The sequence below is a fragment of the Duganella sp. CF517 genome, from assembly GCF_900110275.1.
Classification (GTDB): Bacteria; Pseudomonadota; Gammaproteobacteria; order Burkholderiales; family Burkholderiaceae_D; genus Rugamonas.
Map to the genome: position 1 here is coordinate 170,637 of NZ_FODC01000004.1, position 112,227 is coordinate 282,863.

104 protein-coding genes and 2 tRNA genes (2 of these 106 running past the window's edge) are annotated in these 112,227 nt (G+C 65.8%); 71 read left to right on the top strand and 35 right to left on the bottom strand.

Translation table 11 applies throughout. From position 1 onward, the window contains the following. From BMX85_RS16845 to BMX85_RS16875, 7 genes are all read left to right on the top strand, one after another. A protein-coding gene (locus BMX85_RS16845; protein WP_090320585.1) for an aminotransferase-like domain-containing protein crosses the window boundary here: on the top strand, positions 1 to 905 show its 3' portion. 541 nt of this gene lie to the left of the window's left edge; only the last 905 of its 1,446 coding nucleotides appear in the window; its start codon lies off the left edge, out of view; it ends in the stop codon at positions 903 to 905. Between the two features lie 175 nt (positions 906 to 1,080). Next, complete coding sequence (locus BMX85_RS16850; RefSeq protein WP_090320588.1) at positions 1,081 to 1,287, top strand: hypothetical protein; 207 nt, start codon at positions 1,081 to 1,083, stop codon at positions 1,285 to 1,287. 103 nt (positions 1,288 to 1,390) lie between these two features. Continuing rightward, positions 1,391 to 2,680: a serine--tRNA ligase gene (gene serS / locus BMX85_RS16855; protein ID WP_090320591.1), complete on the top strand. Its 1,290-nt coding sequence runs from the start codon at positions 1,391 to 1,393 to the stop codon at positions 2,678 to 2,680. Positions 2,681 to 2,749: 69 nt separating this feature from the next. Beyond that, a tRNA-Ser gene (locus BMX85_RS16860) sits at positions 2,750 to 2,839 on the top strand. A gap of 288 nt (positions 2,840 to 3,127) precedes the next feature. Then, positions 3,128 to 3,217, top strand: a tRNA-Ser gene (locus BMX85_RS16865). Positions 3,218 to 3,346: 129 nt separating this feature from the next. Further along, on the top strand, positions 3,347 to 4,969 hold the full coding sequence (gene treA / locus BMX85_RS16870; protein WP_255372389.1) for an alpha,alpha-trehalase TreA: 1,623 nt from the start codon (positions 3,347 to 3,349) through the stop codon (positions 4,967 to 4,969). Positions 4,970 to 5,130: 161 nt separating this feature from the next. Beyond that, positions 5,131 to 6,219 carry an AI-2E family transporter gene (locus BMX85_RS16875; protein ID WP_090320593.1) on the top strand — a complete coding sequence of 363 codons (1,089 nt, stop codon included), beginning with the start codon at positions 5,131 to 5,133 and terminating at the stop codon, positions 6,217 to 6,219. Positions 6,220 to 6,234: 15 nt separating this feature from the next. On the opposite strand, the gene BMX85_RS16880 is transcribed toward BMX85_RS16875, so the two are convergent. Continuing rightward, on the bottom strand, positions 6,235 to 6,795 hold the full coding sequence (locus tag BMX85_RS16880; protein ID WP_090320596.1) for a UPF0149 family protein: 561 nt from the start codon (positions 6,793 to 6,795) through the stop codon (positions 6,235 to 6,237). A gap of 131 nt (positions 6,796 to 6,926) precedes the next feature. On the opposite strand from BMX85_RS16880, the gene BMX85_RS16885 reads away from it, so the two are divergent. The 3 genes from BMX85_RS16885 (at position 6,927) to BMX85_RS30530 (ending at position 8,565) form a co-directional block, all read left to right on the top strand. Then, on the top strand, positions 6,927 to 7,454 hold the full coding sequence (locus tag BMX85_RS16885) for a hypothetical protein (RefSeq protein WP_090320599.1): 528 nt from the start codon (positions 6,927 to 6,929) through the stop codon (positions 7,452 to 7,454). Positions 7,455 to 7,531: 77 nt separating this feature from the next. Next, entirely contained in the window at positions 7,532 to 8,272 is a 741-nt protein-coding gene (locus tag BMX85_RS16890) for an SIMPL domain-containing protein (protein WP_090320602.1), read from the top strand. Between the two features lie 125 nt (positions 8,273 to 8,397). After that, positions 8,398 to 8,565 carry a hypothetical protein gene (locus BMX85_RS30530; protein ID WP_177196791.1) on the top strand — a complete coding sequence of 56 codons (168 nt, stop codon included), beginning with the start codon at positions 8,398 to 8,400 and terminating at the stop codon, positions 8,563 to 8,565. A 27-nt stretch (positions 8,566 to 8,592) separates the two neighbouring features. On the opposite strand, the gene BMX85_RS30165 is transcribed toward BMX85_RS30530, so the two are convergent. Then, on the bottom strand, positions 8,593 to 8,781 hold the full coding sequence (locus BMX85_RS30165) for a hypothetical protein (RefSeq protein WP_143068015.1): 189 nt from the start codon (positions 8,779 to 8,781) through the stop codon (positions 8,593 to 8,595). 197 nt (positions 8,782 to 8,978) lie between these two features. On the opposite strand from BMX85_RS30165, the gene BMX85_RS30535 reads away from it, so the two are divergent. The 4 genes from BMX85_RS30535 (at position 8,979) to BMX85_RS16905 (ending at position 13,723) form a co-directional block, all read left to right on the top strand. Continuing rightward, positions 8,979 to 9,119: a hypothetical protein gene (locus tag BMX85_RS30535; protein WP_177196792.1), complete on the top strand. Its 141-nt coding sequence runs from the start codon at positions 8,979 to 8,981 to the stop codon at positions 9,117 to 9,119. 133 nt (positions 9,120 to 9,252) lie between these two features. Continuing rightward, positions 9,253 to 9,618: a hypothetical protein gene (locus BMX85_RS16895; protein ID WP_090320605.1), complete on the top strand. Its 366-nt coding sequence runs from the start codon at positions 9,253 to 9,255 to the stop codon at positions 9,616 to 9,618. Between the two features lie 88 nt (positions 9,619 to 9,706). Then, positions 9,707 to 13,198: a response regulator gene (locus tag BMX85_RS16900; RefSeq protein WP_090320608.1), complete on the top strand. Its 3,492-nt coding sequence runs from the start codon at positions 9,707 to 9,709 to the stop codon at positions 13,196 to 13,198. A 45-nt stretch (positions 13,199 to 13,243) separates the two neighbouring features. Continuing rightward, complete coding sequence (locus BMX85_RS16905; protein ID WP_090320611.1) at positions 13,244 to 13,723, top strand: acyl-CoA thioesterase; 480 nt, start codon at positions 13,244 to 13,246, stop codon at positions 13,721 to 13,723. Between the two features lie 54 nt (positions 13,724 to 13,777). On the opposite strand, the gene BMX85_RS16910 is transcribed toward BMX85_RS16905, so the two are convergent. Both BMX85_RS16910 and gudD read right to left on the bottom strand, forming a co-directional pair. After that, complete coding sequence (locus BMX85_RS16910) at positions 13,778 to 14,236, bottom strand: hypothetical protein (RefSeq protein ID WP_090320614.1); 459 nt, start codon at positions 14,234 to 14,236, stop codon at positions 13,778 to 13,780. Positions 14,237 to 14,398: 162 nt separating this feature from the next. Then, positions 14,399 to 15,763, bottom strand: coding sequence for a glucarate dehydratase (gudD, locus tag BMX85_RS16915; protein WP_090320617.1), 1,365 nt, complete (start codon positions 15,761 to 15,763; stop codon positions 14,399 to 14,401). A 182-nt stretch (positions 15,764 to 15,945) separates the two neighbouring features. Between gudD and BMX85_RS16920 the strand changes: the two genes are divergently transcribed. Next, positions 15,946 to 17,091, top strand: a complete 1,146-nt coding sequence (locus BMX85_RS16920) for a LacI family DNA-binding transcriptional regulator (RefSeq protein WP_229210526.1) — start codon at positions 15,946 to 15,948, stop codon at positions 17,089 to 17,091. Positions 17,092 to 17,164: 73 nt separating this feature from the next. Here BMX85_RS16920 and BMX85_RS16925 read toward each other — a convergent pair whose 3' ends face one another. Beyond that, complete coding sequence (locus BMX85_RS16925) at positions 17,165 to 17,914, bottom strand: spermine/spermidine synthase domain-containing protein (protein ID WP_229210527.1); 750 nt, start codon at positions 17,912 to 17,914, stop codon at positions 17,165 to 17,167. 187 nt (positions 17,915 to 18,101) lie between these two features. On the opposite strand from BMX85_RS16925, the gene BMX85_RS16930 reads away from it, so the two are divergent. The 9 genes from BMX85_RS16930 to fdhD all read left to right on the top strand — a co-directional run bounded on the left by BMX85_RS16930 (position 18,102) and on the right by fdhD (position 27,601). Further along, a complete protein-coding gene (locus tag BMX85_RS16930; protein WP_090320623.1) occupies positions 18,102 to 18,377 on the top strand; it encodes a hypothetical protein in 276 nt (91 codons plus the stop codon). A gap of 13 nt (positions 18,378 to 18,390) precedes the next feature. Then, entirely contained in the window at positions 18,391 to 19,572 is a 1,182-nt protein-coding gene (locus BMX85_RS16935; protein ID WP_090320626.1) for a GGDEF domain-containing protein, read from the top strand. Positions 19,573 to 19,741: 169 nt separating this feature from the next. Beyond that, positions 19,742 to 21,196, top strand: a complete 1,455-nt coding sequence (locus tag BMX85_RS16940; RefSeq protein ID WP_090320629.1) for a Ppx/GppA phosphatase family protein — start codon at positions 19,742 to 19,744, stop codon at positions 21,194 to 21,196. A 24-nt stretch (positions 21,197 to 21,220) separates the two neighbouring features. Then, the gene (locus BMX85_RS16945) at positions 21,221 to 22,021 is read left to right on the top strand and encodes a transporter substrate-binding domain-containing protein (protein WP_090320632.1); all 801 of its coding nucleotides are present in this window, start codon (positions 21,221 to 21,223) and stop codon (positions 22,019 to 22,021) included. After that, positions 22,008 to 24,701 (top strand): ATP-binding protein, encoded by a 2,694-nt coding sequence (locus BMX85_RS16950; RefSeq protein ID WP_229210528.1) that lies wholly within the window; start codon positions 22,008 to 22,010, stop codon positions 24,699 to 24,701. The genes BMX85_RS16945 and BMX85_RS16950 overlap by 14 nt, the downstream gene beginning before the upstream one ends. Positions 24,702 to 24,710: 9 nt before the next feature. Then, positions 24,711 to 25,091: a response regulator gene (locus BMX85_RS16955; RefSeq protein WP_090320635.1), complete on the top strand. Its 381-nt coding sequence runs from the start codon at positions 24,711 to 24,713 to the stop codon at positions 25,089 to 25,091. A gap of 62 nt (positions 25,092 to 25,153) precedes the next feature. Beyond that, positions 25,154 to 25,828: a hypothetical protein gene (locus BMX85_RS16960; protein WP_177196793.1), complete on the top strand. Its 675-nt coding sequence runs from the start codon at positions 25,154 to 25,156 to the stop codon at positions 25,826 to 25,828. Positions 25,829 to 25,935: 107 nt separating this feature from the next. Further along, complete coding sequence (locus BMX85_RS16965) at positions 25,936 to 26,709, top strand: GNAT family N-acetyltransferase (protein WP_090320637.1); 774 nt, start codon at positions 25,936 to 25,938, stop codon at positions 26,707 to 26,709. A gap of 73 nt (positions 26,710 to 26,782) precedes the next feature. Further along, entirely contained in the window at positions 26,783 to 27,601 is an 819-nt protein-coding gene (gene fdhD / locus BMX85_RS16970; protein ID WP_090320640.1) for a formate dehydrogenase accessory sulfurtransferase FdhD, read from the top strand. Between the two features lie 5 nt (positions 27,602 to 27,606). Here fdhD and BMX85_RS16975 read toward each other — a convergent pair whose 3' ends face one another. Continuing rightward, positions 27,607 to 29,928, bottom strand: a complete 2,322-nt coding sequence (locus tag BMX85_RS16975; RefSeq protein ID WP_090320643.1) for an FdhF/YdeP family oxidoreductase — start codon at positions 29,926 to 29,928, stop codon at positions 27,607 to 27,609. An 83-nt stretch (positions 29,929 to 30,011) separates the two neighbouring features. Between BMX85_RS16975 and BMX85_RS16980 the strand changes: the two genes are divergently transcribed. The 4 genes from BMX85_RS16980 to BMX85_RS16995 all read left to right on the top strand — a co-directional run bounded on the left by BMX85_RS16980 (position 30,012) and on the right by BMX85_RS16995 (position 33,209). After that, the gene (locus BMX85_RS16980; RefSeq protein ID WP_090320646.1) at positions 30,012 to 30,269 is read left to right on the top strand and encodes a hypothetical protein; all 258 of its coding nucleotides are present in this window, start codon (positions 30,012 to 30,014) and stop codon (positions 30,267 to 30,269) included. Positions 30,270 to 30,344: 75 nt separating this feature from the next. Continuing rightward, positions 30,345 to 30,812 carry a nuclear transport factor 2 family protein gene (locus tag BMX85_RS16985; protein ID WP_090320649.1) on the top strand — a complete coding sequence of 156 codons (468 nt, stop codon included), beginning with the start codon at positions 30,345 to 30,347 and terminating at the stop codon, positions 30,810 to 30,812. Positions 30,813 to 30,826: 14 nt separating this feature from the next. Continuing rightward, complete coding sequence (locus tag BMX85_RS16990) at positions 30,827 to 31,369, top strand: TetR/AcrR family transcriptional regulator (protein WP_177196820.1); 543 nt, start codon at positions 30,827 to 30,829, stop codon at positions 31,367 to 31,369. A 103-nt stretch (positions 31,370 to 31,472) separates the two neighbouring features. Beyond that, positions 31,473 to 33,209 (top strand): putative bifunctional diguanylate cyclase/phosphodiesterase, encoded by a 1,737-nt coding sequence (locus BMX85_RS16995; protein ID WP_090320655.1) that lies wholly within the window; start codon positions 31,473 to 31,475, stop codon positions 33,207 to 33,209. Here the strand turns inward: BMX85_RS16995 and BMX85_RS17000 are convergent. Both BMX85_RS17000 and BMX85_RS17005 read right to left on the bottom strand, forming a co-directional pair. Continuing rightward, complete coding sequence (locus tag BMX85_RS17000; protein ID WP_090320658.1) at positions 33,195 to 34,394, bottom strand: DUF1501 domain-containing protein; 1,200 nt, start codon at positions 34,392 to 34,394, stop codon at positions 33,195 to 33,197. The two genes, BMX85_RS16995 and BMX85_RS17000, sit on opposite strands and share 15 nt — an antisense overlap. Before the next feature lie 13 nt (positions 34,395 to 34,407). After that, positions 34,408 to 35,937 (bottom strand): DUF1800 domain-containing protein, encoded by a 1,530-nt coding sequence (locus BMX85_RS17005; protein WP_229210529.1) that lies wholly within the window; start codon positions 35,935 to 35,937, stop codon positions 34,408 to 34,410. 140 nt (positions 35,938 to 36,077) lie between these two features. Here BMX85_RS17005 and BMX85_RS17010 point away from each other — a divergent pair, with 140 nt between their 5' ends. Then, the gene (locus tag BMX85_RS17010) at positions 36,078 to 37,433 is read left to right on the top strand and encodes a hypothetical protein (protein WP_090320661.1); all 1,356 of its coding nucleotides are present in this window, start codon (positions 36,078 to 36,080) and stop codon (positions 37,431 to 37,433) included. Positions 37,434 to 37,577: 144 nt separating this feature from the next. Here the strand turns inward: BMX85_RS17010 and BMX85_RS17015 are convergent, their stop codons facing one another. The 6 genes from BMX85_RS17015 to BMX85_RS17040 all read right to left on the bottom strand — a co-directional run bounded on the left by BMX85_RS17015 (position 37,578) and on the right by BMX85_RS17040 (position 42,136). Continuing rightward, positions 37,578 to 37,865, bottom strand: coding sequence for a hypothetical protein (locus tag BMX85_RS17015; protein WP_090320664.1), 288 nt, complete (start codon positions 37,863 to 37,865; stop codon positions 37,578 to 37,580). 177 nt (positions 37,866 to 38,042) lie between these two features. Next, complete coding sequence (locus BMX85_RS17020; protein WP_090320666.1) at positions 38,043 to 38,738, bottom strand: ABC transporter ATP-binding protein; 696 nt, start codon at positions 38,736 to 38,738, stop codon at positions 38,043 to 38,045. Between the two features lie 27 nt (positions 38,739 to 38,765). After that, the gene (gene phnE, locus BMX85_RS17025) at positions 38,766 to 39,545 is read right to left on the bottom strand and encodes a phosphonate ABC transporter, permease protein PhnE (RefSeq protein ID WP_229210530.1); all 780 of its coding nucleotides are present in this window, start codon (positions 39,543 to 39,545) and stop codon (positions 38,766 to 38,768) included. Positions 39,546 to 39,568: 23 nt separating this feature from the next. Next, the gene (locus tag BMX85_RS17030; RefSeq protein ID WP_090320671.1) at positions 39,569 to 40,414 is read right to left on the bottom strand and encodes a PhnE/PtxC family ABC transporter permease; all 846 of its coding nucleotides are present in this window, start codon (positions 40,412 to 40,414) and stop codon (positions 39,569 to 39,571) included. After that, on the bottom strand, positions 40,414 to 41,244 hold the full coding sequence (locus tag BMX85_RS17035; RefSeq protein ID WP_090320675.1) for a phosphonate ABC transporter ATP-binding protein: 831 nt from the start codon (positions 41,242 to 41,244) through the stop codon (positions 40,414 to 40,416). The genes BMX85_RS17030 and BMX85_RS17035 overlap by 1 nt, the downstream gene beginning before the upstream one ends. 16 nt (positions 41,245 to 41,260) lie before the next feature. Beyond that, positions 41,261 to 42,136, bottom strand: coding sequence for a putative selenate ABC transporter substrate-binding protein (locus tag BMX85_RS17040; RefSeq protein WP_090320677.1), 876 nt, complete (start codon positions 42,134 to 42,136; stop codon positions 41,261 to 41,263). A 197-nt stretch (positions 42,137 to 42,333) separates the two neighbouring features. Between BMX85_RS17040 and egtD the strand changes: the two genes are divergently transcribed. The 8 genes from egtD (at position 42,334) to BMX85_RS17080 (ending at position 51,365) form a co-directional block, all read left to right on the top strand. Next, on the top strand, positions 42,334 to 43,275 hold the full coding sequence (egtD, locus tag BMX85_RS17045) for an L-histidine N(alpha)-methyltransferase (protein ID WP_373923782.1): 942 nt from the start codon (positions 42,334 to 42,336) through the stop codon (positions 43,273 to 43,275). Positions 43,276 to 43,291: 16 nt separating this feature from the next. Then, a complete protein-coding gene (gene egtB / locus BMX85_RS17050) occupies positions 43,292 to 44,575 on the top strand; it encodes an ergothioneine biosynthesis protein EgtB (protein ID WP_090320683.1) in 1,284 nt (427 codons plus the stop codon). A gap of 225 nt (positions 44,576 to 44,800) precedes the next feature. Beyond that, the gene (locus BMX85_RS17055) at positions 44,801 to 45,307 is read left to right on the top strand and encodes a GNAT family N-acetyltransferase (protein WP_090320686.1); all 507 of its coding nucleotides are present in this window, start codon (positions 44,801 to 44,803) and stop codon (positions 45,305 to 45,307) included. 101 nt (positions 45,308 to 45,408) lie between these two features. Continuing rightward, a complete protein-coding gene (locus tag BMX85_RS17060) occupies positions 45,409 to 45,903 on the top strand; it encodes a sigma-70 family RNA polymerase sigma factor (protein ID WP_090320689.1) in 495 nt (164 codons plus the stop codon). A 1-nt stretch (position 45,904) separates the two neighbouring features. Then, on the top strand, positions 45,905 to 46,873 hold the full coding sequence (locus BMX85_RS17065; RefSeq protein WP_090320690.1) for a FecR domain-containing protein: 969 nt from the start codon (positions 45,905 to 45,907) through the stop codon (positions 46,871 to 46,873). Positions 46,874 to 46,958: 85 nt separating this feature from the next. Continuing rightward, complete coding sequence (locus BMX85_RS17070; RefSeq protein ID WP_090320693.1) at positions 46,959 to 49,445, top strand: TonB-dependent siderophore receptor; 2,487 nt, start codon at positions 46,959 to 46,961, stop codon at positions 49,443 to 49,445. Positions 49,446 to 49,488: 43 nt separating this feature from the next. Further along, positions 49,489 to 51,033: a PepSY-associated TM helix domain-containing protein gene (locus BMX85_RS17075; RefSeq protein WP_229210531.1), complete on the top strand. Its 1,545-nt coding sequence runs from the start codon at positions 49,489 to 49,491 to the stop codon at positions 51,031 to 51,033. Beyond that, the gene (locus BMX85_RS17080) at positions 51,030 to 51,365 is read left to right on the top strand and encodes a hypothetical protein (RefSeq protein WP_090320699.1); all 336 of its coding nucleotides are present in this window, start codon (positions 51,030 to 51,032) and stop codon (positions 51,363 to 51,365) included. The genes BMX85_RS17075 and BMX85_RS17080 overlap by 4 nt, the downstream gene beginning before the upstream one ends. A gap of 7 nt (positions 51,366 to 51,372) precedes the next feature. On the opposite strand, the gene leuA is transcribed toward BMX85_RS17080, so the two are convergent. Continuing rightward, on the bottom strand, positions 51,373 to 53,067 hold the full coding sequence (leuA, locus tag BMX85_RS17085) for a 2-isopropylmalate synthase (protein ID WP_090320703.1): 1,695 nt from the start codon (positions 53,065 to 53,067) through the stop codon (positions 51,373 to 51,375). 639 nt (positions 53,068 to 53,706) lie between these two features. Here leuA and BMX85_RS17090 point away from each other — a divergent pair. Next, positions 53,707 to 54,186, top strand: a complete 480-nt coding sequence (locus BMX85_RS17090; protein ID WP_229210532.1) for an HD domain-containing protein — start codon at positions 53,707 to 53,709, stop codon at positions 54,184 to 54,186. A gap of 39 nt (positions 54,187 to 54,225) precedes the next feature. On the opposite strand, the gene BMX85_RS17095 is transcribed toward BMX85_RS17090, so the two are convergent. The 3 genes from BMX85_RS17095 to senB form a co-directional block, all read right to left on the bottom strand. Further along, the gene (locus BMX85_RS17095) at positions 54,226 to 54,879 is read right to left on the bottom strand and encodes a hydrolase (RefSeq protein ID WP_090320709.1); all 654 of its coding nucleotides are present in this window, start codon (positions 54,877 to 54,879) and stop codon (positions 54,226 to 54,228) included. Positions 54,880 to 55,098: 219 nt separating this feature from the next. Next, positions 55,099 to 56,145 carry a selenide, water dikinase SelD gene (selD, locus tag BMX85_RS17100; RefSeq protein WP_090320711.1) on the bottom strand — a complete coding sequence of 349 codons (1,047 nt, stop codon included), beginning with the start codon at positions 56,143 to 56,145 and terminating at the stop codon, positions 55,099 to 55,101. After that, complete coding sequence (gene senB, locus BMX85_RS17105) at positions 56,142 to 57,164, bottom strand: selenoneine biosynthesis selenosugar synthase SenB (RefSeq protein WP_090320714.1); 1,023 nt, start codon at positions 57,162 to 57,164, stop codon at positions 56,142 to 56,144. The genes selD and senB overlap by 4 nt, the downstream gene beginning before the upstream one ends. A gap of 34 nt (positions 57,165 to 57,198) precedes the next feature. Between senB and senA the strand changes: the two genes are divergently transcribed. Together senA and BMX85_RS17115 are read left to right on the top strand one after the other, a co-directional pair. Next, entirely contained in the window at positions 57,199 to 58,398 is a 1,200-nt protein-coding gene (gene senA / locus BMX85_RS17110; RefSeq protein WP_177196794.1) for a selenoneine synthase SenA, read from the top strand. Positions 58,399 to 58,456: 58 nt separating this feature from the next. Beyond that, on the top strand, positions 58,457 to 59,758 hold the full coding sequence (locus BMX85_RS17115; RefSeq protein WP_090320720.1) for a Xaa-Pro dipeptidase: 1,302 nt from the start codon (positions 58,457 to 58,459) through the stop codon (positions 59,756 to 59,758). Between the two features lie 79 nt (positions 59,759 to 59,837). On the opposite strand, the gene BMX85_RS17120 is transcribed toward BMX85_RS17115, so the two are convergent. From BMX85_RS17120 to BMX85_RS17140, 5 genes are all read right to left on the bottom strand, one after another. Then, positions 59,838 to 61,070 (bottom strand): malic enzyme-like NAD(P)-binding protein, encoded by a 1,233-nt coding sequence (locus BMX85_RS17120; protein WP_090320723.1) that lies wholly within the window; start codon positions 61,068 to 61,070, stop codon positions 59,838 to 59,840. A gap of 90 nt (positions 61,071 to 61,160) precedes the next feature. Further along, complete coding sequence (locus BMX85_RS17125; protein WP_090320726.1) at positions 61,161 to 62,456, bottom strand: Glu/Leu/Phe/Val family dehydrogenase; 1,296 nt, start codon at positions 62,454 to 62,456, stop codon at positions 61,161 to 61,163. Positions 62,457 to 62,622: 166 nt separating this feature from the next. Next, on the bottom strand, positions 62,623 to 63,585 hold the full coding sequence (locus BMX85_RS17130) for a LysR substrate-binding domain-containing protein (RefSeq protein ID WP_090320729.1): 963 nt from the start codon (positions 63,583 to 63,585) through the stop codon (positions 62,623 to 62,625). 15 nt (positions 63,586 to 63,600) lie between these two features. Then, positions 63,601 to 64,956 (bottom strand): MFS transporter, encoded by a 1,356-nt coding sequence (locus BMX85_RS17135; RefSeq protein WP_090320732.1) that lies wholly within the window; start codon positions 64,954 to 64,956, stop codon positions 63,601 to 63,603. Positions 64,957 to 64,983: 27 nt separating this feature from the next. After that, a complete protein-coding gene (locus BMX85_RS17140; RefSeq protein WP_090320735.1) occupies positions 64,984 to 65,460 on the bottom strand; it encodes a MarR family winged helix-turn-helix transcriptional regulator in 477 nt (158 codons plus the stop codon). Between the two features lie 50 nt (positions 65,461 to 65,510). Between BMX85_RS17140 and BMX85_RS30540 the strand changes: the two genes are divergently transcribed. The 3 genes from BMX85_RS30540 to BMX85_RS17150 all read left to right on the top strand — a co-directional run bounded on the left by BMX85_RS30540 (position 65,511) and on the right by BMX85_RS17150 (position 67,210). Beyond that, on the top strand, positions 65,511 to 65,681 hold the full coding sequence (locus BMX85_RS30540) for a hypothetical protein (RefSeq protein WP_177196795.1): 171 nt from the start codon (positions 65,511 to 65,513) through the stop codon (positions 65,679 to 65,681). Positions 65,682 to 65,742: 61 nt separating this feature from the next. Next, positions 65,743 to 66,948: a cation:proton antiporter gene (locus tag BMX85_RS17145; RefSeq protein WP_090320738.1), complete on the top strand. Its 1,206-nt coding sequence runs from the start codon at positions 65,743 to 65,745 to the stop codon at positions 66,946 to 66,948. A 13-nt stretch (positions 66,949 to 66,961) separates the two neighbouring features. Continuing rightward, entirely contained in the window at positions 66,962 to 67,210 is a 249-nt protein-coding gene (locus BMX85_RS17150) for a DUF3297 family protein (protein WP_090320741.1), read from the top strand. Between the two features lie 52 nt (positions 67,211 to 67,262). On the opposite strand, the gene BMX85_RS30170 is transcribed toward BMX85_RS17150, so the two are convergent. The 8 genes from BMX85_RS30170 to BMX85_RS17185 form a co-directional block, all read right to left on the bottom strand. Next, positions 67,263 to 67,454 (bottom strand): hypothetical protein, encoded by a 192-nt coding sequence (locus BMX85_RS30170; RefSeq protein WP_143068017.1) that lies wholly within the window; start codon positions 67,452 to 67,454, stop codon positions 67,263 to 67,265. Between the two features lie 132 nt (positions 67,455 to 67,586). Beyond that, on the bottom strand, positions 67,587 to 68,831 hold the full coding sequence (locus BMX85_RS17155; protein ID WP_090320745.1) for an MFS transporter: 1,245 nt from the start codon (positions 68,829 to 68,831) through the stop codon (positions 67,587 to 67,589). Positions 68,832 to 68,833: 2 nt separating this feature from the next. Then, entirely contained in the window at positions 68,834 to 69,163 is a 330-nt protein-coding gene (locus BMX85_RS17160; RefSeq protein ID WP_090320748.1) for a hypothetical protein, read from the bottom strand. 12 nt (positions 69,164 to 69,175) lie between these two features. Further along, positions 69,176 to 69,733, bottom strand: coding sequence for an RNA polymerase sigma factor (locus tag BMX85_RS17165; RefSeq protein WP_090320751.1), 558 nt, complete (start codon positions 69,731 to 69,733; stop codon positions 69,176 to 69,178). A 65-nt stretch (positions 69,734 to 69,798) separates the two neighbouring features. Beyond that, on the bottom strand, positions 69,799 to 71,412 hold the full coding sequence (locus BMX85_RS17170; RefSeq protein ID WP_229210533.1) for a retropepsin-like aspartic protease: 1,614 nt from the start codon (positions 71,410 to 71,412) through the stop codon (positions 69,799 to 69,801). Positions 71,413 to 71,580: 168 nt separating this feature from the next. Further along, entirely contained in the window at positions 71,581 to 72,981 is a 1,401-nt protein-coding gene (locus BMX85_RS17175; RefSeq protein ID WP_090320753.1) for a DEAD/DEAH box helicase, read from the bottom strand. Between the two features lie 501 nt (positions 72,982 to 73,482). Continuing rightward, positions 73,483 to 74,274 (bottom strand): enoyl-ACP reductase FabI, encoded by a 792-nt coding sequence (gene fabI / locus BMX85_RS17180; protein ID WP_090320756.1) that lies wholly within the window; start codon positions 74,272 to 74,274, stop codon positions 73,483 to 73,485. Between the two features lie 218 nt (positions 74,275 to 74,492). Further along, the gene (locus BMX85_RS17185) at positions 74,493 to 75,911 is read right to left on the bottom strand and encodes a transglycosylase SLT domain-containing protein (protein WP_090320759.1); all 1,419 of its coding nucleotides are present in this window, start codon (positions 75,909 to 75,911) and stop codon (positions 74,493 to 74,495) included. 227 nt (positions 75,912 to 76,138) lie between these two features. On the opposite strand from BMX85_RS17185, the gene BMX85_RS17190 reads away from it, so the two are divergent. Continuing rightward, complete coding sequence (locus BMX85_RS17190) at positions 76,139 to 76,699, top strand: DUF1415 domain-containing protein (RefSeq protein ID WP_090320763.1); 561 nt, start codon at positions 76,139 to 76,141, stop codon at positions 76,697 to 76,699. Next, positions 76,696 to 76,896 carry a DUF1289 domain-containing protein gene (locus BMX85_RS17195; protein WP_090320765.1) on the top strand — a complete coding sequence of 67 codons (201 nt, stop codon included), beginning with the start codon at positions 76,696 to 76,698 and terminating at the stop codon, positions 76,894 to 76,896. Before BMX85_RS17190 ends, BMX85_RS17195 begins: the two co-directional genes overlap by 4 nt. Before the next feature lie 34 nt (positions 76,897 to 76,930). Here the strand turns inward: BMX85_RS17195 and BMX85_RS17200 are convergent, their stop codons facing one another. Beyond that, positions 76,931 to 77,440, bottom strand: coding sequence for a DUF1993 domain-containing protein (locus BMX85_RS17200; protein WP_090320768.1), 510 nt, complete (start codon positions 77,438 to 77,440; stop codon positions 76,931 to 76,933). A gap of 195 nt (positions 77,441 to 77,635) precedes the next feature. Between BMX85_RS17200 and BMX85_RS17205 the strand changes: the two genes are divergently transcribed. The 16 genes from BMX85_RS17205 (at position 77,636) to BMX85_RS17280 (ending at position 98,925) form a co-directional block, all read left to right on the top strand. Next, positions 77,636 to 80,755 (top strand): EAL domain-containing protein, encoded by a 3,120-nt coding sequence (locus BMX85_RS17205; protein ID WP_090320771.1) that lies wholly within the window; start codon positions 77,636 to 77,638, stop codon positions 80,753 to 80,755. A 15-nt stretch (positions 80,756 to 80,770) separates the two neighbouring features. Continuing rightward, positions 80,771 to 83,050, top strand: a complete 2,280-nt coding sequence (locus tag BMX85_RS17210; RefSeq protein ID WP_090320774.1) for a xanthine dehydrogenase family protein molybdopterin-binding subunit — start codon at positions 80,771 to 80,773, stop codon at positions 83,048 to 83,050. Between the two features lie 9 nt (positions 83,051 to 83,059). Beyond that, entirely contained in the window at positions 83,060 to 84,061 is a 1,002-nt protein-coding gene (locus BMX85_RS17215) for an alpha/beta hydrolase family protein (protein ID WP_143068018.1), read from the top strand. Between the two features lie 288 nt (positions 84,062 to 84,349). Then, positions 84,350 to 86,794 (top strand): TonB-dependent receptor, encoded by a 2,445-nt coding sequence (locus BMX85_RS17220; RefSeq protein ID WP_090320780.1) that lies wholly within the window; start codon positions 84,350 to 84,352, stop codon positions 86,792 to 86,794. Between the two features lie 24 nt (positions 86,795 to 86,818). Beyond that, positions 86,819 to 87,856, top strand: coding sequence for a LacI family DNA-binding transcriptional regulator (locus tag BMX85_RS17225; RefSeq protein WP_090320783.1), 1,038 nt, complete (start codon positions 86,819 to 86,821; stop codon positions 87,854 to 87,856). Between the two features lie 38 nt (positions 87,857 to 87,894). Beyond that, positions 87,895 to 88,650 (top strand): SDR family NAD(P)-dependent oxidoreductase, encoded by a 756-nt coding sequence (locus BMX85_RS17230; protein WP_090320786.1) that lies wholly within the window; start codon positions 87,895 to 87,897, stop codon positions 88,648 to 88,650. A gap of 19 nt (positions 88,651 to 88,669) precedes the next feature. Further along, positions 88,670 to 90,664, top strand: a complete 1,995-nt coding sequence (locus BMX85_RS17235) for a DUF4962 domain-containing protein (RefSeq protein ID WP_090320789.1) — start codon at positions 88,670 to 88,672, stop codon at positions 90,662 to 90,664. 11 nt (positions 90,665 to 90,675) lie between these two features. After that, on the top strand, positions 90,676 to 91,620 hold the full coding sequence (locus tag BMX85_RS17240; RefSeq protein ID WP_090320792.1) for a sugar kinase: 945 nt from the start codon (positions 90,676 to 90,678) through the stop codon (positions 91,618 to 91,620). Positions 91,621 to 91,670: 50 nt separating this feature from the next. Further along, entirely contained in the window at positions 91,671 to 92,942 is a 1,272-nt protein-coding gene (locus tag BMX85_RS17245) for an MFS transporter (RefSeq protein ID WP_090320794.1), read from the top strand. A 13-nt stretch (positions 92,943 to 92,955) separates the two neighbouring features. Next, the gene (locus BMX85_RS17250; RefSeq protein WP_090320797.1) at positions 92,956 to 93,714 is read left to right on the top strand and encodes a GDSL-type esterase/lipase family protein; all 759 of its coding nucleotides are present in this window, start codon (positions 92,956 to 92,958) and stop codon (positions 93,712 to 93,714) included. Between the two features lie 29 nt (positions 93,715 to 93,743). Then, the gene (locus BMX85_RS17255; RefSeq protein ID WP_177196797.1) at positions 93,744 to 94,481 is read left to right on the top strand and encodes a polysaccharide lyase family 7 protein; all 738 of its coding nucleotides are present in this window, start codon (positions 93,744 to 93,746) and stop codon (positions 94,479 to 94,481) included. Continuing rightward, complete coding sequence (locus tag BMX85_RS17260) at positions 94,478 to 95,203, top strand: ribonuclease activity regulator RraA (protein WP_090320803.1); 726 nt, start codon at positions 94,478 to 94,480, stop codon at positions 95,201 to 95,203. The genes BMX85_RS17255 and BMX85_RS17260 overlap by 4 nt, the downstream gene beginning before the upstream one ends. 107 nt (positions 95,204 to 95,310) lie before the next feature. Beyond that, the gene (locus tag BMX85_RS17265; protein WP_090320807.1) at positions 95,311 to 96,405 is read left to right on the top strand and encodes a serine hydrolase domain-containing protein; all 1,095 of its coding nucleotides are present in this window, start codon (positions 95,311 to 95,313) and stop codon (positions 96,403 to 96,405) included. Between the two features lie 127 nt (positions 96,406 to 96,532). After that, positions 96,533 to 96,895 (top strand): DUF6404 family protein, encoded by a 363-nt coding sequence (locus BMX85_RS17270; RefSeq protein ID WP_090320810.1) that lies wholly within the window; start codon positions 96,533 to 96,535, stop codon positions 96,893 to 96,895. A 105-nt stretch (positions 96,896 to 97,000) separates the two neighbouring features. Further along, on the top strand, positions 97,001 to 97,978 hold the full coding sequence (locus tag BMX85_RS17275) for an alpha/beta fold hydrolase (protein WP_090320813.1): 978 nt from the start codon (positions 97,001 to 97,003) through the stop codon (positions 97,976 to 97,978). A 95-nt stretch (positions 97,979 to 98,073) separates the two neighbouring features. Continuing rightward, positions 98,074 to 98,925 carry a hypothetical protein gene (locus tag BMX85_RS17280; RefSeq protein ID WP_143068019.1) on the top strand — a complete coding sequence of 284 codons (852 nt, stop codon included), beginning with the start codon at positions 98,074 to 98,076 and terminating at the stop codon, positions 98,923 to 98,925. Between the two features lie 84 nt (positions 98,926 to 99,009). On the opposite strand, the gene BMX85_RS17285 is transcribed toward BMX85_RS17280, so the two are convergent. Then, the gene (locus tag BMX85_RS17285; protein WP_090320818.1) at positions 99,010 to 99,438 is read right to left on the bottom strand and encodes a thioredoxin family protein; all 429 of its coding nucleotides are present in this window, start codon (positions 99,436 to 99,438) and stop codon (positions 99,010 to 99,012) included. Between the two features lie 96 nt (positions 99,439 to 99,534). On the opposite strand from BMX85_RS17285, the gene tsaB reads away from it, so the two are divergent. The 5 genes from tsaB to BMX85_RS17310 all read left to right on the top strand — a co-directional run bounded on the left by tsaB (position 99,535) and on the right by BMX85_RS17310 (position 103,972). After that, on the top strand, positions 99,535 to 100,248 hold the full coding sequence (tsaB, locus tag BMX85_RS17290) for a tRNA (adenosine(37)-N6)-threonylcarbamoyltransferase complex dimerization subunit type 1 TsaB (RefSeq protein WP_090320821.1): 714 nt from the start codon (positions 99,535 to 99,537) through the stop codon (positions 100,246 to 100,248). After that, a complete protein-coding gene (gene rimI, locus BMX85_RS17295) occupies positions 100,245 to 100,715 on the top strand; it encodes a ribosomal protein S18-alanine N-acetyltransferase (protein ID WP_090320824.1) in 471 nt (156 codons plus the stop codon). The genes tsaB and rimI overlap by 4 nt, the downstream gene beginning before the upstream one ends. After that, the gene (locus BMX85_RS17300; RefSeq protein WP_090320828.1) at positions 100,712 to 101,725 is read left to right on the top strand and encodes a uracil-DNA glycosylase; all 1,014 of its coding nucleotides are present in this window, start codon (positions 100,712 to 100,714) and stop codon (positions 101,723 to 101,725) included. Before rimI ends, BMX85_RS17300 begins: the two co-directional genes overlap by 4 nt. Further along, on the top strand, positions 101,718 to 102,698 hold the full coding sequence (locus tag BMX85_RS17305; protein ID WP_090320831.1) for a DUF1853 family protein: 981 nt from the start codon (positions 101,718 to 101,720) through the stop codon (positions 102,696 to 102,698). Before BMX85_RS17300 ends, BMX85_RS17305 begins: the two co-directional genes overlap by 8 nt. Positions 102,699 to 103,147: 449 nt before the next feature. After that, positions 103,148 to 103,972 (top strand): FAD-dependent oxidoreductase, encoded by an 825-nt coding sequence (locus tag BMX85_RS17310; protein WP_218147365.1) that lies wholly within the window; start codon positions 103,148 to 103,150, stop codon positions 103,970 to 103,972. A 26-nt stretch (positions 103,973 to 103,998) separates the two neighbouring features. Here BMX85_RS17310 and lplT read toward each other — a convergent pair whose 3' ends face one another. Beyond that, the gene (lplT, locus tag BMX85_RS17315) at positions 103,999 to 105,261 is read right to left on the bottom strand and encodes a lysophospholipid transporter LplT (protein WP_090320834.1); all 1,263 of its coding nucleotides are present in this window, start codon (positions 105,259 to 105,261) and stop codon (positions 103,999 to 104,001) included. A 143-nt stretch (positions 105,262 to 105,404) separates the two neighbouring features. On the opposite strand from lplT, the gene alr reads away from it, so the two are divergent. The 3 genes from alr (at position 105,405) to BMX85_RS17330 (ending at position 108,284) form a co-directional block, all read left to right on the top strand. Beyond that, positions 105,405 to 106,508, top strand: coding sequence for an alanine racemase (gene alr, locus BMX85_RS17320; protein WP_090320837.1), 1,104 nt, complete (start codon positions 105,405 to 105,407; stop codon positions 106,506 to 106,508). Positions 106,509 to 106,512: 4 nt separating this feature from the next. After that, complete coding sequence (gene radA, locus BMX85_RS17325; RefSeq protein ID WP_090320840.1) at positions 106,513 to 107,889, top strand: DNA repair protein RadA; 1,377 nt, start codon at positions 106,513 to 106,515, stop codon at positions 107,887 to 107,889. A 134-nt stretch (positions 107,890 to 108,023) separates the two neighbouring features. Beyond that, entirely contained in the window at positions 108,024 to 108,284 is a 261-nt protein-coding gene (locus BMX85_RS17330) for a PilZ domain-containing protein (protein WP_090320843.1), read from the top strand. A gap of 22 nt (positions 108,285 to 108,306) precedes the next feature. On the opposite strand, the gene BMX85_RS17335 is transcribed toward BMX85_RS17330, so the two are convergent. After that, positions 108,307 to 109,494, bottom strand: coding sequence for a citrate synthase (locus BMX85_RS17335; protein ID WP_090320846.1), 1,188 nt, complete (start codon positions 109,492 to 109,494; stop codon positions 108,307 to 108,309). A 90-nt stretch (positions 109,495 to 109,584) separates the two neighbouring features. On the opposite strand from BMX85_RS17335, the gene BMX85_RS17340 reads away from it, so the two are divergent. Together BMX85_RS17340 and fliD are read left to right on the top strand one after the other, a co-directional pair. Continuing rightward, the gene (locus tag BMX85_RS17340; protein WP_373923796.1) at positions 109,585 to 111,003 is read left to right on the top strand and encodes a CoA transferase; all 1,419 of its coding nucleotides are present in this window, start codon (positions 109,585 to 109,587) and stop codon (positions 111,001 to 111,003) included. Between the two features lie 86 nt (positions 111,004 to 111,089). After that, positions 111,090 to 112,227, top strand: partial view of a flagellar filament capping protein FliD gene (fliD, locus tag BMX85_RS17345; RefSeq protein ID WP_090320852.1) — the 5' portion only. 248 nt of this gene lie beyond the right edge of the window; 1,138 of the gene's 1,386 nt are visible here — the first part of the coding sequence; it begins with the start codon at positions 111,090 to 111,092; the stop codon falls past the right edge of the window.

Sequence of the window (112,227 nt, forward strand, 5' to 3'; positions counted from 1 at the left end):
AAGCGATCAGCCTGTGCCTGCGCGCCGTCGCCAAGCCGGGCGACACCGTGGCGATCGAGTCGGCCAGCTATTTCGTGCTGCTGCAGCTGATCGAATCGCTGGGCATGAAGGCGCTCGAGATTCCCGTCCATCCGAAAACCGGGCCGTCGATCGACGCGCTGGAGCTGGCGATGAACGCCGGCCTGGTGCAGGCCGTGCTGTTGGTCCCGAACGCCAACAATCCGCTCGGCTGCATCATGCCGGAGGCGAACAAGCAGCGCCTGGCCGGTCTGCTGTCGCGGCACAACGTGCCGTTGATCGAGGACGATGTCTATGGCGACTTGTGCTTCACGCCCGAGCGGCCGTGGCCGGTCAAGGCCTACGACACCACCGGCCACGTCATGCTGTGCTCGTCGTTTTCGAAGGCGGTCAGCCCCGGCGCGCGCGTCGGCTACGTGCTGGCCGGGCGCTACGCGCAGGATGTGGCGGTGCTCAAGATGGTGTCGAGCGGTGCCACCAGCCACTTTTTCCAGGCGGTGCTGGCCGAGTTCCTGACCGGCAGCGCCTATGAGAACCAGCTGCGCAAGATGCGCAGGGCGCTGTCGCAGCGCATCGCCCGCATGTCGGACGCGATTTGCGCCTCGTTCCCGCAGCAGTGCACGGTGTCCGAGCCGCAGGGCGGCTTCGTGGTGTGGGTCGGCATGCCGGAGCAGGTCGACGCGCTGCTGCTGCACCAGCGCGCGCACGAGGCCGGAGTGGCTTGCATGCCGGGGCAGTTGTTCTCCGCCTCTGGCAAATACGGCAACTTTGTCCGGCTCAATTGCGGCAACGCGTGGAGTCCGCGGGTGCAGGCGGCCGTGTCCACGCTGGGCGCGCTGGTGCACAGGCTCGCCGACGAGGGCGCGCCGCTGCGCAGCGCCGCCTGACACGCGCCATCGGCGCGCTCCCCGGCGCCCGCTCCTTCCGCCATAGTGCATTTCAGCCGCCGTTTTCGGCGCTTCGTCGCATCCCGGTGGTTTCGCATACGCCCTTTAGGTACAGTACAACCATACCAAAGCGGCAGACATAAGTCGGTCGAAACCACCACCCCAGGGAGCTATCATGAACATCGCTAAAAACATGGAAATCATCTTCGTCACCGTCGCCGTCATCGCCGGCGCCACCTCGTTCGCCACCGCCGCCGACGCACCGGCGATCATGGTCCGCGCCGACTCCGCCGTCGCCCGCGTCGCCACCGTCAACGCCGACATGCCGGTCGTCACCGTGACCGCCAAGCGCCTGACCGCCGCCGAAAAAGCCGCCCTCTAATCCGGCGGGCGGTTGCACCAGCCGGCGGGCTGCTCAAAACTCGCAAGGAAGTGGCATCCTCTTGGTACAATTGACGTTTTCGATACAAACGGCACTTGTCCCCATGATTGATATCCAACTTCTCCGCAAAGATATAGCCAACGTCGCCGCGCGCCTGGCGACCCGCAAGTACCAGCTCGATGTGGACGCGTTCAACGCCCTCGAAGCTGAACGGAAAGCGATCCAGACGCGCACCGAAGAGCTGCAGGGCAAGCGCAACTCGCAGTCCAAGCTGATCGGCATGATGAAGGGCAAGGGCGAAGACACGACGGCGATCATGGCCGAAGTGGCCGGCCTGGGCGACGAGCTCAAGGCCAACGAAACCGCGCTGTCGGCGGTACAGGTGAAGCTGGCCGATTTCATGCAGGCGATTCCCAACCTGCCGCACGAATCGACCCCGCAAGGCACGGATGAATCGGGCAACGTGGAAGTGCGCAAGGTCGGCACGCCGCGCAGCTTCGATTTCGACGTGAAAGACCACGTCGACGTCGGCGCCCCGCTGGGCCTGGACTTCGAGGTCGCGACCAAGTTGACCGGCACGCGCTTCTCGGTCATGAAGGGCGGCATCGCCCGTCTGCACCGCGCGCTGGCGCAGTTCATGCTCAACACCCACACCGACGAGCACGGCTACACCGAATGCTATACGCCCTACATGGTCAACGCCGACTCGCTGCGCGGCACCGGCCAGTTGCCGAAGTTCGAGGCCGACCTGTTCTCGGTCAAAAAAGGCGGCGTGGAAGGCGAGGGCGAAACCTTCTACCTGATCCCGACGTCGGAAGTATCGCTGACCAACATCGTGCGCGACGAGATCGTCGCCGCCGACAGCCTGCCGCTGAAGATGACCGCGCACACGCCATGCTTCCGCTCGGAAGCGGGCAGCTACGGCCGCGACACGCGCGGCATGATCCGCCAGCACCAGTTCGACAAGGTCGAAATGGTGCAGGTGGTGCATCCGGACACCTCGTACGCCGTGCTGGACGAGATGGTCGGCCATGCGGAAACGATCTTGCAGCGCCTGGGGCTGCCGTATCGCGTGATGTCGCTGTGCACCGGCGACATGGGCTTCGGCGCCACCAAGACCTTCGATCTGGAAGTGTGGCTGCCGGCGCAGAACACCTACCGCGAGATTTCGTCGCTGTCGAACTGCGAAGCGTTCCAGGCGCGCCGCATGCAGGCGCGCTTCCGCAACGCCCAGGGCAAGCCGGAGCTGCTGCATACGCTCAACGGTTCTGGCCTGGCGGTGGGGCGCACGCTGGTCGCCGTGCTGGAGAACTACCAGCAGGCCGACGGCAGCGTCGAGATCCCGGAAGTGCTGCGTCCGTACATGGGCGGCCTGACGCATCTGAAGGCGTAAAAAATAGTCCTTCCATTTTTTCTGCGGGCTGCTATAATCTTGCCTTCTCGCAGCAGTGACGTGGGAAAAGGAGAGGTGGCAGAGTGGTCGAATGTACTTGACTCGAAATCAAGCGTACGTTAAATCGTACCGTGGGTTCGAATCCCACCCTCTCCGCCAGTATTTAGAAAAACCCGCTTCGGCGGGTTTTTTGTTTTGCGGAGAGGAGCGAGCGCAGCTCGCGCGCGGGATTCGAAGACTCGCGCGTACTCGCGCGAGGGCGGCCTGCGGGATGTAGGCGAATCCCACCCTCTCCGCCAGTATTTAGAAAAACCCGCTTCGGCGGGTTTTTTGTTTTGCGGAGAGCAGCGAGCGCGATCGTCTACACAAATGTGTTTTGGCACTTCCGTCTTTTATTGTCGCCTGTTATAATCTTGCCTTCGCCGAACAGGCGGTGCAGGACCATTAGGAGAGGTGGCAGAGTGGTCGAATGTACTTGACTCGAAATCAAGCGTACGTTAAATCGTACCGTGGGTTCGAATCCCACCCTCTCCGCCAGTAATACTAAAAACCCGCTTCGGCGGGTTTTTTCATTTCTGCTGCCGTTCTTATGCGGCACTGTTGGCTTGCGCAAAAACATGGTTTTTCCAGGATCGCGTAGCATGAGCGCGGAGAAATGGAGGAAACATGGAACGTGCAACTATCCCGTCGTGGACTTTGAAAAACTCAAGAATTTTTGCGTGTGCCTTGCTGATGGGGGCCGCATTGCCCGCGATGGCGCAGCGCGCGCTTGGGCAAGCACCATCGCCAGCAACCAAGCCAAACGCCGGCGTCGCCACGCCCCACGAGTTGTTCGGCCCCTTGTTCGAGGCGGTGCAGGCGGCGCGCATCTATCCCGACGCCAAAACTTTTGCCGACGCCGTCGCCAACGAAGATCCGCAAACCATCCTCGCGCAGTACCAGCGCGAACAGCCGAAGGACGGCGCCGCGCTGAAGGCCTTCGTCGAACGCTATTTTTCGCTGCCGGCGCCCACCCCGGTCACGCTGCGCCAGCACATCGCCTCGCTGTGGCCGGTGCTGACCCGCCCGCCGCTCGATCCGCCCAAAGGGTCGTCGGCCCTGGCGCTGCCGGCGAATTACGTCGTTCCCGGCGGCCGCTTCCGCGAAATCTACTACTGGGATTCGTACTTCACGATGCTGGGCCTGAAGGCCGACCACCGCACCGATCTGGTCGATTCGATGATCGTCGATTTTAAAAGCCTGATCGAACGCTACGGCTTTATCCCGAACGGCACCCGCAGCTATTACCTGAGCCGCTCCCAGCCGCCGTTCTTCGCCGCGATGACCCAGCTCAAGCCGCTCGGCGACCGCGCCGACGACGCCAAGGTGCTGGCGGCGCTAAAGACCGAACACGCGTTCTGGATGCGCGGAAGCGGGTGCTTGCCGAAGGCCGGCGCCGGCGCCTGCGAGCGCGTGGCCCGCCTGGCCGACGGCACCGTCCTGAACCGTTACTGGGACGCCAAGGACTCGCCGCGCGACGAGGCGTTGGGCGAGGATGTCGCCACCGCGCGCGAAGCCCAGCGTCCCGCGTCCGAGGTCTACCGCGACCTGCGCGCGGCGGCCGAAAGCGGCTGGGACTTCTCGTCGCGCTGGCTGGACGATCCCGCGCGGCTGGCCACGATCCGCACCACGACCATCGCGCCGGTCGATCTCAACAGCCTGATGTACCAGCTGGAGGGCGAGATCGAACGGCGCTGCGAGGCGGCCGGCGACAGCGCCTGCACCGCGCAATTCCGACGCGCGAAGGAGGTGCGGGCCACGGCGGTGCGGAAACATCTGTGGGTCGCCGCCGAACGGCGCTATGCCGACTTCGACCTCGTCAAAAACGCGCCGACAACGGTGCGCAGCGCCGCCACGCTGTACCCGCTGTGGGTGGGCATGGCGGCGCAATCCCAAGCCGACGCGGTCGCCGCCGCCACCAAGGCCGAACTGCTCGCCGAAGGCGGCTTGCGCACCACCCTGGTCCGCAACGGCCAGCAATGGGACTCGCCCAATGGCTGGGCGCCGCTGCAATGGGTCGCGGTCGACGGCCTAGCCCGCTACGGCCACAAGGAGCTCGCCCATGAGATCGCGCGGCGCTGGGTCGGCACTGTCGCCCGCACCTGGGGCGAGACCGGCAAGCTGCTGGAGAAATACGATGTGGAGGAACGCAAGAGCGGCGGCGGTGGCGAATATCCCACCCAGGACGGTTTCGGCTGGACCAATGGCGTCACCAGCGCGCTGCTGGAGCGCTACCCGGACTTGAATTAATAACGACTTCTTCCGGAAAGGGTGCTGCAAACGTGGCATGGCGGGGGCGCCTGCCCGCAATCCCGGCAGACACAAGATTTGCTCGATGTTGGCGCAACGTGGGCCAAGACACAGCGCGGGCGCCGCGCGCGTGCGAGAATCTCGCTTTCAAGGGGATATTCATGTTCGGTTTCGATGTGCGCGCGGCCAAGGTGACTTGGACGGTTTTTCTGGTGGCGCTACTGCTGTTCGTGGCCTATCTTGTTTCGTCGACGCTGCTGGTGGTGGTGTTCGCGGTGTTTTTCAGTTATCTGCTGTACCCGCTGGTCGAGCTGGCCGACCGCTTCCGGCCGCGGCGCGTTTCGCGCACCTTGTCGATCGGGGCGGTGTTCCTGCTGGTGATCGCGCTGGTCGTGGTGGCCGGCACCTTGTTCGGCACCCGCATCGAACAACAGGCGAGCAGCCTGAGCCAGCAGTTGCCGGCCTTGCTCAAATCCGGCTCGCTGATCGACCGCATTCCCTTGCCCGACTTCATGGAGCCGCTGCGCGCCCGCATCCTGGCCTTCCTGCAAGGCCAGATGGCCGCCGGCACCGACCAGGCCATGCCTTTCGCCAAGCAGTTCGGCGCCGGCGTGTTGCACGCCGCCGGCAATCTGATTTATCTGGTGCTGGTGCCGGTGCTGAGCTTCCTGCTGATCAAGGAGGCGCCCGCCATGCGGGTCGGCCTGCTGGCCATGCTCAAGCCGGGCCAGCGCGGCCTGTGGTCGGGTATCATCGCCGACCTCGATTTGCTGTTGTCGCGCTACGTGCGCGCGGTGCTGATTTTGTCGATCGCGACCTTCATCGCCTATAGCATCGCCTTCTCGCTGCTCGGCGTCGAATATTCGCTGTTGCTGGCCGGTGTCGCGGCGGTGCTGGAATTCATTCCGTTCGCCGGGCCGCTGGCCGCCGCCGCGCTGGCCCTGCTGGTGGCCGGCTTCACCGGCTACGACCACATGCTGTGGCTGCTGATGTTCATCGCCGCCTACCGGCTGGTGCAGGATTACGTGATCAATCCTTATCTGATGAGCGAGGGCGTCGAAGTCAGCCCGCTGATGGTGATCATCGGGCTGCTGGCCGGTGAACAGCTGGGCGGCGTGGCCGGCATCTTCCTGTCGGTGCCGGTGATGGCGGCGGCCAGGTTGGTGTTCCTGCGGTTGCGCGAGGTGCGCGCCGCCGAGGCTGTGCCCGTTCCCGCGCCGGTGCGCAATGTTGGCGAAGGCGTCGGATAAGGCAATGCGTCGTCCTTATTTACCTTCGCCGCAGCACTTCTTGTATTTCTTGCCGCTGCCGCAAGGGCAGGGATCGTTGCGGCCGACCTTGACGGTTTTGACCGGCTCGGGATGCCAGTGGGCGTTGATACGGATGACCGACTCGATGACGCCGCGTTCCCAGTCGTCTCCTTCGCGCTGGAACGGCGCCAGCCATTCGGGATGGGCGGCGCGCAACGGCGCCCAGCCTTCCGGGTCGAGCGCCATGCCGGCCTCGAAACCGGCGGTCCACGCCTCGCCGCTCCAGGCGCCGCCGCACTCGTAGATCGGCTCGAAGCTGCCCGGGTCCTGCGTCATCCATTTGCGCATATATTCGAGGTGGCGCAGCACCAGGCCGGTCGCGGCGCCGGTGCCGGCCGCCGGTGCGCCACCCCAGACCTTGTCCAGCCAGGCCGCTTGCGGGACCGGGCGCGGGCCGATCACCAGCGCGGTCAGCAAGCCTTCCAGCGCGGCGACGTCCATCGCCTGTTCGCCGATGTCGCGCAGCAGGTCGTCAAGCTGGTCGTATTCTTCGTCCGTGAGGGGTGTGGTGAGCATGGTGTTAGCCGGTAGTCTGGGGAGTCGACATTCTACCTGCAAGTGACGCTCTCAATCAGGCAAGCAATTTTATTGAATTCGCAATATGATGCGTGCGAACATTAATTCATTCCAAATTCCAAGGAGTCGACATGAAACCAAGTATTTTCCTGGCTGCGGCCACCCTCTCGATCGCCGGCTGGGCCGGTGCCGCCGCGCCTGCCGCTCCCGTCGCCGCCGCCGCGCCCGACGCCGCGCGGGTCCAGGCCGCCCATGATCTGCTGGCGTCGATGCAGGCCGAGAAGATGCTGCGCATGACGGCCGGTATGAGCAAGTTCCCCAGCCCGGCGCAACGCGAGCTGACCATGGCCAAGGTGGAAAAGGTGACGCCGCAGACGGTTTATACGCGCCTGTCGCAGCCGGTGGCGCGCCTGGTGAGCACCGAGACGGCGCTCGAGATGACCCGCTACTACCAGTCGAGCTACGGCCAGCGCCTGCTCAAGGAAACCTATAACGGCGGCCCGCGCATGTACGCGGCCGACCCGACCCCGACGCCGGCCGAGAAAGCCGAACAGAAAAAGCCGGCTTTCGTGAAAGCGAGCAAGGAATTCAAGGCGGCCGAGCCGGCCATCCGGCACGAGGTGTTCGTGCTGCTGACCGAAATCAATAAAGGCAAGTGACGTAAAAGTTTTCGTTGCAAATTGAAAATTATTAAAAAATAAAGCATACTAAGTCCTTAACTTTTAAGGACTTACCGATGTTGAAGAAATTCGCCCTGGCGCTGGCGCTGCTGCCGGCGCTGCCGCTGGGGGCCGCCCACGCGGCCGATCTGCCGGCCTATCCGTTCATCCACGTCAGCGGCGAGGGCTTTGTCATGCTGCCGCCGGACATCGGCGAGATCGACTTCGACGTCAGCGCCTTCGATGCGGATCCCGCCGTCGCGGTCGGCGTGGTCCAGGCCCGCGTGGAACAAATCCGCGCGCTGCTGGTCGAGCAGTCCGGGCCGCCCGAGGGCGACAGCGCGGCCGGCCTGGAAGTGCAGGACATGCGCAAGGAGATGCGCAAGTCCGCCAATCCCGACGCGGCCGCGACATCGGATTACGATATCCTCAGCTCGGTGCACATCGTGGTGCGCGACTTGACCAAATGGCGTCCGATCATGCAGGCGCTGCTGGAGATGAAAAACATCGACCATATGTCGACCACGTTCGGCAAGAGTGACCGCCTCAAGGTCGAGCAGGAGTTGACCGCCGCCGCCATCAAGGACGCGCTGCGCCGCGCCGAGGGCATGGCGGCCGGATTCGGCAAGAAAGTGGGGCCGGTCACGGCGATCTCCTCGAGTCCGCTGCGCAACCTGACCAAGGCCGTCGGCCTGATGCCGAGCGATTACTACAATTCCGAGCGCCGCGCCCAGGCCAAGACCAGCGAGAAGGATTTTCTGTCCGTCACGGTGCTGCGCTGGACGCAGAATGTGGACATGATTTTCCGTATCAAGTGAGGTGGATGGAGACCTGGTCTTGCGACGGGCTGCGTTCGCTGCCGCACGCAATGGCGCAGTCGGGCGCTTGTGAATCGTGACTTGTACCCGATCTGCATGTAGAACCCACTTAGGAGGAACCTGTCATGACCGCCATCGACCAATACGCCGCCGCGCACCGCGCCCATTCGACGCCCGATCCCGAGGTGCCGCCGCCGCAGCCGGAAAAAGATCCGCCGCCGGACGATATGCCGGTGCCCGACCAGGCGCCGATCGAGGAACCAACGCCAAAGGCGCCGCCGCTCAAGGTTTGAGCGGCTGGTTGCGGTAGCGATTGCGTATTAAGGGCGCGGGGCCTGTTTGGGCTTGCCCTGCTCGCCGTCGTCCGGCAGCGGGGGAATGCTTTTGATCGCCTCGTCGGTTTCGCGCTGCCCCGGCGAGCGTTCGCCGCTGCCGATGTCGGCCTCGTCAAGCATGTGGCCGCCTCCAGCGCCATGTTCGTCGCCGTGCGGTTTCGTGGGTTGATTCATGATGGACTCCTTGGTTGACTGAAGCCCATGCTAGCAGTTTGCCGCCGGCACCGGCGCGCGCTGGACGCTGTGACAAAGTGTGATTATCGTTGCTCGACAGATACAAATTTATATGTTTGTGTTGAACGTCACACTGCCGTCATGAAACTGTTCCTATAATTTAGTCATGGCATCGTTTTTCCTTCACGGAGAGCATCATGGGCAATTCCTTACACAACAAAATCTACCTCGGTCGTCGTCGTAGTGTCGTGTTAAGCACGAAGCGTGTCCAAGCCCTGATTTGTATCGCCGCCTTTGCCAGCATCGGCCTGGTCTGGCTGGCGATCCGGGCGCTGTAAAGCAGTCGATTGCGCCATTGTTCGGGCGGGACGTTCGTTTCCTTGTAAACGTGTTGGCGGCGCATTTTCTTGCCGTCATCCCGCCGGACGCGTACCATGAGGGCCGCAGCGGTCTCTTATGGAAAAAATGGCAATGAAGAACGAGAAATTAACGCAAGACGAGTACAACGCGCTCGACGAAGTCAAACGCGGTATCAAAGGTGAGCGCGTCAGCGCTTGCGTCGGTCGCAACACCAAACGCCTGACCGGCATCAAACTGTTCACCATCGCCAAGAACGGCCGCATTTCGCTCACCGACAAGGGTGAGGAAGTCTTGTTCCTGCGCCGTTGCATCCTGGGCTTGCGCGCCATCGAGGCCGATTCTTCCAGCCCGCTCGACGCCGACGTGGCCATGTTCCTCGGCAAAAAATCCCATATCGTGCCCCGCGCCGAAGGCGGCTTCGAGCTCAGCGACAAGGGCCGCGAATCGCTGGCCGATATCGCCAATCAAGGTTTGTGATTGAAAAAAACGCTCCGCTGGAGCGTTTTTTTTGATGTAATGTAGTAATAAATCAGCAACTGGCGTAAATGAGAGCACGCATCCCGTGATGAGAGTCGATACCCTGCGGAAGTTTAGGAGCCTGTTTGGCGTCATGGTGGCGGCCGTCGCCGTGGTGTTGCTGATCGTTCTGCTGGGGATCGGGCACGTCGTCAACCAGAGCCGCCTGCGCTATTACGCCGCCGCCGACGAGACCTCGCGCAATCTCGCCGTCACGCTGGAGAAGTTTCTCAACTCACACTTCCTCGAGGTGGACCTGGCGATGCGCCGCGCCGGCGCCGAGTTCCAGTCCATGCACGCGGCAGGGCGCTTCGACAACGACAAGTTCAGCGCCTACCTGCGCTCGCTCAAGGAGCGCATCCCGCAGGCCGACGCCGTGCGCGGCGCCGACGCCGCCGGCCGCGTCATCTACGGCGAACGCATCGACCAGTCCAAGCCGCAGGACCTGGGCATCCGCGAATTTTTCCAGCGCGCCAAAAGCGAACAGGAGCTCATCATCGGCACGCCGGCCAGGTCGCGCATCAGCGACGAGTGGGTGTTGCCGCTGGCGTTCCCGCTGACGATGCCGGACGGCGGCTTCGGCGGCGCCGCCTACGTGCTGATCAACAGCGCGCGGCTGACGGCGGCGTTTGCCGAGCTCAATATCGGCCGCCACGGCGCCATCGTGCTGCTCGATAACCGCAAGCGCGTGCTGCACCGCTATCCCGAGGCCGAGGACATGCTGTTCGGCACCACCATCAAGGTCAACGCCATCACCCAGCGCATCATGGACGGCAAGGCCGACCGTGGCACGTACACGGTCATCAGCCCGCGCGACAACCTCGAGCGCACCCTGAGCGTGTCGCGGGTGGGCGTCTACCCGGTGTACGTGGTGGTCGGGCTGGCCAGCGACGATTTCCTGGCGCCGTGGCGCAAGGAGGTGCGCAACGCCGCCGTCTTCGCCTCGCTGCTGGTGCTGCTGGCGGCCGCTTTGCTGATGAGCATGCGCTTCGGCTTGCGCAAGCAATTCCAGTCGGTCGAGCAGCTGATCGAAAACAAGCAGGCGTTGCAGGACTTGCTGACGCAGCTGACGGCGTCCGAATCGCGCTGGCGCTCGCTGACGGAAGGCTTGCCGCAGATGGTGTGGACCGCCACGCCGAGCCTGCGCGTCGACTTCCTCAGCCATCACTGGGAGGAGTTCAGCGGCATTCCGCCCGAACAGATGCTGGGCGACGACAACTGGGCCAGCGTGATCCACCCGGACGATATCGCCGCGATGGCGGCGGCCTGGCGCCAGGCCAGCACCGAAGGCACCGAATTCCGCTGCGACTGCCGCATGCGCCGCCGCGACGGCGTCTGGCGCGTGTTCGACAACCACGCGCTGCCGCAGCGCGACGCCGGCGGCGCCGTCGTCAGCTGGGTCGGCAGCAGCACCGACCGCACCGAGTCGCGCGCCTCGCGCCTGGCGCTACAGCAGGCCAAGGAGGAGGCGGTGCAGGCCGGCCGCGCCAAATCGGACTTCGTCGCCAACATGAGCCACGAGATCCGCTCGCCGATGAACGCCGTGCTGGGCATGCTGCAACTGCTGCAGCAGACCGAAATGAGCGAGCGCCAGCAGGACTACACGTCCAAGGCCCACTCGGCCGCCAGCGCCTTGCTGGGGCTGCTCAACGACATCCTCGACTTTTCCAAGGTGGAGGCCGGCAAGCTGGCGCTGGACCCGCATCCGTTCCGGCTCGACAAATTGTGGCGCGACCTGGCGGTGATCCTGTCGGCCAATGTCGGCAGCAAGAATATCGAGGTGCTGTTCCGTATCGATCCGGCGCTGCCCGACCTGATCGTCGGCGACGGCCTGCGGCTGCAGCAAGTGCTGCTGAACCTGGCCGGCAACGCGATCAAGTTCACCGAGCACGGCGAGGTCGTGCTGTCGGCCAGGCTGCTCGCGCGCGACGGCCGGCGCCTGTCGATCGGCTTCGCGATCCGCGATACCGGCATCGGCATTTCGGCGGAGCAGTGCCGCCACATCTTCGACGGCTTCTCGCAGGCGGAGGCGTCGACCGCGCGGCGCTACGGCGGCACCGGCCTCGGTCTGGCGATCAGCCAGCGGCTGGTGGCGTTGATGGGCGGCACGCTCGGCGTCGACAGCACGCCGGGCAAGGGCAGCGTGTTCGATTTCACCGTCGAGTGCGAGGCGGCGGAACAGCAGCCGGCGCGCGAGGCGCAGCCCGGCGCGCAACCGCCCGACGAGCTGATGCGCGGCCTCAAGTGCCTGGTGGTCGACGACAACCCGGTCGCGCGCGTGGTGCTGAGCGAAATGGCCGGCTCGTTCGGCTGGCAGGTCGACCTGGCGGCCAGCGGCCACGAGGCGCTGGCCGCCGTCGCAGACCAGCTGGCGCGGCAGCGCGCGTACGACGTCGTGTTCATCGACTGGCGCATGCCGACGCTCGACGGCTGGGAAACCAGCTGCCAAATCCGCAAGCTCGCGCCGTCGGGCAAGATGCCGCTGATCGTCATGGTCACCGCCCACGACCGCGAGCTGCTGGCGCAGCAGCACGAGGATTTGTCGCCGGTGTTGGATGGTTTCGTGGTCAAGCCGGTCACCGCCTCGATGCTGTTCGACGCCGTGGCCGACGCCCGCATGGAGCGGCGCGCGCCGCTGTCGCTGGTGTCGGTGCCGTCGAAGCAGCGGCTGGCCGGCCTGCGGCTGCTGCTGGTGGACGACAACCCGGCCAACCAGCAGGTCGCCAGCGAATTGCTGGGCAACGATGGCGCGCGGGTCGAGGTGGTCGGCTCCGGCGCGTTCGCGATCGAGGCGGTCACGCGCGGCGGGCCGATGCCGGATTTGATCCTGATGGATATCCAGATGCCGGAGATGGACGGCTACGAGGCGACGCGGGCGATCCGCAAGCTGCTGGGGGAGGGCGCGCCGCCGATCGTGGCGATGACCGCCAACGCCATGGCCGCCGACCGCATCGCCGCGCTGGAGGCGGGCATGGTCGACCACGTCGGCAAGCCGTTCGATCTGGCGCAGCTGATCGATGTGATCCTCAAACATGTGGGGCGCGGGCCGGCTGGCCCGGTGGCGGCCGCCGTCCAGGATGCTGTCGCTCCGGTTGCCGCTCCCGTTCCGGTTGCAGCCCCCGTTCCCGCCGTCCCCGTGAGCGCCTCGTCCACCGACAGCGGCGCCATGCCGCTGCCCGAGGCCGGCCTGAACAGCACCGCCGCGCTCAAGCGCATGGGCGGCTTGCAGCCGGTCTATCTGATGGCGCTGCGCAGCTTCGCGGGCGAGTCGGTCAAGCTGGCAGAGCAACTGCAGGAGGCGCGCGCCGCAGGCGATGCGCAGGCCGCGTTGCCGGTGCTGCACACGCTCAAGGGCTTGTCCGGCACCGTGGGAGCGGACCGCATGGCTGTGCTGGCGCAGCTGGCGGAAGCGGCCTTGAAAGGGGGCGCCTCGGCACGCGCGTGGGATCAACTGGGGCTGGTGCTCGATGGCGTCCCGGGATTGGTCAGCGATATCGAACAAGCGGTGCGCCAGCTAGCGCCGGCGACACCGAAAACTTGAATTAGTCTAAAACAACGATTTTTTACATAAACTGGGAAGCAAACAATGGAAAAACCGATGACGTGGTCGGCCCACGAACTGAGCATGACCGTGTTGATGACACCCGACATGGCCAACTTCTCCGGCAACGTGCACGGCGGCACCATCCTCAAGTATCTGGACAGCGTCGCCTACGCCTGCGCCAGCCGCTATTCGGGCAGCTATGTCGTGACGCTGTCGGTGGACCAGGTGATGTTCCTGCAGCCGATCCACGTGGGCGAGCTGGTCACGTTCCTGGCCTCGATCAACTACACCGGCCGCACCTCGATGGAAGTGGGCATCCGGGTGGTGACGGAAAACATCCAGCAGCGCCTGGTGCGCCACGCCAACAGCTGCTACTTCACGATGGTGGCGGTCGACGCCGGCCGCAAGCCGGTCGAAGTGCCGGCCCTGGTTCCTGAAACGGAAGAGCAGAAGCAGCGCTGGGAGCAGGCCCTGCTGCGCAAACAGTCGCGCCAGATGGTGCACGGCGCGCGCAAGGGCTAATCACGAAAGCGCGTGATGTCCCGAAGGCCGGATGGGCCGGCGATCACGCTTGATTCAGTCGGACTGCCGCTCCAGCCGCTCGGCGACCAGCACCGTGACGACCGCCTGCAGCACGTGCACGGCCCAGCGCTCGCTCGCCTTGCGCAGGCCGGCTTTCGCTTCGCCCTCCGTGATACCGAGCACCGGCGCGATGCCGGCGATATTAACCGCGTACAGCGCGGTGCCATACAGCGTGCCCAGCGCCACGGGCGACAGGTTTGGCGCCAAGTCGCGCAGCGCCGGCAGGGCGGCCCCGAAGGCCGCTGACGCGCCCAGATGATTGGCGAATTCAACGACGCTTGTGCCGGCGTCGCCGATGACGCCGCGCGATCCGGTTGTGCGGTCTATCCAGTCGACAGCATCGCGGTCGAGCGTCTTGGTGAGTAATCCGGTCTTGCGGCCCGCGACCATGAAGGCGGTGGTGACGACGCCGGCGACCAAGCCTCCCAATATGGCTGCTTTGTGCTTTTGCATGAAGTTCCTATCGATAAGGTGAGTGGCGGACGAAGCGGCGGCGCGTCGCGCCGATTATGTCTTCACTATATGCTCGAGTCTGGTCGGGCTCGGTGCGGTGCTGCACCCCGGTGCTGCACCCAGCTGCCGCACCCATTCTGCAGTCCCGCCAAGGTCTCCATGTCACCGCACCATGCACGGCATCTTGTTATCGAACTTCCAGTTCGGGATCAGGTACTGCATCGCCACGCCGTCGTCGCGCGCGCCCAGGCCCATTCCCAGGTAGAGCTGGTGCGCCGCCTCGACCGCCTCCATGTCCAGCTCGACGCCGAGGCCGGGCTTGGCCGGCACCTTGACCATGCCGCCTTCGATCTTCAACGGATCGCGCGTCAGGTGCTGGCCGTCCTGCCAGATCCAGTGGGTGTCGATGGCGGTGATCTTGCCCGGCGCGGCGGCGGCCACGTGGGTAAACATCGCCAGCGAGACGTCGAAATGGTTGTTCGAGTGCGAACCCCAAGTCAGGCCCCATTCGTGGCACATCTGCGCCACCCGCACCGAACCCTGCATGGTCCAGAAATGCGGGTCGGCCAGCGGAATGTCGACCGATTGCAGCTGGATCGCGTGCCCCAGCTCGCGCCAGTCGGTGGCGATCATGTTGGTGGCGGTCAGCAGGCCGGTGGCGCGGCGGAACTCGGCCATCACTTCGCGGCCGGAGTAGCCGTTCTCGGCGCCGCACGGATCTTCCGCGTAGGCCAGCACGTGGTGCTGGTCGCGGCACAGGCGGATCGCGTCCTTGAGCAGCCAGCCGCCGTTGGGGTCCAGGGTGATACGGGCGTCGGGGAAGCGTTCGGCCAGCGCGGTGACCGCCTCGATTTCCTCCTCGCCCCGGAACACGCCGCCCTTGAGCTTGAAGTCGTTGAAGCCGTAGCGCTGGTATGCCGCCTCGGCCAGGCGGACCACCGCTTCGGGCGTCAGCGCCGCTTCGTTGCGCAGGCGCAGCCACGAGTCGGCACCTTCGGCGGCGTCGGCCGGCGTGTCGGCGTAGGGCAGGTCGGTGGCCTTGCGGTCGCCGATGTAGAACAGGTAGCCGAGCATTTCGACGGCGTCGCGCTGCTGGCCGTCGCCGAGCAGGGCGGCGACCGGGACGCCGAGGAACTGGCCCAGCAAATCGAGCAGCGCCGCCTCCAGCGCGGTGATGGCGTGGATCGCCACGCGCAGGTCGAACGTCTGCAGGCCGCGACCGCCGGCGTCGCGGTCGGCGAAGGCCCGGCGCGCGTGGTTCAGTACGGCGTTGTAGTCGCCCAGCGCGCGGCCGACGACCAGCTCGCGCGCGTCCTCCAGCGTTTGGCGGATCGCCTCGCCGCCCGGCACCTCGCCGACGCCGGTGCGGCCGGCGCTGTCGGTCAGGATGACCAGGTTGCGGGTGAAGTAGGGGCCGTGGGCGCCGCTCAGGTTGAGCAGCATGCTGTCGCGGCCGGCGACCGGAATGACGCGCATGGCGACCACGCGCGGCGTGTCGTGGGCGGAGGGTGACGGTTGTTGGGGCATTGTGATTCCTGGTTTGTGCGGACTAATGATTGCGCTATCATTCGATCATACCGGCCGCCCTTGGAAAATTCAACACAAATTTACACGCCGGATCGGCATTTAACGGCGCTATCAATGATTGAAAATGATGCGCTGCTGTATAATCCGTTGTTATGGATAACAAAAAACCCGTCAAGCCTGTTGTGAAGAAGGCAAAGCCCGCCACTAAAGGCGCCGCTAAAGCCGCCGGCAAAAACGCCGCCAAAGGCGCGGCGGCCAAGCTCGCCGAAAAAAACGCCGACAAAAACGATCTGCGGGTGTTGCACACGCCCACCGCCGACCTGAGCGTCAGCGGCGCGACCTTGATCGACGTCGCCAAGGTGGCGGGCGTGTCGCCGATCACTGTGTCGCGCGCGCTGAACCAGCCGCATCTGGTGCGCCCGAACACGGTGGCCAAGGTGCAGGAGGCGGTGCAGCAGACCGGTTATGTCAAGAATATGATGGCCGGCGCGTTGGCGTCGAACCGCAGCAAGCTCATTTCGCTGGTGCTGCCGACCATCGCCACGCCGATTTTCGCCGACATGGTGGAAGCGGCCAGCGACCGGCTGACGCAGGCCGGCTACCAGGTGCTGCTGGGGTTGTCGCGCTATGAGGCGTGGCGGGAAGAGGTGCTGGTCGAGACCATCCTGAGCCGGCGTCCGGACGGTGTCATGCTGACCGGGACTTTGCACACCGATATCACCCGCCGCCGTTTGCAACTGGCGCGCATACCGGTGGTGGAGGCGTGGGACATGTCGCCGTCGCCGATCGACATGGTGGTCGGTTTCTCGCACGAGGGTGTCGGCCACGCGCTGGCGCGGCATCTGGTCGAGCGCGGCTACCGGCGCATCGCCGTGCTGTCGGCCGACGACCCGCGCGCCGAGCGGCGCAACCAGGGTTTGCAGGCCGAGCTGGCCAGGATGGGGATCGCCGTGGCGGCGGTGCAGACCATGCCGCCGCCGACCACGATGCAGGCCGGGCGCGAGGGTTTGACGCGGTTGCTGGCGCTGGCGCCGGACATCGACGCCGTCTACTGCAGTTCGGACACCCTGGCGCACGGCTTGATGATCGAGGCGGTGAGCCGTGGTCTGAAGGTGCCGGAGCAGTTGGCGGTGATCGGTTTCGGCGATCTGAATTTCGCCGCGCACACCCATCCGCCGTTGTCGACGGTGCGGGTGGACGGGCGCAATATCGGCCTGGTGGCGGCGCAGGCGATACTGGACCGCATCGATGGCGTCACCCGGGACCAGGACACGGCGTCGCGCGTGTTCGATACGGGATTCGAGCTCATACAGCGCGGCAGTACGTAAAGCCGCCCGCGACGGACACGGACCCCGGATCCGCGGCGGTTGATTGATATCCGTAGGGGCCGGTGGGCGTGGGTTATTCCCCCCGGCGGGCGTTCCATCTCAGGCTGAACACCGTCCAATGCGCCAGCAAGCGATTCAACACCGGCAGCGCCAGCCCATGGTTGCGCGCCACCTTTTGCTGCATCGCCAGCGCCGGCGACGGCGCGGCGCCCTTGACCGCGAACAAAATCCGGTTATTCCCGGCGATCCCGCGAAACCAGCAAATCCGCCCCTGGAACGCATGCCGCAGCCGCCGCAGCATCGGGCCGTACTGCGGATCGTAACTGAAGATATTCGCCACCATCACGCCGCCGGGCCGCAGCGCGCGCCGGCAATCGGCGTAAAACGCCGCGCTGCCCAGCGCGGGCGGCAGGCCGGTGGCGTCGAAACCGTCGACCAGCAGCACGTCGACCGCGCCGCGCAATTGACGCATATACAACGCCGCGTCCGCCTCCACCACGCGAAACCGCGCATTGTCGCGCGGGATGGCGAATTGCTCGCGCAGGGCGATGACGTCGGCGCGCAACTCGAGCACGGTGATGCGGCTGTGCGGCAGATAGCGGTAGCAGAACTTGGCCAGCGAGCCGCCGCCCAGCCCGACCATGACGATGTGCTCGGGCCGTGGATGAAACCGCACAAAACACATCATCGCGCGCGCGTAGCTAAGGATCAGCTCGTCCGGGCGCGACAGCCGCATCTCGCTTTGGATCATGCCCGGCTCGAATTCAAGCGAGCGCTTGTCGCCGCGCGTGTGGACCAGGGGACGAAGGGTGGGTGGCGTCAAGATTTGTTGTCTTGTGGATTTACATGGGCGATTTATAGTAGCATGCCGGTCCGGCCCATGGGCCGAAAGCGCGGCGATTGTGTCACGGGTGGTCGCGGCCGCCATGCTTGCATTTACAGACGGAAAAATAATAGGTACATTGACGTTAGCCCCGGCGGCCCTTGGCTGCCATCTTGGAGAAGATACGATGTTTTTAGATCACCCTACGCTTACCGCCACCAACAGCTTGACCGAACCGGACCGCATCGAGCGGCTGACCCGCGTCTACGGTTATGTCGCCGCCCTGGCCGACGTCGCCGGCAAGCTGACTTTCATCGAGAAGGTCAGCCAGCTGCACGACCACAAGGGCACCTTGATCGTGTTCTGGCACGACGCCCCGACCGAGGACGAAAAAGTGTACTTCACCCAGGCCTGGGCCAGCAAAATGGGCGACGGCAGCACCAACGTCGAGCACGAGGTCTGACCAGCCCCCGGTCATGGATATAAAAACCCTGGTACTGGCGCTGGCGCTGGGCAATCTGAGCCTGTGCGCGGCGCTGTTCTTTTTTGAGCAGCAGCAGGGCGCCGCCGGCGGCGCGGGCCCGGTGCGCACCGCCACCTGGTCCCGGGCCAAGCTGTTCCAGGCCGTCGCCTGGACCCTGCTGTACCTGCGCGGCACCCTGCCCGATTTCCTGACGATCCCGTTCGCCAACGCCTTGCTGTTCACCGGCTTCGCGCTGGACGCCTCCGCATTGTGGGAGCAGGCCGGCCGGCGCGTGTGGCGCCGCTATCTGGTGCCGGTGCTGGGGGCGGCGATCGCGGTCTTCGTCAGCGCCTGGCTGGTCGACAAGCCGGCGCCCGAGCGCATCGCCATCACCTCGGTCGTCGTCGGCTTCTTCTTCGTCGCCGGCGCGGCCGCGCTGGGACGCGGCTGGTCGGCCGGCACCATGCTGCGCCGCTATCTGGTGGTGGCCATGCTGGTGCTGGCGCTGGCGGTGGTGGCGCGCGGCTTGCTGTCGCTGGCGCTGCCCGGCGGCTGGAGCTGGGTCAGCCCCGCGCTGATCCAGGGCGTCGGCATCGCCGCGCTGTACTTGATGATGCTGAGCAACGCTTTCGGCTACCTGCTGCTGGGGCACGAGTGCCTCGACGGCGAGCTGGCGCGGCTCGAGGTGCTCGACGCGCTGACCGACGTGCCGAACCGGCGCGGCTTCTACCAGGCGCTGACGCCGTGGATGGCGCTCGCGCGCCGTCCGGGCCTGCCGACGGCGCTGATCATCCTCAATCTGGACCATTTCAAGCGCATCAACGACGATTACGGCCACGCCGTGGGCGACATGGTGCTGGTGGCGATGGTCGACGTCTGCAAAAAACAGCTGCGCGACAGCGATTTGATGGGCCGCCTGGGCGGCGGCGAGTTCGCGATCCAGCTGCCGCGCACCACCCAGGACGACGCCATGATGGTGGCCGAGCGTATCCGCAACGCCATCGCGCTGCTGCCGGTCAAGGCCGAAAAGGCCGTCATCAACATGACGGCCAGCCTGGGGGTGACCACCATCCGCGCCGACGACAGCGCCGTCAGCCTGTTCAAGCGCGCCGACGAGGCGCTGCGCGAGGCCAAGGCCTCCGGCCGCAACCGGGTGGCCGAGGCGCAGTCGCCCGCCAGCGCGCTGGAGGCGTAGGCCCGGCGAGACATCTTTCGCGTGTTTGACGGCGTGCGCGGGCACGGGCGTCATCACGCTGTCATAATGGGCGCATATCGTGGTGATTTTCGTAACCGTGTAAATCGTTTAGTTTGATTCCGGTCCAGCGCAAGCCTTCGTAGCCGTTTGCACAGAGAGGCTTTCATTTATGTACGCAGCAGTAGATTTGGGTTCCAACAGTTTCCGCCTGCACGTCGGCAAGCACGATGGCGATGCGATCCGCGTGCTGAAAAGCGTGCGCGAACCGATACGCCTGGCCGCGGGGCTGGACGACAAGGGCAACCTGACGCCGGTGGCGATGCAGACGGCGCTGGCCTGCCTGAAGAATTTCCGCGCCGTGCTGGATGGCTACAAGCTCGATGGCGTGCGCGTGGTCGCCACGTCGGCGATGCGGGTGGCGCGCAACGCCGCCGCCTTCCTGCCGCAGGCCGAACTGGCCATCGGCCATCCGATCGAGATCATCTCCGGCGAGGAGGAGGGGCGCCTGATCTACATGGGCGTGGCCAATGCGCTGGCCACCCCCGGCGAGCGGCGGCTGGTGATCGACATCGGCGGCGGCTCCACCGAATTGATACTGGGGCGCGGCCAGGAGATCGAGAAGGTCGAGTCGTTCAGCGTCGGCACGGTCAAGCAAAGCCTGTCGTTCTTCGTCGGCGGCCGGGTCGACGCGCCGTCGTTCGAGGCGGCCATCCTGTCGGCGCGCAGCCATTTCGAGGACGCCGCGCCGCCGTACCGGCCGCAGTTCTGGAAGCAGTGCTACGGCTCGTCGGGCACCGCCCGCACCATCGCCGACATCATCGTCAAGAACGGCATCGGACGCGAAGTCAACGCCACCACGCTGGGTGCGTTGAAACAGCGTTTCATCGACTTCGGCCACGTCAGCAAGATCGAGATGGCCGGCCTGCGCCCGGACCGCGCCGGCACCATCATCGGCGGCCTGGCGATCCTCATCGGCCTGGTGCGCGAGCTCGATATCCCGGTGGTGCAGCCGATCGAGGCCGGCCTGCGCATGGGGGTGATGTGGGATCTGCACCTGCGCTCGACCAAGCGCGATCGGCGCGAGCAGTCGGTGCAGGCCTGCGTGCAGAAGTTCCACGTCGACGAGCGCCGCGCCAACCGCGTGGCCGACGACGCGCTGGCGCTGTACCTGCAAACCAAGCCGGCCACCGAGGAGTACACGCGCCATCTGTACTGGAGCGCGCTGCTGCACGAGGTGGGCCTGGTGGTGTCGCAGACCGGCTACCACAAGCACGCCGCCTACATGGTCGAAAACGCCGACCTGCCGGGCTTCACCACCCGCGAGCAAAAGGTCATGAGCCGCCTGATCCTCGCCCACAAGGGCAATCTGCGCAAGGTGGCCGAGGTGCTGGCCGAGCCGGATTTCGCCAAGGCGGTGGTGGCGCTGCGGCTGGCGGTGCTGTTCATGCACTCGCGTATCGACATCGATTTCAGCCTGCTCAAGCTGCGCGTGAAAAACCGCATCGAGCTGGAGATCCGCCGCGAGTGGGTGGCCGAGCATCCAACGCTGTCATACTGGCTGGAGAAGGAACAGGAGAACTGGGACGAAGTGGGCGTGGATTTCACCATCCGGACCAGCGGCTAATGTAGACCGGGAAGGGAAACGACGATGACACAGCACCGCCATCGTGGAAGCTTCGGGCGTATCTTCGCCGCCGCCATGTTGGCACTGGCGTTGCCGTTGGCGTCGCACGCGGCAGACAAGCCGAAGGAAGTCGTCTCCCTGTGCTTCGAGGACCAGGACGTGCTGCCGTGGCGCACCGAGAAGGGCGACGGTCTCAATTTCGCGCTGCTCAAGATGGTCGAGCAGCGGCTCGACATCCAGTTCAACTACGCGAGCATCCCGTGGAAGCGCTGCCTCGCGCAGTTGAAGGCCAACGCCGTCGACGGCGCCTTCGCCGTCAGCTACAAGCCGGACCGGCGCGAGCTGGGCGAGTATCCCGGCGGCGAGAAAATCGACGCCGGCAAGCGTATGCACGTGGACCGCTATGTGGTGCTGCGCAAAAAGGGCAGCAGGGTCGAATGGGACGGCAAGAGCTTCAGTCACCTGGATGGGCCGGTCGGCTTCCAGCTGGGGTATTCGGTCGGCGACGTGCTGCGCGCGCAGAATCTGGAAGTGGACGAGGGCAGCCAGCGCGCGGTCGAACTCGCCCGCAAGCTGATCGCGGGCCGCGTGGCGGCGGCCGCCGTCGGCGGCAGCGACGCCGCCGGCCTGATGCGCGGGCCGCTCGCGCCGGAGCTGGAACAGCTGCCGATTCCGATCATCGAAAAACCGTACTTCCTGATCCTGTCGCACGCGATGCTGGCTTCGCGGCCGGAGTTGGCCGAGCGGATCTGGCGCGCCGTCGAACAGGCGCGCAACAGCGCGGCGTACAAAAAGCTGGAACGGGCCGAAAGTGCCAGTCACTAACGCCAGCCGGCCAGCCGCCGCCAGCGACGCCGCCGCCGACGCGGTGCTGATGCGCGGTCGCGGCCCGCTTGCGCGGCTGCGCGCCGCGTGGCGCCGCAATATCTTCCTGCGGCTCGGGTGCGGCATTTTCTTCGCGCTGGCCGTCTCCACCGCCATCTACACCACCTATGTGATGCAAACGCTGCGCGCCGAGGCCGAGCAAAACCTGCGCGAGAGGGCGGAGCGCTGGACGGCGGTGCTGTCGCGGGCGCTGGCGCGGCCGCTGTTCGATATCAACAGCGCGGCCGTTTCCAGCGTCGTCGACGCCTCCGGCGCCACCCCGGAAGTGCTGGTGCTGCGCGTGCTGGCGCCCAACGGCGCGGAAATCGCCAGCTATGTCTCGCCGCTGCGCGAGCCGGTGGCGGCGATCCACCTGCGGCGCGACATCGGTTTCAGCGACGCCCGCCGCAGCTATGCGCTGGGGCATATCGAGCTGGCCTTCTCGCGCCAGCAAATGGACCAGGACCTGCGCCGCCGAATCGTCGACACGGTGGCCGCCAACCTGCTGCTGGCGATGGGCATCGGCCTGTCGATCTTCCTGGTCGCGCGGCGGGCGGCGCGGCCGTTCTCCGACATCCAGGCAAGCCTGGAGAAGCTGACGCACGGGGAAACCGACATCAAGCTGTCCGGCATCGGCCGGGAGGACCAGGTGGGGCGCATGTCCGCAGCGGTGCTGCGCTTCCGCGACACGCTCACGCGCCTGCGCGACGCCGAGCACGAGCTGCGCGACCTGAACGCCGATCTCGAGATGCGCATCAGCGACCGTACCCGCGAGCTGACCGAGTCGATGCTGATCGCCGAAGAGAGCGAGGCCAAACTGCAAACCATTGTCGACACGGCGCTCGACGCCGTGGTGCGCACCAATCCCGAGGGCCACATCGTCGGCTGGAACACCCAGGCCGAGCGAATCTTCGGCTGGAGCCGCGAGCAGGCGCTGGGGCGTGAGCTGGACCAGACGATCATCCCGCCGCGCTTCCGCTACGACCACCATCGCGGCATGCGGCGGCATGTGTCGGGCGGCGGTGGCGGTGCGCTCGATACCCGCATCGAGGTGTTCGCGCTGCGCCGCAGCGGCGAGGAATTCCCGATCGAACTGTCGATCACCAAGGTTAGTACGGATACACAGGGCGGCTACGAGTTCTGCGCCTTCATCCGCGACATCAGCATCCGCCGCGCGCGCGAGCAAAAACTGGTCGCCGCCAACGTCATGGCGGAAGCGGCCAACGTCGCCAAGTCCGAATTCCTGGCCAATATGAGCCACGAGATCCGCACGCCGATGAGCGCCGTGCTCGGGATGGCGTATCTGGCGCTGCGCACCGAGATGACGCCCAAGCAGCACGACTACATCAGCAAGATCCACATGGCGGCGCTGTCGCTGCTGGGCATCATCAACGACATCCTCGATTTTTCCAAGATCGAGGCCGGGCGCCTGGAGCTGGAGTCGATTCCCTTTTTGCTGGACGACGTGCTGGCCCACGTCTCCAGCGTGACGGCGCAGCGCGCCGCCGACAAGCAGCTGGACTACGTGATCGACGTCGCCCCCGACGTGCCGCGCTATCTGGTGGGCGATCCGCTGCGGCTCGGCCAAGTGCTGATTAACCTGGTCAACAACGCGGTCAAGTTCACGCCGTCCGGGGCGCTGGCACTGCGCTGCGCGCTGGCCGGCGCCGGTGCTTCGGACGGCAAGGCCAGGTTGGCTTTCTCGGTGCGCGACACCGGCATCGGCATGACGCCGCAGCAGCAGGGAAAACTGTTCCGCGCCTTTATCCAGGCCGACGGATCGACCACGCGCCAGTACGGCGGCACCGGTTTGGGCTTGTCGATTTCGCAGCAACTGGTGCGGCTCATGGGCGGCAATATCGACGTCGAGAGCCAGGTCGATCACGGCTCCACCTTCCGTTTCGAAGTGGAACTCGCGGTGTCCGACGCGGCGGCGTTCGCGGTGCGGTCGGCCGTCTACGAGGGCCCGGTGGCGGAGCTGAAGCTCGAGGCGTCGCCGCGCCGCACCGCGCGCGTGCTGCTGGCCGAGGACAGCGCCGACAACCAGGACGTCACCCGTGAGCTGCTGGCGTTGCAGGGACTGGACGTCGAAGTCGTCGGCGACGGCCAGCTGGCGGTGGAGCGGCTGCTGGCGGCCGGGCCGCATGCCTACGACCTGGTGCTGATGGATCTGGGCATGCCGCTGCTGGACGGCTACCAGGCCACCCAGCGGCTGCGCCAGGACGGCCGCTTCGACGAGCTGCCGGTGATCGCCGTGACGTCGCACGCGCTGGCCGACGTGCGTGCGCGTTGCCTGGCCAACGGCATGCAGGATTACATCACCAAGCCTATCGATCCGCAGCGGCTGTACCGGGTGCTCTCGCGCTGGCTGGGCATGTCGATGAAGGTGGTGCCGCCGCTGCCGCCGCGCGCGGAAGTTCGGGCCGTCAGCGAAAAGGATGCGCGCCGGGCGATCGCCGAATTGCGCGTGCTGCTGGCGGAATTCAGCGGCGAGAGCCTGGATTATTTCGAGGGTGTGCGCGCCAGCCTGGCGGCGATGTTGTCGCCGCAGACCATGGCGCGCCTCAAGCATCACATGGAGCAGTACGAGTTTGAAGCGGCCGGCAAGTTGCTGGCGGCCGTGGCCGATGAAGAAGAATGAGGAGGTGCCATGAACACGAAAGTCGATGACCGCGCAACGGTGTTGATCGTTGACGATACGCCGGACAATCTGACCTTGATTGCCGGCCTGTTAAAAGACCGCTACAACACCAAGGTCGCGACCAGCGGCGCGACCGCGCTGCAAATCGTCGCGTCCGCGAAGGTGGATTTGATTCTGCTCGATATCATGATGCCGGACATGGACGGCTTCGAGACCTGCCGCCGCCTGAAGGCCGATCCCGCCAGCAGCGCCATTCCGGTGTTGTTCCTGACGGCGAAAGGGCAGGCCGAGGACGAGGTGATGGGCCACAAAGCGGGCGGCGTGGATTTCCTGCGCAAGCCGGTCAGTCCGCAATTGCTGTTCGCCAGGGTCGCTGCACATTTGCGATAACGCAAGCAAAGTTTATGTAAATGATATATATTGTTTATATTGTTGATTAAATTGGAGTAAGTATGAACAAGCCCGTTAACGGTCTGGCCAACGGAAAAGCGCCAACGACCAAAGCCGCCGCCAAGCCAGCCGCCGCCAAAATCGCCGTCGCGCCGGCCGCCAAGCCAGCCGCGAAAGCTGCTGCAAAGCCTGCCGCCAAACCTGCCGCCGCCAAGCCGGCCGCCGTGAAACCGGCCCCGAAAGCGGCGGCCAAGCCAGCGCCGAAGGCCGCCGCGAAACCAGCGGCCGCCAAGCCGGCGCCTAAAGCCGCCGCCAAGCCGGCACTGAAAACCGCCGCCCCCAAGGCCGCACCGAAAGCCGCCGCACCTAAAGCCGCCGCACCTAAAGCCGCACCTAAAGCCGCTCCAAAAACTGCTCCAAGAACTGCTCCGAAAGCGGCCGCGAAATCGCCTGTGGAAACTTCCAAAACGGCAGCCGCCAAGCCGGCCGCCACGGATGCCGCCAAGCACAAGCTGCCAAAGGAAAAGCTGGTGCGCGACAGCTTCACGATGCCTGAACAGGAATACGCGGTGCTAAGCCAGGTCAAGAAAGCCTGCCTGAAAGCCGGTTTCGAGATCAAAAAGAGCGAACTGTTGCGTATCGGCGTTGCACTGATCAGCCAGATCGACATGGCGACATTGCAAAAAGTGCTGGGCAGCTTGCCGCAGCTCAAAACCGGTCGCCCGAAGAAAAACTGATTTAAAAACAACACTTGTGCGCATGTCACGGAACTGACATTAAGTTGTCATTTCCTTGAAGTATTCGGTCGGTACGCTTGCTTCGTCTTCCACAGAAAGGATGAAGCATGCAAACCTCGATCATACAAGCGGACGTCCGAGCGACCTCCGGCAAGCTGGTGCTCAGTATGGCAAGCACGCCCGAAGAACTGCGTGAAGTGCAGCGCCTGCGCTACAAGGTGTTCATCGAAACGATGGGGCTGAATTCGCTGGTGCGCGAGGATGGCCTCGACAGCGACGAATTCGACGAGCATTGCGATCATCTGATCGTGCGCGACACGAACACGCTCAAGGTGGTGGGCACCTACCGCCTGCTGAGCGCAGCGCGCGCCCGCAAAATCGGCCGTGTCTATTCCGAAGGCGAGTTCGATCTGGGCCGCCTCAACAACCTGCGCAACCGCATGGTCGAAGCGGGCCGCGCCTGCATCCATCCCGACTATCGTGGCGGCAGCGTCATCATGCTGCTGTGGTCCGGCCTGGCCGAATATATGCGCCGCGAGAATTGCGACTATCTGGCCGGCTGCGCCAGTATCAGTCTGGCCGATGGCGGCCACAACGCCGTCGCCGTGTTCCAGTCGCTGATTGGCCAGCACATGGCGCCTTCCGAATACCGCGTCACCCCGCACCTGCCGTTCCCGTTCACCAAGCTGGAAGCGGCGCAAAAACCGCAGATACCACCGCTGCTCAAGGGCTACCTGCGTTCGGGCGCCTGGATTTGCGGCGAACCGGCATGGGATCCAGACTTCGAAAGCGCCGACTTGTTCCTGCTGCTGCCATTGGCGAATCTGGATGGCCGCTACGCGCGTCATTACGGCATGGCGAACGAGCCGTTGGCGGCGTAACGTGGCATAACGCCCGCCCGCCTGCGGTATCGTCCCGCCCCGTGTAAAATGGTTCATTTGCGGGGCGGCGGCGATGATATTGGACGATGAAGTAGAACGGGCGGGCTTTCAGCTGCGCCCAGCGGTGCGCCATCGGGGCACCGCGCCGCGGGACGCCTCCAGCGCCACCGACCGCGTCGCCGAGGAACTGCCGGTGGCACTGGTCGTCAACGGCATATCGCACGCCGTCATGATGGTCACGCCGCGCGAGTTGCAGTCTTTCGCCGTCGGTTTCGCGCTCACCGAGGGCCTGGTGGCCCAAGCCTCCCATGTCTACGACATCGAACTGCGCGAACATGCGCGCAGCTTCGAAGTGGAAATCACCATCGCCCAGGAAGATTTCGTGCAGCTTAAACAGCAGCGCCGCTCGATGGCCGGCCGCAGTGGCTGCGGCGTGTGCGGCATCGAGAGCCTGGAGCTGCTGGACCTGAAGCCCGGCCGCATCACGGCGCCGGCGCTGCACGACGAAGTGTCGCTGCCGCCGGCGATCGCGCGCGCGGCGGCGGAATTGGGCGCGCATCAGCAGTTGATGAAGGTCACCGGCGGCGTGCATGCCGCCGCCTGGTGCGATGCGGATGGCGCGGTGGTGAAAGTGTGCGAGGACGTGGGCCGCCACAACGCGCTGGATAAACTGATCGGCCACCTGGCGCTGGACGGCGTGGACATGCGGGTCGGGTTTGTTTTCATGTCGAGCCGCGCCAGCTATGAGCTGGTGCGCAAGGCGGCGCGCATGAATATCCCGATGCTGGCGACCATTTCGGCCCCGAGCACGCTGGCGATCGATATCGCCAGCGAGGCCGGGATCAAGCTGGTGAGTTTTTGCCGTCAGGACGGGTGCGTGGAGTACACCTGACGGCCTTACTCCGCAGGCGTTTGGTCCGCTGACAACGACAACAATACCGGTATCGACTTCGACGTCGGCGTGCCGGCGCCGTCGGCGGTGCTGTGCAGCGGGATCAAGCCATTGGTCTCCGGGAAGTAGGCGCCCAGGCAGCCGCGCGGGATATCATATTCCACCAGCACGAAACGTTCGGCGCGGCGTTCGACGGCGTCGTCCCATACGCTGAGCATGTCCACATACTGGCCGTTCCTCATGCCCAGCATCGCCAGATCGTCTTTGTTGACGAACACCACGCGGCGCAGGCCGAACACGCCGCGATAGCGGTCGTCCATGCCGTAGATCGTGGTGTTGTACTGGTCGTGCGAGCGCGCCGTCATCAACACCATCAAGCGCTCGCCGTGCAGGGCGCGGGCGCGGTGGATCGGCGTGTCGGTATCGACCGCGTGCACCACGAACTGCGCCTTGCCGCTGGCGGTGCGCCATTCGCGCTCGCGCGAGGCCACCTTCAGATGGAAGCCGCCCGGCTTGGCCACGCGCGCGTTGAAGTCGTAAAAATCGTCGAACACCCTGGCGACGGCGTCGCGGATGCTGGCGTAGTCGCCGGCATAGGCGTGCCAGTCGACCTTGTCGCTGCCCAAGGTGGCGTGCGCCATGCGCGCCACGATCGCCGTCTCCGACAGCAGGTTGTCCGACGCCGGCTGGTTCATGCCGTACGACAGGTGGACCATGCTCATCGAATCCTCCACCGTCACGCCTTGCGGCACGCCGTTTTGCATGTCGATCTCGGTGCGGCCCAGCGTCGGCAGGATCAGCGCCTCCTTGCCGAGGATCAGATGGCTGCGATTGAGCTTGGTGGCCACGTGCACCGTCAGGTCGCAGGCGCGCAGCGCGTCGAAGGTGAGGGGCGTGTCCGGTGTCGCCATGGCGAAATTGCCGCCCATGCCGAAGAACACTTTCACCTTACCGTCCAACATCGCCTGGATGCTTTCGACCACGTCGTAGCCATGCGCGCGCGGCGGCTCGAAATCGAACACCTTTTGCAGGCGGTCGAGGAAGGCCTTGGTCGGCTTTTCCTCGATGCCCATGGTGCGGTCGCCCTGCACGTTGGAGTGGCCGCGCACCGGGCACAGGCCCGCGCCCTTGCGGCCGATATTCCCGCGCATCATCATCAAATTGGACAGCATCTGGATCGTCGCCACCGCGCCCTTGTGCTGGGTCAGGCCCATGCCCCAGGTGCAGATGACGTTCTTACCGTTGATATAAACGTCGCTCAGCTCCTCGATGCGCGCGCGCGGCACGCCCGATTCGGCCACCAGTTCGGCCCAGTCCTGGGCGCGCAGGTCTTGCGCGAACGCGTCGAAGCCGGTCGTGTGTTCGGCGATGAAGGCGCGGTCCAGCAGGCCGTCCTGGCCGGCGGCCATGGCCTCGTCGTCGCGTTCGACCAGGCGCTTGGCCAGCGCCTTGATCAGCGCGAAGTCGCCGCCCAACGTCGGCTGGATGAACATGGTGCTGATGGCGGTGCTCGAATTGGTCAGCATCTCCAGCGCGTGGGCCGGGCTGGTGAAGCGTTCCAGGCCGCGCTCGCGCAGCGGATTGATGGAGACGATGCGCGCGCCGCGCTTGGCGCAGTCGCGCAGTTCACCGAGCATGCGCGGGTGGTTGGTGGCCGGATTCTGGCCGAAGATCAGCAAGGTGTCGGCGTGCTCGAAATCCTCCAGCGTGACCGTGCCCTTGCCGATGCCGACGGTGCCCGGCAGGCCACGGCTGGTCGGCTCGTGGCACATGTTGGAGCAGTCCGGGAAGTTGTTGGTGCCGTACATGCGCACGAACAGCTGGAACAGGAAGGCCGCCTCGTTGCCGGTGCGGCCGGACGTGTAGAACGCGGCCTGGTTCGGATCGGGCAGGGCCTTCAGGTGGCGGGCGATCAGCGCGAAGGCGTCGTCCCAGGCGATCGGCAGGTATTTGTCGCTGGCGCTGTCGTAGACCATCGGGTCGGTCAGGCGGCCGTGCTGTTCGAGTTCGTAGTCGGACTGGCGCAGCAGGTCGGCGACGGTGTGCGCGGCGAAAAACGCCGGCTTGACGCGCTTGCTGGTCGCTTCGGCGGCGACGGCCTTGACGCCGTTCTCGCAAAACTCGAAGGTCGACGCGTGTTCGCGGTCGGGCCAGGCGCAGCCCGGGCAGTCGAACCCGTCAGGCTGGTTTTGCTTGAGCAGCGTCCTGAAATTGCCGCCGCTGACCTTCTCGCGCACCAGGTTGATGGCGACCTGTTTCAGCGCGCCCCAGCCGCCCGCGGCGTGGTGGTACGGTTCGATGTGGCCTTCGGGTTTATCTTTTTGCATGTTGCCTTCCGGTAATATAACTTATTTCCGAGAGTATAGTGCAGAATGACTTTTGCGACAGAAAACGGATCAAGGATGCGGTGATGGATGATGAAGTGATGGCGGTGCTGATCGGCTTGCTCGAAGCGCTGTGGCGCATCGAGGCCGCGCAGCCCGGCAAGCCGTGCTCGCTGGCAAAGCTGAGCAAGCAGTCGCAGCGCCCGATGAGCGTGCTGCGGCGCCAATTATTGATGCTGGTGGAAGCCGGCTGGGTCGAGCTGAGCCTGGACGAGGGCGGCATCACCGGCAGCGTGCGCCTGAGTGCGGCCGGACTCCGACTTACAGGGGAGCTGTTTACCTGATGAAAGGCCCTTGCATCGAACCCGGCAACGGCTTAAACTTGCTGTACCGTTTGGTACAACTCTAGAAAGCACAACATGACACGTCCTCCGCTGCCTCCCTTTACCCGCGACACCGCGATCCAGAAAGTCCGCATGGCCGAAGACGGCTGGAACACCCGCAATCCGGAAAAAGTTTCGCTGGCCTACACAGAAGATTGCAAATGGCGCAACCGCGCCGAATTCGTCACCGGCCGCGCCGACATCGTCGCCCTGCTGACACGCAAATGGACGCGCGAGCTGGACTACCGCCTGATCAAGGAATTGTGGGCGTTCGAAGGCAACCGCATCGCGGTGCGCTTCGCCTATGAATACCACGACGATTCCGGGCAGTGGTACCGCGCCTACGGCAACGAAAACTGGGAATTCGCCGCCGACGGCCTGATGCAATGGCGCCTGGCCAGCATCAACGAGGCGCCGATCGCGGCGGCCGACCGCAAGTTCCACTGGGATGCCAGCGGTCCGCGTCCGGCCGATCACGCCAGCCTGAGCGAGCTTGGCTTCTAGCCGTGGCAAGGGTGATGGGCGAGCGCGGCGACGTGGTGCCGCTGCTGGCCGAGGTGTTCCGCAGCTATGGCTACGAGGGCGCCAGCCTGGCGCGCATCAGCGACGGCACCGGCCTGGGCAAGGGCAGCATTTATAACTTCTTCCCTGGCGGCAAAGAGGAAATGGCCGCGGCCGTGCTGGCCCATATCGACGGCTGGTTCCGCGACCAGGTGTTCCAGCCGCTGCGCGAGGGCGCCGACGCGGCGCGGGGCGTGGACGACATGTTCACGGCGGTCGGCCGCTATTTCCTGTCGGGCCGCAAGGTGTGCCTGGTCGGCGTGTTCGCGCTCGGCCATGAGCGCGACCGCTTCGCCGTCAAGGTGCAGGCGTACTTCGCCGAATGGATCGCCGCGCTGGCGTCGGCGCTCGAGCGCGGCGGGCGCGCGCCGCAGGCGGCCCGCGAACTGGCCGAGGACGCCGTCGGCGCCATCCAGGGCGCGCTGGTGCTGGCGCGCGCGGCCGACGAGCCGGAGTTGTTCATGCGGTCGCTGGAGCGGATGCGGGCGCGCTTGGCATAGCGTCGATGAACAGGCCCGGCGGCGGGGCCGACCAAGGCGGCGCAACGGCGCGGCGAACCGAATCGGTGGCGGCCGGTCAAACTTGTTTTGACGGGTGCCCGCCATGAATCCTCCGCTGACCGCCGTCCTGGCGCCCGAGCTCGCTCCCGACATCCTGCTGCGGCAGATCTACCTGAACGTGCGCGACTTCGCGATCTTCACCGTCGATCCGCGCGGGCTGGTCACCAGCTGGAACATCGGCGCGCAACTGGTGTTCGGTTTCACGCCCGACGAGATCATCGGCAAGAGCATCGACGCCATCTACACCGTCGAGGATATCGCGCAGGGCCACCCGGAGTTCGAGCGGCGCACGGCCGCCGAGTGCGGCCGCGCCACCGACTACCGCTGGCACGTGCGCAAGGACCGCTCGCAGTTCTGGGCCGACGGCATCCTGACGCCGATTCCCGGCCCGGCCGACCCGGCCCAGCCCCTCGGCTTCCTCAAGATCCTGCGCGACGTCACCGACCGCAAGCTGGCGCAGGACGAGATCCACCGGCTGGCGTCGATCGACGTGCTGACCGGCCTGGCCAACCGCGCCGCCTTCGACGCCCACCGCGCCGAGATGGTGGCGCTGGCGGGACGCACCGGCCAGCTGTTGCTGCTGCTGATGATCGATCTCGACCAGTTCAAGGAGGTCAACGACCTGATGGGCCACCACGCCGGCGACCACTTGTTGCAACAGGTGGCGCAGCGCATCCGCGCGGTCAGCCGCGAGAGCGATTTCATCGCGCGCATCGGCGGCGACGAATTCGCCATGCTGCAGCTGTACGCGCCGTCGCCGGCCGCCGGCGGGGCGTTGGCGGAAAAGCTGCTCGAGTCGCTGCAGCAGCCGTTCCTGATCGACGGGCGCGACATCCGCATCAGCGCCAGCATCGGCATCGCCGTCTGTCCGGTCGACGCCACCACGCCGGACCATCTGCTCAAAAAGGCCGACCTGGCGATGTACCACGCCAAGAACGACGGCCGCAACTGCTTCCACTACTACACGCAGGAACTCGACGCGATCGCGCACCGAAAAAACGCCGACCACAGCGAGTTGAAGCGCGTCATCAACGGCAAGCAGTGCTGGCTGGCCTACCAGCCCATCGTCGACGCCGTCAGCGGCCGCACGGTGGCGATGGAGGCGCTGTTGCGCCTGCCGGGCCGGTTGTCGCGGCACTCGGTCGATTACGTGATCGGACTGGCGCAGGAAATCGGCCTGCTGCCCGACCTGGGCGCGTGGGTGCTGCGGCGGGCCTGCGCGCAGCTGCGGCAATGGCGCGACGCCGGATTGCCGCAGCTGCGCGTGTGCGTCAACACCTGCGCCGAGGAGCTGCGCAACGCCGATTACCAACGCCGTCTGGACCTGGTGCTGGCCGAATTCTCGCTGGCGCCGCCGGATGTCGAACTCGAATTGACCGAGCGCGATGCCATCGAACTGGAACGCAGCGGCAGCGATATCATTTTCCGTCTGCGCGAGCGCGGTTTTCCGCTGTCGCTCGACGATTTCGGCACCGGTTATTCGTCGCTCAGTTATCTGCGGATACTACCGGTGACGACCATCAAGCTCGATAAGAGTTTTTTGCATGGTGTACCGGAAAACGCCGACGCCAACGCGGTCGCCGGTACCGTCATCCAGCTGGCGCGGAGCCTGCGCTTGCGGGTCATCGCCGAAGGCGTGGAGAGGCCGGAGCAGGTCGGCTTCCTGCGTCAGCTGGGCTGCGGCGCGTTCCAGGGACATCTGTATTCGCCGGCGCTGTCGGTGGACGAGGCGACCGCGTGGCTGCGCGCGCAGGCCGCGGACGGCTCAGATCAAGCCTAGATCCTGTCCCTTGGTGCCGAAGATGCGCTCCACCCCACCGGCATCGAGTCCGTACATGCGCGCGAACAGGCCGCCGAACATGGCGCGGTATTCGTTGAGCACCGGGTAGTCGCGGTTCTGGAACAATGTGTTCTGCTCCAGCCGTATCTGCTCGCCGCGCACCCGGCCGCCGGCGATGCCGCCGCCCAGCACCCAGTACACGCTGCCGTGTCCATGGTCGGTGCCGCGGTTGCCGTTCTCGCGGAAGGTGCGCCCGAATTCGCTGACCACCACCACCACCGTGTCCTTCCAGTCCGGCCCCATTTCCTTCGCATAGGCGGCCAGGCCGCGCCCCAGTTCCTCGAAGCGGCCGGCCAGATAGCCGGTGGCGCCGCCCTGGCCGACGTGGGTGTCCCAGCCGCCGACATCGACGAAGCCGATGTTGTATTTATCCTTCATCAATCTGGCGATGCGGCGCGCCTCCAGCTCGAAGCCCTTGGCGGTGATGGCGTTGCGGTTGGCCGCGTCCATCTCGCCGATCATCTCCTTCATCACATCCTCGCGCACCACGAAGCCGTCGCGCACCTGCCGCGCCAGCGCCGTGTCGCCATACATCGAGGCGATCAGCTTCGCCTGGCGGGCGTCGACGCCGGGTTTGCCGATCGAACGCAGCGCCATGTTGGGCACTTGCGCGCCGCCCTGCATGATCAGCGGCAGCTGGTCCGTGAACGAGATGGCGCCGGCGCCGATGTTGGAACGATCGGAGTTCAAGGTCGTCGCCAACCGGTTCAGGAAGCCGGAGCGGTAGTCGCGCGTGCCATCGAGTGCCTGGCCCAGTTCTATGCTGTCCTGCGTTTCGAAGTGGCTGCGCGAGATGTCCTCGGTGCCGGCGAACGGCACGAACGCCACCTGGCCGATGGTGAACAGCGGGTAGATACTCTCGCGCAGCGCCGGGTGCAGGCCCCAGTCGGCGTTGACCGGCAGCGCCGCGTTGAGGTCGTCGCCGGGTTTCGGCACCGCGATGTTGGGCCGCGCCTTGTAATAGAACTGGCTGGAGATCGGCACCAGCAAATTGGCGGCGTCGTAGCCGCCGCGCATGAAGACGAACAGCAGCCGCGTCTTGCTGGCCGGTGCGGCCCACAGTTTGCCGGCCATCGTGGCGACGGGGAGCGCGGCCAGGGAGTGGAGCAGGGTGCGGCGTTTCATCGGCGTCTCCTCTTCAGCGGTGCATCAACTCCGGCGACGACAGCAGGAAGGTGTTCCATTCCTGCGGCGACGTGGCTTGTTCGAGCGCCTGGCGCGTGGGCTGGCCCAGCGTTTGCTGCAGCGTTTGATAGTACAGCGCGTTGGCCAGTTGCGGGAAGGCGGGGCGCTCGGTCGGCTGCGGGCCGTCGGTCTTGAACAGGCCCGCGTTGCCGGAGCCGATCGCCTTGGCGATTTCAAAGCGCGTCGTCATCTGGCCCGGACTGGCCCAGCCGGATTCGGTGAGCGGATAGCCGTCCGGCGTCTGGCGTCCGTACAGCGGCTCGGCCATGCGGTTGAGCCACGACAGCATCGGGCCGGTGTTGAGGATCACCTTGTCGTCGTAGGTCAGGCGCACGGCGGAGACCACGTAGTGCACCGGATCCTTGAACTTGCGGCCCAGCGACTGCGCGAATTCGTCGGAGGTGAACATCGTGCGCAGCACCGCCGCGATGTCGCCGTCGCTGGCGGCGAAGGTCGCGGCCATGCGCCCGACCAGCGCCGGCGGCGGTTCGTCGGCGACGAAGTAGACCGCCAGCTTGCGGCTGATGAAGCGCGCCGTGGCAGGGTGGCGGGTCAGGCGCTCGATCGCCTCGTCGACCTCCGCCAGTCCCCGGCCCTTGACGGTCTGTCCGAGGAATTCCTTGTTGCCGTAGTCGTGGCGGTTGGGATTGAACTCGAACAGGCCTTGCCGCAGGTACTGCGCCTGCAGTTCCTTCTTCACCTTCGGTTCGGCGTTGCCCAGGTTGACGCCGACGCCGGTGAGGATGCGCGCCAGTTCCTGCACGTCGCGCTGGCTGTAGCCGCCGTCCACGCCCAGCGTGTGCAGTTCCATCAACTCGCGCGCGTAGTTCTCGTTGATGCGGTTGGCGGCGTTTTGTTCGTTGTCCAGGTAGCGGATCATGGCCGGATGGCGCAGGGTGGCGGCCAGCAGGTCGCGGAACTTGCCCAGCGCGTGCGGGCGCACCGCCTTGTCCTCGTAGTCGCCGACCAGCACGCGCAGGTTGCTCTTGCCCTGGTGGACGCTGAAGTGGTTCATCCAGAACCACGTCATCTGTTCCTGCAGCTGGTTGGGCGAGTACAGGTCGCGCAGCAGCGAGCGCGCCGCCGCTTCCTTCGCCACCCGGTTCAACTCCTGCTGGTAGGCCTGCTGCGCCGACTTCTTGTCGTCGTCGACGGTGATTTTTTCGATGTCCTTGCGTTGCTGGTCCAGCTCCTCGATCAATTGCCGCAGCGGCTTTCGGGTGATCGTCATGGCGTCGATCTGCGCCTGCGCGGCAGGCGGCAGCGGCGCCGGCGAGGGATGCAGCTGGCGATCGAGCCAGCTGTCGTAGCCGAGTTTTTCGGCCTGCTGCCAGGTGCTCTGGTTGACGCCCCAGCTGACGCGGTTCAAGGCGCCGGCCAGCTGCCGTGGCTGGACCGCCGAGGTGGCGGGGGCCTGGAAGGGCGTGGCGCAGCCGCCGAGGAGGAGCAGCGCGGCGCAGGCGGCCAGGTATCTGATTCGCATGGGCGTGATGGGCATGGTGATCGTCATAAGGCTGTAGAGTACGCCAATCCGGACGAACTGCTATATTTGCGATGTATCGTGTGCTACAACATGTTACCGTGGCCCGCAGCGCGTCCCACGATTTCCTCATCGAGAACCCCATGGCCAGATATCCGCTTCGCCTTCTTTCGCTATGCGCCGCGCTGTCGGCCGGCCACTGCGCCTTCGCCGCCGTCACCTTGCAGGTCACGGCGTCGGCGCACACCGAAGCCGCCAAAGGGGTGACCAACCCGCCGGCCGATTCGCGCCAGGTGATGGACGTGACGCTGTCCGATGACTATACCGCTGTCAAGATGCCGAAGGTTGAATTGATCTACGACTTCAAGTCGCGGCGCTACCGCGTGCTCGATACGGTCAACAAGGTCTATGTCGACTACTCGCTGTACAGCTTCGCCGGCTTCCGCGCGATGGAGTTGAAGAACCGCGAGAACGTCAACGCCATGCTGGCCAAGGCGAAGATCGATACGCCGCTGAGCCGCCAGGTGGACCGCGAGCATGAGCTGTCGGTGGCGGACGGCGAGGCGGTGAAGATCGACGAAAGCGCCGGCGACGGCATGCTGGAGTTTTCCAGCGAGGGCCGCAAGCTGGCCTCGTGGAGCAAGGCCGGCGCCAAGGTCGGCGCGGCCGACGCGGCGCGCTTCGCGCAGTTCCTGCGCTATACGCAGGCGGGGCATCCGCAGCTGCTGGCCAGGCTGGCCGGCGATGGCGTCATTCCCGGGCGGTTGACGTTCATCGTCAACACCGGCGTGGGCGTGCGCACCGTCAGCATCAGCGTCGCCGACGTGAAAAGCGCGCGGCCGCCGGCTTACGATCTGAAAGGCTACACGCCGCGCGCTGCGCGGCCGGGCGATGCCGTGGGCGGACTGGCGGGGGAACTGGATATCATGCTCGACCGGATGGCGGCGCTGACGCCGGAGCGGATCGCCGCGCTGCGCGCCGCCCATCCCTGCGACACCGCCGCCGACTACCGCGACGACCAGCTGCTCGACACGATGCTGGGCCGGACCGAGTGCGTGCTGGCCACCGGCGAGCCGATGCTGCCGTTCACGCCGGCGCAGCTGGAGAAGATGCGCGAAGACCCGGCGGTCGCTCTGATGCTGGCAGCCGTGAGCCCGAAGAACAAGGAGGAGTACGAAGGCGCGGTCAAGACGCTGGCGGAGCTGCGCAAACAGGCCCCGCGCAAGGCCTACGTGCTCAAGCTGCTGGAGGCGAACAACCGCCTGCGGCTCGGCCAGCGCAAGGAAAGCCTGCGGCTGTTTGGCGAGGTGCTGGAGGCCAATCCGGTATTGGGCGGCGCCTACAAGGATCTGGGGGATTTGCTGCTGTTGACCGGCGATAGCCCGCGCGCCTGGCGCAGCTGGGACATCGGACGCGCCATCGCGCCGAAGGTGCCGAATTTCACGGTGGTCAATGACTTCGAGGCGCAACTGCTAAAGCGCTATCCTGAATTCTTTTGATTGGTTTGGTGTCGGGTGGGACAAGGTGAGGCTCGAGGGAGGCTTAATGCGGCGTTCAGCGGGGTTTGGGCTGACGCTTTGGTGCATTAAGGGGGCGCCGCTACCGCATACCGGCGCCTGGCATGGCAAGATCAGCTGTGCTGCTCAATGCATTGAAGCGGTCGACAGATCTTTTAATTCCCGTATGCTGATCTCTGACTTTTCATGCATACGCAGCAAAATCGTCGCTCCAACTGCCAACTTGCGGTGTCGGATTTTGCTGATGATGGGAGGCTGCACTTCCAAAACTCGGCACAATTCGGCGTCGTTTTTTAAGTTCATTTTTTCGATCAAGGTATCAAGCAACTTATTCGGGACGAAGCTGGATGGTTCCAGCGCCCGAGCACGATTCATGGCCTCGATCAGTTCCAGCTTTTTTTGCCGTACGTTCATGATTTGCTCCTCCTTTGCTCAAACGTGTCAAAAAAGACGTTTCCCAGCAAGGCTAGCGCCCACACTTTTGATCTGAATGTGGTGCGCGACTCAACATTCTTGATAACCATGCAAGTTAATTTAAATAATACTACTTCGCGCGGAAAATTGCTGGGTTTAACAAATGAATTATCTTGTTTATTGCTTAAACGGGTTGACGTTTGTTGTTTCTTGTATGCAGCTTTTCGATAGTTGTAGGACTTTGTCTGTCATCTCGGCCGCCGTGTGCGAGTGGGTCACCATGATGGCGCACGCGCCGGTCGATTTTATTTCGCGGCGCAACAAGGTGAGGATGCTGTGGGCGGTGTCGGGATCGAGGTTGCCGGTCGGCTCGTCGGCCAGCACCAGCGCCGGACGGTGCACCAGCGCGCGGGCGATCGCCACGCGCTGCATCTCGCCGCCGGACAACTGGTGCGGGAAATCGCCGCCGCGCCCGCCCAGGCCGACGGCGTCGAGCATCTCCGCCGCGCGCGCCGTGGGCAGGCCGTTGAGCAGCAGCGGCAGCGCGACGTTCTGCAGCAGCGTCAGATGCGGCAGCACGTGGAAGGCCTGGAAGATGAACCCCATGCGCGCGCGCCGCAGTTTGGTGGCGGCGTCGTCGTCGAGGCCCGCCATCGGCACGCCGTCGACGATGATCGGCGACTCGCCCGGCGCGGCGTTGGCGGCGATATCGGGGGTATCGAGGCCGGCGATAAGGTTGAGCAGCGTCGATTTGCCGACGCCGGAGTCGCCCATGATGGAGACGAATTCGCCCGCCTTGAAGGTCCACGAGAGGTTGGACAGCACCGGACGGCCGCTGGCATAGGATTTGGACAGGTTGCGCAGTTCGAGCATGGGGACGGGGTCCTGGAGGGAAGCGGATTAGCGGGTGAGCGCGCGGCGCATCGCGAAGCTGATGGCGTCGACCAGCGCCACCAGCAGCAGCATGGCGATGATGACGGTGGCCGCCTTCTGCATCTGGAACAGCGACAGGTGGTATTTGAGCATCTGCCCCAGACCGCCGGCGCCCACCACGCCGAGGATGGCGGCGGCGCGGATGTTGTTCTCCCAGCGGTACAAGGTATAGGACAGCATCTGCGGCAGCGTTTGCGGCAAGGTCGCGTAAAAGAAGGCGCTGATGGCGGAGGCGCCATTGGTGCGCAGGCTTTGCTCCGGCAGCGGGGCGGCGTTTTCCAGCGCATCGGCAAACAGCCGCCCCAGCACGCCGGCCGTGTGCGCGGCCAGCGCCAGCGTGCCGGCGAACGGACCCAGGCCGGCGGCGATCAGCAGGATCGAGGCCCACACCAGCTCCGGGATCGAGCGCAGCACGTTGAGCGCGGCGCGCACCGCCGCGCGCGGCGCGCGGCCGAAGCGGCCCGACGCCGGCAGCGACAACGCCAGCCCGGCGACCACCGCCAGCAAGGTGCCCAGCGCCGACATCGACATCGTTTCGATCGTGGCCCACGCGGTCTTGGTCAGGAAACCGGCCGACAGGTTGGGCGGCGCGAAGCCGGCCAGCAGTTCGACCACGCTGTCGACCGCGTCGGCGGTGAAGAACTCGCGCCACTTGAGCGGCAGGGCGGCGAAGCTGGCCGCCACCAGCACCAGCACCAGCGCCATCAGCGCCAGCACGGTCCAGTCGCGGGGCGGTGGTTCGGGCATCTCGGTTCGCGGTTTGACGTCGATCATCCGAGCCGCCCGCGCAGGATTTTGGAGAACAGGTCCGCCAGCGCGACCAGCGCCACGAACACCAGCAGCATCGACGACACCTCGGCGCCGGCCAGCATTTTCATCGATTCATCCATGCGCTGACCGAGTCCGCCGGCGCCGACAAAGCCCATCACCACCGAGCCGCGTATCGCGCACTCCCAGCGGTAGACCGTGTACGACATCAGTTCCGACGCCGATTCCGGCAGCGCGCCATACAGCAGCGCGCCCAGCCTGCCGCTGCCGTTGGCCATCAAGGTGTCGGTGGCGTGCGAGTCGGACGATTCCAGGATCTCGGCGTAGACCTTGCCCAGCATGCCGCAGTAGGTGAGGGCGATGGCCAGCACGCCGGCGGTGGGGCCGAGGCCGATGATGCGCACGAACAGCAGCGCCCACACCAGCTCCGGCACGCTGCGCAGCAGCACCAGCAGCCAGCGCACGCCCTGGCGCAGCAGCCGGGCCGCCGGGCGCATGCGTCCCGTGCCCAGCGCGGAGATCGACAGTTTTTCGTTGATGATCAGCGTGGCCGGGATGGCGCCCAGCAGCGCCAGGGTCAGGCCGGCGGTGGCGATGGCGACGGTCTGCCAGGTTTCGCGCAACAGCATGCGCAGGAACTCGGCGCCGTGCGCGGGCACCAGGAAGTCGGCCAGGAAGCGTCCCGTGGCCGACAGGCTTTGCCAGTCCCACAGTATCCACGGCTTGAATTCGCTGACGACCAGCATCGGCCACAGGACGACCAGGGCCGCCGCGCAGGCCAACAGCCGGCCGCGCCATGCGGGATCGGCGCGCAGATGGGGCGGGAAATCGGGTGGAGAAACAGCCATTACAGACAAGCGCCGATGCCCAGTTTGACGGCCAGCGCCTCATGGTCGGGGGCCGGCGCGCTGGCGGTTTGCTCGCCCTGGTACAGCGCGTCGATCATCTGTTGCGTGACCTGTTCGCGCGGCAGGTCGAATTCGATGCGGCCGTTGCGCAGCGCGACGATGCGCGGGAAGTGGCGCAGCGCCAGCTCGACCTGGTGCAGGCTGCAAATCAGCGTGGCGCCGCGCGCCGCGGCTTCGTCGCGCAACGTGGCCAGGGTCAGTTCGGACAGCGCCGGATCGAGCGCGGACAAGGGCTCGTCGACCAGCAGCGCCTTGGCCGGCGACAGCAGCAGGCGCGCCAGGCCGCAGCGCTGGCGCTCGCCGCCGGACAGGCGGTCGACGCGCGAATACAGTTTGTCGCCCAGATTGAAGCGCGACAGCGCCTGCCACGCCGCTTGCGGGTCGGCGGGTTTGAAGAGTGACACGAGGGCGCGCCACACGCTCCATTGCGGCAGGCGCGCGGCCAGCACCGCCGTCACCACGCGCTGGCGCGGCGGCAGCGGCGGGGTTTGCGGCGCCAGGAACAGATGCGCGCGCAGGCGGTGGCGCGCCGATTCGCGCAGCGCCCATGGATCGATGCCGAAGGCTCTAAAACCGCCTTCGGCCGGCCGCTGGGCGCACGCCAAGGTGGCCAGCAAAGTCGTCTTGCCGGCGCCGGAGGGGCCGATCAGCGCCAGTTGCTCGCCCTGTTGAACGGTCAGCGAGATCGCTTGCAGGGCGGGAGCGGCGGAAGCCGAAGCCGGCGCGCCGAGGTGGCGCACCGTCAGGTTCCGCAATTGGTAGGTCGGCATGACGTACTTTTAAACCTTACTTCTTCAGCAGGCCGGCGTTTTGGGCGGCGGCTTCGATGGCGGTGTAGTTCTCGGCCTTGGTCGGGATGAACTTCGAGGCGCGCTGCAGATCCATGATGATCTTGTCCTGCGGGTTCTTCGGATCGAGTGCCAGGAAGGCGTCGGTGATCTTCTTCTTCAGGTCCGCGCTCATGTCGGTGCGCACGCTCCAGTTGTAGTCGAAGTAGCCAGGGGTGGTGTAGAACACGCGCACCACGGCCGGATCGACCTTCTTCTCGGCGACCAGTTTTTCCCATACCGAGATGTTCAGCGCGCCGGCATCGACCTTGCCGCCGGCGACAGCGGCGACGGTGGCGTCATGCGCGCCGGAGAAGGCGATGCGTTTCAGATCGCTGTCCGGATCGATCTTCGCCGCCAGCAGGTAGGAGCGCGGCATCAGGTGGCCGGAGGTCGACGACTCCGAACCGAAGCTCAAGGTGCGGCCTTTCAGGTCTTCCAGCTTGTTGATGTCCTTGTTGGTGGTGATGAACACCGAGCGGAATTTTTCGTCTTCGGCGCGCTGCACCAGCGGCGTGATCTGGTTTTTGCTGCGGTCCTTGGCCTGCACGAAGGTGAAGCCGCCGAACCAGACCATGTCCACTTTCTTGTTGATCAGCGCTTCGACCGACGCCGCGTAATCGGTGACCGGGGTGAATTCGACCTTCAGGCCGGTCTTTTTCTCCAGGTATTCGCCCAGCGGCTTGAACTTGCGTTGCAGCTCCGTCGGCGCCTCGTCCGGGATGGCGGACACGCGCAGCACGCGGTCGGCCGATTGCGCCTGGGAATGGGCGGCGGCCAGCAGCAAGCCGGCGGCCAGCAGGGATTTGAGCGTGTTCATCGGGGAAAATTTCATCGTCGGTGCCCTATGTGAAGGATTTATGCTTCTATTTATATGAATGTAACTCGGCCGAAAGTGAAAAACCGCACGGTCATCGGCCACGCGGCACTTCAAAATGGATATTCAGCTATCATAACAAAAAGTTTGTCTACGGCAGGGGGAGACCGCTGGCGGGACACGCACCTTCAGTCAAAGGCAGAGTCACCATGCAAATGTCCCGCCCTCACGGCAGCGCTGCGGTCGTTGCCGAAATCAGCGCCGGTCTGCTGGCTCCCAACGCGCACACGTCGCCCAAATACCTGTACGACGGCCTCGGTTCCAAGCTGTTCGAGGCCATTTGCGAACTGCCGGAATACTATCCCACCCGCACCGAGGCCGGCATTTTCGCCGCGCACGGCGCGGACATGGCGCGCGACATCGGCACCGGCACCTCGCTGATCGATCTGGGCGCGGGCAATTGCGCCAAGGCCGCCGCCCTGTTCCCGCTGCTGCAACCGGCGCAGTATGTGCCGGTCGATATCTCGCGCGACTTCCTGCTCGATGCCGTCTCGCGCCTGCAACAGCGCTTCCCCCACATCGACATGACGCCGCTGGGACTCGACTTTTCCAGCGGCTTTTCGTTGCCCGACAGCGTGCGCCATCGGCGCCGCCTGTTTTTCTACCCCGGCTCGTCGATCGGTAATTTTTCGCCGGAACAGGCCAAGGTGTTCCTGCGCGGCCTGCACGCCAACGCCGGCGAGGACGGCGGCCTGCTGATCGGCGTGGACCTGATCAAGGACGGCGCGGTGCTGGACGCGGCGTACGACGACGCGATCGGCGTGACGGCGGCCTTCAACCTGAACATGCTGCGGCACGTGAACCATTTGCTTGGCGCCGACTTCGACGTGCGCCAGTGGCGGCACCTGGCTTTCTTTAACCAGGAGGAAAGCCGCATCGAGATGCACCTGGAGGCGCGCAGCGCGTTGACAGTGCGCTGGCAGGGCGGCGAGCGCCGCTTCGCGCAGGGCGAGCGCATACACACCGAAGACAGTTATAAATACACGCGGCAGTCGTTCGTCGGCCTGCTGGAGCAATCCGGGTTCGCCACCAACCGGGTCTGGACCGATCCGGCGGGCTGGTTCGCCGTCATCCACGCCCGCGTCATCCGCAACTGACAGGAAGCGACACGATATGGACATGCGTTTGCCACAGCAGCCACCTTTCGCCCAACTCGGCGCCCGCTATTACACCGTGCGTCAGCGTTCGCTGCTGCTGGCCGAACCGTTGACCGACGAGGATTGCGGCGCGCAGTCGATGCCGGACGCCAGTCCGATCAAGTGGCATCTGGCGCACACCACGTGGTTCTTCGAGACCTTTATCCTCGAACGCATGGAGCCGGGCTTCCAGCCTTTCCATCCGGCGTTCAGGGTGCTGTTCAACTCCTACTACAACGGCGTCGGCGAAAAGCATCCGCGCGCCCAGCGCGGCCTGTTGACGCGGCCGGCGATGGCGCAGGTGCGCGCCTACCGCTCCAATGTCGACGCGCGCGTGGCGCGCTTGTTGGGTGGCGAGGCCTGCGAACTCGATGAATCGCAGCGCGGACAGCTCGAGATGCTGATCACGCTGGGGCTCGAGCACGAGCAGCAGCACCAGGAACTGATGCTGACCGACGTCAAACACCTGTTGGCGCAAAGCGCCTTGCTGCCCGCGTATATGGAGGCGGCCATGCCGCCGGCGCCGGTGGCGCCGCCAGTGTCATGGGTGGACGTCGACGGCGGCCTGACCGAGATCGGCTACGACGGCGCCGGCTTTTGCTTCGATAACGAGCTGCCGCGCCACAAGCAGTATGTGGCGCCGTTCCAGCTGGCGTCCCGCCTCGTGACCAATGGCGAGTACCAGGCGTTCATCGCCGCCGGCGGCTACTTCAACGCGGCGCTGTGGCTGGCCGAGGGCTGGGATTGGGTGCGCAGCCAGAATCTGAAGTGCCCGATCTACTGGCAGCAGGACGACAACGGCAACTGGCGCGAATTCACGCTGCGCGGCGCGCAGCCGCTGGACCCGAACCTGCCGGTGACGCATCTTTCGCTGTTCGAGGCGGACGCCTATGCCCATTGGGCCGGCGCGCGCCTGCCCACCGAGGCGGAGTGGGAAGTCGCCGCCGCCGGTGCGGCCGTCGAAACCGGCGAGCTGCATCCCGCCGGCGCCGGCGTCGCCATGCTTGGCGCTGCGGGGCTGCTGCAAATGTTCGGCCATTGCTGGCAGTGGACCAGCAGCAGCTACTCGCCGTACCCGGGCTACCAGACCGCGCCGGGCGCGCTGGGCGAATACAACGGTAAGTTCATGCTGAACCAGTATGTGCTGCGCGGCTCGTCGTGCGCCACGCCCGCCGGGCACGCGCGCGCCAGCTACCGCAACTTCTTCCCGGCCGGCGCCCGCTGGCAGTTCACCGGCATCCGGCTGGCGCGGCAAGCCTGAATCCGCCGCCGCCGCCTTGGTAGCGCCGGGCGTTATATCGCCCCGGTCCCGCCACAATCCGCACGCACAAGCGGCACAAGGCCTGTCATAAATGTCATACGAACGATCTTAATTAGCATATGCGGGTTAAGTTTCATCCGCGCGCCCCTATTCGCTTGCTATTGGTAGTGAGGTAAATGATAATTTATGCATCGTTCGATTCCACTTTTTTATCTTTCTCTTATTATGCCTATCCTCATACGCCGATTAACTCCCGCAGACGCCGCAGCTTTCCAGTCATTGCGCCTTTCCGGCCTTCGTGAAACCCCAACCGCTTTCACATCCAGCTATGAAGAGGAGTGCAATACACCGATCCCCGTGACCGAGGCATACTTCGAATCCGAGGCTGGCCGCAACCGTTTCGGCGCTTTCGACGGCGACCGCCTGGTCGGCATGGTCGGCGTCGGCCGCGAATCGCAGATCAAGCTGCGTCACAAGGCCTACATTCGCGGCATGCAGGTCGATGTCGCCTATCGCGGCACCGGCGTCGGCCGCCAGTTGATGGAACACGCGATGGAATTCATCTCGACCATGGAGGGCGTGACCAAGGTCACCTTGGCCGTCACCGTCGGTAATGCCGCCGCCATCACGTTGTACGAGTCGATCGGCTTCAAGGTCTATGGACGTGAACATTGCGCGTTGATCGTCGACGGCGTGCCATACGACGATGTGCTGATGGATATCCAGCTGTAAGCGAAGGTCTCAACCCCAAATCGTCAACGCAAGCGATGTATTCTTGCGCGCAGGATGAAAGTTAGGCTATTATTGAGAATAATTCTCATTCATAATGTCTAATGTTGGCCGCATCCCTCCATTCCGAACAGGTCAAATCGATCTACGACGCCCACCACGGCTGGCTTGAGTGCTGGCTGCGCAAAAGGCTGGGCAATGCGTCGGATGCGGCCGACATCGCCCAGGATACCTTCGTGCGCGTGCTGGCCCGGGAGATGGCGATCCGCGAGCCGCGCGCGATGCTCACCACGATCGCGCAGGGCATGGTGGCCAATTTCTACCGGCGCCGCGACATCGAACTGGCTTACGAGCAGGCGCTGGCCGCCTGGCCGGAGCAGCATGCGATGTCGCCGGAGACGCGCGCGATCATGCTCGAGACGCTGGTCGAAATCGACGCTTTGCTGAGCAACCTGGCGCCGCTGGTGCGCGAGGCGTTCCTGCTGTCGCAGCTCGATGGCATGGCGCAGGCCGACATCGCCGCGCGGCTGGGCATCTCGCTGGCCACCGTCAAGCGCCACATCGCCAAGGCCATGCTGCACTGCTGTTTCGGCGACTGACATGACGACACCCCCGATTCCCTCCGACGTGCGGGCGCAAGCCGTGGACTGGCTGGTGGAACTGCAGTCGGAGCTGGCCGACGACGACCTGCGTCGGCGCTGGCGCCTGTGGCACGATGCCGATCCCGCGCATGCGCAGGCATGGGCGCGCGTGGAGGCGTTTGGCGACAAGCTGCAAAGCCTGCAACCGGACATCGCCCACGCCACCCTGGACGGGGCGCGGTCGGAGCAGCGCCGTACAGCGCTCAAAACGCTGGCGATGCTGATGGGCGTCGGTGGCGCCGCCTGGCTGGCCGGGGAGGAGGCGCCATGGCGCGAATGGTCGGCCGACCACCGCACCCGGGTTGGCGAACGCGCGGTGCTGATGCTGGACGACGGCACGCGGGTGCGCATGAACGCCGACACGGCGCTCAATATTCGTTATACCGCCAGCGCGCGCATGCTGCAGCTGCTGCGCGGGGAAATCCTGGTCACCACCGCGCACGAACCCGCGTTCGAAGGTGTTGCGGCGCGCCCTTTTTCGGTCGACACGGCCGAAGGCTCCGCGCGCGCGCTCGGCACCCACTTCCAGGTGCGCCGGCTGGACGGGCGCAGCGTGGTGTCGGTGTTGGCCGGCGCGGTGGAGATCCGCCCGGCGGGCGGCGGCGCCGCCGTCAGGCTGGGCGCGGGCCGGCAGGCCGGCTTCACCAGTGCCGGCGTCGGTCCTGTCGCGGCGGTGGACGACGCCATCGCGGCCTGGATCGATGGCATGCTGGTGGCGCAGGACATGCCGCTGCCGGAATTCCTGGCCGCGTTGAACCGCTATCGTCCCGGTCATTTACGCTGCGCGCCTTCGGCGGCGCGGCTGACCGTCAGCGGAACCTATCCGCTCGCGGACTCCGACAAGGTGCTCGACACCCTGCAAACCACGCTGCCGGTCAAGGTCGACCGCTACACCCGCTACTGGGTCAGCGTCGGCCTGAAAAAATAATTCAAAAATAGTTGAGCTGTTTCGGTTTCTCGCGGGGCAATGGGGATAAGAAGCTTTTTTATCCCCGCCATCCAGGAATCCAGACATGCACCAGAATTCACTCCCTTTGCTTGAGCGGACCCGCCGCCGCGCCATCGCCTGCGCCATCAGCCACGCGCTGCATGGGTTGGCGGTCGGCTTGATCGCCGCCGCCCCGTTGGCCATGGTGACCAGTCACGCCAACGCCGAGGAGGCCGACAGCCTGCGCAACTTCAGCATCCCCGCCGGCCCGCTGGCCGCCACCCTGAACCGCTTCGGCCGCGAGGCCGGCATCATGCTGTCGTTTTCGACGCAGGCGACCCGGGACATGCAAAGCCCGGGCGTGCGCGGCGTTCATACGTCTGCGTCAGGGCTGGCGGCGCTGTTGAAAGGGACCGGACTGGCCGCCACGCGTCAGGCCAACGGCGGTTACGTGATCGCCGTGTCGGGACCGTCGGCGGCGCAGGTCGACAGCGCCGCCGCGCTGCCGATGGTGCATGTGGTGGCGCAGACGCAGGGCGCGACGACCGAAAACTCCGGCTCCTACACCGGCCGCGCGACCACCATCGGCAAGATGGAGCAGTCGATCCGCGACACGCCGCAATCGGTCAGCGTGATTACGCGCCAGTTCATGGACGACAAAAACCTGGTGACCCTCGACGAGGTGATGGCGCAAGCGACGGGCGCCACCCGTTCGCAGCGCAATTTCGGTTCGCACACCTTCACCATCCGGGGCTTCGCGATGGACACCTACCTGGTCGACGGCGTGGCCGGCACGGTGTTCGACCCCACCGGCTGGATGCCGACCGATATGGCGATCTACGACCGCGTGGAAGTGCTGCGCGGCGCCGCCGGCCTGATTGTCGGCGCCGGCGATCCGAGCGGCGCGGTGAATCTGGTGCGCAAGCGTCCGCGCAAGGAGGCGCATGTCGACGTCAACCTCAGCGCGGGTTCGTGGGACAACTACCGCACCGAAGTCGACGCCGGCGCGCCGCTCAACGCCGCCGGCAGCTTGCGCGGCAGGGTGGTGGTGGCCTACCAGGACAAGCATGCCTTCCAGGATGTGACGCGCTCGCGCGAGCCGCTGCTTTACGGCGTGATCGAGGCCGATCTGGGCCGCGACACCACCTTGACCATGGGCGCGCGCCGCCAGGAGAACACCGTCGACGGCTACACCGTTTTCGGCCTGTCGCGCTACAGCGACGGCGGTGCGCTCGATGTGCGGCGCTCGACGTCGATGGCGCAGGATTGGAACCAGCACGACGCCACCTTCAACGACGTCTTTGCGGAGCTTGAGCACCGTTTCGGCGCCGGCTGGAAGGCGCGCCTGGCCGCCAACTACAACGATGGCGGTTTCGAGCAGAAGGTCGGCATCACGCGCGGCGCGGTGAACCGGGCCACCCTGCGCGGCGCCACGCTGTACGACCTGTATTTCAAGAATCTGGACGTGACCAGCTATGGCGTGGACGCCAGCGTGACCGGCGGCTTCGACGCGCTGGGTGGCCGGCACCAGGTGGCGGTGGGCGCCAACTGGTCCAAGCAGGAGCAGAACAACAAGACCGCCGATATACGAACCAACATCCCGGTCAATATCTTCAACGTCAACCACGCGGCCGTGGCCGAGCCGGTGCGCCCGGCATGGACGGTCGATGCCGATACGCGCGACCAGCGCTACGGCGTGTATGCCAGCGCGCGGCTGGAACTGGCCGAACCATTGCACCTGTTGCTCGGCGCGCGCGTGAGCTGGCAGGATTATTTGCAGGTCAACCGGCTGACCGGCGCCAAGCTGGCCGACTACCGGCAAGACCACGAGTTCACGCCGTATGCGGGCCTGGTGTACGACTTGAATGCGCAATGGTCGCTCTACACCAGCTATGCCGACACGTTCCAGGTGCAAAGCACTTTCCTGAGCGCGGACGGCACGCCGTTGAAGCCAGCCGTGGGCGCCAACTACGAGGCGGGCGTCAAGGGCGAGCTGTATGACGGGCGGTTGAATCTGTCGCTGGCGGTGTTCAAGATCCGCAAGGACGATCTGGCGGTGCTCGACGAGGCCAATCTGGGCATGTGTCCCGGCTCGCTGTCGACCAGCGACTGTTACCGCAACGGCAGCACCCTGCGCAGCAAGGGCGTGGAGCTGGAGGCGAGCGGCGAACTGGCGCCGGGCTGGCAGGTATCGGCCGGCTACACCTACGTTACCAGCCGCGACGACGCCGGCGCCAGCATCAGCTCCGAGACGCCGCATCATCTGCTGCGCGCATCCACCAGCTATCGCCTGCCCGGCCGGTTCAAGGCGCTGACCGTGGGCGGCGCCGTCTCGGCGCAAAGCGGCTATGCCTTCCCGGCGTCGGACAACACGGCCGTGACGATGGGCGAGGGCGGCCGCGCCGTCTGGGACATGAACGCGGCTTACCGCATCAACGACAAATGGACGGCGCAGCTAAACCTCAACAACCTGTTCGACCGTCGTTATTATTCGATGCTGGGCTCTCTGACGCGCGGCAACTACTACGGCGAACCGCGCAGCGTCGGCCTGATGCTGCGCGCTTCCCTGTAATCGCGGCGCGGGTGGCGGCATGAGGGATAGCTGGCGTCTTTCGATGGGATGGCTGCACACGTGGGGCGGCCTGATAACGGGTTGGCTGTTGTGCGCGATCTTCCTGACCGGGACGCTGAGCGTGTTCCGCGAGCCGATCACGCGCTGGATGCAGGCCGTCCCGCCGGTGGGCGCGCCGGCGCAGCCGATGGCCGCAGGTGCTTCGGTCCAGCGCGCGCTTGACCACCTCGAGCTGCAGGCGCCGAAGGCGCGCTTCTGGCGCGTCGAGCTGCCGGCGCGTCCGGACGAGGCGCTGCGGGTGTTCTGGCGCGATAAAGGCGGCGAGCGGCAGCATGCGATCGATCCCGCCAGCGGTGCGGTGCTGCCGGCGCCGTGGGGCCGCGAGACCCAGGGCGGCCGTTTCTTCATGACCTTCCACTATTCGCTGCAGGCCGGCCTGACCGGCTTCTGGATCGTTGGCGTACTGTCGATGGGGATGCTGGTGGCGCTGGTGTCGGGCGTGATCGTCCACAAGCGCATCTTCAGCGACTTCTTTACTTTTCGTCCCGGCAAAGGGCAGCGCTCCTGGCTCGATGCGCACAATCTGTTCGGCGTATTGACGTTGCCGTTCCTGTTCATGATCACGCTGACCGGGCTGGCGATTTTCTATTCGAGCTTCATCCCGCTGCCGCTGCGCGCGGCATACGGCGGCGACGAGCAAGCGTACGAGCGGCTGGAGCACGATCTGGCGGCGGAGGCGCCGGCGCCACGCCGCAAGATGACGGGCACGCCGGCGCCGTTGCCGCGAATGGAACCGTTGCTGGCGAAGGCGCGCGCGCTGCTGGGCGGCGAGCTGCGCATGCTGGTGGTCGAGCGCCCCGGCGACGCCAGCATGGCGGTAAGGGTGTTCGGCCGCGCGATGGACGACAGCGACACCGGCCGCATCCTGAACCAGCCGGGGGTCGCCCTGTTCGACGGCGTCAGCGGCGCGGTGCTCCAGTTGAAGAAGCCCGACCCGGTCGAGGAATCGGTGGGCCAGGCCACGCACCGCGTGATGGAGCACTTGCATTACGCGCGCTTCGGCGGCTGGACCATGCGCTGGCTGTATTTCATGAGCGGCCTGGCCGGCACGGCGCTGATGGCGACGGGGACCATCCTGTATCTGATCAAGCGGCGGCAAAAGAGCGGTGGCGAGTTCGGCGCCGCGACGGCCGGCGTCTACCGCTGCATAGACGCCATCAACACCGCCTCGATCAGCGGCACCGTGCTGGCGTGCGCCGGCTATTTTTACGCCAACCGGTTGCTGCCGGCCGAGTTGGCCGCGCGCTCCGGCTGGGAGATCGGCGCCTTCTTCATGGTGTGGCTGGCGACGCTGGTGCACGCGGCCGTGCGTCCGCGCGCGGCCGCCTGGATCGAACAGCTGGCGCTGGGCGCCTTGCTGTGTGCCGGCCTGCCTGTGCTCAACGCGCTGACGACCGGGCGGCATGTGGGCAGCTATCTCGCCGCCGCCGATTGGCAAAGCGCCGGCGTCGAGCTGACCGCCATCGGCTTTGGCGTACTGCTGGCGATGGCGGCGCTCAAGGTCCGCCGCAACGGGCGCAAAACATGACCGCTAAACTGAAGGGCCCCGTGAGCGCGCGCTATCGCTGGACGGTGGTATCGCGCCTGCTGGCGGCGACTGTCGGGAGTTATGTGGTGGCTTCGTTATTCGGCGCGCTGACCGCATTCGTTCTGCCGGAGCTGTCCGGCCTGACCCTGGCCGACGGCGTGGTGATCGGCACCATGCTTGGCTTTGTGGTGCATGCGGGATTGTTCGTGTTCGCGTTTTCACCCGTGCGCGCGGGCCGGGTGTGGGGATGGCTGCTGGGGATGGCGCTGCTGATGGGGGTGATGCTGTGGGCGGCCGGCGGGAACGCGCTGTTCCCGCCGGCGCCGCATTGAAAAGCTATTAAGCCGCGACCGCGCCCTGGGCTTGCGCCGCTTCGATGGTGTTCAGCTGGCGATTGACCGCGCTGAGCACCGCCTTGAACGAGGCGGTCAGGATGTTGCTGTCGGTGGCCGCGCCGAACAGGGTCGGGCCGTTGGCCAGCCGCAGTTCGACATAGCATGCCGCCTGGGCGTTGGCGCCCGAGCCGATCGAGTGCTCGTGGTAGTCCATCAGTTTGATGTCCAGGCCGAGCGCGTCGACGAAGGCGTCGATCGGGCCGTTGCCGCCGCCTTGCAGCGCCATCGGCGCCTGGCGGTGGGTCAGGTTGATGTCGATCTGTACCGGCTCGTCGCTGGTGGTGTCTTCCACCATCTTGTGCGAATTGTAGGCGTACGGCGCGTTCTGTTCGAAGTACTCTTTGCTGAAGATGTCGTAGATGCCTTCGGCGGTGATTTCCAGGCCGGTGGCGTCGGCCACCGCCTGCACCGCGCGGCTGAACTCAATCTGCAGGCGGCGCGGCAGCACCAGGCCGTAATCCTGCTCCAGCAAGTAGGCCATGCCGCCTTTGCCGGACTGGCTGTTGACGCGGATGACGGCGTCGTAGCTGCGACCCAGATCGGCCGGATCGATGGGTAAATACGGAATCTCCCAGATCGAGCCTTCCTTCTGCTGCGCGAAGCCCTTCTTGATCGCGTCCTGGTGCGAGCCGGAGAAGGCGGTGAACACCAAATCGCCCACGTATGGATGGCGCGGATGCACCGGCAACTGGTTGCACTCCTCGACGCACTTGCGCACTTCGTCGATGTCGGAGAAGTCCAGGCCCGGGTGCACGCCCTGGGTGTAGAGGTTCAAGGCCAGGGTGACCAGGTCGACGTTGCCGGTGCGTTCACCGTTGCCGAACAGGCAGCCCTCGACGCGGTCGGCGCCGGCCATCACGGCCAACTCGGCCGAGGCGACGGCGGTGCCGCGGTCGTTGTGCGGGTGGACGCTGATGATCAGCGAATCGCGGCGCGCCAGTTTGCGCGACATCCATTCGATCTGGTCGGCGTAGACGTTCGGCGTGCTGCATTCGACCGTCGACGGCAGATTGATGATCATCTTCTTGTGCGGCGTCGGTTCCCAGATCGCGGTGACGGCGTCGCAGATATGCTTGGAAAAATCGAGTTCGGTGGTGGAGAACGACTCCGGCGTGTATTCGAAGCCCCAGTCGGTCTGCGGGTGCTGCTTGATCAACTCCTTGACCAGGGTGGTGCCGGTGGTGGCGATGTTGGTGATCTCTTCGCGCGACATGCCGAAGACGACCTTGCGGAACACCGGCGCGACCGAGTTATACAGGTGGACGATGGCGCGCTTGGCGCCGGCCGCCGCTTCCACGGTGCGGCGGATCAGTTCATCGCGCGACTGGGTCAGCACGATGATGGTGACGTCGTCGGGAATGCGGTTTTCCTCGACCAGCTTGCGCACGAAGTCGAAGTCGGTCTGCGACGCCGAAGGGAAGCCCACTTCGATTTCCTTGAGGCCGATCTTGACCAGCAGTTCGAAGAAGCGCAGTTTCTTCTCGGGGCTCATCGGCTCGATCAGCGCCTGGTTGCCGTCGCGCAGATCGGTGCTCATCCAGATCGGCGGCTTGGAGATGATATTGTTCGGCCATTGGCGGTCGGACAATTGAACTGGTGGGAAGGCGCGGTACTTCGCTGCTGGGTTCTGCAACATCATGGGGTGCTCCTGGGTCTTTTAAATTGGGAAGTGCTGGAAAGAGTGCTGCGATGCGCTGCTTGCGCCGGCGCTGCGTGTGGCGAAAGGCTGCCGGGCGGCCACGGAACGCTAGGCCAGGCAACCGATCGGTAGTTTTAGCAGTAGCGGCGCGGGGCCGAACGCACACGCGTCAGCCCGCGGCGCGATCGAATCGCCGGTGCGGGATGGAGCATGGGTGGCCGTGGTGAGCATCGGTGCGGACTTTCCTGGGTTTTTGGAGACTTGTGCGGCTTATGGCCGGCACGGGGTGCGTTGAAAACGCGGCTGGAACGCGGATTAAGCGCGTGCTAGTAGGCGCGCTGCTAGCGATAGGCCAGCAGACGGCAGCAGGAAAGCGGATAGGTGCAGATGCGAAGTCATAGGCCTTAATGTACGAGATCGCCTGCGTTGCTGTCAAGGGAATTGATGTGCGAGGCGAAAACCAGCAACGTATCGACGAAGGTAGAGCTCGTCGGCAGTGGTGCCCGTGGTTCTCATATTGCTCTCCTGAATCATTGGTGCGGTCGAAGCGCGCACGTATTGGCATCGTCAGGTTTGGGCCCGGCCAGCCTGTTATGCTGGCGGGGCTTGCGCGTGGACTAGCGCAAGCCATCGGATGTGTTGATCGAGGAAGTCTGGCCGCTCGAATTTAAAGGAATAACGATGGCGACATTGGAACGGGCGATCGCGATTGCCGCGGGCGCCCACGCGGGGCAGGTCGACAAAGCGGGACAGGCGTATATCCTGCATCCGCTGCGAGTGATGCTGCGGGTGACGTCGGCGCACGAGCGCATGGCGGCGGTGCTGCACGACGTGGTCGAAGACACGCCGGTGTCGCTGCGGCAGCTGGTCGAGGAAGGGTTCGCGCCGGAGGTTATCGGCGCCGTCGACGCACTGACCAAGCGCCCGGGCGAATCGCGCATCGACGCCGCGCGCAGGGCGGCCGCCGACCCCGTCGCGCGGCAAGTGAAGCTGGCCGATAACGCCGAGAATATGGACTTGTCGCGGATTGAAAACCCCACCGACCGCGATTTCGCACGGCTGGAGGAATACAAGGCCGTGCGGGCAATCCTGCTGGGGCGTGAAGGCGCGGTTGATTAACCGGCGGGCCGGGCGTGGCGCCCGGCCACCGCAAGTGGATCAGTGGCCTTCGCCGGCGTTGAACATGGTCTTGGCGTAGATCAGGCCCAGGCCATAGCCGCCGCCGTGCGCGATCGAGGTGGCGACGGTTTCGTTGTAGGTCTCGCCGCGCGCCCAGTCGCGCTGCAGTTCGAGCAGGTACTGCAGCGACGTCATTGGGCGGGCGCCCAGTTGGACCATGCGTTCGACGGCGCGTTCGTGCGCTTCGTCGGAGACGTCGCCGCTGGCGTCGGTGATGACATAGACTTCAAACCCCTGGTCGAGCGCCGACAGGGCGGGGCCGACGATGCACACCGACGTCCACAATCCGGCCAGCACGATCTTGTCCTTGCCGATGGCGTTGACGCGGTCGGCGATGCGCGGGTCTTCCCAGGTGTTCATGGTGGTGCGGTCGATCGCCACTTCGTCCGGGAAGACCGATTTGATTTCGTCGAAGATCGGGCCGGAGAACGATTTCTCGGCGACCGTGGTCAGGATGGTCGGGACCTTGAAGCCCTTGGCCGCCTTGGCGACCAGCGCGACGTTGTTGCGCAGCTGGACCGGGTCGATCGACTTGGTGGCGAACGACATCTGCGACTGGTGATCGATCATGATCAGCGTGTGGTTGGTCGGGTTCAGCAGGGTGTTGCCTGGTTGGGCGATGGCGGTTGGCATGGTGTTCTCCTAATTGATGTTGAATGATTTCGATTGGTTGGTTTGCGTTTTATTTCGTGTTTCTCGCTGCTGGAATGAAGTATCGGCGACGCGAACGGAAAATAAAAGCGGAAAAATTACCGATCTATGTTCGAAAAAATCGAAAATCAATTTCGGGGGTAAAAAAGCGCGGGGCGGATGGCCGCGCCGCGCATCGGACAGCCGTGCGGCCGACCGGTTTTATTCGACGCGCACGCGCGCTTCGCCGTCGGCCATGCGGCCAATGACGGCGGCCTCGCCGAAGCCTTCGCGGCGGAACAGTGCCAGTACGTCGTCGACGCTGCCCGCGTCGCACGAAACCAGCAGGCCGCCCGAGGTTTGCGGGTCGGTCAGCAGCATGTGCTGCGCCTGCGAGACGCCGGCGCCGAGCGTCACGTCCTTGCCGTACGCTTCCCAGTTGCGGCCCGAGGCGCCGGTGAAGTAGCCATCGTGCGCCAGCTGCTCGACGCCCGGCAGCAGCGGAATCTTCGCCATCTCCAGGTGCGCTTCCAGCTTGGCGCCGCGCGCCAGCTCCAGCAGGTGCCCCAGCAAACCGAAACCGGTGACGTCGGTCAGCGCGTGCACGCCGGCCATCTCGGACAGCGCCTTGCCGGGTTTATTCAGCTTGGTGGTGTTGGCGATCATGGCCTTGTAGCCGTCGGCGTCCAACTTGTCCTTCTTCAGCGCGGCCGACAGCACGCCCACGCCCAGGGGTTTGCCCAGCACCAGCACGTCGCCGGCCTTGGCGTCGGCGTTGCGCTTGACCTTGGACGGGTGCACGAGGCCCAGCACCACCAGCCCGTAGATCGGTTCGACCGAGTCGATGGTGTGGCCGCCGGCGATCGGGATGCCCGCTTCGGCGCAGATCGATTCGCCGCCCTTGATGATCTGGCCGATGGTTTCGATCGGCAGTTTGTTGATCGGCATGCCCACCAGCGCCAGGGCCATGATCGGCGTGCCGCCCATGGCGTAGACATCGGAGATGGCGTTGGTGGCGGCGATGCGGCCGAAGTCGAACGGGTCGTCGACGATGGGCATGAAGAAGTCGGTGGTGGCGATCAGCGCCTGTTCGTCATTGAGCTTGTAGACGGCGGCGTCGTCGGCCGTCTCGATGCCGACCATCAGTTCCTTCGGCACCGGGAAGCCGGTCGAATTCTTCAGGATCTCCGACAGCACGCCGGGCGCGATTTTGCAGCCGCAGCCGCCGCCGTGGGAAAAGGAGGTCAGTTTGATAGCGTCGTTGCTCATTTGTTCATTCCTTGGTTGGGGCTCATTCGGTTATTGAGCAGATTATCCACTAACTCGAGCAACGCCGCCCGTTCGGCGGCCGGCGCGAACAGCGGCGCGCGGGCGTCGCACTGGGCGCGCAGCAGCGCGTGGAAGGACGGGTCGTCGATGGTGCGGTCGATCAGGCGCGCCAGCGCGGCGGCGTCGCCGGGCGGGAAGTAGCCGGCGTAGTCGTCGCCCAGCATGCCGCGGTTGCCGTTGATGTCGCTCGCCAGCACCGGCACGCCGGCGCTCACCGCTTCGATGATGACGTTGGCGCCGCCCTCCATGTGCGACGTCAGCGCCATCGCGTGGCTGCGCTTGAGGCGCTGGCGCGTGGCCCCGTGCGGCATGGCGCCGAGCCACCGGTAGCGCGGCTCGTTGTTTGCCGTGACCTGGGCGGCGGTGGCCAGCGCCGGTTCGAGCGCGCCGCCGATGTGGATCAGGCGCGCGGTCGGCGACGTCACCAGCGCGGCGGCGCGCATGAAGGTGTGCGGGTCTTTTTCCGTGCGCAGGTGGCCGATCATGCAGATATCCGCATGGCGCCTGGTCGCCGCGGGCGCCGGCCGCAGCGTGGCGGCGGACTGGTAGATGACGCGGCTCTTGGCCTGCAACCGCTCCGGCAGCATTCGCAGGCCGGCCGCCTGCAGCAGCACCAGCGCGCCGGCCTGCTCCAGCGAGCGTTGCGCGCTGGCGTCGGTGTCGATGTCGCGATACAGGTCGGTGCCGGTCAGCAGCAGGATGGACGGCCGCTCCGGCCACGCGTGCGTCCAGGCGTCCAGCGACGCCGCCGAGCGGCGCGCGTGCAGCGCGATGAGGAGGGCCGGCGCCAGGTCGGCAGGCGCGGCCGGCGAGGGCGTGTCGGCGCCGGGCCATGCGAGGCTGATCGTGACGCGGTAGCGCGTGCGCAGGAAACGCGCCCAGCGGCTGGCGCTTTGCCAGTTGCCATTGTTGGCGCGGGCCGACGCCGGGCTGACGATCCAGATATGCTGTCGTGTCACTGGTGTTTTGCTTAAAAGTCGTTACAATCGCCCCATGAATTCCAGCCCACCCTCGTTCCGGAACGCCAGTCCACAGCAATTGGCGCAATCGCTGCGGCATGCGCGGGATTATACGCTGCTGCTGTTCGATTGCTTCGCCGCCGCCGGCATGGACGTGCCGTCCCGCGTGCCGCAACTGCGCATCCTCAATCCGCCGCTGTGGGAGCTGGGCCACATCGCCTGGTTCGCCGAATGGTTCATCCTGCGCGAGGCGGCGTCGAGCCATCCGGCCGACGGCAACGGCAACTGCCTGCTCAGCCGTGGCGACGACTGGTTCGACTCGGCGCTGGTGCCGCACCGCAGCCGCTGGACGCTGGACCTCCCCGCCACCGGCGCGCTCAAGACCTACTGCCACGAGGTGCTGGACCGGGTGCTCGACAAACTGTCGCGCGAGCCCAACACCGACGAGGCGCTGTACCCTTACCGGCTGGCGCTGGCGCACGAGGACATGCACGGCGAGGCGCTGCTCTACACCTTGCAGACGCTCGGGCTGCCGGCGCCGGCGAAGGCCGCCGCGCCGGCGCCGGCGCTGTTCGCGCCGTCGGAGATCGGCTTCCCCGGCGGGACCATCGAGATGGGCAGCGCCGGCGGCGGCTTCGTGTTCGACAACGAGCGCGCCGCGCACGCCGTGCGGGTGGGGCCGTTCACCATCGACAGCAGCCTGGTGACCAACACCCAGTATGCCGATTTCGTCGCCGATGGCGGTTATGACGACCGCCAGTTCTGGAGCAACGCCGGCGCCGAATGGCTGATGCGCCAGGAACGCTCGGCGCCGCGCCACTGGCAGCGCGACGGCGGCGTGTGGCGCACGATGCGCTTCGGCGAGCTGACCACCTTGGGCGGCGCGGAGCCGGTGCGCCATCTGACGCTGTACGAGGCGCAGGCCTATTGCGCCTGGGCCGGACGGCGCCTGCCGACCGAGGCGGAGTGGGAGTACGCCGCGTTGTCGGGCCACCCGGCGTTCCGCTGGGGCCAGTTATGGGAGTGGACGTCGACGCCGTTCGAGCCGTATCCGGATTTCGCGCCGGACCGCTACCGCGAGTATTCGCAGCCGTGGTTCACCACCCACCAGGCGCTGCGCGGGGCCTCGTTCGCGACGCAGCCGAGGATGATCTCCCCCAAGTACCGCAATTTCTACATGCCCGAGCGCGACGACATGTTCGTCGGCCTGCGTACCTGCGCCTGGCAAAAGTAGCTACGCGTTTGCATGCTTGCTCTGCTATCCTTTTCTCTTTTTGAAAAGGGCGCACGCCATGAAGTTCAAGCATCTCCTGATCACCGCCAGCGTACTGGGCGCCCTCGGCGCGGCGCTACCGTCTTTCGCCGCCGACGCCAAGGCGCAAGCCAGTGTGGTCGTCATCCGCGCCGGCAAACTGGTCGACGTGGTGGCCGGAACGGTGCTCAAGGACCAGACCATCGTCATCACCGGCGAGCGTATCACCTCGGTCGGGCCGAGCGCGTCGGCCAGGGTGCCGGGCGGCGCGCAGGTGATCGACTTGTCGTCGCAGACGGTGCTGCCAGGCTTGATCGACACGCATACCCATTTGACCGCCAACGCCTACCTGGGCGGCTACAACGCGCTGGGCGTTTCCGACACGCGCGCGGCGCTGTACGGGGTGCGCTCGGCGCGCAAGACGCTGGAGGCGGGCTTCACCAGCGTGCGCAACGTGGGCGCCGGCGGCTTTGGCGACGTGGCGCTGCGCGACGCCATCGACGAGGGCGACTTCATCGGACCGCGCATGCGCACCGCCGGTTATGCGATCGGCATCCAGGGCGGTCATTGCGACGAAAACCTGCTGCCGCCGGATATGAAGATCACCGGGCGCGGCGTGGCCGACGGGCCTTGGGAGGCGCGCGCCAAGGTGCGCGAGATGGCCAAGTATGGCGCCGACGTGATCAAGATTTGCGCCTCGGGCGGGGTGCTGTCGAAGGGCGACGAGCCGGGCGCGCAGCAGTACACGCTGGAGGAGATGCAGGCCATCGTCGGCGAGGCGCACAAGCTGGGACGCAAGGTGGCCGCGCACGCGCACGGCGCCAGCAGCATCCGCGATGCGATTCTGGCCGGCGTCGATTCGGTCGAGCATGCGAGTTTGATCGACGACGAGGGCATCAGGCTCGCGCGCGAGAAGGGCACGTATCTGGTGATGGATATTTATAACGACGACTTCATTTTGCAGGAGGGCGAGAAGGCCGGCATGCTGCCGGAGTCGATCGCCAAGGAGAAGGTGATCGGCCAGCTGCAGCGCGATAACTTCCGCAAGGCGTTCACCGGCGGCGCGAAGATGGCGTTCGGCAGCGACTCTGGCGTGTATCCGCATGGCGACAACGCCCGGCAGTTCGCGTACATGATCAAATACGGCATGACGTCGATGCAGGCGATTCAGGCGGCGACCATCAACGCGGCCGATTTGTTGGGGTGGAAGGACAGGGTGGGGTCGATCAGCGCCGGCAAATTCGCCGACATCATCGCGGTCAAGGGCGATCCGGCCGAGAACGCGGCGGAGTTGACCAAGGTGTCGTTCGTGATGAAAGGTGGCGAGGTGATTCGGCGGTGATCGGAAAATCCGCAGGGCATTCGGGGGGCGTACCAGACGGGCACGACCCCGTCGTACGGGGTGCGGGTCCGATACGCGTTTAGATCAGCGATTCGGCCAGGTCGGCCAGGTCGTTGGCGTAGTCGATCTCGATCAGTTCCTTGCGCGCCACGCCGCTGCGGTAGGCGGCGGTGGCGATCTTCGGCGTGACGCCGCGCAGCAGGCGCGGGTCCAGCAGGCCAGGCACCACGTAGTCCTTGCCGAAGCGCGCGTCGGCGCGCGCCATGTCGGCCAGCGCCACCACGCAGGCGCGCTTCATTTCCTGGTTGATGGTCGAGGCGCCGCAGTCGAGCGCCGCGCGGAACAGGTAGGGGAAGCATAGCGCGTTGTTGATCTGGTTCGGATAGTCCGAGCGGCCGGTGGCGATGATGGCGTCGGGCGCCACCTCGCGCACCAGCTCCGGACGCAGTTCCGGTTCCGGATTGGCCAAGGTGAAGACGATCGGGTGCGCGTTCATGCGCGTGATGTCGGCCTGCGACAGCACGCCCGGACCGGAGACGCCCAGGAAGACGTCGGCGCCTTCCATCACGTCCGACAGCCGGGTGGCGGTGGTGTGCTGCGCCCACGCGGCTTTTTCGCCGTCGAGCGCGCGCACGGTGGTCAGCACGCCCTTGCTGTCGCAGACGAAGATGTTGTGCTTCTGCGCGCCCAGGTCGACCAGCAGCTCGAGGCAGGCGATGGCGGCGGCGCCGGCGCCGGAACAGACGATTTTGACGGTGGCGATGTCGCGGCCCGTCATTTCGATCGCGTTGAGCATGCCGGCGCCGACGACGATGGCGGTGCCGTGCTGGTCGTCGTGGAACACCGGGATCGACAGGCGCTCGCGCAGCTTGCGCTCGATGTAGAAGCATTCCGGCGCCTTGATGTCTTCGAGGTTGATGCCGCCGAAGGTCGGGTGCAGCGCGGCGATGATCTCGACCAGCTTGTCCGGATCGGTCTCGTCGATTTCGATGTCGAAGGCGTCGATGCCGGCGAATTTTTTGAACAGAACCACTTTACCTTCCATCACCGGCTTGCCGGCGAGCGCGCCGATGTTGCCCAGGCCGAGCACCGCGGTGCCGTTGGTGATGACGCCCACCAGGTTGCCCTTGGCGGTGTACTCGTAGGCCTTGGCCGGCTCGCGCTGGATTTCGACGCAAGGGGCGGCGACGCCGGGCGAATAGGCCAGCGCCAGGTCTTCCTGGGTGCCGACGCTCTTGGTCACTTCGATGGCGATCTTGCCGGCCTTGCCGGCGCGGTGATAGGCCAGTGCTTTCTGTTCGATGGTGCTCATGTTTTCCCTATTTTTGGTGACGCTCTATATGCGAAAAACGCCCGCACGGGCCAAGACCGGTGCAGGCGCAAATTACTGGAATTCGTTACATCATGGGTACAGGCCGCGGACCTCGCGGGCTTGCAGCACGCGCGTGCACGCCAGAATGAAGGTGGCGGTGCGCAGCGTAACCTTCTTCTCTTGCGACACGGACCATACGGCGTTGAACGCCTCCTGCATGATGCGCGTCAGGCGGGCATTGATCTCGTCCTCGCTCCAGAAGAAGCTGGAGAAATCCTGCACCCATTCAAAGTATGACACAGTTACGCCGCCGGCGTTCGCCAGCACGTCCGGCACGATCAGCACGTCCTTGTCGGTCAGGATGTCGTCCGCTTCCGGCGTGGTCGGGCCGTTGGCGCCCTCCAGGATGATTTTGGTGCGGATGCGCTGCGCGTTGTCGGCGGTGATCTGCTGTTCCAGCGCGGCCGGAATCAGGATCTCGGTTTCGATGTCCCAGAAGGCGTCGCGGTCGAGGAAGGCTTCGGCGCCGGGGAACCCGGTGACGCTGCCGCATTCGGCCACGTGGTGGTGCAGGCGGGCGATATCGAGGCCGCCCTGGTGCACCACGGTGCCGGTGTGGTCCTGCACGGCGACGACCTTGGCGCCGGCGTCGGCGAACATGGTGGCGGCGACGCCGCCGACGTTGCCGAAGCCCTGGATGGCGACGCGGGCGCCTTCGATGGCGACACCGCGCTTGACGGCGGCCTCGCGGCCGACCACGAACACGCCGCGGCCGGTCGCTTCGCGCCGGCCCAGCGAGCCGCCCAGCGAGATCGGCTTGCCGGTGACGACGCCGGTCGACAGGTTACCTTCGATCATGGCGTAGGAATCCATCATCCACGCCATCACCTGTTCGTTGGTGTTGACGTCGGGCGCCGGGATGTCCTTGTTCGGTCCGATGATCAGGCTGATTTCGCTGGTGTAGCGGCGCGTCAGGCGCTGCAGTTCGCCGCGCGACAGGGTTTTCGGGTCGACCCGGATGCCGCCCTTGGCGCCGCCGTACGGCACGTTGACCGCCGCGTTTTTGACCGTCATCCAGGCCGACAGCGCCATCACTTCCGACAAGGTCACGTCCTGGTGGAAGCGCACGCCGCCCTTGCCCGGACCACGCGACATGTTGTGCTGCACGCGGTAGCCTTCGTAGTGGGCGATCGAGCCGTCGTCGCGCTCGATCGGCACGTCGACGGTCAGGATGCGCTTGGGGCGCTTGAGCGTTTCGACCCAGCGCGACAGGCTGCCCAGGTGGGGCGTGACGCGGTCGATCTGTTGAAGGTAAACGCCCCATGGTCCCAGATCTTCCGGGTTGAGGTAGGACGGCAGTGCGTGCTGCTGGTGTGCGGTGGTCATGCTCGGGCTCCGTTGGATTTTGTTTTGGCGAGCGCCGCGCGCTGGTGGCATGGCGCGGCGTTCAGTGGAACGAATCATAGGATGGAGCCGCGCGGACGGGCCAATGCTGTATGCGCATTCGACTATGCGTTTTATGCATAGTTATGCAAATATTAATTTTTATGCCTTAGCGTTCGGAGACCGCCACGCGGCGTTTGCGCCCGCCCTCGTTTTGCTGCCGTTCGAGGAAATCCCACAGCCTGGCGACGATGGCCTTGCCGGGGCGCTGCGGCGACGGCCGCTCGCGGTACAGGCGGATCTCCATTTCGATTTCCCACTCCGCGCTGTCGTTGTCGGCGCGCGCGAGCAGCTTTTGTTTGAGCTCGCGGGTGACGGCCGATTCGGGCAGGAAGGCGACGCCGCTGCCTTCGAGCGCCATCATTTTCAAGCCTTCGGCCATGTCGGTCTCGTAATGCGGCTCGAGGTGCAGCGGGGTCTTGGCGTCGCCCAGCATCAGCTCCACCATGCGGCCCAGGTAGGCGTTGTTGGTATACGATAAAAACGGCAGCGGCGCCTTCTTGGTGCCGGGCAGCTTGAAGTCGGGCACCTTGTTCTTGTCGCAGCGGGCGTAGGGGCGCAGCGATTCGCGCCCCAGCACCAGCATGTCGTAGCGGCCCGGGTCGAGCTGCACCGGCTGGCGCGGATGGTGGTAGCACAGCAGCAGGTCGCAGCCGCCTTCGACCAGCTGCAGCACGGCGTCGTGCACGTTGAGCGCCATCAGGCGGCTGCTGACGGGCGCGAAGTCGCGCGCCAGCCCGGCCAGCCATTTGGGCACGAAGGTCAGCGACAAGGTGTGCGGCACGGCCAGGTCGACGCTGGTCTGGGCGGCGGCGCGCTTGGAACGCAGCATGTCGCGCGCGCCGTTGATCTGCGCCAGCATTTCGAGCGCCTGTTCGTAGAACACGGTGCCGGCCGGCGTCAGCCTGGTGGGGTAGGAGGTGCGGTCGACCAGGTCGGTGCCGAGCCAGTTCTCGAGCGACTGGATGCGGCGCGAGAAGGCCGGCTGCGTGACGTGGCGCAGCGCCGCCGAGCGGCTGAAATTATTGGTCTCGACCAGGGAGATGAAGTCTTCCAGCCATTTGGTTTCCATGCGGGGTATCCCTTATTACGCGTTCGTGATGCGGCGCATCGGCGTGAACACATACGCCAGCGCCGCGCACAGCACCAGTATCATGCCACCGCCGGCGAACAATTGCGACAGCGGCACCATCGTCAGCAGCCAGCCGGTGGCGCCGGCCGACAGCGGGGCCAGGCCCATGAAGATGAACATGAAGATGCTCATGGCGCGTCCCATCATGTGCGGCGGCACGCGGCGCTGGATCCACGTGAAGACGTTGATCTGCATGAAGCCGGCCAGCACGCCGATGGCCAGCATCAGCGAGGCCGCCTGCCACACCGCGTCGACCGCGCCCAGCGGCATGACCAGCAGTCCGACGGCGCCGTCGATCAGCAGCAGCAGCGTGCCGAAGCTGGCGAAGCGCAGGCGCGCGCCGCCCAGCGCCGCCGCGCCCATGCCGAGCAGGGTGCCGGCGCCGTGCACGCCCATCAGCAGGCCCAGGGTGGCGGCGCCGTGCAGCGCGGCCGACAGCACCGGCAGGCCGACCTGCATGGCGCCGCCGATCAGCAGCGAGACGGCGCCCCAGTAGATGAAACAGGTGCGCAGCGGGACGTCGCGCCACACCATCGCCAGGCCGTCGCCGACGGCGCGCAGCACCGAGGCCGGCGCCGGCGTCGATGGCGGCGCGGCCAGCAGGCGCACTTTCGACAGGGTCCACGCCGACACCAGGAAGCTGAGGCAATCGAGGCCGAACGCCAGCGCCAGGCCGCGCGCGTCGGCCACCAGCGGGCCGGCGCCGTGGGCCTGGCGTTGCAGGTGGCCGCCGTCGCCGCCGATCGCCAGCAGGCCCGCCGCGATCAGCGGACCGGCCAGCATCGACAGCTGGCGCAGTCCCATCAACATGCCGTTGGCCGCCTGCAGCTGTTGCGGCGCGATCGCCAGCGGCATGATCGAGGTGCCCGACGGGATGCCGAACGCCTGCGCCAGGCCGATGCCGAAGGCCAGCGCGTAAATGGCCATCAGGGTCAGATGCGGCGTCATGACGACGGTGAGCGAGAGCGCCGCGCCGACGTCCAGCGTGTGCGCCGGCCGCTGGTCGAGCACCAGTAGCGTGAGCACGGCCAGCAGCGCGGCGTTGGCGTACTTGCTGAGCATGAGCACGCGCCGGGGCGAGTGGCGGTCCACCAGCGCGCCGCCGACGAGGATGAAGACCGCGCGCGGAATGCTCATCAGCGCGATGACCAGGCCCAGCGCCACGGTGTCGCCGGTCAGCCTGAACACCAGCCAGGGCAGGGCGATCATCGTCAGCTGGTCGCCCAGCATGGAGATCACGCCGCCGCGCAGCAGCCATTTGAAGTTGGGCTCGCGCAGCAGCGCGGCGCGGGCAGGGATGGGTTCGGACATGGTGGCTCTCGGGCGGTCGGGGGAAGGTCAGGAGTTCGTCGCGTTCATGCCGGCGATCAGGCCGAGCGCGTCGCTCAGGGCGGCGAATTGTTCGCGCGGGCAGTTGCGCAGCAAGTCCTTGCTGATCTGCTCGGCGACGACGACGGCGTTGTTGAGCAGTTCGCGCCCGGTGGCGGTGATGGCGGCGTAGGCGACGCGGGCGTCGCGCGGGTCTTGCTGGCGCTCGACCAGGCCGATCTTTTCCAGCGGCAGCAGGGTGCGGGTGACGCCGGAGGCAGTCAGTCCCTGGCGTTCCGCCAGATCGACGCGGCGCAGGCGGCCGCCGGGCGCGCGGTTCAGGTAGTGCAGCAGCATGAAGTCGCCGAAGCTGATGCCGTGGTAGCCGCCCAGCACCTGGTCGAGGCGGCGCACCAGGGTGGCCTGGGCGCGCGCCAGGCGCAGCGCGAACTCCAGGCTGGGGCTGACGGCGGCGGGGGACGGAAAGTCGTTGTCGAGGTTGTCCATAAATCATCCTTTGGTTGTTGATTAATACTTGATTGCGCAAGTATATACCCATGCCGCCGGAAAGCAAGCGCGGCGGCGGCGCGTGGCCGGCGCGGGTGTGGTGTTTACGACACGGCATGGCCGGATTTGATGTGGACTACACGGGCGCAGGCGAGCCGGATGATGAAAAGATTAACCTGGGATCGCTTCCAGCGCCGCTTTCGCCATACAATATTGCCTAAAGTTATGCCTGCATGCGGCGGCGGGACTTTTACTCAAACTACAAAAAGCAGGGGACATATTATGCATATGGGGACCACCGAGATCTTTTTGATCGCGATGTTAATTATCTTTAGCGTGCCGTATTTGATTTGGCGCTTCGGTAACACCGACTACTGGGCGCCGCTGGTGGTGGTGCAGATCATCACCGGCGTGCTGCTCGGCCCCGGCGTGCTCGGCCGCGCCTATCCCGAGTACTACAGCTTTGTCTTCAATCCGCAGGTGGTGCAGTCGCTCAACGGCATCGCCTGGTGGGCGGTGATGATTTTCGTGATGATCGCCGGTATCGAGCTCGACCTCAAAAAGGCGTGGGAGCACCGCCGCGAGAGCACCATCACCGCCGGACTGGCGCTGGGCACGCCGCTGCTGTTCGGCTGCGTGGCGGCGATCGGCATGCTCGGCTACGCCGGCTGGATCGGCCCGAAGGCGCAGAACTGGCAGTTCGTGCTGGGCGTGGGCATGGCGTGCGCGGTCACGGCGCTGCCGATCCTGATCCTGCTGATGGAAAAACTGGAGATCCTGCGCCAGCCGATCGGCCAGCGCATCCTGCGCTACGCCAGCCTGGACGACATCGCCATCTGGGGCGTGCTGGCCGTCATCATGCTCGACTGGGAGCGCGTCACGCGCCAGCTGGGCTTCCTGGTGCTGTTCGCCGTCGCCACCAAGCTGTTCCGCATGCTGATGGTGCGCATCCCCGAGACCGACCGCTGGTACGTGTCCCTGATCTGGCTGGCGATCGTCTCGTTCGCGGCCGACTGGGCCGGCTTGCACTTCATGGTCGGCGCCTTCCTGGCCGGCGCCGTCATGGAGGCCGACTGGTTCGACCAGAAGCGCATGGACTTCATGCGCCAGAACATGCTGCTGGCGATCATGCCGGTGTACTTCCTCAGCGCCGGGCTGCGTACCAACTGGGGCGTGGGCGGCTCGGCCGTGTTCGTCGCGGCCGGGGTGCTGCTGGCGGTGTCGCTGTCGGGCAAGCTGATCGGCACGCACATCGCCGGCAAGATCCTCAACTGGGGGCCGGGCGAGGCGTCGATCATCGGCTGGCTGTTGCAGACCAAGGCGCTGATCATGATCATCTTTTCCAACATCCTGCTCGACAAGGGCGTCATCACCAACGAGACCTTCACGGCGCTGCTGTTGATGGCCATCGGCAGCACCATGCTGACGGTGCCGGTGGTGTATCCGAAATTGCAGCGCGTGGCGCAGCTGATCTTCAAAACCAGCTGATATAATGTCGCCCATGAACGATACTACTCAACTCCCTCCGCTGCCCGATCGCCTGTCGATCGATCCGCGCAGCCCGCACCATGTCGCCGCCGTGTTCGAACACGACGTCGGCATCCGTTTCAACGACAAAGAGCGTCTGGACGTCGACGAATATTGCATCAGCGAAGGCTGGATCAAGGTTCCGGCCGGCAAAAGCCTGGACCGCAAGGGCAATCCGATGCTGATCAAGCTCAAAGGCAAGGTCGAAGCGTTTTACCGTTGATCGACCACTCTGAAAACAGCAAGGCCGCCTGGTTGCAACCGGCGGCCTTTTTTTATTGCGGGCGGTGTTCGCTACGCAGCTTGTCGAGCATCTGCAACGTCGCCGGCACCAGGTTCATGATGCCGTGGTAGGCGCAGTACTCGCAAAACGCCTCTTCCGGGCTCATCGCGTTGATGCTGTTGTCGGAGTGTCCGCGGCGGCGCAGCGCCCGCAAACAGGCCGCGTCCATATTTCTGGCGTTCATGCAATTGCTCCCTTCGGGTTGAGGTATTGATTATCACTCCGGCCATTATAGTGGCAAAATAGTTCTGTGTGGCAACTATGTTGAGGTTTCTTAATGGAAAGCGATTGATCAAATCCAGGGAGTCATGCACATTTACACCGGAACCTGGGCGACGGCCGCCATGCCGCGTTGCAGGCGCCACACCAGCGCCAGCGCCACCAGCGAGGTGGCCACCACCACGTAGCCGATCACGCTGAAGTGCTGCAGCCTGCCGTCCGGGGCCTGGGTGACGATATGGCCGGCCACCACCGACGCCACTCCGCCCGACAGTTGCTGGATCGAGGCGCTGATGGCGTTGAACGCGCCGCGCTGCGTGGCCGGCGGCACCGACGCGGCCATCGCCTGGTACGGAATCATGCGCGAGAAGATACCGACGAACATCAGGGCGTTGACCGCCACCAGCGCCCCCATCGGGATGGTGCCCAGGTGGGTGTAGACCACCACCATCACCATCGACAGCGCGGTGCCGAACACGAACACCGGAAACTTGCCGCGCTTGTCGGCGGCGCGGCCGATCAGCGGGCCGGCGAAGATGGTGCACACGCCGGTGATCAGGTAGACGGTGGGCAGGTGGTGCATGTCGATGCCGAGGTTGTTGACGATGTAGGCGCTGCTGAACGGCATCAGCATGAAGCCGCCCGTGGTCAGCAGCGCGGTGATGGAAAACGCCAGCAGGTGGCGCGGCACCGTGACCGTCTGGTACAGGTGCGCCCACGGGCTGTGCCGCTGGGGCTGGCCGAGGTGGGCGTTCACCGGCTGCATTTTCCAGGCCACCAGCAGGCCCCCGGCCAGGCCGAACGCGGCCATGGCGAGGAAGGGGATGTGCCAGTCCCATTTGTTGGACAAATAAATGCCGATCGGGATGCCGAGCACCTGGCTGGCGGCGAACGCGGTCTGGATCACGCCCATGACCCGGCCGCGCATCTGCGGCGGGAACAGGTCGGTCGAGATGGCCAGCACGATCGAGCCGATGACGCCGCCGAACAGGCCGGTGACCACGCGCGCGGCCAGCAGGCTCTCGAAGCTTTGTGCCAGGCCGCACCAGACGGTGCCGAGGATGAAACCGGTGTAGAAGAACAGCAGCAGCTTCTTGCGGTCGTAGCGGTCGGCGAAGCCGGCCGTCAGCAGGCCCGAGGCGCCGGCGCTGAAGGCGTAGGCCGACACCACCAGGCCGAACTCCATCGGCCCGATGTTCAGGGCCGGCATGATGACCGCGCCCAGCGGCGACATCAGCATGAAGTCGAGGATCACCGCGAACTGCAGGAAGGCCAGCATGGCGACGACGATTTTTTGATACGGCGTGAAATTCGCCGCCGTGGCGGCGTTGGTTGTTGTCATTTTTATTCCTTGGCGCTGTCGTTGGTCCAGTCGCGGCCGTGGCCCCAGAAGCGGCCTTTGTGGGCGGCGCGGAACTGTTCCCTTTCTTCCGGCGTCATCGCTTGCCAGCGCTGCCAGCGTTGCGCGCCGCCGTCGTGGTGGTGGCGGCCGCCGAAGCCGCCGACCAGGATGCGACACAATACCAGCAGGCCGAGCGCGCGCCAATAGTCCAGCGGCGCGCCGCCGGTGAACAGGTGGGGCACGATCCAGTTCCATAGCAGCATGACGATCCAGCCCAGCAGCGCCAGGATCACCAGCATCTTGGGGATGAGCAGCAGTTTATATTTAAGCATTTCAACTCTCCTTTATTCGTTGTACAGGTCTTGCAGCCGCGCGCGCAGATGCAGCACGGCATAGCGTTTGCGCGCCAGCAGGGTATTGACGGATACGCCGCTTTGCAGCGCCATTTCCTTGAAACTCAGGCCGTCGAGCTCATGCGCGATGAACACTTCGCGCTGATTCGCCGGCAACTCTTCCAGCGCCGCCTGCAATTGTTCGAGCAGCATGGCGCGGTGGTAGGCATGTTCCGGGCCCGCGTCGGCGGACGGCACCAGCAGGTCGAGGCGGTAGGCTTCGCCATCCTCGTCGACCATGTCGTCCAGCGCCACCTCCTTTTTCTTGCGGAAGCGGTCGATGATGCGGTTGCGGGCGACGCGGTACAACCAGGCGCTGACTTGCTCGATCGGCTCGGGCAGCCGGTGGGCCTGGGTGAATTCGTAAAAGACGTCCTGCAGGATGTCTTCGGCGTCGGTCTGGTCGGCCACCCGGCGGCGGATGAAGCTGCCCAGCTTCGAACGCTCGCGCAACACCGTCGCGGTGATGGTTTGGTCGTGGTCGGCGGTGGGGGAAGTTGGCGGCGGCATGTAGGTGTAGACGGCCCGCCGTCGCGGATATTGTGTGAACGATACAAATTGTTGCCGGGCGCGGCCTATTCGGCCGACGTCACCTTGTTGGGCTCGATATACACCTTGCCGCCCTGGTAGTCGAACAGGATGTTCAGCTGGCGCAAAATGCCGTTGCTGATATTGCCGGCAAGCGTGGGGCTGTTCATCGTGCCGCCGCCGCGCGTCGACAGTTCCAGGGTCGGATCGGCGATCTGCACGCCGCCCAGTTCAAACAGCTTGCCGCGCGTTTTCAGCACTTGGGTGGTGCCGCCGATGACCTGCGCGGTCTGGATCGTCTCGCCCGCCTGGTATTTTTCCACCAGGCGGTAGCGTTCGACGAACGGCTTGCTCATCGTCAGCGAGAAGTCGCTGCCGGTGTCGATGGTGAACTTGCCGGGCAGGCCGTCGAGCACGGCTTCGATCTGCGGCGTCTTGTCATGGAACGACAGCGGCGTGGCGGCGGCCGGGCCGCGATACACGAAGTGCTGCGGGTCGTGGAAGGTCAGCCGGCGCGCGGCATAGTCGATCAAGGTCGGCGTCAGCCACAGCCACTCGTAGCCGATGGTGCCGTCGATCGGCAGGTTGTCGAGCGTGGGGCTGGTGAAGAAGGCTTGCCGGTCCAGGGTCAGCCCGGCCATGCCGATTTGCTGCACCGTGGTCAGCACGCCGCGCTCGGTCTGCTGGCCGAGGCCGGACAGCACCGCCACGCCCTGCGCCGGCAGCCGCAAGCGCCGGTACAGCTTGTCGCTGATGACGTTGCGCGCGCCGGTGTCGAGGATGAACTTGAACGGTCCTTGCCCGTTCAACGTCAGCAGCACGCAAATGTGCGCCTCGCACGGCTCGAACGGCACCGTCACCGCCGACCGCTGGGCCGAAAAGCCCTGCATGACGGCCGGCTGCGGCAACGAGAAGTCCATTTGCGCGGCGGGGCGGTTGAGCACGATCGTGGACACGCGCAGCGTTTCCTCGTCGGCGCCGTCGGTGGCGTCGCGCACGCTTTCCTCGAAGGGCAGCGTGAGCGCGCCCACGCGGCGGAAATCGCGGTAGTCGATGGTCAGGGTTTTGCCGTCGATCACTTCCTGGCGGCGCTCGATGCGGTGGGTGCCGTCGTTGATCCAGTAATCGAAGGCGATGCCGGACGCCAGCTCGACGCGCACGACCGCGTAGTCGACGCCGGCGTGGCGGCGCGGCGCCTTCAGCTCCAGCCGGCGCGCCTTGGCGCCGCGCGCGAACCACCAGGCATACGATTGGCGTCCCAGGTGCAGCTCGGGATCGCGCGCCGCGCCTTCCTGCTTTTCCAGCTTGCCCATGCGCTGGCGCCAGAAGCTCTGGCCGTCCGAGCGCGACATCAGGCGCGCCACCGCCGACGACGGGATGCGCTGGGCGTAGCGGCCGCTGGCGAAATCGATGTCGCTGCTGCCGGCCTCGTCGTGGTCGAGGTAGGTGCGCACGAACTGGACGTGCTGCGTCTTGACCTGCCGCCAGGCGTCGCCGCCGACCGCCGCGCGCGCCTGGGCGAGCAGCGCCGCCGCGTCGTCGGCGGCGACGCCGCGCAAGCTGGCGATGGCCAGGCAGAGGCCGGCCGCGAGGCGGATCGCGGGGAGGGCGCTGAACACGCGGCTGGTGCGGCGGATGCTGAAAAACGGGCGAACTAGCAAAAATGAATCCTTGGTTTGGCGTCACCGGCAAGCGCGCCGGTGCAAACAGCCATGTTAGCTGAAAAGCCAGCCGCTGCGCCAGCGAGCCGGCGCCCGCACGCAAAAGCGGCCACCAGATCGCTCTGGTGGCCGCTTTGATTGTCGCTTACGCCGGGCTAACGGTGACGATTAACGGTCGCCGTAGCTGCGGCGGGCGCCGTCGGTGCTGCGCGGGTTGCTGCCCTTGTAGCCGCCGCCGGTGCTGCCTTCCTTGCGCGGCGCGCTCGGCTTGCTGAACGTGCGCTGGCCCGGCTTGGCGCCGGTGCGGTTGTCGCCCGGCTTCCAGCCGCCTGGACGCGAGGTCGAGCGGGCCGCCGAGGCGGTCTTCTTCGGCTCGTAGCCTTCGATGACGTTGACCGGGATCAGCTGCTTGGTGAAACGCTCGATGCGCTTGACGTTCATGCCTTCGGCGTGGTTCACCAGCGAGATCGCCAGACCGTTGCGGCCGGCGCGGCCGGTGCGGCCGATGCGGTGCACGTAGTCTTCAGGGAACTTCGGCAGGTCGTAGTTGAACACGTGCGTGATGGTCGGCACGTCGATGCCGCGGGCGGCGACGTCGGTGGCGATCAGGATCTTGACCTGGCCGCGGCGCAGGCTGTCGAGCGTGCGGTTGCGGGCGCCCTGGTGCATGTCGCCATGCAGCGCGGCGGCCGAGAAACCGGCGATGTTCAGGCGGTCGGCGATGGTGTCGGCGTCGCGCTTGGTGGCGGTGAACACCACGGCCTGGTCGAGCGAGTCGTCGCGCAGCAGGTGGTCCAGCAGGCGGTTCTTGTGCGACAGGTCGTCGACGAAGTGCACGCGCTGGGTGATGTTTTCATGCTTGTTGGCGGCGCTGAGCACCTGGATCACTTGCGGATCCTTGGTGATGCGGCGCGCCATGTTGCCGACCACGCCGTCGAGCGTGGCCGAGAACAGCATGGTTTGACGGGTGGCCGGGGTGGCGTCGACGATTTTTTCGATGTCGTCGATGAAACCCATGTCCAGCATGCGGTCGGCTTCGTCCAGCACCAGGATTTCCAGTTGCGAGAAGTCGATCTTGCCCGATTCCATGTGGTCGATCAGACGTCCGGGGGTGGCCACCAGGATCTCGGGATTCTTGGCCAGCAATTGCATCTGTTTCGGGTAAGGCATACCGCCCAGGATCGACACGGCCTTCAGGCGGCGCAGGTTGACGCTGTATTTGTCGGTATTGGAGGTTACTTGCAGGGCCAGTTCGCGGGTCGGGGTCAACACCAGCATTTTTGGCTGTGCGGCTTTGAAACGCGGACGCTCGCCACGGGCGCGGGCGGCCTGCATTTCTTGATTGGGAGTCTTGCCGGCGGCGGCCGGATCGATCTCGGACAAACGGTGCAGCGACGGCAGCATAAATGCGGCGGTCTTGCCGGAACCGGTTTGCGAGGAAACCAACAAGTCCTTGCCTGCGATGGCGGCAGGGATGGCCTGCTGCTGAACCGGGGTCGGCGCGGTGTAGCCGGCGTCGGTCAGGGCTTTGATGATGGACGTGTTGAGACCTAGTGCTTCAAATGTCATGCTGTTCTTTCGTAAAAAACCTGCGCCCGTGCAAACGCCGAACGCGAAATAGCAACGCCTACCAAAACGAAATGACTCAATCAAAATCGAAAGAAATTTCGGCACAAAAGCTTTGCGCCGGGACGGTGTCAGGTGCGACACCAAAGGCGGGAGGGCTTCATAAGCGACATCAGGATGATGCGCTAAGGCTTGCGTAGCTGCTAGTAATACCTGGCTGATCAATCGGCGCCGCTGGTTATCGCGGCGCGCTCACTGCAGCGCACAGGCGACACTATACAGTAGTTTCGACCTGCCTGTACAGTTAATTGGTCGTTGTAGTGTGCGCCGCAGCAAAAGCGCCCCCCACCCCCGGGGTCAGTGTCGACATTCGGACACGGGCTGTGCGGTAACAGCGTCGAAGTTGTCGGGTCGATATGCTGGGAATGACCAGCTTGTGTCCGAATGTCGGCACTGACCCCCGGGGTGGGGGGGGTAGTGCGTCGCGCGGCCGGCCGCGCGGGCTTACAGGTAGTCTTCCGCGTTCAGCCCCATCACGTGCGAGAAGCCGCCGTCGACGTAGGTGATCTCGCCGGTGATGCCCGAGGCCAGGTCCGACAGCATGAAGGCGGCCGTGTTGCCCACTTCCTCGATGGTGACGTTGCGGCGCAGCGGCGCGTGCGACGAAGCGAAGCCGAGCAGCTTGCCGAAGTCCTTGATGCCGGACGCGGCCAGGGTCTTGATCGGGCCGGCCGAGATGCCGTTGGCGCGGATGCCCAGCTTGCCCAGGTTTTCGGCCAGGTAGCGCACCGACGCCTCCAGCGACGCCTTGGCCAGGCCCATCGTGTTGTAGTACGGGATCGCGCGCACGGCGCCCAGGTACGACAGGGTCAGCAACGACGAGCCCTCCTTGAGCAGCGGCAGCGCCGCCTTGGCCATGGCCGGGAAGCTGTAGGCGGAAATGTCGTGGGCGACGCGGAAGTTCTCGCGCGTCAGGCCGTCGAGGAAGTCGCCGGCGATCGCTTCGCGCGGCGCGAAGCCGATCGCGTGCACCAGGCCGTCGAGCTGCGACCAGCTCTTGCCAAGGTCGGCGAACACGGCGGCGATCTGCTCGTCGCTGGCGACGTCGCAATCGAACACCAGCTTGCTGTCGAATTCGGCGGCGAACTCGGTGATGCGGTCCTTAAACCGTTCGCCGACATAGGTGAACGCCAGCTCGGCGCCCTCGCGGTGGCAAGCCTTGGCGATGCCGTAGGCGATGGAACGGTTCGACAGCAAACCGGTGATGAGGATTTTTTTGCCTTGCAAGAACGCCATGATGACTCCGATTGCGACTGCGCGCCGGCGCCGGCTCGGACAGCGGGCGGGGCGACGTCAGTGGGGGTTGTTTTTAAGGTGTGAGGCCGTTCGCCTGCCACGCAAGTGCGAGATTGTAGGACGTGTCAGCGTCGACTGCAACCTTTGATCGCCGCCACCCCCGGCGCCGGGCGGGCCGGCCGGGGGGGGCGGCCAACCGGACCGGGACCGTCGCCGGCTCAGTGGCTGGTTTTACGGGCCGGCTTGCCCTTGGCGGCGTCGCGCGGCACGCGCGCCTTGACCAGCGTCACCGGCCCGCCCTTGGCGGCGTTGGCCGCGCCGGCGCGCTTGTAGCCGGACTTGGCGACCTTGCCGGCGGCGCGCTCGGCCTCGAAGGCCATCGTCGCGTTGTCGGCCACCTCGGGCGCGATGTCCAGGTAGGCCGAGGTCGACACCTTGGGCACCAGGATGGTCGAACCGGCCTTGAGCATCGAGCGCTGCGGGATGTTGTTGGCCTGGCGGATCACTTCCGGCGTGGTGTGGAAGCGCGACGCCAGCGCGCCGATGCTTTCGCGCGCGCTGGTGATCTTGTGCGTGGTCCAGGTCGACAAATCCTTGCCCCATTGCGCCAGGTTCAGCTGGAACTTGGCGGCGTTTTCCTTCGGCAACAGGATCTTGGTCTGCTCGTCGCCGGTGATGACCGGGCGCTTGAACTGCGGGTTGAGCGCCTTGAACTCGGCCACCGACAGTTCGGCCAGCTGGGCGGCGATGGTCAGATCGATGTCGCTGGTCTTGTCAATGGCGGTGAAGTAGGGCGTGTTGTCGACCGGCGGCAGGGTCACGCCGAACTGGGTCGGGTTGCCGATGATGTTTTTGACGGCTTGCAGTTTCGGCACGTATTCGCGCGTCTCGGTCGGCATCAGCTCCGCCAGGCTCTGGAAATCGGTCGGCTTGCCGGCCGCCTGGTTCTTGGCGATGGCGCGCTGCACCGAGCCTTCGCCCCAGTTGTAGGCGGCCAGCGCCAGTTGCCAGTCGCCGAACATGTCGTACAGGCGCTGCAGATAGGTCAGCGCGGCGTCGGTCGAGGCCAGGATGCCGCGGCGGTCGTCCTTGAAGGCGTCCTGCTTGAGGTTGAAGTCGCGTCCGGTGCCGGGCACGAACTGCCACATGCCGGCGGCGTTGGCGTGCGACAGCGCCTCCGGGTTGAAGGCCGATTCGATGAACGGCAGCAGCGCCAGCTCGGTCGGCATGCCGCGCTTTTCCAGCTCGGTGACGACGTGGAACAGGTAGCGCGAGGCGCGCCCGGTGGTGATGGCCATGTGGTCGGGACGGGCCGTGTACCACTTGGTGTGCTTGGACACGAGGTCGTTGTTAAGGTCCGGAATGGCGTAGCCGCTGCGGATGCGGCCCCACACGTCCTTCTCGCGGAACGCATCGTCGTCGGCCGCTTTGGCCGGCTTGTTGATTTTCAGGGAGGACAGGTCGAGGGCGGGGGACTTCGGCAGGGCGGTCAGCTGGGCCGGCGCGGCCGGCATCGGCATGGACAGCGCCAGGCCCGCCGCCTCGTCGTAGGCGTGGCTGGCGGTCGGCGACAACAGCACCAACAGAGTCGCCAGGGGCGCCGCCAGCGCGGCGCGTTTAGGAATTCGAGGATGCATAGTTTTCCATTGTTGTCGACTGTGAAACATCGAACCGACCATGAATAAACGTGGAGTGTACGAAGGTCGTCCTGATGAGTCAAGGATTATGTCAGGCATGTGACCTTTATTTTATGCAACAGTTCCCGACAGATAAGCCGAAGATCGCCGCAAAATGCGCGGAGTATGAGATGGCGCAAAGAATGCGTACAATTCCGCCTTTAAGAGAGTCTTCAAGGAACCGCATCATGAGTACTAGCGCCACCGATCACGCCGCCGTCGTCGCCAACACCGTCGCCTGGCTGGAAAAGGCCGTCATCGGCCTGAACCTGTGTCCGTTCGCCAAGGCGGTCCACGTCAAGGGGCAGATCCGTTACGTGGTGTCGGACGCCGACACGCCGGAGGCATTGCTGGAAAAGCTGATGGAGGAGCTGCAATACCTGGCCGACGCCGACCCCGAGCAGGTCGACACCACCCTGCTGATCCACCCGCGCGTGCTGGCCGACTTCGAGGACTACAACGAGTTTCTCGACGTCGCCGACGCCGCGCTGGAGGACTTGCAGCTCGACGGCGAATTGCAGGTGGCCAGCTTCCACCCGGACTACCAGTTCGCCGACACCCACAAGAACGATATCGAGAACTACACCAACCGCTCGCCGTACCCGACGCTGCACCTGCTGCGCGAGGACAGCGTCGAGCGCGCCGTCGAGGCGTTCCCGGAGGCGGCGGACATCTTCGAGAAGAACATCGCCACCTTGCGCGCGCTCGGGCACGACGCCTGGGACAAGTTGCTCGAGGTGAAGGGATGAGCGAAGGCAAGGGCGAGCCGCCGGTCCGGCCGGACACGCCGTGCGTGGCCGTGTGCTCGACCACCTTCGACGAAATTTGCCGCGGCTGCGGGCGCAGCGTGGTGGAGGTGGCGCATTGGGTGTCGATGAGCGCCGAGCAGAAGGAAATCGTCTGGCAGCGCATCCTGGCGCAGGGCTACCCGCGCCGCAACAAATAAGCCCCGCGCGGCCCGCGGGGCGTGCTTCAACCGATCAATACGTGCCGATGAAATTCTTCTTGCCGATGTCCAGGCCGTTGTGGCGCAGGATGTCGTAGGCGGTGGTGGCGTGGAAGAAGAAATGCGGCAGCGCGTAGTGGAACAGATACGTCTGGCCGGTGAAGTGCTTGGTCTTCTCGCCGCTGCCGGTGGTGATGGCGCGCGCCTCGCTGCCGGCGATGGTGTCCTGCGGCACGCTGTCGATGTAGGCCAGGGTCTTGACGATGCGCGCCTTCAGGTCGGCGAACGTCACTTCGGTGTCCTCGTACGACGGCACGTCCAGGCCGCCCAGGCGCGCGGCCGCGCCCTTGGCGAAGTCGCAGGCGATCTGGATCTGGCGCGTGAACGGCAGCATGTCGGGGAACAGGCGGAACTGCAGCAGCGCGGCCGGCTCGATCTTTTTCTCGGTGGCGTGGGCCTCGGCCTTGTCCAGGATGGCCAGCAGGCTGTTCAGAATCTGCTTGAACACGGGAATCGAGGCGGAATACATGGAAAAAGTGGTCATGGCGGGGTCCTATTGGAAGATCGATTGGAAGATCGATGTGGAAATTGAGCCGCGATAATAGCCCGCCCCGAGGTTTTTTGCTTGGCGCGTAACTTGCAGGGCAGTTTTCCGTGCATAATTCCACTAAGTAATTTTGTAACACGACCCCGACGACGATGCGACCTTTCCCCCTGCCGCGACTTTGCTCGCCCCTCGATGACTAGCGTGATCCAGCGTCTGCGAAGCCGCCTGGGCGCGCTGTACGGGCTGTCGATCTACGGCGCCTTGCTGCTGGTCGTGTTCGGCGGCCTGGTGATCCCGGCCATCATCGGCAGCTATTTGCTCATCGGCGTGCACGAACAGCAGTCGGCCCGCGTCGCGCTCGACGAGTCGCTCCAGCGCAACGCCGACATCCTGGCGCTGGGCATGCAGGAATCGCTGTGGAACATGAACACCGAATCGGCCCGTTCGCTGGTCGAATCGGTCATGCGCGACCGCTCGGTGTTGCAGGTGCAGGTGGTCGGCCAGGCCGACGCCCAGTTCATGCACATGCGCTCGCCGCGCCGCGCGGCCGGCAACGTCTACCGCGCCGAGCGCGAAATCCTGGTGCGCGGCGAGCAGATCGGCCGCATCCTGGTCGAGATGGACGACGCCCGCAGCCAGCAGGAGCTGCGCGGGAAACAATGGTCCTACGTGTTCGTGCTGGCCGCGCAGCTGACCGTGTCGCTGCTGCTGATCGTGCTGTTCCTCAATTCGCGCCTGATCAAGCCGCTGCGCAAGCTGATGGGCTTTTCCGACCGCCTCTCGCGCGGCGACTTCGAGACCCGGCTCGACCTCGCCGGCAGCGACGAGCTCGGCCGCCTGGCCCAGCAGCTCGAGCAGATGCGCGTGGCCATCAAGCGCCTGTTCGAGGACGTCGGCCAGCGCGAGGAGCGCTTCCGCACCATCGTCACGCAGGTGCCGGGCGCGGTGTTCCGCTTCCGCCCGGACGGGCCGATCGACTTCGTCTCGGACGCCATCGAGGACATCGCCGGCTACCCGGCGGCCCAGTTCATGCGCGGCAACACCGACGCCTGGACCAACCTGATTGCCCCGCAGGACCGCAAGCGCCACCGCCACGCGGTCACGCAGGCGCTCGGCGACGGCCTGCCGTACGAGGTCGAATACCGCATCGTCGACGCCGCCGGCACCGAACGCTGGCTGGCCGAGAACGGCCAGCCGCAGCCGCGCGGCGCCGACGGCAGCTCGCCCTGGGTCGACGGCATCATCGCCGACATCAGCCAGCGCAAGCACAACGAGATGCGCATCGAGGGCCTGCTGGCCGAGCAAAGCGCCATCCTCGACAACGTCATGTTCGGCGTCATGTTCGTGCGCAACCGGCGCATCGTCTCGGTCAACCGCCGCTGCGAGGAATTGTTCGGCTACGAGCCGGGTGCGATGACGGGCGCCTCGACCGCGATCCTGTTCCCCGACCCGTTCGAGTACGAGGCCGCCGGCGCGCGCCAGTACCCGTCGCTGGCCGAGGGCGACTACTTCAACGAGGAGCGCAACTACCGGCGCGGCGACGGCAGCACCTTCTGGTGCATGGTCAGCGGCTACGCGCTCGACCGGCACCGCGCCAACGAGGGCAGCATCTGGGTCTACGCCGACATCACCGCGCGCAAGGAGGCCGAGGAAAAGCTGCGCCTGTCGGCCACCGTCATCGAGCACATCGCCGACGGCGTGGTGGTGCTCGACAAGGAAGGCACCATCGTCGCCATCAACCCGGCCTTCAGCCAGATCACCGGCTACTCCGAGGCCGAGGCGCTGGGCCGGCACTACTCGTTGACGCGCTCGGGCCGCCACGAGCAGCAATTCTACGACGGCATGTGGCAAGAGCAGGTCGACACCGGCTTCTGGCGCGGCGAGTTGTGGAGCCAGCGCAAGAACGGCGAGCAGTATCTGGAGTGGCTGACGGTGAGCGCGGTGCGCGACAGCCGCGGCGTCGGCACCCACTACGTGGGCGTCTTCAGCGACATCACCAAGGCCAAGGAATCGCAGGAAAAGCTCGACCACCTGGCGCACCACGATCCGCTGACGGCGCTGCCGAACCGGCTGCTGTTCCACGACCGCCTGCAGCACGCGCTGCTGCGCGCGACGCGCGACGGCGAGCAGCTGGCGCTGCTGTTCATCGACCTCGACCGGTTTAAAAACGTCAACGACACCCTTGGCCACCACATCGGCGACGAGCTGCTCAAGCAGGTCGCCAACGCGCTGCTCGAACGCCTGCGCGAAGGCGACACCCTGGCGCGCCTGGGCGGCGACGAATTCATCGTGCTGCTCGAGGACATCGACGACCAGTTCGGCGCCAGCCAGGTGGCCGAAAAGCTGGTGCAGATGTTCGACCAGCCGTTCATGGTGGCCGGCCACGAACTGTTCGTCACCTGCAGCGTGGGCATCAGCCTGTTCCCGGACGACGCCACCGACCTCAATATGCTGATCCGCAACGCCGACGTGGCGATGTACCAGGCCAAGGCGCGCGGGCGCAACGGCTACAGCTTCTACGCGCCGTCGATGACGGGCGAGGGCGTCGAGCGGCTGCGCCTGGAGACGTTCCTGCGCCGCTCGATCGAAAAGGACGAGGTGTTCCTCAACTATCAACCGCAGGTGGAGATCGACAGCGGGCGCCTGATCGGGGTCGAGGCGCTGGTGCGCTGGAACCATCCGGAACTGGGTCTGATCCCGCCGATCCGCTTCATCCCGCTGGCCGAGGACACCGGCTTCATCAACCAGCTCGGCAAGTGGGTGCTGCACGAGGCCTGCCGCCAGATGGTGCGCTGGCAGCAGGCCGGCCTGCACGTGCCCAAGATCGCCGTCAACCTGTCGGCCAAGCAGTTCGAGCGCGGCAGCATCGTCAACATGGTGGCCGACATCCTGCGCGAGACCGGCCTGGAACCGCAGCGCCTGCAGCTGGAGGTAACGGAGTCGGTGATCATGAACACCGGCGACGCCATGGTCTTCATCAACGACCTGCACTCGATCGGCGTCGGCCTGGCGATCGACGATTTCGGCACCGGCTACTCGTCGCTGGCCTACCTGAAGCAGCTGCCGGTGCAGACGCTCAAGATCGACCGCTCCTTCATCAAGGACATCTCGACCGACGCCAACGACGAGGCCATCGCCATCGCCATCATCCAGCTCGGCAAGAGCATGAACCTGTCGGTCATCGCCGAGGGCGTCGAGACCGAGGAGCAGGCCGCCTTCCTGCTGCGCCACGGCTGCCACCTGGCCCAGGGCTACTTCTACAGCAAGCCGCTGGCCGCCGCCGACATGCTGGCGCGCTGGCGCCCACAATAAAAACCGGAGGCCTCCATGCAGGGAGAGAAAAAAAGTTCGCGCCGGCGCTTCCTGTTCGGTGGCGTGGGCGTGGTCGGCGCGCTGGTGGTCGGCTGGGGCGTGCTGCCGGCGCGCCAGCGCTTGCACAGCGCCGGCGCGCACCCGCTGCCGCTGACCGGCGGCGCGCTGGCGCTCAACGGCTGGGTGGGCGTGGCGCCGGACGGCAGCGTCACCGTCGCCATGCCGCGCAGCGAAATGGGGCAGGGCGTGCACACGGCGCTGCCGATGCTGGTGGCCGAGGAGCTGGACGTGCCGCTGGCGGCGATCCGCCTGGTGCAGGCGCCGATGGATAAGATCTTCGGCAACGTCGCCATGCTGCGCGACGGCCTGCCGTTCCATCCCGACGACGACGGCCGAATGAAGGCGGTCGCCCAGTGGACCGTCGGCAAGGTCGCGCGCGAGCTGGGGTTGATCATCACGGGCGGCTCGTCGAGCGTCAAGGATGCGTGGGGGCCGATGCGCGAGGCCGGCGCCACGGCGCGCGCGATGCTGGTGGCCGCCGCCGCCGAGCTATGGAAGGTGCGCGCGGCCGACTGCCGCACCGAGGACGGCCACGTGGTGCACGCCGACGGCCGGCGCCTGGCCTACGGCACCCTGGCCGCCGCCGCCGCGACCTCGCGGCCCGGCGAAGTGCGCCTCAAGACGCCCCAGGAATTCCGCCTGATCGGCCGCCCGCAGCCGCGCCGCGACACCCCGGCCAAGGTCAACGGGCGCGCGGTGTTCGGCATCGACGTGCGCCCCGAGGGCCTGTTGTACGCGGCCGTGCGCATGGCGCCGCTGATCGGCGGAGCCGTCGCCGGCGTCGATGCGAACGCCGTGCTCACGATGCCCGGCGTGCTGCGCGTGGTCGATTTTTCCGCCGCGCTGGGACCGCACGCCGGCGCCGGCGCCGGCGTGGCGGTCGTCGCCAGGACCTGGTGGCAGGCCAGGACGGCCGCGCAAGCGTTGCCGGTGCGCTGGGTCGACGGCCCCAACGCGGGCCTGTCCAGCGCCGGCGTCTACGCCCAGTTCGCGGCCCTGCTGGACAAGGAAGCCGGCTACGCCTACCACCAGGGCGGCGACATGGACGCCGTCGAGGGGAAGGTCGCCGGCATCGCCCGAACCGTCAGTGCCGAATACCGCGCCCCGTATCTGGCGCATGCCGCGATGGAGCCGGTCAACTGCACCGCGCAGGTCAGGGACGGCAAGGTCTATGTGTGGGCGCCGACGCAGTCGCCGGGCTTCGCGGTGCAAGCGGCGGCCAGCGCCGGCGGCGTCGACGTGGAGGACGTGGTGCTGCAGGTGACGATGCTGGGCGGCGGCTTCGGCCGCCGGCTCGACGTCGACATGGTCGCGCAATGCGTGGCGGTGGCGCGCCAGTGCGGCGGCGCGCCGGTGCAGATGATCTGGTCGCGCGAGGACGACACCACGCACGACGTCTACCGGCCGGCGGCGCTGGCGCGCTTCGTCGCCACGCTGGACGCGGCCGGCAATGTGCTCGGCTACGACAACAAGTCGGCCAGCGGTTCGGTGTCGCACCAGTTCTTCAAGCGCAACCTTGGCTTGCCGGCCGGTGGCCCCGACAAGACCACCGCCGAGGGCGAATTCGACATGCAATACGAATTCGTCAACCAGCGCATCCGCCACGTGATCGTCGACAGCGCGGTGCCGCTGGGCTACTGGCGCTCGGTCGGCCACTCGCACAACGCCTTCTTCAAGGAGAGCTTCATCGACGAACTGGCGCACGCCGCCGGCAAGGACGGCGTCGAATTCCGCCGCGGGCTGCTCAAGCGCCATCCGCGCCACCTGGCGGTGCTCGACGCCGCCGTGGCCCGCGCCGGCGCCGCGCCCGAGGGCCGCGCGCACGGCGTGGCGCTGCACCAGTCGTTCGGCACCATCGTCGCCCAGGTGGCCGAGGTCTCGGTCGACGGCGCGGAGATCCGCGTGCACCGGGTGGTGTGCGCCATCGACTGCGGCATCGCCGTCAACCCCAACATCATCGCCCAGCAGGCCGAATCGGGGGTGGTGTTCGGCCTGTCGGCGGCGCTGTACGGCGCGGTGACGATCAAGGACGGCAAGGTTCAACAAACCAACTTCCACGATTACCCGGTCGCACGCATGAACCAGGCCCCGATCGTCGAAACGATTATCATGCCGAGTGCGGAGCACCCGGAAGGCATGGGCGAACCGGCCACGCCGCCGATCGCGCCGGCGGTGGCCAACGCCGTATTCAAATTAACCGGCAAGCGCTTGCGCAGCCTGCCGTTGACGTTATAGGAGAGTTGGATGAGGACAGCGTTATTGGTGGGAGCATGGATGGTGTCGGCGCTGGCCGCCGCCGAGGTGACCGAGACCGGCGGTTTCACCGTCGGCACGACCGAGGTGGTGGGCTACCGTTTGAGCCAGGAGGGCGCGCCCGACGTCGAGTACTTCATCTCCAAAACCAAGGAGCCGGCGCCGCTGGTGCTGCTGATCCAGGGATCCGGCTGCGCGCCGGTGTTCAGCGGCCTCGATACGTCGCGCCGCTCGTCCAACGTGTTCGGCTACATCGATCTGGCGCAGCAGGGTAAATACGCGGTCATGGTGGTCAACAAGCCGCACGCGCCCAAGGACGCGCCGAACGGCGGCGGCATCATCGCCTGTCCGACCGAATTCAATGACTACTTCACGCTGGAGAACTGGGTGCGCGACCTGGGGCGGGCCTACGACCACGCCGCGCAGCAGCCGTGGGTGCGCGCCGGCTCGTCGCTGGCGCTGGGCGTGTCGGAAGGCGCCGCCGCCGCCGCCGGCCTGGCCGAAAAAGAGGGCCGCGTGACCGACGTCGCCATCGTTTCCGGCAGCGGCCCGTCGCAGTATTTCGACTTCGTCGCCGGCGCCTACGCCGCCGGCGGCGGCGACGAGGCGATCAAGCTGCGCCTGGACGAACTGGAGGCCACGCGCCAAAAGATCGCCGCCGATCCGGACAACGCCAAAGTGCTGGCCTGGGGCCACCCGTACAGGCGCTGGACCAGTTTCTTCCGGGCGTCGTCGACGCAATCGCTGTTGAAATCGCAGGCGCGCGTCTACATCGTCGGCGGCATGAAGGACACCAGCGTGCCGATCATGGCGGGCGAGGCGATGGCCGCCGAGCTGCTGGGCGCCGGCCACGACGTCACCTTGCGGCGAATCCCCAACGCCGGCCACAACCTGCTGCCGGCCGGCGCGGCCGCCGGCAACATGTGGCCGGAGTACCAGCGCATCGTCGAATGGTACGGGCGCGACCTGTCCAAGCCGGTCGGGGCGCGTTAGCGCCGACGCTCGCCCTCCGGTCCAAAACCGCCGAGCACACGCTCGGCGAAAAATTGTTGACATCGCCGCCCGTTCGTTTATTCTTACTGCATCGATACAGTAAATCGTTACAGTAAAAGTTTCGAGGATACGCGCAGGGCGGGTTAGCGCAGCGCGATCGGCCATATGTGTTGTGAAAATAATCATGAGCAGCGTAAGGGGTCTCAACCCCATCTTTTTTACCGGTTTACTGTAACGTTACAGTAAATCGTTGCAGTACCAACTAGATAACTATAAGATACGGAGACAATGATGACTGCACCAACCATGCCCGGCGCGACACGCTGCCGGCCCACTCCGATCGCGTCCGCCGTGGCGCTGCTGCTGATCGGCGTCTTCCCCGCGCAGGCGCAGCAAGCCGCCGGCCAGGCCACCGCCGACACCAGCGCCACCCAGCCCAAACTGGAATCGGTGGTGGTGACCGCCAACCGCCGGGTCGAGAAACTGGAAGACGTTCCCGCCTCGATCTCGGTGCTGGGCGAGGAGTACATGCAACGCAACAACGTGCGCGAGCTGGTCGACATCGTCAACCTGTCGCCGGCGCTGTCGGTGTCGGTCGGCACCCAGGTCGGCACCAACAGCATCAACATGCGCGGCATCGGCACCACCTCGAACAACCTCGGCATCGAGGGCGACGTCGCCATCATGGTCGACGACATCCCCTACGCGCAAACCCAGCAAGCGTTCCGCGACATGTCCGACATGGCCCGCGTCGAAGTGCTCAAAGGACCGCAAAGCACCCTGTTCGGCAAGAGCGCGATCGCCGGCGCGGTGGTGATGACCACCAAGCCGATCGGCGCCGGGCCGATGCAAACGAAGGTGAGCCTGTACCACACCAGCGACCAGGAGTACCGCGCCTCGGCCTCGCTCAGCGGCCGCCTGTCGGACACGGTCGGCCTGCGCCTGTACGCCAGCAAGACCGATTTCCCCGGCCTGCTGCACAACCTGAGCGACGACTCGATGCAAAACGGCTCCGGCGGCAAGACCTTCATGGCCAAGCTGCAATGGAAAATCTCGCCCGACCTCGACGTGCTGATCACGCCGCGCTACGACCACTCGCGCGCCACCGGCAACACGGAAGCGATCACCTCGATCGGCGAGGGCGTCGGCTACCTGTACAACCGCAAATACACCGCGCTGTCGAACACCGAAATTTTGCGCGGCATCAACGTCAGCCGCTGGAACCGCCAGATCCGCAACGACTCGCCGACCGGCCTGGACGCGACCGACCGCGCCATCGGCGTGCGCGTCAACTACGCCTTCCCGGACAGCTCGCCGCTGGCCGGCCACGCGCTGACCTCGATCACCTCGGTCGACAACAACCTGTCGAACGACTTCCGCGACAACGACAACATCGACCTGATCTCGACCTTTTACCAGGTCGACGCCAGCGGCAAGCCGTCCGGCATCGCCGAGCCGCCGATGATCAACGGCACCATTGCCAGCAAGACGTCGACCCAGGAATTCCGCCTGACGTCGCCGGACGGCGGCGCCTTCCGCTACCTGGTCGGCGCCTGGATCGCGCGCAATTCGCTGTACCGCACCTACCTGCGCGGCAACGCCTTCGTCAAGGAAAGCAACTACACCAACTACGAGACCAACTCCGGCAGCCTGACGCACGCGCTTTACGCCAACACCAACTGGGATTTCGCGCCCAAGCAAAGCCTGAGCGCCGGCCTGCGCTTCAACCGCGAGGCCAACGACTACCTGTTCCACACCATCGACAGCCTGTCGTCGAGCGCGCCGGACAACGTGCACACCGGCGAACACTTGTACATCGCGCCGCAGAACAAGGAAAACGCCGTCACCGGCAAACTGGGCTACACCTACCATCTGAACGACGAGATGATGGTGTACGGCACCACCTCCACCGGCCACAAGGGCGTGGCCTACGACATGACCAGCGGCGCCAACAACGTCAACGTGTTTTCGCGCCTGCCGCTGGCGCCGGAGAAGGCCACCAGTTTCGAGGCCGGCTTCAAGGCCAACCTGTGGAACAACCGCGCGACCTTCAACGCGGCGGTGTTCCAGACCCGCTTCCGCGACTACCAGACTTCGGCCACCGAGCGCTTCACCGACGGCAGCCAGGCCAGCGTGCTGTACAGCATCCCGTCCTTGCAAACGCGCGGCTTCGAGGCCGACGCCACGGTGCTGGCCACGCGCGCGTTGCTGCTCAACGCCAGCTTCGCCTACACGCGCGCCGTGGTGCGCGACTGGAAGCAGGGGCCGTGCTACAGCGGCGCCACCGATTGCACCATTCCCAACGAGCTGGTGCCCGGATCGTTCCTGCGCGACGCCAGCGGCGGCATGATGCCCAACGCGCCCAAATGGAAGCTGAGCATGGGCGGCGAATACACGCTGCCGCGCCTGGCCGGCCTGCCCGTCATCGCCGCCCTCAACGCCCAGTGGCGCACGCAATCGACGGTGCAGGGCGCGATCAGCCAGGACCCGTCGCTGGTGCGGCCCGGCTACGGCATTTTCGACCTCGGCGCCTCGTTCAAGGACGCCAAGGGCGCCTATAAACTGTCGATCGGCGTGAAAAACCTGTTCGACCACCATTACGAAGCCGGCAGCAGCGGCTCCTTCCTCAACTTCAAGCGGGCCGGCGGCGGCCCCGACATCCGGTCGTATGGCTGGAAGCCGGCCCGCGACGCGTTCCGCTACGCCACCATCCGTCTGGATATGGCGTTCTGAGCGCATAACACACACAAGGACATCATGAGCGAATCAAAGATTCAGGACGTAGCGAGACTGGCCGGCGTATCGACCACCAGCGTCTCGAACTTTCTGAACAACCGCATGGGGCAGATGCGGCCCGATACCCAGCGCAAGATCCAGCAGGCGATCGAGCAGCTGGGCTACCGGCCCAACAACGCCGCGCGCCAGCTGAAGACCGGGGTCGCCTCGATGGTCGGGCTGCTGGTGCCGTCGCTGGCCAATCAGTTCTTCGGTTCGCTGGCCTGCGCGGTGGAGACGGCCGCCGCGCGCCACCAGTGCCACGTGATGACCTTCAGCACCTTCCGCGATCCCGAGCGCGAGCGCGCCGTCATGGCCGACCTGCTGGCCTATGGCGCGCAGGGCATCATCACCGGCTCGGCGCTCAACGACACCGGCCACCTGGTCGGCATGACGGCGCGCTGCCCGGTGGTGGCCTTCGACATCAAGCGCTCCGACGACAGCCATGAGCGCATCACCACGATCTCGGTCGACAACGTCGCCGCCACCACCATGGCGGTCGAGCATCTGGTGGCGCTAGGCCACCGCGCCATCGCGCTGGTGACGCCGCCGCCGTACACATTGAACCGCCAGGACCGCGTCAAGGGTTTCGAACAGGCGGTGGCGGCGGCCGGCATCGGCGGCGAGCTGGTGATCGCCGACGCCACCGACGCCCCGGCCGACCTGCACGGCGACACCCGCTTGTTCGAGCTGGGACGCAGCGCGGCGGCGCTGTTGCTGGCAGCCCGCAGCAAGCCGACGGCGGCGATCGCCATCAACGACATGATGGCGATCGGCATCGGCATCGGCCTCAAGCAGCTGGGCAAGCGGCTGCCGCAGGATTTCTCGCTGATCGGCATCGACGATATTTTCTTCTCCGCCGCCAACGACCCGCCATTGACGACGTTGCGCCAGCCGATCCAGGCCATGGCCGACGCCGCCGTCCAGCGCATCCTGGCGCCGGGCGCGGCCAACCTCGGCGGCGAGTTGTTCGCGCCGGAGCTGATCGTGCGGGCATCGACGGCGGCGCCACCCACGTAAGCAGCACCATTCAACCACTCACTAGAAAGAACATCGCCATGGAACTTATCGGAAAACGCGCCCTCGTCATGGGCGGCGCCTCGGGCATTGGTAAAGCCAGCTCGCTGGCGCTGGCGCAGGCCGGCGCCGACGTCGTACTGACCTATTGGAGCAGCGCCGACGAGGCGCACGACGTGGTGGCGCAGATCCGCGCCCTCGGCCGCCAGGCGCAGGCGATCAAGGCCGACCTGACCGACGCCGCCATCGCCGAGCGGGTGTTCGCCGAAGCGGAAGGCGCCATCGGCGAGATCGACATCCTGTTCGCCAACATCGGCGGCTTGATCCAGCGCTGCCGCGTGGCGGAGATGCCGCTGACCTTGTGGAACGAGGCGATGAACCTCAACCTCACCAGCACCTTCCTGATCTGCCAGGCGGCGCTCAAGCGCATGGAGCCGCGCGGGCGGGGCGCCATCATCACCATGTCGTCGCTGGCCGCGTTCGACGGCGGCGGTCCCGGCTCGGCGCACTACGCCGCGTCCAAGGCGGCCGTCGCCACCTTCACGCGCGCGCTGGCCAAGGAAGTGGGGCCGTCGGGCGTGCGCGTCAACGGCGTCTCGCCGGGGCTGATCGCCACGCGCTTCCACGACACCTTCAACACCCCGGCCAACCGCCAGGCGATCGCCGAGCGCACGCCGGCCCGCCGCGAAGGCGCGCCCGAGGACGTGGCCAACGTGGTCGTGTTCCTGGCGTCCGAGCGCGCCGCCTTCCTGGCCGGCGAAATCGTCCAGGTCAACGGTGGCCTCGGCCTCTACTGATTTCCCTTCGGAGCAATCGATGAATGACACCTTCTCACGGCGCCGCTTCCTCGGCGCCGCGGCCCTCTCCTTGCCCGCGTTTTCGTTGACGGACGCGCTGGCGCAGGACGCGCTCGAATCGCTGGGCACCATGCAGGGCAAGGCGGGCGCCGGTCCGCATCCGCTGGAAACGCTGATGAAGGCCCATCCGGCGGCCTTGCGCGCCGAACTGCGCGGCGTCCATCCGCGCGTCTACACCACCAAGGCCGGCCTCGACGCGCTGCGCAAGCGCGCGCAAGGCGAGGGCCGCGCCGCGTGGCAAAAGGCGCTGGCCGGCCTGACCGCGCTGCGCATGGCGCCGGCCCCCGCGCCGGCGCAAAAGCGCCGCGCGCAGAACAACACCGCCATCGGCATCATCGGCGCGGCGCTGGCCTACCAGATCGAGGGCGACGCCAAATACCTGGAAGCGGCCAAGCGCTACATGGACGCGGCGGTCAGCTACGAGGTGTGGGGCTACACCTACAGCAAGCCGGACATCGACCTCGCCGCCGGCCACCTGCTGTACGGCCTGGGCGCCGGCTACGACCTGCTGTACGACGCGCTGACGGAGGAGGAGCGCAAGCGCTACCGCGACAAACTGATACGCCAGGCCACCATCCTCGCCAGGCACTTCGCGCCCAAGCCGGGCAAATCGTACTCGTACAGCCAGAACCACTGCTTCATTCCGATCGCCGGGCTGGCGGTGGCCGCCTACGCGGTCTGGGACGACACGCCGGAAGCGGCCAACTGGGCGGCGCTGTCGCGCGCCATCTTCAGCCGCGTGCTGGAAGTGGCGTCGCCGGACGGCTATTTCTACGAGGGCGTGGAGTACTGGATCTTCTCGATGCCGTGGATTATCCACGCGCTCGACGCTTTCGCCCACGCCGCCGGCGACGACATGTACGACACGCCGGCGTTGAGCAAGGCGCACCTGTACATGGCCCATTCGATCACGCCCAACGGCCAGGACATCTATGACTTCGGCGACGCCTTCGAGGGCGCCATCACCCGCGCTCGCGTGGGCGAGGAGCCGGCCCGCACGCACCCCGGCGGCAAGCTCAATTCCAACTACAACCTGCTGTACCGGCTGGCGGCGCGCTTCAACAGCGCCGAGGCGCAGGGCGTGGCCGACTGGATGGCGTCGCTCGGCCACGTCTGCGCCGAGGATTTCTGGACCTTGCTGTGGCGCGATCCGGCGCTGAAGGCGGCGCCGATGGCGGCGCTCGCGCCGCACCACCACTTCGAAGACCTGGGCACGGTCTACTGGCGCAGCGACTGGACGCCGAAGGCGACCGCCTTCGCCTTCCGCGCCGGGCCGCCGGAGGGCCACCATGTCGCCGCCATCCTCGACAAGCTGCCCGACTGGCACCTGGAGATGGGCCACGCCCATCCGGACGCCGGCAGCTTCATCCTGTACGGCGGCGGCACCTACCTGACCGGCCCGATGGGCTACGCGGGCATCCCCAAGAGCGACTTGAGCAACACCTTGCTGATCGACGGCCAGGGCCAGGCCAACGAAGGCGGCGGCCACGACGCCTTCCGTGGCTACCCGTACGCGCGGCTCGACACGATCCGCATCGCCAGCGCGAAGCTGGAGAGCGGCCGCGCCGACATCGTCGCCGAACTGGCCGGCGCCTACCGGGCGGAACTCGGCGTCGAGAAGCTGGAGCGCCGCTTCAGCTATGCCCGCGGCGTCTGGACCGTGACCGACACGCTGCGCGCCAACAAGCCGGTGGTGCTGACGGCGCTGGTGCACGGCGACCGCGACATCGCCAGGACCGGCGCCCGCGCCTTCGTCGTGGCCGGCAAGCCCAGGTCGCTGAAGGTGGCGGTGGCGACGACCGCGGCGCGCGCCGAGATCGCGCCCGGCGTGCTGGTGGCGGCCGGCCCGCCCGGCAATGTCGACAAGGGGCCGAGGGAGGAACGCGGCACGGTGCTGAGGGTGTCGCTGCCCGCCGCCAAAGACGCCACCCTGACCACCACCCTGACGTTCTGAAGAGGCCACGCATGGGAATACCCGATGTCGTAACGGTGGGCGAGGCGATGGCGCTGATGATCGCCCGCGAGCCCGGCCCGCTGGAGGCGGTGCGCGAGTTCGAGCGCGCCACCGCCGGCGCCGAGCTGAATGTGGCGGTGGGACTGAGCCGGCTGGGCTTCAAGGTCGGGTATCTGGGCCGGCTGGGGCAGGACAGCCTGGGCCGGCACTTGCGCGCCTTCATGGAGGCCGAGGGGCTCGACCTGCGCCACCTGCGCATGGATGACGACAGCGCGACCGGTTTCATGCTCAAGCAGATGGCGGAGGGCGGCGCCGATCCGCAGGTCGAATACTTCCGACGCGGCTCGGCCGCCAGCCGGCTGTCGACATCGGACATGCCGGCGCAGGGCGACGACTTCCAGCGCGCTCGCGTGCTGCACCTGACCGGGATCTCGCCCGCGCTGTCGGCCGGCTGCCGCGAGCTGGTGCTGGCGATGGCGAGGCAGGCGCGCGCCGACGGCCGGCTGGTCTGCTTCGATCCGAATCTGCGGCCGCGCTTGTGGCGCTCCCCGGCCGAGATGATCGCCACCGTCAACGCGCTCGCCAGCCAGGCCGACGTTGTCATGCCGGGCCTGGCGGAGGGCCGTGTGCTCACGGGCCGGCAGGACGCCGTCGACATCGCCGCCTACTACCTCGAACGCGGTGCGCGCCAGGTGGTGGTCAAGCTCGGGCCGGAGGGCGCTTACGCCGCCGACGCCGGCGGCCGCGCCGACACCGTCCCCGGCCGGCCGGTGCGCGCGGTGGTCGACACGGTCGGCGCGGGCGACGGCTTCGCGGTCGGCGTCATCAGCGCGCTGCTCGACGGCTTGCCGCTGCACCTGGCGGCCGCGCGCGGCAACGCCATCGGCGCGCGCGTGGTGCAGTTTCGCGGCGATTGCGAAGGCCTGCCGACGCGTGCCCAGCTGGCGGCAGCTTGAAAGGGGGGCGGCTACACGCCCCGCCACAAAAAAATAATGGAGACAATCGCATGACAACAATCAAAGGTTTGCGCTGGCTGGTCATCACCCTGGTGGCCATCGCCACCATCATCAACTACATCGACCGCTCGGCGCTGGCGGTGATGTGGCCGGGCATCGCGTCCGAATTAGGCATGGACAAACGCGACTACGCAAACATCGTCACCGTGTTCTTGATCGGCTACGCGGTCGGCCAGTCGCTGTTCGGCAAACTGTTCGACGCGCTCGGCACGCGCATCGGCTTCCTGCTGTCGATCCTGGTCTGGTCGGGCGCCATCGCGCTGCACTTCGTGGCCCGCTCGGCGATGTCGTTCGGCCTGTTCCGCGTGCTGCTGGGCGTGGGCGAGGCGGGCAACTGGCCCGGCGCCACCAAGGCCATCGCCGAATGGTTCCCGGTGCGCGAGCGGGCGCTGGGGCAGGGCATCTTCGGCGCCGGCGCCTCGCTGGGATCGGTCATCGCGCCGCCGCTGGTAGCCTTCCTGTACGCTTACGTGGGCTGGAAAACCACCTTCCTGCTAATCGGTTCATTGGGCTTCCTGTGGATCGTGCCGTGGCTGATCGTCTACAAATCCGGCCCCGGCACCCATCCGTGGGTGGGTGAAGAGGAGCGCCAGTACATCCTCACCGGCCAGCGGCCCGGCACGGCGGCCGCACAGGACGACTATGTGCCGACCCTTCGCCAGCTGCTGCGCCATCGCCAAAGCTGGAGCGTGATCGCCGCGCGCTTTTTCATCGACCCGGTGTGGTGGCTGTTCGTCAGCTGGCTGCCGCTGTACCTGAACGAGCGCTTCCATTTCGACGTCAAGGAGATCGGCATGTTCGCCTGGGTGCCGTATGTGGGCGCGGCGGTCGGCGCCTTGTCCGGCGGCTGGTTCTGCGGGCACCTGCTGGCGCGCGGCTGGACGGTCAACCGCGCGCGCAAATTCGTCATCGGCCTGGGGCTGGTGGTCATGCTGCCGGCGTTGCTGTTCAGCGCAGCCGCCGAGACGCCGCTGCTGGCCGTGTTGTCGATCGGCGTGATCCTGTTCGGCTTCCAGGCGGCCATCACCAACATCCAGACCTTGCCGAGCGATTTCTTCTCGGGCAAGACGGTTGGTTCGCTGGCGGGCCTGAGCGGCACGTCGGCGGTGCTCGGCGTGATCATCTGCATGCAGCTGGTGCCGGTGCTGACGACAGGTGGCGACTACACGCCGTTCTTCATCCTGGGCGCGTTGCTGCTGCCGCTGGTTTTCCTATCAATCTGGTTGGGCGGCCCCGTGGTGCGCGTTCAGCCGAAACACTAACCCGGAGACATGCATGAAAAAATCGATTTACATCAGATTGCTGCTGGCCGCGCTGCTGGCGGTCGGCCAGCTCGGCGCGCACGCCGCCGGTGCCAAGGCCAGCGCCTCGGAAGCGGTGGAGAAGCAGGACGACGGCGTGTTCCTCAAGAAGCACGAGGCCATCCTCGCGCGCGGCAAAAGCGGGCCGGTCGGCCTGTTGTTTCTCGGCGATTCGATCACCGAGCGCTGGCGCATCGCGCCGGAAATATGGGACAAGTATTACGGTGTCCACCAGCCGGCCAACTTCGGCATCGGCGGCGACCGCACGCAGCACGTCATCTGGCGCATCGAGCATGGCGAGCTCGATGGACTCTCGCCGAAGGTCACGGTGCTGATGCTGGGCACCAACAACAGCCTCGATTACACGGCCGGGGAAATCGCCGCCGCCGACCGCAAGATCGTTGGCATGATACGCGCCAGGCTGCCGGAGACGAAGATCCTCGTGCTAGGCATCTTCCCGCGCGGCCCGCGCGAGCGCGATGGTTCGCCGGTGACCGAAAAGAGCGTCGCCGAGGCGGCCAAGCGGATGGCAACCATCGACGCCGTCAACCGCGATCTGGCCGGGCTGGACGACGGCAAGACGATCCGCTTCCTGAATATTAATTCCGTGTTCACGGACAAGGAGGGCCGCATTCCACCGGCCATCATGCCCGACCAGCTGCACCCCGGACCCGCCGGCTACCAATTGTGGGCCGACGCCATGCAACCACTACTTGAAGGAATGTTGAAATGATCGCCACCATCCGATACGCAGCGGCAGCCTTGCTCACAGCCGCACTGTCGACAGCCGGCGCGCAAGGGTTCACGCCGGAAGCCTCGCTGCAACGCCTGTTCACGCTCGAGGGCAATTCGCCTTACCCGTCGCCGTACGCCGGCACGCTCAACTTCAGCGCCCTCGAGTCGAAATACGCCTCGCCCAACGGCCACGGCTATCGCAACGAATTGAAGGTCGCCGACCGCGAGCGCCTGAGTCTGGCCGACACGCGCGAACATTTCGCGGCCCGCATCACGGCCACCTTGCCGAACGTCGCCAAGACCATCGTCGCGCAGTATCACGTCGAGGGACTGGACACGATACTCAAGGTCTATGTGCAGGACACCGCGGACAAGCAGGGACTAGACGGCAAGAGCGGCAACGGCGTGTTCGACATCCTGGTGCGCATTCTAGGCGCCGACGGCAAGGAAGCGACGACCGCGCTGGGCACCGTGCGTTCCGGCGAGGGCTTCGACCTCGATATCGTGTTGAACGCCGGCGCGGCGCAGGTCAGCGCGCGCACGGCCACCGGCGGCACCTTGAAGACGGCGCTCACACCCATCCGGCCCGACACGCGCAAGATCTACTTCAAGTTCGGCGACTATCTGCAGGCGCGCGACCCGGTCACCGGCGAACACACCAGCAGTCCCGAAAAATGGGACGAATACTACCGCCAGAACCATATCGACAGCAGCCATATCCGCTTTAGCAACACCATCTTTGAACGCGACGGAGCGCAGCCATGACCACCACCGTCTCCCCGGAAACGCTGGCGACGTTGAAAACGATCGCCACCTCCACCATCACGACGCTGCTGTACAAGCGCGGTTTCCGCAACGTGTACATCCAGGGCGCGCGGCCGTTGAAGCCGGGCCAGCGCCTTGCCGGGCCGGCGTTCACGTTGCGCTACATCCCGGCGCGCGAGGACCTCGACGGGCTGGACGCCTTTCTCGATCCGCGCCACCCGCAGCGGGTGGCGGTGGAGGAAATCCCGGCCGGCGCGGTGCTGGTGATGGATTGCCGGGGCGACGTCACGGTGGCGGCCGCCGGCAGCATCCTGGCGACGCGCATGCAGGTGCGCGGCGTGGCCGGCATCGTCGCCGACGGCGGGCTGCGCGACGCCAGCGGCATCGCCAGCCTGGAGATCCCGGCCTGGTGTTCCGGCCCGTCGGCGCCGACCAATCTGATCCGGCACCACGCGCTCGACCTGAACGCCCCCATCGGCTGCGGCGGGGTGGCGGTCTACCCTGGCGACATCATGGTTGGCGACGACGACGGCGTGGTGTGCATCCCGTCGCACCTGGCGGAGGAAATCGCGCGCGACGCGGTGCCGATGGAGCGTTACGAGGACTTCGTGCTGGAGCGGGTGCGCGGCGGCGCCAGCATCACCGGCCTGTATCCGCTCACCCAGCCTGAGAACCGCGCGCTGTTCGAAGCGTGGCTGGAGCGCCACCGCCCCAACGCATAAAACACGGGGGTCAGTGCCGACATTCGGACATTGGGGAACTTTTATGTGCTAAAAAGGTGCCCTGTTTGTTCGAATATCGGACCTGACCTATTTATGAAGGAATATCCATGCTGTTTACAAAGTATCTAGCCAGGCCCGTCATTGTCGCGGCGCTGATGTGGCTCCCTGGCTCTGCTGTTTCAGCAAATACAGATGAAGCCAACCAGCTGGCTAGGGAACTGATACAGCGGACGATGAAGGAGCAACGCATCCCCGGTTTGCAGATCGCGGTCGTTAAGGATGGCCGGGTCGTTTTGTCAGAGGCTTACGGCATGGCCAATGTGGAGAACCGAGTGCCTGCCACGGGCACAACCCTGTTCCCCATCAATTCAGCGACCAAAGCATTTACCGGCGTTGCCATGGTGCAGCTGGCCGAAGCGGGGCTCGTCGACCTCGATGCTCCTGTCGCCCGCTATCTCGATGACCTGCCCGAGGCCTGGAGAGCCATCCGCATCCGTCAACTACTCGGACATACGTCCGGTCTACCGGATATCGTTGATCAGAAAGGCTTGATTGGCGGCGGCGGCGAGCGCGATGCGTGGAAAACGGTGAAGGCGCTGCCGCTGGACGCGCCTGTCGGCGAGCGGTTTGCCTACAACCAGACCAACTATGGTTTGCTGGCCCAAATCATTTCCAGGCAAGTAAAGATGCCGTACGAGCAGTATGTGGCGCAGCACCAGTTTGCGCCCGTGAACATGCCGCTGTCGAGGTTCGGCGACAGCTATGACCTTGTTCCCAACGCGGCGACGATCTATAGCTACTCTCCGCGCGGAACCCTGGCAAAGGACGACGGCAATCGTCTATCGCGTTGGATTTACGATATACCTTACAGCCTTTGGGCTGGCGGTGGAATCCAGACCACCGCCGATGAAGTGGCGCGCTGGATCATCGCCTTGTCGGACGGCAAACTGGTCAGCGCGGCCAACGTCAAGAACATGTGGACGCCGGAAAAGCTGAACAGCGGGGCCGCTGGCGAATGGGCAGCCGGCTGGCCGGTGCTGCAAACTGCGCCCAAGCGACAGGTGGCGGGCATAGGTGGCGCCCGTGCCGCATTTATCGTCTATCCGGACGATCGGCTGGCCATCGTCGTGTTGACCAACCTCGCGGGCGCCAATCCCCAGCGCTTCATCCCCCAGATCGCCAAGTTCTACAAGCCGCTGTAGCCCGGCAGCGAAATTGACCTAGGCGAGGGGCGGCGTGGCTTGTAATCGGCAATTGTTACAAAGCGCGTATTTCGGAGGGGCGCTGACAGGGTATAGTTTTTCATCTCTTAACAATATTGCCTCGAACATGCGCTTTGAAACCCGCCGCACGAAAGCATTAGAACTGTTAAAAGCCACGGGCATGTGGCGCAGCAACTACGAGCCGCCGATATTGCGGGGCTTGTGGAAAATCGGGTTCAAGATTCCGCCGCCTCACTTTGTGCCGTTTTGGAAAACGACCCTGCTCGCGTCCCTGTGGTTTGGCGGCGCCTGGGGTATCGTCATGTGGCTGACGGTGTGGTCGGCGCACAGCGTCGTCGTGACCGCAGCGCTATGTGCTGCCGCCGCAGCGGGACTGTTCTTCGGCCTGAGCATGTCGCTCTATTACGCGTATGGCCGGCGCAAGCACCGCTTGCCGGAATGGTCGTCGCTTGATCGGATGGACAATTGAATGCAGGCTCGTTCGAGGTTGCTATCCGCCATATTTTTGCTTGTCCTTGGCCAGACGACGGGCGCATCTGCCGCCGCCACGCCCGATGCGTCAGCGTTCGGTCCTATGTCCGACACCGTCTGCACCGCTACCGATAAAGCCGTCGATGAAAAAGGTTTTGTTCGCATCGGCGGCATCGAGCAGTGGGTGCGGATCAAGGGCGCCAGTTGCGCCAAGCCCGTCATCGTGGTCGTCCACGGCGGCCCCGGCAATCCGAATACCCCCTTCGCCGACAACCTTTACAAGGCTTGGGAAAAAGACTACACCATGGTCCAGTGGGACCAGCGCGGCGCCGGCATGACCTTCGGCCGCAACCCGGTGACGGACGACGAGCCACTGGTGCCGGAGCGCCTGCGCGACGATGGCGTCGAGGTGGCGCGTTACGCGGCCAAGCGTTTCGGCAAGCGCAAGGTGATCCTGATGGGCGGATCGTGGGGCTCGGTGATCGGGACGTACATGGCCAAGTCCAATCCCGAACTGTTCTGCGCCTACGTCAGCACCGCGCAGGTGGTGAACCGGTCCGGCGAGCGCGCCAGCTACGATGCCACGCTGGCGCTGGCGCGCGCCGCCAACGACGCCGAGTCGGTGGCCAAGCTCGAAGCGCTGGGCCCGCCGCCGTGGACCAATCCGCGCAACCTCGGCATCCTGCGCCGCGTCATGCGCAAGCATGAAGCGCTGCGCACCGAGCCGGCGCCGAAGGCGTGGTGGGTTTTCTCGCCGGAGTACACCACCGCCAAGGCGGAGGCCGACTACACGGCGGGCGAGGATTATTCGTGGTTGCAATACGTCGGCATGAAAGGCAATGGGATCGCCTCGAAGATCGATCTCTACAAGCTTGGACCGAAGTTCGGCGTGCCGTTCTATATATTGCAGGGGCAGGAGGATCTGCTGACGATGCCGGAGCCGAGCAAGCGCTACTTCGACTTCATCGAGGCGCCGAGCAAGGAATTTGTCCTGGTGCCGCGTGCGGGGCATGATCCGAATCAGCCGATACTGGATGCGCAGTATCACGTGCTCGGGAAGCATGTGGGCGATTGCCTTTGAGGCCGGGGTGTACGAAAAGTGTTTCGCACGGTAGCTTTTCGGTGGGACATTTTGGAATTTCGCGGCAGGGATTGCCGACGATAGATGGAGACGCAATGGCACTTTTTTCCGTGACCGCTCACAGATGGTTTTATCGAGTGTGGGCTAATAAAACGGCGGTATTAGGCGGCGTCTTAGCCATCGTATCGTTATCGCTGGCGCATTACGCTGGTTTTTTGATGAAAGTTCCACTGCAGATTGTGTCTGTCGCCGGAGTGCAGCTCGCGAACGGAGTAACAACGACCTTTCTGTTTTACGTGTTTTTCAGTGCCGTTGTCGCACGGGTATTAACGTCGATGTTGCAACTTGTTGTCCTCCCCATCCTAGCGCTGACAGATCGTGGGGTCTTTCGAAAAATGGACTGGGCACAACAACGCCGCTTTGTCAGATCCCACCGGCAAACGATAAAGTGGGAAGGATCGGTTTGGTTCGTTGTTCAAGCCTTTCTGTTCATTCTGGTAACGTTGGCTGTGTACGTGAAATTCACAGTAACTTGGATTTCCGGTGCGGGACTCGTCATATCGATGATATTAGTGGTCCTTTCCGGACTCTTTCGATCTGGTTTCTTTCTTCAGCCAAAGCTAAGAACCTTCATTCGAAAAATCAAGACACGTGATACCCGATCTGGTCTTGCCGCTTCTGCTGCATTTGTGACCATTACGGCAGCTTCGATAATTGTGGCGTTTTTTTTGGGCAACATGCGCGCAAGTTTGTTAAGGGATCAAGCGCCGCAGATGATCGTCACTAAGGAATTTACGGGCAAGGCAGCAGTAGTCGCGAGCTCTGAAACGGCACTCCTGTTGTATCAAAAGCAGGCCGACCAACAGCGATATATTTACTCAACGCCCGAGTTCACTGCCACAACGGAGACCAAGTCGGTGTTTCCCCCAATCGGCGCTAGGCCGTGATGAACTATAGGCATTAGGTCGAGAGCCAACACCCTTAGGTCGAGAGGTCGCATTCGCAGCGTCGTAAGCGCATTGTGTCCGTAACTACGCTAAAGCATTCCGCATCAACGTCCTTAAATTACAATCATTCTGCCAGCGCGCCCGCTCCTCGCTGTTGAGCGCCAGCGCCTTCAGTTCCTCGTCGGTCTGTTGCGTCTGCGACTGCACCAGCCGGTGCGCCAGCCCGCCGTCCGGCAGCATGGTGCCGAAGAAGGTGACCAGCTCGTGATGCTGGATCAGCAAGGTCGGGAAGTTCTCGACGTCCAGGTCGCCCACCACGTCCGCGTGATCCTCGATATCGATCCAGACGAAAAACTTGTCCGGATGGCGCGCGGCCAGTTCCTCGAACGTGGCGCGGTACGATTCGCACGTGCCGCACCACGCCGCGCACAGGCACGCGACGATCCAGCGGTCGCCGGACAGGGCGGCGGCGACTTGTTGGCGATTGGCGGAATTTAAGGTCAAACTATGCATAGGATCGTCGACTGACAGCGTTCTCAGCGCCCAAAGGAACTATTCTACATGCCCGCGCGGGGTCGCGCCTGCCACCGGGCCGGGTTAAAATACGGGATGCCTATTATTCTTGCCATTGAAACCTCGTCCGAACTGGCCTCCTGCGCGCTGCTGCGGGGCGAAACCGTCACCAGCCGCGTGTCGTCCGGCGTGCGCACCCATTCCCAATCGATCTTGCCGATGATCCAGGAACTGCTGGCCGAAGCGGGCATCGCGCTGAAGGATTGCGACGCCATCGCCTTCGGCTCCGGTCCCGGCTCGTTCACCGGCGTGCGCACCGCCTGCGGCATCGCCCAGGGGCTCGCCTTCGGCGCCAGCCTGCCGGTGGTGCCGGTCGTTACGCTCGACGCGATGGCGCTCGCTTGCCGCCAGCGCCACGGCGCCGCCGACGTGCTGGCCGTGCTGGACGCGCGCATGGGCGAGGTCTACTGGGCGCAATACCGGTTCGAGGCCGATGCGGCCAACATCGCCGAGCCGGCCGCCGTGCTGCCGCCGACCTTGTCGGCGCCCGATGGCGTGCGGCCTCAAGGCAACCCCGCAGCTTGCGGCAACGGCTTGTCGGCCTATGCCGAGGCGTTCCCGGCCGGTGGCCATGCCGAGGTGATGCCGCACGCGGAACAGATCGCGCAACTGGCCAGCATCGCCTTCACCGCCGGCAAGACGGTGACGGCGGCCGAGGCGCAGCCGCTGTATCTGCGTAACAAGATCGCCTACACCCAGGCCGAGCGGCGTGACATGGCCGTCGCCAAGGCGGCGGAAGGCGTGGCATGACGCAGCTGTGGGACCTGGCGCGGTTGAACTACGAGCCGATGCAGAAGACCGACCTGGCCGAGGTGCTGGCGCTGGAGGAGAGCGTCTATCCCCATCCCTGGAGCATGGGCAATTTCGCCGATTCGCTGAGCAGTAACTACGAGGCCTGGGTGTTGCGCGACCAGGGCGGTGTGTTGCTGGGCTACTTCCTGCTGATGGCGATCGTCGACGAGGCGCATCTGCTGAACGTGGCGGTGTCGGCCGAGCGGCAGGGGCAGGGGCTTGGACGCCTGCTGCTGAACCAGGCGGTGGCGTGCGCGCGCGGACTGGGCATGACGTCGGTACTGCTGGAAGTGCGGCCGTCGAACCAGCGCGCGTTGAAAATTTACGAACGCTATGGATTTAAACAGATTGGTCGGCGCAAGGGATACTACCCGGCCGCCGACCAGCAACGCGAGGACGCCATCGTTATGCGGTTCGGAATATGAGTCAGACAGCAACCCGCAGCGCGATTTTCCTCGAGGAGATGGGCGTCGGCGCGCATTGGTCGCTGCGCAGCCGTCCGACCGCCCCGGCGCCGGGCGATGCCGCCGGGCCGGCCGATGAGCGGCTAGCCGAGGCCGAGGCCGACCAGGCCGCGTTCACGCGGGCGGTGATGCAGGCGGTAATGGAACCTACTGTGGCGGAACAGCCGCTGCGCGCGCAGCCGGTCGACGAACAGCCTGCTCGCGAGCAGCCGGCACCGGTAGCCGCCCGCGCACCGATGCCCGAAGCGGCGGCTCCGGCGAGCGCTCCACGCGCGGCCCCGGCGCCCGTTGTCGACGCCGCGCCTGCGGCCCCATCCGCGCCGCGCGCCGACATGGCCGCCGACGACTCGACCGCCTGGTTCGACGAGGCGCCGGTGCCAACCCGCGCCGCGCCGGTCAGCGACGAAGCGATCGCCGAGATGGACTGGGCGCAATTGCGCACCGCCGTCGCCACTTGCACCCGCTGCCAGCTGTGCGCCACACGCCGCAACGCCGTCAACGGCCGTGGTCCGACGGATGCGTCATGGATCGCGCTGGCCGCCGGTCCGTCGCGCCTGGACGAAAAAGACAACCAGCCCGTCGCGGGCGAGGCCGGCCAACTGCTCGACAACATGCTCAAAGCCATCGCGCTCAAGCCCGATGCGGACGTGTACGTGACCAATCTGGTCAAATGCCGCCCGGCCGCCGGGGACGGCGCCGACCGTCCGCCGACCATCGACGAATTGACCGCCTGTCGCCCGTACCTGCACCGCGAGTTGCAACTGACCGGGGCGTCGATGGCGATGACGTTCGGCCAGCACGCCGCCAAGGGGATGATGATGGGGCCGGCCGCGCGCGGCAAGGTGATGCGCTACGGCGACGCCGGGCTGCCGGTGGTGGCGACCTACCATCCGGACGACCTGCTGCGCCGCCCCGAAGACAAGGCCAAGGCCTGGGCCGACTTGTGCCTGGCGAAAGCGGCGCGTGACTAGGCAGCCGCCCACGCCGCCCGACACCGCGCCCGAGAGCTATCAGGCGCGGTTCGAGCGGCGCTGGGGCCACTTGACCCGTCCCCATGTGCGCGCGCTGGCCTGGCTGCTGGATGCGCCCGACCTGCTCGATCCGGGCTCGCCGCACTGGCAGGGCCGCATCGCCAGCGTGGGCGCGATGAGCCAGGACACCGCCGACTGGCTGGCCGCGCTGGAGCAGGACCCGATCCCGCTGGATGCGGCGCTTGGCGCCCGCCATTACTCCCGCCTGGGCTTATACGCGGAAAAGCTGATGGCCTTTTACTTCGCCGAGCACGGCAAGCTGGTCGCGCACGGCTTGCAGGTGCGCGCCAACCGCAACGACACCGTCGGCGAGTTCGATTTCCTGCTGCGCGACGGCGACGATCTGGTGCACCTGGAATTCGCCACCAAGTTCTATCTGCTCGACGCCGACAGCGCCGGGGACGGCTTCAACGGCTTGATCGGCCCCAACCTGGCCGATACCCTGGGCGCGAAGATGCGCAAGATTTTTGACAAGCAGCTGTCGCTGGCGCGCCATCCGGCCGCGCAGCCGCTGCTGCCGCAACCGGTGGCGCGCGCGCTGGCGCTGGTCAAGGGCTGGCTGTTCTATCCCGGCGTCGAGGCCGGGCGCGGCATGGCCGGCATCTCCCAACCCCACTGCAACGGTTTCTGGATGTCGATGGCGCAGGCGCAGAGCCTGCCGGGGGAGCGCTTCGTCATCATGCATCGCCTGCTGTGGCTGGCGCCGTTGAAGGCGTGCGAGGGCGCGCTGGATCGGAACGGCTTGCTGGCCGCGCTGGACGAGCAAATGGCCAAGGTCAGCGCGCCGGTGATGGTGGCGGTGATGCGGGAAACGGGCGGCTGGCTGGTGGAGGAGCGGCGCGGATTCGTGGTGCCCGACGATTGGCAAGCGCAGGCCGCGCAACGGCGCCAAGACGGCACGTTGCCGACGTAGAGCGGCTGAGCGGAGCGTTCGTCAGCCAACTGTGCGCCGAGGGCTCAACGATGGCGATAACGGCGTTCCGCCTAGCCAGTCCCGATCGGCGCCCGATTTGCGTATATAATGGAACAGCGTTCCGTATATTTCATAAGGCTACACCATGACTCCAGGCATCACCATCATCGGCGCCGGTCTAGGCGGCCTGATGCTCGCCCGCGTGCTGCATGTGCACGGCACTGCCGCCACCGTCTACGAGGCCGATGTATCGCCCGCTGCGCGTACCCAAGGCGGCATGCTCGACATCCACGACTACAACGGTCAGCCGGCTTTGAAGGCTGCTGGGCTGTACGACCAATTTGTCGGGTTGATCCATTCGGGCGGCGAAGCCTACCGGGTGCTCGGCAAGGACGGCGCGCTGCTGTTCGCGCAAGCCGACAATGGGCGGCGGCGGGCGGCCGGAGGTGTTGCGCGGCGAGCTGCGCAGGATACTGCTCGAATCGCTGCCCGCCGCCGCCGTCCAGTGGGGACGCAGACTCACCGGCATCGCCGCGCTTGCGGATGGCGAACATCTGGTGACGTTTGCCGACGGCACGCAGGTGACGACGCGCGTGCTGGTGGGCGCCGACGGCGCTTGGTCGAAGGTACGCCAGCTGCTGACCGACGTCAAGCCGGTGTATTCCGGTAAGACTTTCGTCGAAACGTTCCTGTTCGACAGCGATACCCGCTACCCTGAGAGCGCGCAAGCGGTTGGCGGCGGCTCGCTGTTCGCGATGGGCGAGGGCCAGGCCATTTTCGCGCACCGCGAGCCGAACGGCGTGCTGCACGCCTACGCGGCCGTGAATAAACCGCACGGCTGGGCCGCCGGTATCGACTTTAGCGATCGCGACCGGGCGCTGGCATGCGTCGCCGCTGAATTTGACGGCTGGGCGCCCGCGCTCACCACGCTGATCACCGCAAGTGCCACCGACCCGGTAGCGCGCGAGGTGATGTTCATGCCCGGCGAGCACACGTGGACGCGCACGCCGGGTGTGACGCTGGTCGGCGACGCTGCCCACCTGATGGTGCCGTCCGGCGAGGGGGCGAATCTGGCGATGTTCGATGGCGCGGAGTTGGCCAGGGCGATCGTCGCCCATCCGGGCGATATCGAGGCGGCGCTCGCAGCCTATGAGAAGGAGCTGTTCCCCCGCAGCGCGGTCGCCGCGGCGGAGGCCGTCGCCGGCTTCGACGTCTGCTTCGGGCCCGATGCACCGCAGAGCATGGTCGACGCGTTCGCCGGCGCCACCGCGTAAGCGGTCAGTGCCGGCACGGGATCACATCAATGCTTGGCTTCGCCGATCAGGCTGACCGAGTCGAACTCGCGCTGGTTGGCATGGTGCCTGCGCATGATGAAGAACATGGTGCCGGCCAGGAACAGGCCGAAGATCAGGATGATGATGTTCAGGTTCAGGTGGCCGCGCAGCATCAGCGAGTACGCCGCCAGCATCACCAGGATCGACAAATTCTCGTTGAAGTTCTGCACCGCGATCGAGTGGCCCGCGCTCATCAGCACGTGGCCGCGATGCTGCAGCAGCGCGTTCATCGGCACCAGGAAGAAGCCGCCCAGCAAACCGACCAGCACCAGCAGCGGATACGCCAGCATCACCGAGTTGACCAGGGTCATGCCCATGACGATAACGCCCATGGCGATGCCCACCGGGATCACCGTCAGCGACTTGCGCAGGGTGATCGAACGCGCCGAGATGACGGCGCCGGCCGCGACGCCGATGGCGACCACGCCGACCAGGCTGGTCGACTGCTCGTAGGTCAGCTTGAGCGTGCGGTTGGCCCATTCCAGCACAATGAACTGCAAGGTTTGCGCGGCGCCCCAGAACAACGTGGTGACCGCGAGCGAGATCTGGCCCAGCTTGTCTTTCCACAGCAGGTTGTAGCAGTTGGCGAAGTCGGTGACCAGTTTGATCGGGTTGCGTTCCTGGTGGCCGTAGCGGCAACCGGTGTCGGGGATGCGCGTGTTGAAGATCGCGGCGATGACATAGATGCCGACCACCACGCACAGCGCCGATTGGGTCGGCGTGGTGATGCCGGTGTCGATCAGCGGCAGGTCGAAGCCGAGCAGGTAGGACGAGACACGGCTGCCGACCAGCGCGCCGCCCATGACGGTGCCGAAGATGATCGACATGACGGTCAAGCCTTCCACCCAGCCGTTGGCGGCGACCAGTTTCTCGGCCGGCAGCAGTTCGGTCAGGATGCCATATTTGGCGGGCGAATAGACGGCGGCGCCGAAGCCGACGATGGCGTACGCGAGCAGCGGGTGGACATTGGCGAAAATTAGCATGCAACCGCCAACCTTGATCAGGTTGGAGATGAACATGACTTTGCCTTTAGGCATCGAGTCGGCGAAGGCGCCGACAAATGCGGCCAACAGTACGTAAAAGAGCGTAAATGAAAGCTTCAACAGAGGCGTGATCCACCCCGGCGAGTTCATATTGATCAACAGGTCAATCGCAACAAAGAGCAACGCATTATCCGCCAGCGACGAAAAGAATTGCGCTGCCATGATGGTGTAGAAACCACGATTCATTCTGGGATGCCTGAAAGCTTGTATTGGCTTGCTTTATACCACGCTTTGATCGGAACCCCCAAGAATTGAGCGGTGCGCTGCCGCCCGCTATTGGTGGGCGCACGGTAAAATACGGCTCCACCGTTTCCGATAAAGATAGCACTATGCCAAGGCCAACCGTCGCCACCATCCACATTGCATCCCTTCAGCATAATTTGGCGCGCGCCAAGGCAGCATCGCCCGGCGCCAAGGTGTGGGGCGTGCTCAAGGCCAATGGCTACGGCCACGGGCTGGAGCGGGCGATGCGCGGTTTCGCCGAGGCCGACGGCCTGGCGCTGGTCGAGGTCGACAACGCGGTGCGGCTGCGCGAGATGGGGTGGAAGAAACCGATCATGTTACTAGAGGGTTTCTTCGATCCCGACGATTTGAACACGATGGCCGGCTACAACCTGGAGGCGGCGGTCCACTGCAACGAGCAGCTGGAATGGCTGGAGGCGGCCCAGGAGGCGCTGACGGCGCGCGGCATCAAGCTCAACCTGCATCTGAAGATGAACAGCGGCATGAACCGGCTCGGCTTCATGCCCGACGCGTTCGCCGCCGCGCACGCGCGCCTGGTGGCGATTTCCTGCGCCGGCAGCATCACCTTGATGACCCACTTCGCCAACGCCGAAGACGCCAAGCACCTGTTGCTGCCGATCGGCGAGCAGATCCGCCGCTTCGAGGCCGCCGCCGCCGGCTTGCCGGGCATGCGCAGCCTGTCGAACTCGGCGGGCGTGCTGCGCCAGGACGAGCTGGTCGACATCCTGCGCAACGACTGGGTGCGGCCCGGCATCATGCTGTACGGCGGCACGCCGGGCGGCAAGTCGGCCGAGGAATACGGCCTGCTGCCGGCCATGACGTTGACGAGCGAAATCATCGGCGTGCAACGGATCGCCGCCGGCGACGTGGTCGGCTACGGCAGCCGCTTCCAGGCCGAGGGGCCGATGCGGGTCGGCGTGGTCGCCTGCGGCTATGCCGACGGCTATCCGCGCCACGCCCCGGTCGACACCCCGGTGCTGGTCGACGGCGTGCGCACCCGCCTGGTCGGACGCGTGTCGATGGACATGTTGACGGTCGACCTGACCGACCTGCCCGAGGCCGAAATCGGCAGCAAGGTGACGTTGTGGGGCCGGGGCTTGCCGATCGACGAGGTCGCCAACGCGGCCGGCACCATCGGCTATGAGCTGATGTGCGCGCTGGGCCAGCGCGTGGCCGTGGTCGAGGACTGAGCGGATGGCCAAGGCTAAAACCAACTACACCTGCACCGAGTGCGGCGCCACCTCCACCAAGTGGACCGGGCAATGCTCCGCGTGCCAGCAGTGGAACACGATGGTGGAAACGCTGATCGAGACCGGCGGCAACAACCGCTATTCGCAACCGCAGCACATGGCGCTGGCGCAAACCGCGCCGGTGCTGTCGCTGGCCGATATCGACGCCATCGACGTGCCGCGCTTCGGCACCGGCATCGAGGAGTTCGACCGCGTGCTCGGCGGCGGGCTGGTGGCCGGCGGCGTGGTGCTGATCGGCGGCGACCCCGGCATCGGCAAGTCGACCCTGCTGTTGCAGGCGCTGGCCAATCTGTCGCATTTGAAGAAGGTCTTATATGTCAGCGGCGAGGAATCCGGCGCCCAGATCGCGCTGCGCGCCAAGCGCTTGCAGGTCGACGCCCGCGATCTGAAACTCCAGGCGGAGATCCAGCTGGAAAAAATCCTCGGCACGCTGGCCGACCTCAAGCCCGACGTGGCCGTCATCGACTCGATCCAGACCGTCTATTCAGACGCGCTCAGTTCGGCGCCGGGATCGGTGGCGCAGGTGCGCGAATGCGCGGCCCAGCTGACCCGGGTCGCCAAGCAGACCGGCATCACCATCATTCTGGTGGGCCACGTGACGAAGGAGGGCGCGCTGGCCGGTCCGCGCGTGCTCGAGCACATCGTCGACACCGTGCTGTACTTCGAGGGCGACAACCATTCGAGCTTCCGCCTGGTGCGGGCGATCAAGAACCGCTTTGGCGCCGTCAACGAACTGGGCGTGTTCGCCATGACGGAGAAGGGGCTCAAGGGCGTGTCGAACCCGTCGGCGCTGTTCCTGTCCCAGCACGACAACCAGGTGCCCGGCTCCTGCGTGATGGTGACGCAGGAGGGCACGCGGCCGCTGCTGGTGGAGATCCAGGCGCTGGTCGACGCCAGCCACCTGCCCAACGCGCGCCGCCTGTCGGTCGGCCTGGAGCAGAACCGGCTGGCGATGTTGCTGGCGGTTTTGCATCGCCACGCCGGCATCGCCGCCTTCGACCAGGACGTGTTCATCAATGCCGTTGGCGGCGTCAAGATCACCGAGCCGGCCGCCGACCTGGCGGTGCTGCTGGCGATTAATTCGTCGATGCGCAACAAGCCGCTGCCGCGCGGCTTCGTCGTGTTCGGCGAGGTCGGCCTGGCCGGCGAGATCCGGCCGGCGCCGCGCGGCCAGGAGCGTCTGCGCGAGGCGGCCAAGCTGGGGTTCTCGATGGCGATGATCCCGACTTCCAATGCACCAAAGCAACCAATCGAGGGCATGACGATTATTGCGGTCGATCGCATCGATGATGCCTTCAATAAGCTGCGCGAAATCCAATAAGGATGTATTGTTATGTGTTGTAATCTGCAATAGTGCTTAACACGTAACATTATGTAACTAAAGGATGGAATAAATTGTTAGTCGATCAACGGTCAGTCGCGCGCAAGATCGTACGCGCCAAAGCAGTCGTGGTGATGGATGGTATGCCGCCTCAGCAGGGACGCACCATCGACCTCTGCGCCACCGGGTTGTCGCTCACGTTCGACCACAAGCTGGCGGTCGGGCACACGGGGCAGGTGACGTTTGAGCTATTCCTGGACGGCAAGGGCCAACTGGTCAGCAGCCGCGCCAAGGTCACGTATTGCATCTTCAGCGGCGATCATTTCAAGATCGGCTACCAGTTCGTCAATCCGGACGCCGCCACCACCAGCGTCGTCAACAAGTTCATCCGCTGATTTGCCCAACCAGGTTGTTCAGCTAGTCCACCAGGCCGGGCCCGACATACCGGGCGCGCGGCCTGATCGGCCGGTTGGCTTGCACCTGCTCCAACGCATGGGCGAGCCAGCCGACGCATCTTCCCAACGCAAACAAGACAAACGGCGCCTGCCGCGGCAGGCCGCACGCGGCCGCCAGCGCCGGCAGCGCGAAGTCGACCGTGGGCAGCTCGCCCGCCTGCGCTTCGGCCTCGGCCGCCAGTTCCGCATAAGGTTGTAATTCGGGCAGTATCGTCAGCATGGCGCGGGCGCGCGGGTCGCCTTCCGGATAAAGCTTGTGGCCGAAGCCGGGCAGCGGCCTGCCGCCCGCCAGCCATTGCGCGACGGCGGCGCGCGCGCCGACTTGTCTGGCGAGGGCCAGCAGGCGGGCGAACTGCGCCGGAGCGCCGCCGTGCAGCGGACCGCTCAGCGTGGCGAAGCCGGCCAGCACGCCGGCCGCCAGCGACGCGCCGGTCGAGACCGCGACGCGGGTGGCGAAGGTGGACGCGTTGAGCTCGTGGTCGGCCATCAACACCAGTGCGCGGCGGATCGGGTCTTGCCGGTCCGGACAATGCCAGGCGTGGGCCAGGCGGGCGCTGATGGTCAGGCCGGCGGCGCGCGGCAACGGTCCGGTGATGGCTTCGGTAAGCGTGGCCAGGATGGTGGCGGCGTCGGCGTGCAGCTCGTTCAATGGCCGGGCCAGCGAGGGCCGGGCGCCGCCGGCCAGGGTCGCAAGGGCGAGCAGGCCGGCGGCGAGGGCGCCGGCTTCGGCCGTTCCAGGCGCGGCGGCTCGGCGCGCGGCCGCCGTCGCGGTGGTGGCGGACAGGGCGGATTGCAGTGTCGACGGCGCGCATTGCCACAGCAGTGCGGCGATGTCTTCCAGCGTCGCCGATTGCGCCAGTGTCGCCGCGTCCCGCCCGCGATACAGCAGCTTGCCGTCCGCCGCCGTCGAGATCGACGATGGCAGTACCGGGTCGCCCCATTGCATGGCTTGCGCCGACACCGCGTCGATTTTACGGCGGCCGTTGGCGCGCCTTGCCATGCGCAAAATGTCATCGCGGTGGTACAGGCTGCGGCGCGGATCGGCGTCGTCGGCCTTGGCGCGGATTTTGCCCCGGCTGACGTTGGCATACAGCGTTTGCGGGCGAACGTTCAGGACGTTCAGGGCTTCGGTGGCGGTCATCCAGACCATGGTCGCTTCCTATGTTGACGGTTCAAGTCAAGATTGACGCGTGACGCGCGCAGGTTCAAGCTGGCCAGCATATCAAGTTCTGGAGCGTTCATGTCTTCCCAAACGTTTGCTATCTCGCGTCACATGCTGCAGGCGGCGTCGTCGGCGCTGGCGCTGTCCGGCAACGCGCCGGACGCGGTGCGCTTCGACGGCGCCGGCGCGCTGCCGTCCCGGTACGCCGTCTCCGATCTGGCGGCGGCGTCGGTTGGCGTGGCGGGGCTGGCGCTGCGCCAGCTGATCGTGGCGCAAGGCGGCGACGCGGCGCCGGTGCGGGTGGACCGCCGCCTGGCGTCGCTGTGGTTTGGCTGGTCGATCCATCCGATCGGCTGGGAGCGTCCGCCGCTGTGGGACGCGGTGGCCGGCGATTACGCCACCGCCGACGGCTGGATACGCCTGCACACCAACGCCATCCATCACCGCGACGCGGCGCTTGCCGTGCTCGGCTGCGCGGTCGATCGCGACGCCGTGACGCGCGCGGTGGCGGGCTGGCGCGGCGACGCGCTGGAAGCGGCGGTGGTCGGCAACGGCGGCTGCGCGGCGGCGATGCGCACGGCGGCGCAATGGGCGGCCCATCCGCAAGGCATCGCGGTCGGCGCCGAACCGCTGGTCGCGCTCGAGACGCGGGCGCTCGATGGCGGCGCCGCCCGCGGCTGGCGCGGCGCCGCCTCGCCGGGGCGCCCGCTGGCGGGACTGAAAGTGCTGGACCTGACGCGCGTGCTCGCCGGTCCGGTCGCCACCCGTTTCCTGGCAGGCTACGGCGCCGACGTGCTGCGCATCGATCCGCCCGATTGGAACGAGCCGGGCGTGATTCCCGAGGTGACGCCGGGCAAACGCTGCGCGCGGCTGGATCTTCGCCAACCGGCCGACCGCACCATCTTCGAGGCCTTGCTGGCCGAGGCCGATGTGCTGGTGCACGGCTATCGTCCCGCCGCGCTGGAACGCTTGGGTTACGGCGAGCAATACCGGCGCGCGCGCAATCCCGCGTTGATCGACGTGTGCCTGGACGCCTACGGCTGGACGGGCCCGCTGGCGGCCCGGCGCGGCTTCGATAGCCTCGTGCAAATGAGCTCGGGCATCGCCGAGCATGGCATGCGGATGCAGGGTGCCAACAAACCGGCCCCGCTGCCGGTGCAGGCTCTGGACCACGCCACCGGCTACCTGATGGCGGCCGCCGTGCTGCGCGGCGTGCTTTACCGCTTGGCCGACAACCGCGCGATGGGTGCGCGGCTGTCGCTGGCGCGCACCGCCAAACTGCTGACCGACACCGTTTATGATGAGGGAGCGCAACCGCTGGCTGCGGCCGGCGAGGCCGATTTGTCGGCGCTTATCGAGCATACCGAGTGGGGCGCGGCGCGACGTCTGTTGCCGCCAGTGGTGATAGGCGGCGCGCCAATGGCGTGGGATCGCCCGGCGGCCTCGCTTGGTTCGTCGGCGCCGGCGTTCTTGAGCTTACGAAATGTTTCAATATAGATTGGACGGTAAATCCTGTTCTGTTCGCCGTATCGGTTATCCTGACCATATTGCATACTATGTAATCATCCAGGCAGGAACACATCATGGCGACTTCGATCAACTCCGCGACCAGCGCCGCCAGCACGGCGGTCTCGAGCGACATCTACAAACGCGTCGAGCAGACCATGACGGCGCAAAACGGTGCCGCGACCAAGCTCAATGCGACGCTGGTGCGCGACCAGACCAAGCTGTCTGGCCTGGGGCAGCTGCAAAGCGTGCTCGCTGAGTTCCAGACGCTCGCCGCGTCCCTGACCGGTAGCGGCTTGAGCACCAGCGCCGCCAGCTCGTCCAAGACGGTGCTGACGGCGACGTCGACCGGCGCGGCCAAGGCCGGCACTTACGCGATCGATGTCAAGCAGCTGGCGCAGGGCCAGTTTCTGACCAGCGAGGAATTCACCTCCGCCACCACCAAGCTCGGCAGCGGCGCCGCCACCACCGTCAAGATCGACTTCGGCACCGCCGGCGGCGAAAAAGGCTTTGTCACCAACGGCACGGCCAGCAGCAAAAGCATCACCATCGACAGCACCAACAACACGCTCGAAGGCATGGCCGCCGCGTTCAAGGCGGCCGGCGTGGACGTCAAGGTGGTCAAGGGCGACGACGGCAAGTTTTCGCTGGGCATCGCCGGCGAGAGCGGCGCGGCCAACAGCATGCGCATCAGCGTCAGCGGCGACGCCGCGCTCAAGGGCTTGCTGGCGTTCGATCCCGACGGCGGGCAAAAGGGGCTGAAGCAGGCCACGGCGGCGCAAAACGCCATCCTGACCGTGGACGGCAAGGACGTCACCAGCCCGACCAATACGCTGGCCAAGGACAACGGCATCGCCGGCGCCACCTTGACGCTGACCGGCACCGGAAAATCCGACGTGACGATCAAACAGGATTCGAGCCAGATCGGCGCCAACCTGAAGTCCTTCGTGGCCGCCTACAACGATCTGAACAAGAAGTTGCAGACGCTGCAGCAGGGAGCGCTGAAGGGCGATACCGCGATCGGCCAGGTGGTCAGCCAGATGAGCATGCTGCTGAAGACGGGCGGCGGCAGCGTGTCGATTTCGGCGCTGGGTGCGGCCGGCGTCAGCCAGGATGCCAAGGGCAATATGGTGGTCGACGACAAGAAGCTGCAGGCGGCGCTGACGGCCGATTCGTCGTCGGTGGCCAAGCTGTTCACCAACGACGGCAAGGGCA

What these genes read in the sequence shown, in the direction of transcription:
- BMX85_RS16885 (WP_090320599.1), top strand. Translation starts at nt 6,927, where the DNA reads ATGAAACCAAGTATTTTCCTGGCTGCGGCCACCCTCTCGATCGCCGGC.
- BMX85_RS17230 (WP_090320786.1), top strand. Translation starts at nt 87,895, where the DNA reads ATGGAACTTATCGGAAAACGCGCCCTCGTCATGGGCGGCGCCTCGGGC.
- egtD (WP_373923782.1), top strand. Translation starts at nt 42,334, where the DNA reads ATGTCCCGCCCTCACGGCAGCGCTGCGGTCGTTGCCGAAATCAGCGCC.
- BMX85_RS17190 (WP_090320763.1), top strand. Translation starts at nt 76,139, where the DNA reads ATGAGTACTAGCGCCACCGATCACGCCGCCGTCGTCGCCAACACCGTC.
- BMX85_RS17280 (WP_143068019.1), top strand. Translation starts at nt 98,074, where the DNA reads ATGGCACTTTTTTCCGTGACCGCTCACAGATGGTTTTATCGAGTGTGG.
- BMX85_RS30170 (WP_143068017.1), bottom strand. Translation starts at nt 67,454, where the DNA reads ATGAACGCCAGAAATATGGACGCGGCCTGTTTGCGGGCGCTGCGCCGC.
- BMX85_RS17010 (WP_090320661.1), top strand. Translation starts at nt 36,078, where the DNA reads ATGGCCAGATATCCGCTTCGCCTTCTTTCGCTATGCGCCGCGCTGTCG.
- BMX85_RS16960 (WP_177196793.1), top strand. Translation starts at nt 25,154, where the DNA reads ATGAACAAGCCCGTTAACGGTCTGGCCAACGGAAAAGCGCCAACGACC.
- BMX85_RS17140 (WP_090320735.1), bottom strand. Translation starts at nt 65,460, where the DNA reads ATGGACAACCTCGACAACGACTTTCCGTCCCCCGCCGCCGTCAGCCCC.
- BMX85_RS16980 (WP_090320646.1), top strand. Translation starts at nt 30,012, where the DNA reads ATGGATGATGAAGTGATGGCGGTGCTGATCGGCTTGCTCGAAGCGCTG.
- BMX85_RS16990 (WP_177196820.1), top strand. Translation starts at nt 30,827, where the DNA reads ATGGGCGAGCGCGGCGACGTGGTGCCGCTGCTGGCCGAGGTGTTCCGC.
- radA (WP_090320840.1), top strand. Translation starts at nt 106,513, where the DNA reads ATGGCCAAGGCTAAAACCAACTACACCTGCACCGAGTGCGGCGCCACC.
- BMX85_RS16905 (WP_090320611.1), top strand. Translation starts at nt 13,244, where the DNA reads ATGGAAAAACCGATGACGTGGTCGGCCCACGAACTGAGCATGACCGTG.
- BMX85_RS17060 (WP_090320689.1), top strand. Translation starts at nt 45,409, where the DNA reads ATGTTGGCCGCATCCCTCCATTCCGAACAGGTCAAATCGATCTACGAC.
- BMX85_RS17165 (WP_090320751.1), bottom strand. Translation starts at nt 69,733, where the DNA reads ATGCCGCCGCCAACTTCCCCCACCGCCGACCACGACCAAACCATCACC.
- BMX85_RS16955 (WP_090320635.1), top strand. Translation starts at nt 24,711, where the DNA reads ATGAACACGAAAGTCGATGACCGCGCAACGGTGTTGATCGTTGACGAT.
- selD (WP_090320711.1), bottom strand. Translation starts at nt 56,145, where the DNA reads ATGAGCAACGACGCTATCAAACTGACCTCCTTTTCCCACGGCGGCGGC.
- BMX85_RS17030 (WP_090320671.1), bottom strand. Translation starts at nt 40,414, where the DNA reads ATGGCTGTTTCTCCACCCGATTTCCCGCCCCATCTGCGCGCCGATCCC.
- treA (WP_255372389.1), top strand. Translation starts at nt 3,347, where the DNA reads ATGGAACGTGCAACTATCCCGTCGTGGACTTTGAAAAACTCAAGAATT.
- BMX85_RS17005 (WP_229210529.1), bottom strand. Translation starts at nt 35,937, where the DNA reads ATGCGAATCAGATACCTGGCCGCCTGCGCCGCGCTGCTCCTCCTCGGC.
- BMX85_RS17115 (WP_090320720.1), top strand. Translation starts at nt 58,457, where the DNA reads ATGAAGTTCAAGCATCTCCTGATCACCGCCAGCGTACTGGGCGCCCTC.
- BMX85_RS16875 (WP_090320593.1), top strand. Translation starts at nt 5,131, where the DNA reads ATGTTCGGTTTCGATGTGCGCGCGGCCAAGGTGACTTGGACGGTTTTT.
- BMX85_RS17175 (WP_090320753.1), bottom strand. Translation starts at nt 72,981, where the DNA reads ATGACATTTGAAGCACTAGGTCTCAACACGTCCATCATCAAAGCCCTG.
- serS (WP_090320591.1), top strand. Translation starts at nt 1,391, where the DNA reads ATGATTGATATCCAACTTCTCCGCAAAGATATAGCCAACGTCGCCGCG.
- BMX85_RS17020 (WP_090320666.1), bottom strand. Translation starts at nt 38,738, where the DNA reads ATGCTCGAACTGCGCAACCTGTCCAAATCCTATGCCAGCGGCCGTCCG.
- BMX85_RS16895 (WP_090320605.1), top strand. Translation starts at nt 9,253, where the DNA reads ATGAAGAACGAGAAATTAACGCAAGACGAGTACAACGCGCTCGACGAA.
- BMX85_RS17065 (WP_090320690.1), top strand. Translation starts at nt 45,905, where the DNA reads ATGACGACACCCCCGATTCCCTCCGACGTGCGGGCGCAAGCCGTGGAC.
- BMX85_RS17000 (WP_090320658.1), bottom strand. Translation starts at nt 34,394, where the DNA reads ATGAAACGCCGCACCCTGCTCCACTCCCTGGCCGCGCTCCCCGTCGCC.
- tsaB (WP_090320821.1), top strand. Translation starts at nt 99,535, where the DNA reads ATGCCTATTATTCTTGCCATTGAAACCTCGTCCGAACTGGCCTCCTGC.
- BMX85_RS17270 (WP_090320810.1), top strand. Translation starts at nt 96,533, where the DNA reads ATGCGCTTTGAAACCCGCCGCACGAAAGCATTAGAACTGTTAAAAGCC.
- fdhD (WP_090320640.1), top strand. Translation starts at nt 26,783, where the DNA reads ATGATATTGGACGATGAAGTAGAACGGGCGGGCTTTCAGCTGCGCCCA.
- BMX85_RS17300 (WP_090320828.1), top strand. Translation starts at nt 100,712, where the DNA reads ATGAGTCAGACAGCAACCCGCAGCGCGATTTTCCTCGAGGAGATGGGC.
- BMX85_RS17130 (WP_090320729.1), bottom strand. Translation starts at nt 63,585, where the DNA reads ATGGAAACCAAATGGCTGGAAGACTTCATCTCCCTGGTCGAGACCAAT.
- BMX85_RS30530 (WP_177196791.1), top strand. Translation starts at nt 8,398, where the DNA reads ATGACCGCCATCGACCAATACGCCGCCGCGCACCGCGCCCATTCGACG.
- BMX85_RS17275 (WP_090320813.1), top strand. Translation starts at nt 97,001, where the DNA reads ATGTCCGACACCGTCTGCACCGCTACCGATAAAGCCGTCGATGAAAAA.
- BMX85_RS17075 (WP_229210531.1), top strand. Translation starts at nt 49,489, where the DNA reads ATGGGATGGCTGCACACGTGGGGCGGCCTGATAACGGGTTGGCTGTTG.
- BMX85_RS17250 (WP_090320797.1), top strand. Translation starts at nt 92,956, where the DNA reads ATGAAAAAATCGATTTACATCAGATTGCTGCTGGCCGCGCTGCTGGCG.
- BMX85_RS17245 (WP_090320794.1), top strand. Translation starts at nt 91,671, where the DNA reads ATGACAACAATCAAAGGTTTGCGCTGGCTGGTCATCACCCTGGTGGCC.
- BMX85_RS17330 (WP_090320843.1), top strand. Translation starts at nt 108,024, where the DNA reads ATGGATGGTATGCCGCCTCAGCAGGGACGCACCATCGACCTCTGCGCC.
- BMX85_RS17125 (WP_090320726.1), bottom strand. Translation starts at nt 62,456, where the DNA reads ATGACCACCGCACACCAGCAGCACGCACTGCCGTCCTACCTCAACCCG.
- alr (WP_090320837.1), top strand. Translation starts at nt 105,405, where the DNA reads ATGCCAAGGCCAACCGTCGCCACCATCCACATTGCATCCCTTCAGCAT.
- BMX85_RS16900 (WP_090320608.1), top strand. Translation starts at nt 9,707, where the DNA reads ATGAGAGTCGATACCCTGCGGAAGTTTAGGAGCCTGTTTGGCGTCATG.
- BMX85_RS17095 (WP_090320709.1), bottom strand. Translation starts at nt 54,879, where the DNA reads ATGCCAACCGCCATCGCCCAACCAGGCAACACCCTGCTGAACCCGACC.
- BMX85_RS17210 (WP_090320774.1), top strand. Translation starts at nt 80,771, where the DNA reads ATGCAGGGAGAGAAAAAAAGTTCGCGCCGGCGCTTCCTGTTCGGTGGC.
- BMX85_RS17120 (WP_090320723.1), bottom strand. Translation starts at nt 61,070, where the DNA reads ATGAGCACCATCGAACAGAAAGCACTGGCCTATCACCGCGCCGGCAAG.
- BMX85_RS17340 (WP_373923796.1), top strand. Translation starts at nt 109,585, where the DNA reads ATGTCTTCCCAAACGTTTGCTATCTCGCGTCACATGCTGCAGGCGGCG.
- gudD (WP_090320617.1), bottom strand. Translation starts at nt 15,763, where the DNA reads ATGCCCCAACAACCGTCACCCTCCGCCCACGACACGCCGCGCGTGGTC.
- BMX85_RS16930 (WP_090320623.1), top strand. Translation starts at nt 18,102, where the DNA reads ATGTTTTTAGATCACCCTACGCTTACCGCCACCAACAGCTTGACCGAA.
- BMX85_RS16850 (WP_090320588.1), top strand. Translation starts at nt 1,081, where the DNA reads ATGAACATCGCTAAAAACATGGAAATCATCTTCGTCACCGTCGCCGTC.
- BMX85_RS17195 (WP_090320765.1), top strand. Translation starts at nt 76,696, where the DNA reads ATGAGCGAAGGCAAGGGCGAGCCGCCGGTCCGGCCGGACACGCCGTGC.
- BMX85_RS16985 (WP_090320649.1), top strand. Translation starts at nt 30,345, where the DNA reads ATGACACGTCCTCCGCTGCCTCCCTTTACCCGCGACACCGCGATCCAG.
- senA (WP_177196794.1), top strand. Translation starts at nt 57,199, where the DNA reads ATGAATTCCAGCCCACCCTCGTTCCGGAACGCCAGTCCACAGCAATTG.
- BMX85_RS17240 (WP_090320792.1), top strand. Translation starts at nt 90,676, where the DNA reads ATGGGAATACCCGATGTCGTAACGGTGGGCGAGGCGATGGCGCTGATG.
- BMX85_RS17235 (WP_090320789.1), top strand. Translation starts at nt 88,670, where the DNA reads ATGAATGACACCTTCTCACGGCGCCGCTTCCTCGGCGCCGCGGCCCTC.
- leuA (WP_090320703.1), bottom strand. Translation starts at nt 53,067, where the DNA reads ATGATGTTGCAGAACCCAGCAGCGAAGTACCGCGCCTTCCCACCAGTT.
- BMX85_RS16935 (WP_090320626.1), top strand. Translation starts at nt 18,391, where the DNA reads ATGGATATAAAAACCCTGGTACTGGCGCTGGCGCTGGGCAATCTGAGC.
- BMX85_RS17215 (WP_143068018.1), top strand. Translation starts at nt 83,060, where the DNA reads ATGAGGACAGCGTTATTGGTGGGAGCATGGATGGTGTCGGCGCTGGCC.
- phnE (WP_229210530.1), bottom strand. Translation starts at nt 39,545, where the DNA reads ATGCCCGAACCACCGCCCCGCGACTGGACCGTGCTGGCGCTGATGGCG.
- BMX85_RS17055 (WP_090320686.1), top strand. Translation starts at nt 44,801, where the DNA reads ATGCCTATCCTCATACGCCGATTAACTCCCGCAGACGCCGCAGCTTTC.
- lplT (WP_090320834.1), bottom strand. Translation starts at nt 105,261, where the DNA reads ATGAATCGTGGTTTCTACACCATCATGGCAGCGCAATTCTTTTCGTCG.
- BMX85_RS17220 (WP_090320780.1), top strand. Translation starts at nt 84,350, where the DNA reads ATGATGACTGCACCAACCATGCCCGGCGCGACACGCTGCCGGCCCACT.
- BMX85_RS16910 (WP_090320614.1), bottom strand. Translation starts at nt 14,236, where the DNA reads ATGCAAAAGCACAAAGCAGCCATATTGGGAGGCTTGGTCGCCGGCGTC.
- BMX85_RS17185 (WP_090320759.1), bottom strand. Translation starts at nt 75,911, where the DNA reads ATGCATCCTCGAATTCCTAAACGCGCCGCGCTGGCGGCGCCCCTGGCG.
- BMX85_RS17285 (WP_090320818.1), bottom strand. Translation starts at nt 99,438, where the DNA reads ATGCATAGTTTGACCTTAAATTCCGCCAATCGCCAACAAGTCGCCGCC.
- BMX85_RS30535 (WP_177196792.1), top strand. Translation starts at nt 8,979, where the DNA reads ATGGGCAATTCCTTACACAACAAAATCTACCTCGGTCGTCGTCGTAGT.
- BMX85_RS30165 (WP_143068015.1), bottom strand. Translation starts at nt 8,781, where the DNA reads ATGAATCAACCCACGAAACCGCACGGCGACGAACATGGCGCTGGAGGC.
- BMX85_RS17135 (WP_090320732.1), bottom strand. Translation starts at nt 64,956, where the DNA reads ATGTCCGAACCCATCCCTGCCCGCGCCGCGCTGCTGCGCGAGCCCAAC.
- BMX85_RS17260 (WP_090320803.1), top strand. Translation starts at nt 94,478, where the DNA reads ATGACCACCACCGTCTCCCCGGAAACGCTGGCGACGTTGAAAACGATC.
- BMX85_RS17150 (WP_090320741.1), top strand. Translation starts at nt 66,962, where the DNA reads ATGAACGATACTACTCAACTCCCTCCGCTGCCCGATCGCCTGTCGATC.
- BMX85_RS17070 (WP_090320693.1), top strand. Translation starts at nt 46,959, where the DNA reads ATGCACCAGAATTCACTCCCTTTGCTTGAGCGGACCCGCCGCCGCGCC.
- BMX85_RS16940 (WP_090320629.1), top strand. Translation starts at nt 19,742, where the DNA reads ATGTACGCAGCAGTAGATTTGGGTTCCAACAGTTTCCGCCTGCACGTC.
- egtB (WP_090320683.1), top strand. Translation starts at nt 43,292, where the DNA reads ATGGACATGCGTTTGCCACAGCAGCCACCTTTCGCCCAACTCGGCGCC.
- BMX85_RS17265 (WP_090320807.1), top strand. Translation starts at nt 95,311, where the DNA reads ATGCTGTTTACAAAGTATCTAGCCAGGCCCGTCATTGTCGCGGCGCTG.
- BMX85_RS30540 (WP_177196795.1), top strand. Translation starts at nt 65,511, where the DNA reads ATGCCGCCGGAAAGCAAGCGCGGCGGCGGCGCGTGGCCGGCGCGGGTG.
- BMX85_RS17035 (WP_090320675.1), bottom strand. Translation starts at nt 41,244, where the DNA reads ATGCCGACCTACCAATTGCGGAACCTGACGGTGCGCCACCTCGGCGCG.
- BMX85_RS16995 (WP_090320655.1), top strand. Translation starts at nt 31,473, where the DNA reads ATGAATCCTCCGCTGACCGCCGTCCTGGCGCCCGAGCTCGCTCCCGAC.
- BMX85_RS16965 (WP_090320637.1), top strand. Translation starts at nt 25,936, where the DNA reads ATGCAAACCTCGATCATACAAGCGGACGTCCGAGCGACCTCCGGCAAG.
- rimI (WP_090320824.1), top strand. Translation starts at nt 100,245, where the DNA reads ATGACGCAGCTGTGGGACCTGGCGCGGTTGAACTACGAGCCGATGCAG.
- BMX85_RS17160 (WP_090320748.1), bottom strand. Translation starts at nt 69,163, where the DNA reads ATGCTTAAATATAAACTGCTGCTCATCCCCAAGATGCTGGTGATCCTG.
- BMX85_RS16975 (WP_090320643.1), bottom strand. Translation starts at nt 29,928, where the DNA reads ATGCAAAAAGATAAACCCGAAGGCCACATCGAACCGTACCACCACGCC.
- BMX85_RS17200 (WP_090320768.1), bottom strand. Translation starts at nt 77,440, where the DNA reads ATGACCACTTTTTCCATGTATTCCGCCTCGATTCCCGTGTTCAAGCAG.
- BMX85_RS17335 (WP_090320846.1), bottom strand. Translation starts at nt 109,494, where the DNA reads ATGGTCTGGATGACCGCCACCGAAGCCCTGAACGTCCTGAACGTTCGC.
- BMX85_RS16890 (WP_090320602.1), top strand. Translation starts at nt 7,532, where the DNA reads ATGTTGAAGAAATTCGCCCTGGCGCTGGCGCTGCTGCCGGCGCTGCCG.
- BMX85_RS16945 (WP_090320632.1), top strand. Translation starts at nt 21,221, where the DNA reads ATGACACAGCACCGCCATCGTGGAAGCTTCGGGCGTATCTTCGCCGCC.
- BMX85_RS17080 (WP_090320699.1), top strand. Translation starts at nt 51,030, where the DNA reads ATGACCGCTAAACTGAAGGGCCCCGTGAGCGCGCGCTATCGCTGGACG.
- BMX85_RS17040 (WP_090320677.1), bottom strand. Translation starts at nt 42,136, where the DNA reads ATGAAATTTTCCCCGATGAACACGCTCAAATCCCTGCTGGCCGCCGGC.
- BMX85_RS17225 (WP_090320783.1), top strand. Translation starts at nt 86,819, where the DNA reads ATGAGCGAATCAAAGATTCAGGACGTAGCGAGACTGGCCGGCGTATCG.
- fabI (WP_090320756.1), bottom strand. Translation starts at nt 74,274, where the DNA reads ATGGCGTTCTTGCAAGGCAAAAAAATCCTCATCACCGGTTTGCTGTCG.
- BMX85_RS17015 (WP_090320664.1), bottom strand. Translation starts at nt 37,865, where the DNA reads ATGAACGTACGGCAAAAAAAGCTGGAACTGATCGAGGCCATGAATCGT.
- BMX85_RS17205 (WP_090320771.1), top strand. Translation starts at nt 77,636, where the DNA reads ATGACTAGCGTGATCCAGCGTCTGCGAAGCCGCCTGGGCGCGCTGTAC.
- BMX85_RS17155 (WP_090320745.1), bottom strand. Translation starts at nt 68,831, where the DNA reads ATGACAACAACCAACGCCGCCACGGCGGCGAATTTCACGCCGTATCAA.
- BMX85_RS16880 (WP_090320596.1), bottom strand. Translation starts at nt 6,795, where the DNA reads ATGCTCACCACACCCCTCACGGACGAAGAATACGACCAGCTTGACGAC.
- BMX85_RS17145 (WP_090320738.1), top strand. Translation starts at nt 65,743, where the DNA reads ATGCATATGGGGACCACCGAGATCTTTTTGATCGCGATGTTAATTATC.